This window comes from Jongsikchunia kroppenstedtii DSM 45133 (assembly GCF_000380485.1).
Taxonomy (GTDB): Bacteria; Actinomycetota; Actinomycetes; order Mycobacteriales; family Mycobacteriaceae; genus Jongsikchunia; species Jongsikchunia kroppenstedtii.
This window is the reverse complement of the sequence record NZ_AQYG01000047.1, coordinates 54,352-168,150: the sequence shown is the minus strand read 5'-3', so window position 1 is coordinate 168,150 and position 113,799 is coordinate 54,352. Positions and strand designations below refer to the sequence as shown.

The window sequence follows — 113,799 nt, the reverse complement described above, 5'->3', positions numbered from 1 at the left end:
GTCGTGGAAGAGGCGGGTGAGCGTGCGCTTACCGGCGCCGACGTGGGCACCGAGTTCCGTCAACGTGGCGTTGTTGGCGGGATCGTCATGGAGGAGCGCACTGAGGTTGCGGAGCCGATCGTCGTGTGGTTCGGGCAAGTGGAGTGGTTCTTCGGAGATCGGCACCAGTTCGTCGATGATCACGGTCTGCAGCCGGGTTCGGGCCGCCTGTGACCGGGGTGCGGCGTCGTCGGTCAGGGCGAGAATGACCTCGCGTACCAGGGGAGAGACGGCGAAGACCCCTGGGTGATCGGGGAGTTGAGCGGCGAGCCTGACCGGCAGGAAGAAGACGCGCATGTCGGTGTCGCCGTAAGCGCGGTGATGGTGCTCGAAGCCGCCCGGCGTCCAGGCCAGTCGCGTCGCCGGAGCTATCCAGGTGCCCGCCCCGGTCGTGATCGACAACACCCCGGTCGCCGGGTACACGATGTGGCCCAGGCGATGCTGGTGGACGGGGACATGCTCTCCGTGGAGGAGTGGCAGACGCCCGGAGCGTAGGTCGGGCCCGTCGTGGAGAATGTGGCCCGTTTCCGGCATAACTTGGCACTCTACCGGATGTAGGCCGGAGCGAAACCGGCCATTCTCAATTGCATGAGCGTTATGACAGCAATCGAACCGGCGACCTCACGCCGCCATCACCACTTCGGCTTCTGGGCAGCGGCGTGGGTATTCCTGACCGTTCTGGCCTTTTCCACGGTTCCGAGCCCGTTGTATGTCCTCTACGCCGAGCGGGACCATTTCTCGTCGCTGATGATCACGATGATCTACGCCGCATACGCCGTCGGCGTGATAGTCAGCCTGTTCTTCGCCAGCCACCTGTCGGATGTCCACGGCAGGCGTGTTCACCTGCTGGGGGCGGTGACGCTCGCGCTCGTGAGTGCCGCGATGTTTATCGCCTGGCCCGCCCTGCCCGGCTTGTTCGTCGCTCGGGTGCTCTGCGGAATGTCGGTCGGTTTGACGGTCTCCACGGCCACCGCGTACCTCACCGAACTGCACCACGCACACCGGCCAGAGGAGGTCACCGCGCGCCGACCGCAATTGACTGCCACGATTGCCAATCTCGGCGGACTGGGGGTCGGCGCGCTGGTCGCGGGGCTGTTGGCGGAGTATGAGCCGCACCCGCTGGTTCTGCCTTACGTGGTACTCCTGATCGCTCTGGTGGTCGGCGCCGTCGCATTGCTCGCTGCACCGGAAACTCGTCAGCGACGGCGGCCACTGCCGACATATCGACCCCAGCGGGTTTCGTTGCCGCATGCTGCTCGGGCTGAATATTTCGCAGGGTTGCTGGTGGTGTTCGTCGCCTATGCCGGCATGGCCGTCTTGATCGCGCTCACCGGCACGTTTCTGGCCGAGGTCATCCACGACACGTCGCTGGCGATGGCAGGGCTGTCGATCTTCATCGTGATCGGGGTGGGAGTCGCGTTCTTGGTCGCGACCAGTGCGTGGCCCGCCCGGCGACTCCTGGCGGCCGGCGTGGTGCTCGACATCATCGGTGTTGCCCTCGTCGTAGTCGCCGCCTGGCTGCCGACCCCGAGCCTCGGCCTGTTCCTCGCCGGCGGCGGCGTGGTCGGTGCAGGCGCGTCAGCCTTGTTCAAGGGCACACTCAGCATGGTGGTGGCGATTTCACCTGCCGACAAACTCGGCGAGAGCCTCGCCGGGTTCTTCCTCGCGGGCTATGTCGGTCTTTCGCTCCCCGCAATCGCGGTAGGCATCGCGCTTGAGTACATCAGCCCGCGCACCGCTCTTCTGGCCTTTGGTGTCGCAGCAATGATCGGGATCCTGGCCTCATCGCGGCTACTGCTCGGCGCGGCGCGGTCCAGCGACTTGTCCGACTCATGAAGGCGCATGGTAGATCGCAACCGTCGGCCATAGCGTGACAAGCGGGCCCGGGCGAGATCGGGATGTTCCGTCTCCCGCCGTCAGGCAGGCAGGACACGCTCCAGGTAGGCGTCGAGCAGTGTTTCGAGGTGCTCGGGGTCGGGCAGCTCGCCGCGGGTGACCGCGTCGAACGTCAGCCCGTCGGCGACGGCCAGCAGCAGTTCGGCCTCTCGCCGCGGATCGGCGCCGTGGAATGGCACCGCGACCTGTTCGATGATCATGTCCAGAGTGCTGCGCTGCACGACCGCGAGCCGGGGGGACGTGATGGCACGGGATGCGAAGGCGACGTAGACCTTTGCCTCGCGGAGCCGAGTCTCGTCGAGGGGCAGCAGTTCGCGCATCACCAGCCCGAGATTCCGGCGGACGTCGGGGCCGAAGGGAACCTTCGCGACGCGTTCTGCGGTCGTGTCGACGACGTGTCGGAAGGCGGCCTCGAGCATGTCGTCCTTGGTGTGGAAATGATGCTGCACGGCCCCGATGGATACCCCGGCGGCCGCGGCGACCTCCCGGACCGTCGCGCCGTCCAGTCCGTTGGTCGCGATCAGCGAGCAGACCGTGTCGATGAGTCGAGCCGCCGGTGCCGAGGGGGTTGACGTCGCGTCCATGCGGCCTACCATACATACGTATGGGACAATACGAACGTATGGTTCGGCCGGTGATGGCATTGCTTGTGGCATCGGTCATCGTGGTCGCGATTCAGCTGGCCGAGGTCGCGTTCGGGTGGAGCGGCCGGACGACCGTCTGGTCCTACGTGGCCGTGCTCGCCATGAATATCGTTGTGACGTTGGCCTTTCCCGCTGGAAAGGCGCGGGTGGTCCGCTTCGTGCAGCGCTGGCTGATCAATCCACCGGTGCGTCTGTTGCTGCACCTGGGTCTCATGCCGCTGGGTTACGCGCTGCTGGAGACGACGGGCCGGCGGTCGGGAAAACCTCGGCGGACCCCGGTGGGCAACGGCCGTCAGGGGTCGGTGTTCTGGATCGTCGCCGAGCATGGCCCGCGCGCCGGATACGTCCGCAACATCACGCGTGACCCGCGCGTTCGCGTCCGGATGCGGGTCGGCCTGCGGTTTCGGTGGGTCGACGGCATCGCATCCGTGCACCCGGAGCTCGACCCGGTCGCGCTGCAGCTGCGGCTGTCGAGATGGCATCCGTTGCGTGCATTCAACGCCGTCCAGGTCCAGGTGCTCGGCAGTTCATTGCTTGTCGTGCATGTCGAGCTGGCCGGCGCGGGCGAAGCGAATGCGAAAGAGCCGGTCGGGGTCTCGGCCGAATCGTGAAGTCGGAAGACCCAGAATTGCAGTCAGGTATTGGCGATCAGTCGACATTTATCGTCGGCTGCTGCGAGATTTCTGACAGAAAAACGGGGCATCAACGAGGACAGCCGCGACATCGGGTCGATGTCGCGGCTGAATTCTGTGTCCGGAGGGGGACTTGAACCCCCACGCCCGTTAATAGGGCACTAGCACCTCAAGCTAGCGCGTCTGCCATTCCGCCACCCGGACTTGAGAGACCCCGAAACCAGGGCCAGCGACGGCTAACATTAGCCGACGTCGTGGCCGCGCCCAAATCGCCTGATCCCGCTCGGTTGATCGGTGCAATCGATTCGGTGCTAGTAATGGGGGGTGACGTCTGCGGCACCGCGTGCAACCGATGAAATCGTCGATCTGGTGAGCCGGTTCATCCGGTTCGACACCTCCAACACCGGCGAGCCAGAGACCACCCGCGGAGAGGCCGACTGCGCCCGCTGGGTGCAGCAACAGCTCGAGGAAGTCGGATATAAGACCGAGTACATCGAGTCAGGTCAACCGGGGCGGGCGAATGTGTTCGCGACATTGCCCGGCGCCGACGCCGGCCGCGGAAAACTGCTGCTGCACGCCCACCTCGACGTGGTCCCGGCGCAGGCGTCCGATTGGAGCGTCGACCCGTTCTCCGGTGCCGTCAAAGACGGATACGTGTGGGGGCGCGGGGCCATCGACATGAAGGACATGTGCGGCATGGCGCTCGCCCTGGCCCGTCAGTTCCGCCGCGAGGGAACCACGCCGCCGCGCGACATCGTGTTCGCCTTCCTCGCCGACGAGGAGGCCGGCGGCAAGTGGGGATCGCAGTGGCTGGTCGAGCATCGGCCCGATCTTTTCGAGGGGGTCACCGAGGCCGTCGGGGAGGTCGGCGGATTCTCGCTGACGGTCGACCGGCCCGATGGGTCGTCACGCCGCTTGTACCTGGTGGAGACCGCCGAGAAGGGCCTCGCCTGGATGAAGCTCACGGCGACCGCGAACGCCGGTCACGGTTCCTTCCTGCACGACGACAACGCCGTGACGATCCTCGCGGAGGCGGTCGCGAAACTCGGCCGGCATCGGTTCCCGCTCGTGATGACCGAATCGGTCGGGCAGTTCCTCGCCGCGGTCTCCGAGGAGACCGGACTGGAGCTGCGACCGGACAGCCCCGACCTGGAGACCGCCCTGCACAAGCTGGGCAGCATCGCCCGGATCATCGGTGCGACGCTGCGCGACACGGCCAACCCGACGATGCTCGACGCTGGCTACAAGGCGAATGTGATCCCGCAGACCGCCACCGCGGTCGTCGACTGCCGGGTCCTGCCGGGTCGACAGGCGGCGTTCGAGGCCGAGGTGGACGCCCTCATAGGGCCGCAGGTGACGCGCGAATGGGTCACCAAACTCGACTCGTACGAAACGACGTTCGACGGCGACCTGGTGGACGCGATGAACGCCGCAGTGCTCGCGCATGACCCGAACGGCCGCACCGTGCCGTACATGCTATCCGGTGGCACCGACGCAAAGGCGTTCGCCAAGCTGGGAATTCGCTGCTTCGGATTCGCGCCGCTGCAGCTGCCGCCGGACCTCGATTTCGCCGGCCTGTTCCACGGCGTCGACGAGCGGGTCCCGGTGGACGCCTTGATCTTCGGCACCAACGTGCTGGAGCACTTCCTGTTGAACAGCTGAGTCGTGCTGAACGGCTGAGCCGAGGCGCCGCCCCTCAGAGGTGCGCGCGGATGAATTCGATTGCGTCGTCGATGACTTCGTCCCGGTTGATCTCGTTGAAGATCTCATGTCGTGCCTCGGGATACATCTTCTCGGCGCTGACCTCCGGCTTCACCTGCGCCCAACCGATCGCCGCGTCGGCATAGTTGGCGAGCGGGTCCAGCTCGCCGTGCAGCCAGATCGTCGGCGGCGTGAGCCGCCCCGAAGCCGCGATGGTGTCTTCCATCTCCTTCATCGCCAGCACGGTCGGACGTTTGAAGGCGCCGTGCCAGACCAGGGGATCGGCGGTGTACTGCGCGCCGACCTCGGGCACGCGCGACAACGCGTCGGGCGGTAGTGGAGTATCGGGGATCTCGTCCAGTTCGAGCAGCGCGGCCAACATGCCCTGCGGCCCGATGACCGGCCCGGACAGCACAACGGCGGCGAGCTCGTCGCCGAATCGCTGGGTGTAGCGGGTGGCGATCAGCCCGCCCATCGAATGGCCGATGAGCGCCACCGGCAGGTTTGGGTATTCCTCGCGGGCCCGCAGCGCCAACAGGTGGACGTCGTCGACCACCTTGTCGAAGTCGGTGATGAGGACGCGTTCGCCGGCCGAGCGTCCGTGTCCCACATGGTCGAGCGCGTAGACGACCGCCCCGGCGTCGACCAGCCTCTCGGCGAGGTAGTCGTAGCGCCGCGCGTGTTCGCCGTAGCCGTGGGTGATCAGCACGACGAAGCTGCCAGACGATGGGGTGGGAGCGTCGGTGCCGGTCCAGCGCACGGCGGCGAGGTCGCCGGCGTGGCCGGCGAGCCGGAATTCGGTGGGGTCGGTCCCCGAAGGCTGCGTTGCGGTCACCCTGAGCTCCCTTGTTCGGCACGCGCGTGTGGTTCAAGAGGCATGATGGACCACATGGCCAATACCTATGACCCGTATTCGCAACTTCCGCAGCTTCCGTCGTTCACCGTGACCTCGACGAGCTTCACCGACGGCGGCACCCTGCCCGACAATCAGGTCAGCGGCATCTTCGGTGCCGGCGGCGAGGATCTGTCTCCGCAGCTGAGCTGGTCCGGATTTCCCGCGGAGACACAGAGTTTCGTGGTCACCGTGTATGACCCGGATGCCCCGACGGTCTCCGGCTTCTGGCATTGGGCCGTCGCGAACATCCCCGCGTCGGTCACGGAGCTCGCCGAAGGCGCGGGCGACGACACCGGCAGCGGCCTGCCTGACGGCGCGGTCACGCTGAACAACGACGCCAGCCTGGCGCGCTTCCTCGGCGCGGCGCCGCCACCCGGACACGGCCCGCACCGCTACATCACCGTCGTGAACGCGCTCAACGTGCCCAGCCTGGACCTCCCGGCCGGTGCGACGCCGTCGTTCCTGATGTTCAACCTGCTCGACACCGCGATCGCGCGCGCCACCATCACAGGGGTCTACGGGCGCTGATTTCGACCGGATCGGCCATTCCTCGCTCCATACCAAAAAGTACGGTAGGTTTCGGGAATGGCTGATCCGATTGTTGACGTCGCTGCTCCGTTCATCACCGACGAGTTCGTGCAGCGACTTGCCGAACGCGCTGCCGACGCTGAGAAGCTGCGCCGGCTGCCCGCCGACACGCTGACCGATCTACGAGCGAGCGGCTTCACGGAGCTGCTGGTGCCCAAGGTATTCGGTGGCATGCAGGCGCCCTTCCCGGAGATCCTCGATCCGGTGCGGAAGATGGCGCACGGCTGCGTGGCCAGTGCCTGGACGCTCGGCTTCTACGCGCTGCACAACTGGATGCTCGCGCTGTTCGACGAGCGTGCCCAGGCGGAGGGCTTCGCCGACCGGCCGTTTCTCGCACCCGCCCCGTTGGCGCCGACCGGCCGCGGTGTCCCGGTGGACGGCGGGATCCGGCTGACCGGGCGCTGGTCATGGGCGACCGGCGTGCTGGACGGCAACTGGGTGCTGGTGGGCGCGCTCTGCGGATCCGACGATGCGTTCTATCCGGCGCTGGCACTGTTGCCGGCGGATGAGGTCGAGATCGTCGACACCTGGCACACCGACGGCATGTGCGCCACCGGTTCCAACGATGTGATTGCCACCGACGTTTTCGTGCCGGAGCATCGGCTGGTGCGGGTCGCCGATATCTACACCGGCACCGCCCCGGGTGCAGGCCTGCACGATGCGTCGACCTACCGCTGGCCGCTGGTGCCCGCGTTGGCGCTACTGGCGGCCATGCCCGCGCTCGGCGGCGCCGAACGGGTGGTGGAGCTGTATACCCAGCGGGTGAGCGAGCGCGTGCTGCTCTACGAAGGCGGAAAGGCTCAGCGCGACAAGCCGATCGCGCAGGCGCGCCTGGCCGAGGCCCGGGTGCGGCTGCGTGCGCTGAGCGCGCTGCGCGACGATGTCGTGGCCCAGATCGAGTGTGCAATCGCCGTAGGCGAGGAGGTGTCGCGCGCCGTCCGCGGGGAGGCGAGAATGGCGGCCGCGCATATCGTTCGAGAATCGCGTGCGGTGATCAACCTGCTTCTCGAGGCGTCCGGCGCCAGCGTGCATTTCCTGTCGCATCCGTTGCAGCGGATCAAGCGGGACGTGGACGTGCTCGCGGGGCATGTCGTCTTCGACTACGACACCATCGGCGAACTATCCGGCGCGCTGGCCCTGGGGATGTCGGTGCCGTCGCGGGCGATGATCTGATGGCCGTGCGCCGTTCGCCGGACGACTGGCTCGACGACGGGTTCGCGATCCTCGGCGAGGAGGGGCTGTCTGCACTCAAGTTGGATCGGCTCTGCAAGCGCGCGGGTGCAACCAAGGGGAGCTTCTATTGGCATTTCGCCGACATGGCGGCCTACCGGTCGGCGTTGATCGCGGCGTGGGCCGAGCGACATGGGTCCGACGGGGCGCTGTACGAGAGCATTCAGGAGCTGCCGCCCGCAGATCGGCTCGATCGAATGGTGGCCGGGCTGCTGGACCCGCAGCACTGGCAGACCGAACGCGCGATGCGCGAGTGGGCACGCAGCGACCCCGACGTCGCGGCCGGCGTGGCCGAGGCCGATCGTCGGGTGCGGGCGGCGGTGCTGTCGGTGTTCACCGGCCTCGGCTTTGATCGCGATGAGGCGATGCTGCGTGCGTCGACGACGTTCGCGGCCGGGATCGGGCAGTTGACGCTGGGCGGTCCGGACGGCTCGCCGATGACCGAGGCGCAGCGAAAATTGTTCGTGGAGTTCATGATCCGTCCCTGACGGGCATGGTGGTGCGCAGAAATCAACCCTTGACACGACCGCAGAAGTAAAACTAACTTCAACTTTAGTTACGGCAGAGAGGCCGCTCATGGAATCCTTCGTCCACCTCCGTAAGGGCGTCACGCCGCGACGGCTGCATGCCGATCTCGACGGGCTCAAGGATGACGAACTGGGGCGCGGCGGATTCACCGGCCGCACCGCGAATCTCTATCGGACCGGCGACCCGACCGCCTACCGGTCGGAGGGGCCGCTGCGGCCGACCGACGCGCTCACGAGCGCACTCGCCCCCGAGGACCAGTCCGCGGCGACCGGCTCACCCATGCTGCTGTACTCCAACGTCGACTGCCGGATCATGTTGTCCCGCAGGGCCGAACAGATGCCCTTCTTCGTTCGGTACGTGGACGGCGACCTACTGATCTTCGTGCACGCCGGCAGCGGCCTGGTGGAAACGGAATTCGGCCCGCTGCGGTACCGGCCCGGCGACTGGTTGTACCTGCCGAAGGCGACCACCTGGCGCCAGGTCCCGGACGAGGCCGGCACCTGGTTGATGATTCAGGCGACGGAGGAGTTCCGGGTACCGCCGGCCGGACAGATCGGCCGACACTTCCCGTTCGACCCGGCGCAGGCCGAGATTCCGGAACCGCAGGCGATGGAATCGGACGGGCGAGACGAATACGAGGTCCGGCTGATCCACGAGGGCGGCCCGACATCGCTGTTCTACCAGCACCATCCGCTCGACGTGGCGGGTTGGCGCGGCGACAATTTCGCCTTCACCTTCAATATCGCCGACTACAACGTCATCACCTCGGACAGCGTGCATTTGCCGCCGACCGTCCACCTGTTCATGCAGGCGGCCGGCGTCTACGTGATGAACTTTCTGCCCAAGCGGGCCGAGTCGGTGCCGGGTACCGAGCGGGTGCCCTGGTATCACCGCAACGTCGACTATGACGAGATCGCCTTCTTCCACGAGGGGTCGCTCTTCGGTGCGCCGATGCCGCCCGGGCTGATCTCGCATGCGCCGCAAGGGGTTCACCACGGCGCCCCGGAGAAGGCGCGGGAACGCGCCCGGCGCAAGTTCGACGACTACGACCGCATCGAGTGGACGGTGATCGCAGTAGATACTCGCCGTCGACTCACGCCATCACCCGAGATCCTGGCCGCCGATCTCGGCCAGCACTGAAAGGGCACATATGACGACCTCGACACAGGTTCCCGTGCGGCACGACTATGACCGCATCCCGTACCTGATTGCCTTCCAGAACAATTCGAGCGTCCGTGACGTGTACGGCGGTATCGCCGAGACGGTCTTCCTCGAGAGCCATCTGCTGCGGCCGAAGGACAAGCCGTCCGACACTGTGCTGGTGTTTATGCATCCGATCGGCGGCGGCGCGTACCTGCCGATGATGAACGGCCTGGCGCGGGCCGGACATCACGTCATCTACTGCAACAGCCGATTCCGCGGTACCGACTCGGCCCTGCTGATGGAAAAGGTCGTCGAGGATCTGGGCGCCTGCATCAAAGACGCGAAGGACCGTCTCGGATACGAGAAGGTGGTGCTGGCGGGCTGGAGCGGCGGCGGCTCGCTGTCAGTGTTCTATCAGCAGCAGGCGCAGCGTCCCACGATCACCGCTAGCCCGTCCGGCGACGGTCCGGATCTGACTGCGCTGGAACTTGTTCCGGCCGACGGCTTGATGCTGCTGGCCGCGCACATCAGCCGCCACGGCACGCTCACCGAATGGCTGGACGCATCGATCCTGGACGAGAACGACCCGACCCGGCGCGACCCCGAGCTGGATCTGTACAACCCGGACAACCCGAATCAGCCGCCCTACAACACGGAGTTCCTGGACCGCTATCGCGCCGCGCAGGTGGCGCGCAACCGGCGGATCAGCCAGTGGGTCAAAGAAAAACTGGCGGAGCTGAAAGCGGCCGGCCGGCCCGACGACGAATACGGATTCGTGGTGCACGGCACCATGGCCGACCCGCGATGGCTGGATCCGGCCGTCGATCCCAACGATCGCGCGCCCGGCACCTGCTATCTGGGCGATCCGCAGGTGGTGAACAACGGCGCCGTCGGGCTGGCACGGTTCTGCACGCTGCGCAGCTGGCTGTCGCAGTGGAGTTACGACGATGCGCACGCCGACGGGGTGCGCTGCGGCGCCGACATCGCGGTGCCGACGCTGGTGATCGGCAATCTCGCGGACGACGCCTGCACGCCGAGCCATACGCATCGGCTGTTTGAGGCGATCGGCCATCCGGACAAGGAGATGCATCAGATTCCCGGTGCGAACCACTACTACTCGGGGCCGGACCAGCGGGACACGCTGCGGGCGGCGACCGAGGTCTGCACCGATTGGCTGCATCGGCACGGGTTCTCGCTGTGAACGAACCCGCGGTCACGGGCCCGCTCGACGGCATCCGGGTCATCGAGGTCGGCACCCTGATCTCCGGGCCGTATGCCAGCCGCCTGCTCGGGGACATGGGCGCCGAGGTGATCAAGCTCGAGCCGCCGAATCAGCCCGACCCCCTGCGTACCTGGGGGCAGGCAGAACTGGACGGCCACCACTTCTTCTGGACGGTGCACGCGCGCAACAAGCTGGCCGCGACTCTTGACTTGCGATCGGAGCGGGGTCGAGAGCTGTTCCTGGACTTGGTGGAGCGCTCCGACATCATCGTCGAGAACTTCCGGCCCGGCACGCTGGAGAAGTGGGGGCTGGGCTACGAGACGCTGCGGGAACGCAATCGCGGCATCATCCTCGTGCGGGTCTCCGGCTACGGGCAGACCGGTCCGGATGCCGGCAAGGCCGGCTATGCGTCGGTGGCCGAGGCGGCCAGCGGGCTGCGGCATATGAACGGCTTTCCCGGCGGCCCGCCGCCGCGGCTGGCGCTGTCGCTCGGCGACAGTCTCGCGGGCATGTTCGCCGCGCAGGGCGCGTTGGCCGCCCTCTACCGGCGGACCGTGACGGGCGAGGGCCAAATCGTCGACGCCGCACTGACGGAGGCCTGCCTCGCCGTGCAGGAATCGACCATTCCCGACTACGACGTCGGCGGCGTGGTGCGGGGGCCGTCGGGCACCCGGCTGGAAGGCATTGCGCCATCGAATATCTACCAGAGCAGCGACGGCAGCTGGGTGGTGATCGCGGCCAACCAGGACACCGTGTTCCGCCGGCTGTGCAGGGCGATGGGTCAGCCGGAACTGGCCGACGACGAGCGGTTCGTGAATCACGTTGCGCGCGGACGCAACCAGGACCTGCTGGACGAGATCATCGGTGCGTGGGCGGCGACGAGAACGCCCACAGAGATCATCGACACGCTCTCGGCGGCGGGGGTCATCGCCGGTCCGATCAACACGGTCGCGGAGGTGGTGACCGATCCGCAGCTGCAGGCCCGGGGGATGATCGCCGATCACTGGGACGAGCGCATCCGGCGGAACATCAAGGGCCCGGGCGTGATTCCCGTCCTGTCGGAGACCCCGGGAACCATTCGCCGGTCCGGCTCGGCGCAGCCGGGTCAGGACAACGGCGAGGTGTACGGCGGTCTACTCGGGCTGTCGGACGACGAACTGTCGACACTGGGTGAGGCGGGTGTGCTGTGAACGCATTGCCGGAACACGTCACGATCCGTGAGGTGGCGCTGCGGGACGGGCTGCAGATCGAGGATCCGATTCCGTTGGCGGCCAAGATCGAGTTGCTGGAGGCGGTGCTGGCCACCGGGGTGCGCGAGGTGGAGGCCACGGCCTTCGTGTCGCCCAGCAAGGTGCCCACGCTCGCCGACGCCGCCGAGCTGACGGCCGAACTGCCGCGGCTGCGTGCGCAATTCGACGCCGAATTCTCGGCGCTGGTCGCCGGCCCGGGTGGTGCCGCGCGGGCGATCAAGGCGGGCATGGGGTCGCTGGAGTATGTCGTGTCTGCGGCCGACGGACACAGCCAGGCGAATGTCGGCCGGTCGACGGCCGACTCGACCGCGCTCATCGCCGAGATCGCCGCCATCGCCCACGAGGGTGGCGCCAGCATCGAAGTGATAGTCGCGACCGCCTGGGATTGCCCGTTCGACGGCCCGACCGATCCGGCCCGCGTCGTCGACATCGTCTCGGCCGCAACCGAGATCGGCGTCGACCGCATCGCCATCGCCGACACCATCGGCACGGCGACGCCGCGGCGGGTGACCGACCTGGTCGGCCGAGTGCGGCCGGTGATCGGCGACCTGCCACTCGGCGCGCACTTTCACAACACCCGGGGTGCCGGCCTGGCCAGTGCGTATGCCGCAGTGCAGGCCGGCGTCACCCGTCTCGACGCCTCGGCCGGCGGGCTCGGCGGCTGCCCGTTCGCGCCCGGTGCCACCGGCAATATCGCCACCGAAGACCTGGTGTATCTGCTGCGGGACAGCGGGATCGGCGTGGACGTCGACCTGACCGCGGCCATCGCCGCGGCCGAGGTGGCCCGGCAGGTGGTCGGCCACGACCTGCCGAGTGCGCTACTGCGGGCCGGGGATCGGCTGCGCCGATGACCGTGGAAACGCTCTCGCCGAAGGGACAGCAGACTCGCCGGGCGCTGGCCGACGCCGCGCGAGTCCTGTTCGCCGAACGCGGCTTTCACGGCACCAACCTCGCCGACATCACCGCCGCGGCCGGCAAGTCGACGGCGATCTTCTACCGCTACTTCGTCGACAAAGAAGACATCCTCGCCGCGATCGCCGAGGAGATTCTGTTCACCATCATTCTGCCGTCGCGGGATTCGCTGCCGCTGCCGCACGGGGGAGACGACGACGAGTACTTCCGGGCGATGACGGCGGGATACTGGCTGGTGTTCAAGCCGAATATCGGGGTGATGATCGCCGTCGGCCAGCTCGCCGACGGCAACGAGCGGTTCGCCGAGCTGCAGAACGGGTTCCGCCGGTTCAGTATCGACCTGATCTCGGCATCGGTGCGCCGCGCGCAGGAACAGGGGCACTGCACGGACCTCGACCCCGAACAGGTCGGCGCCGCCCTGGGGCTGATGTTCGAGAGCTTCACCGCCGTCGCCTGGCGCCCCTCGGGACTCGGCGTGGAGATCGACGACGACGCCGCGATCACCACGCTGTCGGCCATCTGGCAGCGCACCCTCTACGGCGGCTAGTGCCCTGCAAGATATTCAGGAAGGACGACACCAGTGGATTTCTCTCTACCCGAGCATCTTCCGGAGCTGCTCGCCGAGATGGACGCCTTCATCGACGCGGAGATCGCGCCGCTGCAGGCGGAGCACGAGCAGTATTTCGACCATCGGCGCGAACATGCGCGCACCGACTGGGAGAACGGCGGCGTGCCGCGTGCCGAGTGGGAGGAACTCCTCGGCGAGATGCGTCGGCGCGCCGATCGCGCGGGTTGGCTGCGCTATGGTCTGCCCGCCGCCTATGGCGGCCGTGACGGCACGAATATCGACATGGCCGTCATCCGGGAGCACCTGGCGCACAAGGGGTTGGGCCTGCACAACGACCTGCAGGACGAATCGTCGATCGTCGGCAACTTTCCTCAGGTGATCATGCTCGACCGGTTCGGCACCGCCGAGCAGAAGGCGGAGTTCATCGAACCGATGCTGCGCGGCGAGAAGGGGCTGGCGTTCGGCCTCACCGAACCCGACCACGGCTCCGACGCGACCTGGCTGGAGACCGCTGCAGCGCGCGACGGTGACGACTGGATCATCAACGGGGCCAAGCGATTCAACACCGGCGTGCATCGGGCCTCGCATGATCTGATCTTCGCCCGCACCTCCGGCGAGCCCGGCCAGGCACGGGGGATCAGCGCGTTCCTGGTACCCATCGACAGCCCGGGATTCGAGATTCCCTACTACTGGTGGACCTTCAACATGCCGACCGACCACGGCGAGGTCGAGCTGCACGACGTGCGGGTGCCGTCGTCGGCGATTCTCGGCGACCTCGACGACGGCCTGGCCGTCGGGCAGACCTTCTTGCACGAGAATCGGATTCGGCAGGCGGCCAGCAGCCTGGGTGCGGCGCAGTACTGCATCGACCGTGCCGCGGCCTATGCGGGCGAGCGGCACGTGTTCGGGAAGCCGCTGGCGATCAATCAGGCGGTGCAATGGCCGTTGGCGGAATTGCAGACCGAGGCCGCGATGGTGCGCCTGCTGGTGTATTTCGCGGCCTGGCACCTGGACCGCGATCACCACATGCAGGTCTCGGACAAGGTGTCGATGGCGAACTACCGGGCCAACCGGTTGGTCTGCGACGCCGCCGACCGGGCCATGCAGATCCACGGCGGCATCGGATACAGCCGGCACGAACCGTTCGAGCACATCTACCGACACCATCGCCGCTATCGGATCACCGAGGGGGCGGAGGAGATTCAGATCCGCCGGGTGGCCCAGCGGATGCTGCGATTCGGCAAGCAGCCGTCGTGACGCCCGACGAGCTGTCGGCGGCGCTGCCGGCCGTGCTGGAGCCCGAACTCGGCCCGGTCGAGACACTCGATCTGCAGGCCGTCACCGGCGGAGCCAGTCGAACGACCTGGGCGTTCGCCGCACAGACCGCGGCCGGTGTGCGACGCCTGATCCTGCGTATGGGACCGGCAGACGAGCAGCACTCGGGAATGGCACTGGAGGCCGCCGCGATCTCCCGGGCCGCGGCCGCGGGCACCCCGGTGCCGGCCATCGTGGTGGCCGACGAGTCGGCGTCGGCGCTGGGCGATCCCTACCTGATTTGCGACTATGTGCCGGGGGAGAGCCTGGCGCCGCGGATCCTGCGCGCCGTCGATGCGACGGGCGGGCGAGAGCTGTTGCGGCAGTGCGCTGCCGCGGTCGCCGCGATTCACCGGTCGGATCCCGCCGGACTGGACCTGGCGGTCATGGATCCGCTCGCGGATTGGTATCCACAGCTCGAAGCGATGGGCGTGCGCAACGCCACGTTCGAATGGGTACACCGCTGGCTCGCCGCACGCCGCCCAGATGCCACACCAGAGGTGTTGGTGCACGGCGACTTCCGAATGGGCAACGTGATCATCGATACCGGCGTACCGCGGTTGACCGCCGTCCTGGACTGGGAACTCGTCCATCGCGGCGACCGCTACGAAGACCTGGCCTGGTTCTGCATCCGGGCATGGCGATTCGGGCGTCCGCGGTCGCAGGGGGCCGGCGGCCTCGGGAGCGTCGAGGACTTCGTCGCCGACTACGAAGAAGCCGCGGGGGTGACCATCGACCGCGATGTACTGCGGTGGTGGATCGTGCAATCAACGCTGCGGTGGGGAATCATCTGCTGCTATCAGGCCCATCGGCATCTGAGCGGTCGGGAGCGGTCGGTCGAGCTCGCGGCCATCGGGCGGCGCGCGGCCGAGACCGAGCACGATCTGCTGACGTTGATCGAGGAGGCGTCATGAGCGAACTGGCCGGGCAGCCCACCGCCGCCGAACTCGTTGCGGCCGTGGCGGAATTTCTGGAAACAGAGGTCGCGGAGGCGACGACGGGCGCGGTCAAATTCCACAACCGGGTCGCGGTGGGCGTGCTGCGCATGGTCGAACGCGAACTGCTGGCCGATGCGCCGGATCGGACGCAGACGCGGCTCGCCGGCCTGGGATTCGCCGACGAGGCGGCGTTCGCCGAAGCGATCCGGCGCGGCGAGCTCGATGATCGCGATGCCGAAGTCGTTGCAGCGCTGCGGGATATCGTCGACTATCGGCTGGCGATCGTCCATCCGGGGTATCAGAACGAATAGTCAGCGCGTGGCCGCACTGCCGACCGCGTCGGCGATGCTGGCGAACCCGGCGGCACGGGCGCGGGCCGCGAGGCCGCGATGAATCTGGGTGGTCCAGAACGGTCCGCCGTAGATGAAGCCGGTGTAACCCTGCAGCAGCGAGGCGCCGGCGCAGACGCGTTCCCACGCCTGGTCGGCGGTCTCGATGCCGCCGACCGATACCAGCGTCAGCCGGTCGCCGACACGGGCATACAGGCGGCGCAGCACCTCCAGCGAACGTGCGGCGACGGGCGGCCCCGACAGTCCACCGGTCTCGGCGACGACCGACGGATCCGACTGCAGGCCGTCGCGGCGGATGGTCGTGTTGGTGCAGACGATGCCGGCCAGCCCCAGCTCGACCGCGAGATCGGCGACCGCGTCCACGTCGGCGTCAGCCAGATCCGGCGCGATCTTCACCAGTACCGGCTTGTCGTCGACGGCCTCCAGCACGGCGGACAGGATCGGTCGCAGCGAATCGACCGCCTGCAGGTCGCGCAGTCCGGGGGTATTCGGCGAACTGACATTGACGACGACGAAATCGGCAAGGGGACCCAGAAGTCGGGCGCTCGCCCGGTAGTCCTCGGCGGCGTCCTGTGGTTCCACGACCTTGGTCTTGCCGATGTTGGCGCCGATCGGCACGGCGGTCCCGGTCGCCTTGCGCACCCGAAGCCGACCGGCCGCCTCGCCGGCGCCATGGTTGTTGAAACCCATCCGATTGATCAGGGCCCGGTCGGCCGACAGGCGGAACAGCCGCGGCTGCGGGTTGCCCGGCTGTGCGGATGCCGTGACCGTGCCGATCTCGGCGTAACCGAACCCCAGTGCGCCCCAGGCGTCGATGGCCTCGCCGTTCTTATCGAAGCCGGCCGCGAGTCCCAGCGGCGCCGGGAACTCGACGCCGAAGGCCGTGGTGCGCAGCACCGGGTCGTTGACCGCAAACAGGCGGCCGGCGATCGACCGGAGGATCCGGAACCGGCCGAGGAAGCGGAAGGCGGCGAATACCAGGTGGTGGATCCGCTCCGGCGAGACCAGGAACATCACGGTGCGGAGTAGAGGATAGAGACCTCGGTTGAACGCCGCGATGGCGGCGTCGGCGGCGGTGCGCCGGGGCGCCGTGCCGACGGCGGTAGCGGGGGCTTGTTCGGTCATCAGGCGATCAGTCCGGGGTCGTAGTTGTCGGGGTCGGAGATGTCGTGCTTACGTTTGGGCCTGCGCAACAGGACCTTTCGGGTGCCGTCGGCGTAGAGCCGTACGCGGGTCAGTTCCCAGCCGCCGAATTCGGCCTGGATCGACAGCCGCAGCGAGGCGGTCACCCGGGTGACGTCAGGGGGCAGGCGCAGCGGAACGTATTCGTAGCGGTCCGACTCGGAGTGGTGTTCCCACTCGAGCGGAAAGCCGGGCTTGCGAACGCGTCTGGCCATGCCGTCACCCCAGCGCTATTGCTTGCAGGCCGTCGCCGGCGGCCGAGCCGATGAATAGTGTTCCGCCCGCGGCGTCGACCGCGATCGAATCCGGTTGCCGCACGGTCGGCGATTGCTTGGTCTGGATCGGCATCCCGCTTGCCAGTTCATAACCGGTGACGGTATTCGCGCCGGACTCGGCCACCCAGGCCACGTTGCGGTTGTCGTCATAGGCGACGCCGTAGGGACCATTCGGGACGGGGAACGCGAAGCGCTCGACCGGCGGATCGCCGTAGAAGCTGATCAGCTGTCCGTCCCGCGGATTGGTGATGAGGAATCGGCCGTAGCGGTCGGCGATCACGTTCGCGGCGCCGTTGCCGGCCCGCTGGCGGCCCTCGAACTCCTTCTTGGACAGGTCGACCTCGGCGATCGCCGACTGCGCGCGGTCCAGGGCGACGAGCCGACCATCGTGGGCGGCAAGCGAATCCACCCGCACCAGGCCGCTGATCGTGTCGACGTCGCCGGAACGATGCACGAGCAGCACCTTGCCGTCGGCCGTCCCCACGGCCGTCGTGTCGCCGTCGACCGCGGTGATCGACAGCGGGTCCGGCGCGGAGATCTCGCGCCGGGCGATCGCGCCGGTTCCGGGATCGATGGTGAGGACCGCGTCGGGTACCGCCGCCAACAGGCCGGTGGGCCCGGCCGCGACGGCTGCGGCCGATGCGGGGAGGGAGATGGTGTGTGTTGTCGGCGGTGTGCCTACCAGAGGCCGACGCTCGGCAGGATTGTGGAAAGTCGTAATCACGAGGCTGCGGCCGTCGGTCGACAACGTTGCCGCCTGTCCAGGAACCGGCAACGCGACGACCTGCTTGATCGGTCCCGACGGAACGACGATGCCGGCCGGCGGCTGGCTCACCGCGGTCGCAGAGGCCGGGGTGGCGGGCTCCGTGGTGGCGACCGAGCTGCTCTTGCTGCTCGAACATCCGACGGCCAGCATCACGACCACGGCACCCGTCGCAACCGCTCCTGCTGTCCGCCGCACCGATTTCATGCCCCCCATCTTGCCGGGCGGCACCGCCGTCACCCGAATCCGGCCCCTGCGCGAAGCCGGAATCCGAGACGGTCGGCGCGTCCGAGTTCGGGCGATTCGGACGCGAGGCCGTACGATCTCGCCTCGTGGTGGAAGTGGCGTCCCTGGCGACAACGACGACGGATTCGATGAGCTGGTTGCAGACGATCGTGCTCGGGCTCGTGCAGGGACTCACCGAGTTCCTGCCGATCAGCTCGTCCGGCCACTTGCGGATCGTGTCGGAGATCTGGTTCTCCGGCGACGCCGGCGCCTCGTTCACCGCCGTCACCCAGCTGGGTACCGAGGCCGCGGTGCTCGTCTACTTCTGGAGTGACATCGTGCGGATCGTGCGCGGCTGGTTCCTCGGTGTCCGGCACCCGGAGCGCCGCGGCGATCTCGACTATCGGATCGGCTGGTACGTGATCATCGCGACCATCCCGATCCTGATCATCGGCTACCTGCTCAAAGATGAGATCCGCACCGGGGCCCGGAACCTGTGGCTGGTAGCGACCATGCTCATCGTCTTCTCGTTCGTGATCGTGGCCGCCGAACGATTCGGCACCAAACAGCGCACGATCGAGCAGCTCGACGCCAAGACCGGCATCACGATGGGGTTGGCGCAGTGCCTGGCGCTCATTCCGGGTGTGTCCCGGTCGGGCGCCACCTCCAGCGCGGGCCTCTTCCTGGGCATGGAACGCGCTGCGGCCGTGCGATTCTCGTTCCTGCTGGCGATTCCGGCGGTGCTGGCGTCGGGCCTGTACAGCCTGCCGGACGCGTTCAAACCGGCCGACGACGGCATGAACGCCAGCGGCCCGCAGCTGATCGTGGCGACCGTGATCGCCTTCATCGTCGGCTACGCCGCGATCGCCTGGCTGCTCGGATTCGTCTCCAAACACTCGCTCAACTGGTTCGTCGGCTACCGGATCATCGTCGGTGCGATCGTCCTCGGACTGCTCGCCGGCGGCGTCATCAGCGCCACCTGAGTTCGCTTCGCGCGTAGGCCGCGCCGGTGATTGACGGTTAACCTCGTTCGGTGACCGTATTGCTGGTGCGGCATGGGCGCTCGACGTCCAACACCGCCGGAACGCTGGCCGGGCGTACCCCCGGAGTCGGACTCGACGAGAAGGGAGTCGGGCAGGCGCAGGAACTGGTCGAACGGCTGGCCGGGATCGCCGACCTGACCGCGGTGGTCCGATCGCCGCTGCAGCGTTGCGCGGAGACGGTCGCGCCGCTGCTGGCCGCCCGCGGCCTGCCGGACATCGTCGACGATCGGCTGATCGAGGTCGACTACGGCGACTGGTCCGGCCGCGAGATCAAGGATCTCGTCAAGGAACCGCTGTGGAAGGTCGTGCAGCGGCAACCGTCGGCCGCGGTGTTTCCCGGCGGCGAGGGGTTGGCCCAGGTGCAGGCGCGTGCGGTGGCGGCGATCCGCGAGCTCGACGCGGTGCACGGCGCCGACGGCAAGGCGTGGGTCGCCTGCACGCACGGCGACGTGATCAAGGCGGTCCTGGCCGACGCGCTCGGCACGCATCTGGACGGGTTTCAGCGGATCGTGGCCGACCCGGCGTCGATCAGTGTGGTCCGGTATTCGGCGGATCGTCCGTACGTGCACGGCGTGAACTGCGCCGCATTGCCGGGAATCCCGGCCAAGCCACCTGAGACGGTCGGCGGGAGTCGCGAATAATGGGTGTCAGATGTCGGGGTCCGCACGATCGAGGGAGATTGCATGGCGCGCGCGATACACGTCTTCCGTAGCCCGGACCGGTTCGTCGCCGGCACGGTCGGGCAGCCCGGCGACCGCACGTTCTATCTGCAGGCCGTGCATCAGACACGGGTGGTCAGTGTTTTGTTGGAGAAGCAGCAGGTGCAGATCCTCGCCGACCGTGTCGGCGCGCTGCTCGACGAGGTGCATCGCCGATTCGGAACCCCGGTGCCGCCGGCGTCTGATGAGGTGGTCGATCTGAATCCGCTGGTCATGCCGGTCGACACCGAGTTCCGCGTCGGCACGATGGGCCTGGGTTGGGATGCGGAGTCCCGCGCGGTCGTGGTGGAGCTGCTGGCGATCACCGAGGGCGAGTTCGACGAGTCGGTGGTACTCGACGACACCGACGAGGGCCCCGACGCGGTGCGGGTATTCCTGAGTCCGGAGGCCGCCCGCGAATTCGCCAACCGGGCCGCGAAGGTGATCTCGGCCGGCCGGGAGCCGTGCCCGCTCTGCGGGGAGCCGCTGGACGCGGCCGGCCATATGTGTGTGCGGACCAACGGCTATCGGCGGGGCGGCATCACCGGCGAGCTGTCGACGCCGATCGATCCCGATGACCCCGACGACGAGAATGACTGAGCTGCTGCGTCCGGCGGCGATGGAGCTATTGACCGGCGGCACGTTGGAACCGCTCGGTCAGATCCGCGAGGCGAGCAACGCGACGCTGCTCTGCGACGTCGAGCTCGACGGCCAGGCCGCGCGCTGCGTCTACAAGCCGGTCCGCGGTGAGCAGCCCCTGTGGGACTTCCCGGATGGCACGCTGGCGGGTCGCGAGGTGGGGTCGTACCTGATCAGCGAGGCGATGGGGCTGCAGTTGATCCCGCCGACCGTCATGCGGGACGGCCCCTACGGGCCCGGCATGGCGCAGCTGTGGGTGGAGCCGGACACGACCGAGGCCGACGATCATCGGCTCGAGCCGGTCGATCTCTGTGCACCCGATGCGGTGCCGGACGGCTGGATGCCGGTGCTGTCGGCGCGTGGTCCGGACGGCGGGCCGCTGGTCCTGGTCCACTCTGACGACCCGGCGCTGCGCCGGCTGGCGCTGCTGGACCTGGTGATCAACAACGCCGACCGCAAGGGCGGCCACATCCTCACCGGGCCGGGTGGTGAGCTGTTCGGCGTCGATCACGGCATCTGCCTGCACAGCGAGGACAAGCTGCGGACCGTCCTGTGGGGCTGGGCGGACCAAGAGCTGGTGGACGACGAGCTGCTTGCCGTCGAGAAGGTCAGCGGGGCGCTGGCGGGCGAGCTGGCGGACGAGCTCTCGGACCTGATCACCGCCCACGAGATCGATGCGCTGGCTGAACGGCTGCGAAAGCTGTTGGACCATCCGGTGTTTCCTACGCCGCATCGCCCTCGACCGATCCCGTGGCCGCCGTTCTAGGGCGAGCGCGGATCGGTCCAGGCGCAGTGCGGATCGGGGCTGCCCCGAATCGGACGCCTCAGAGGAGACTCCTAAGGTGAGGGCATGAAGTCGTGGAACACGCCGGAGCCCGTCGCATTGCCCGGAACCGGACCGCAGCTGCGGCTGTTCGACACCGCCGACCGACAGGTGGTTCCCGTGAGTCCGGGGAGCACCGCGACGATGTACGTCTGCGGCATCACCCCCTATGACGCCGCGCACCTCGGCCATGCGGCCACCTACGTGACGTTCGACCTGATCAACCGGGTGTGGCGGGATCTCGGCCACGACGTGCACTACGTGCAGAACATCACCGACGTCGACGATCCGCTGTTCGAGCGGGCCGAACGCGACGGCGTCGACTGGGTGGATTTGGGCAACCGCGAGATCGAGTTGTTCCGCGACGACATGTCGGCGCTGGGCGTCCTACCGCCGCGCGACTACATCGGCGCGGTCGAGTCGGTGGACGAGGTCATCGAGGTCGTCGAGAAGCTGCTGACATCGGGCGCGGCGTATCAGCTCGAGTACGACGAGTACCGGGACGTCTATTACCGGATCGACGCGACCAAGCAGTTCGGCTATGAATCGGGATACGACGCGGAGACGATGGCGACGTTCTTCGCCGAGCGTGGCGGCGATCCGCAGCGGCCGGGCAAGCGCAACCCCCTCGACGCGCTGCTGTGGCGCGCGGCCCGGCCGGGCGAGCCCTCCTGGGACGCGCCGTTCGGATCGGGGCGTCCGGGCTGGCATATCGAGTGCGCCGCGATCGCGCTGAACCGCATCGGCGCGGGTTTCGACGTTCAGGGCGGCGGCAGCGACCTGATCTTCCCGCATCACGAGTTCTCGGCGGCTCACGGCGAGGCGCTGACCGGCGTGCGCCGATTCGCCAACCACTACGTGCACACCGGGATGATCGGGCTGAACGGCGAGAAGATGTCCAAGAGCCTGGGCAACCTGGTGTTCGTGCACAAGCTGCGCGACCAGGGCGTCGACCCCGCGGCCGTCCGGCTGGGCCTGATCGCCGACCACTACCGCACCGATCGGACCTGGTCCGATCAGGTTCTCGACGACGCTCGAAATCGGCTGTCGCGCTGGGCGACTGCGACCGCGGTGCCCGCCGGGCCGGACGCGGCGCCGACGATCGAGCGGGTGCGTCAGCACCTCGCCGACGACCTGGATACGCCGAAGGCGTTGGTCGCGATCGACGCCTGGGCGGCTGACGCGACGCGGGGGATCGGTCATGACGCCGAGGCGCCAGGACAGATCGCCGCCACGGTCGACGCGTTGCTGGGCGTCCGGATCCCGACTTCCCAGTAGGATCTGCCCGTGGCCAGCACCCAGGAGATCGACGTCGACACCGCCGAGGGCGTGTGGACGGTCGTCACCCGCACCTCGACCTATCTGCTCGACTTCGATGAGATGACGCTGTTGCGTGCGCCGGGCGTGGGCAGCAGCGAGGACGAGAACTGGGCGGTGAGCGAGCTGCGGCGCGACTCCGAGGACATTCCGCTGCTCGGCGTGAAGTCGTGCCGGGTCGGGGAGTCGGCGCAGTTCTGGGTGCGTGCGGCCGACGATCCGGACGTGCGTACCTGGCGGATCACCACGCCGGTCGTGTCGATCGAGCGGATCAGCTGACCCGGGCCATTCAGCCCGGTCCTTCCGACCCGCCGCGTCGCCGCAGATAGCGCTCGAAATCGGCGGCCAGCGCGTCGCCGTCGATCTTGCGCATCGTGTCCTCGACGTTGTCCTCGGCGTCCCCGCGCTCTTCGAGTCCGCGCACGTAGTCGGCCATTTCTTCGTCCTCGGACGTCATCTCGGTGACCGTTCGCTCCCACTCCTCGGCAGCCGCGCTCAGCTCGCCGACCGGCACCTCGACGTCGAGCACCTCCTCGACCTGTGCCAACAGCGCCGCGGTCGCCTTCGGATTGGGCGCAGCGGTCACGTAGTGGGGAACGGCGGCCCAGAACGAGACCGCCGGAATGCCGGCCTGGACGCAGGCGTCCTGCAGGACGCCGGTGATCCCGGTCGGACCCTCGTACCGGCTCTCGTTCACCTTGTACTTGGCCGCCGATTCGGCGCTGTACGCCGATCCGGTGACCGGCACCGGGCGGGTATGTGCGGTGTCGGCCAGCAAAGCGCCCAGCGTCACCACCGTCTGCACCTCGAATCGCATTGCCAGTTGCAGGATTTCGTCGCAGAACGAGCGCCAGCGCAGGTTCGGCTCGATGCCGCGCAGCAGGATCACATCGCGATCCGAGCCCGGCGGGCGGCAGTAGGAGAAGGCGCTCGTGGGCCAGTCGATGCGCCGCGTGATGCCGTCGATCTGCTTCACCGACGGCCGATTCACCTGGTAGTCGTAGTAGTCGTCGGAATCGATCGCCGCCAGCGGCTGCGCGTCCCAGATCAACGCCAGATGCTCGACCGCGGTGGAAGCGGCATCGGCGGCGTCGTTCCACCCCTCGAAAGCCGCGATCAGCACCGGTTCCCGCAGCACCGGCTGGGGTGTCTGAGAGTCGGTGCTTCCAGCGTCTTCGCGATCGGTTCCATCCACGATTTCAGGGTAGTGCTCTCGGTCGACCACCGGCCGCTTTCTCCGCCGCGCGGCCGACAACTACCCTGGTGACCATGGCATCTCCCCGTTACGACTCGCGGTTCTTCGATGCGCTGACCGAGCGCGTCCTGATCGGCGACGGCGCGATGGGCACGATGTTGCAGGCAGCCGATCTGACGTTGGACGATTTCAACAATCTGGAGGGCTGCAACGAGATTCTCAACGTCACGCGGCCGGACGTGCTGCGCAACATCCACCGCGCCTATTTCGAGGCCGGTGCCGACGCGGTGGAGACCAACACCTTCGGCTGCAACCTGTCGAACCTCGGCGACTACGACATCGCCGACCGGATTCGCCAACTGTCGCTGCGCGGCACCGAGTTGGCGCGTGAGGTCGCGGACGAGATGGGCCCTGGCGCCGATGGCATTCCGCGGTTCGTTCTCGGCTCGATCGGGCCAGGCACCAAGCTGCCCACGCTGGGTCACACCACTTTCGATGTGATCCGGGACGCATATCAGGAATGCGCCGAAGGCATGCTCGACGGCGGCGCAGATGCGATTCTCATTGAGACCAGCCAGGATTTGTTGCAGGTCAAGGCGGCGGTGCTCGGCAGCCGGGCGGCGATGGAGAAGCTCGGCCGGGCGATCCCGATCATCACGCATGTCTCGGTCGAGACCACCGGCACCATGCTGCTGGGGTCGGAGATCGGCGCAGCGTTGACCGCGCTGGAGCCGCTCGGCGTCGACATGATCGGGCTCAACTGCTCAACCGGTCCGGATGAGATGAGCGAGCACCTGCGCTACCTGTCCAAGCACGCTCGGATCCCGGTGTCGGTGATGCCGAACGCCGGTCTGCCGGTCCTCGGGCCGAACGGGGCGGTGTACCCACTCGAGCCGGAGGGCATGGCGTCAGCGCTTGCCGGCTTCGTCCAGGAGTTCGGCCTGTCATTCGTCGGCGGCTGCTGCGGCTCGACGCCCGAACACATCCGGCAGACCGCGGCTGCGGTTCGCGAGGTCACCAAGAAATCGCGTTCGCCGGAACATGTTTCGGAGATCGGCTCGCTGTACTCGGCGGTCCCCTTCGACCAGGAGGCCAGCTTCCTGGTGATCGGGGAGCGGACGAACTCGAACGGCTCCAAGGCATTTCGTGAGGCGATGATCGCCGAGGACTACCAGAAGTGCCTCGACATCGCCAAGGAGCAGACCCGCGATGGCGCGCACATGCTCGATCTCAACGTCGACTACGTCGGCCGCGACGGCGCTTACGACATGGCCGCGCTGGCGAGCCGGTTCGCGACCGCATCGACGCTGCCGATCATGCTCGACTCCACCGAACCCGCTGTGCTGCAGGCAGGCCTGGAACACCTGGGCGGCCGCTGCGCGGTCAACTCGGTGAACTACGAGGACGGTGACGGTCCGGATTCGCGGTTCCAGAGGATCATGCGGCTGGTCAAGCGGCACGGCGCGGCGGTCGTCGCGTTGACCATCGATGAGGAGGGCCAGGCCCGTACCGCCGAGTGGAAGGTGCGCATCGCCGAGCGGCTGATCACCGACATCACCGAGAACTGGGGGCTCGCGGAAGAGGACATCATCATCGATGCCCTCACCTTCCCGATCTCCACCGGTCAGGAGGAGGTGCGCCGCGACGGCATCGAGACGATCGAGGCGATTCGTCAGCTCAAGGCGGCCCATCCGGACATCCATTTCACCCTTGGTGTGTCGAACATCTCGTTCGGCCTGAACCCTGCCGCGCGGCAGGTGCTCAACTCGGTGTTCCTACACGAGTGCGTGCAGGCCGGCATGGACACCGCGATCGTGCACGCGTCGAAGATCCTGCCGATCGCCCGGATCCCGGACGAGCAGCGCGAGGTCGCGCTCGATCTGGTGTACGACCGCCGTCGCGAGGGCTATGACCCGCTCCAGCGGCTGATGGAGCTCTTCGAAGGGGTGTCGGCCGCCTCGGCACGCGAGTCGCGCGCCCAGGAGCTGGCCAAGCTGCCGCTGTTCGAGCGGCTCGAACGCCGCATCGTCGACGGCGAGCGGGGCGGTCTGGAGGAAGACCTCAACGCGGCGATGACCGAGAAGCCGCCGCTGGCGATCATCAACGAGACCCTGCTGTCCGGCATGAAGACGGTCGGCGAGCTGTTCGGCTCCGGTCAGATGCAGCTGCCGTTCGTGCTGCAGTCGGCCGAGGTGATGAAAGCCGCTGTGGCGCACCTGGAACCGCATATGGATGCCACCGACGAAGCCGGCAAGGGCCGCATCGTGCTGGCCACGGTCAAGGGCGATGTCCACGACATCGGCAAGAACCTGGTCGACATCATCCTGTCCAACAACGGCTACGAGGTCGTCAATATCGGTATCAAGCAACCGATTTCGACGATCCTCGAGGTCGCCGAAGACAAGAAGGTCGATGTCATCGGCATGTCCGGGCTGCTGGTCAAGTCGACGGTGGTGATGAAGGAGAACCTCGAGGAGATGAACTCCCGGGGGCTGGATCGCTATCCGGTGCTGCTCGGCGGGGCGGCGCTGACCCGTGCCTATGTCGAGAACGACCTGTCGGAGACGTACCAGGGCGACGTGCATTACGCGCGCGACGCGTTCGAGGGCCTGCGCCTGATGGACGACATCATGAGTCTCAAGCGCGGCGAGGGGCCCGACCCGGATAGCCCGGAGGCCATCGCGGCCCGCGAGAAGGCCGCCGAACGCAAAGCACGGCACGAACGTTCGCGTCGCATCGCCGAAAAGCGCAAGGCCGAGCAGGAGCCCGTCGTGGTGCCCGAGCGGTCCGATGTGGCGGTCGACGTGCCCCTGCCGACGCCGCCGTTCTGGGGTTCGCGCATCGTCAAGGGCGTGGCTGTCTCGGAGTACCAGGGTCTGCTCGACGAGCGGGCGCTGTTCCTCGGCCAATGGGGACTGCGCGGCACTCGCGGCGGTGACGGCCCCGACTACGACGAGCTGGTCGAGTCCGAGGGCCGCCCGCGGCTGCGGTACTGGATCGATCGGCTCAAGACCGAGGGCATCCTGGATCATGCCGCCGTGGTCTACGGATACTTCCCGGCGGTCAGTGAGGGCGACGTCGTCCATGTGCTCACCGAGCCGAAACCCGATGCACCGGTGCGGTTCTCGTTCGAGTTCCCGCGCCAGCAGCGGTCGCGGTTCCTGTGCATCGCGGACTTCATCCGGTCGCGTGCGGACGCGATCGAGTCCGGGCAGGTCGACGTGCTGCCGTTCCAGTTGGTCACGATGGGGCAGCCGATCGCCGACTTCGCCAACAAGCTGTTCGCCGACGACTCATACCGGGACTACTTGGAGGTGCACGGCATCGGCGTGCAGCTCACCGAGGCGTTCGCCGAGTACTGGCACCAGCGAGTGCGATCCGAATTGCGGTTCGGCGGCAGTGATACCGGGGATTGGGCGATGTCGGACGAGGACCCGGAGTCGGCACAAGACTTCTTCGATCTGAAGTACCGCGGTGCGCGCTATTCATTCGGTTACGGCGCCTGCCCGGACCTCGAAGACCGCGCCAAGATGATCGAGCTGCTCGAGCCCGAACGCATCGGCGTGACATTGAGCGAGGAGTTGCAGCTGCATCCCGAGCAGTCGACCGACGCGTTCGTGCTGCATCACCCCGAGGCCAAGTACTTCAACGTCTGACGGAGGTCGACGGTCGGCCCGGCCGCGTCGTCAGTAGCTGATGCTGAGGCACCACGCGAAACTAAGTAATTGGTGCTGTCGGCGTCGGTTCGACAGGATGTAGGCCGTGCAACCGAAGCGAACTGTCCGCGCCGCCGGGGCCGGAGCGACGAGTCTGCCCGGGGCGATCTTCTGGGACATGGACGGCACGCTGGTCGACACCGAACCACTGTGGGATATCGCGCTGGAGCGCTGGACCGCGCGCATCGGCACGACGATGACGCCTGAACTGCGCGAGTCGACGATGGGCAACTCCCTGCCGAATGCGCTGCGCAAGGTATATGCAGCCGCGGGCATCCCGGTCGACCAGCAGGATCGCGACGGTGACGCGCGGTGGCTGCACGATGCGATGGCCGAACAGTTCGCCGCCGGCATCCCGTGGTGTCCGGGCGCCGAGGAGACGCTCGATCGTATTGGTGCACTGGGTATCCCGATGCTCCTGGTCACCAACACCGAACGTGAACTGGCCGACGTCGCGCTGCGGGTGATCGGACTCGATCGATTCACCACGACCGTCTGCGGCGACGAGGTGCCGGAGGGCAAGCCCGAACCCGATATCTACCTGCGCGCGGCCGAGCTGGTCGGCCTGGAGCCGTCGAGGGCCCTGGCCATCGAGGACTCGCCGACCGGGGTCGCGGCGGCGACGGCGGCGGGCTGCCCGACGCTGGTGGTGTCCGGCCGTGACGGCGGGGTCCGGCCCGGAAATCTGCGGACCTTCCGCGATGGTGTCGCGAGCTTGACGGCGGCGGAGATCGGCTCTGCCTGGGCAGCCGAGATGGTCCCCGCCCAGGCATGGGAGACTGGTCAGTCGTGAAAACGTTCGAGGAGCTCTTCGCCGAGCTGACCGACAAGGCCGAGACCCGTCCCGAAGGCAGCGGCACGGTCGCCGCGCTGGATTCGGGCATCCATACGCTCGGCAAGAAGATCATCGAAGAGGCGGGCGAGGTGTGGCTCGCCGCCGAGCACGAGTCGGACGAGTCGCTCGGCGAGGAAGTGTCGCAGCTGCTCTATTGGCTGCAGGTGCTGCTGATCAAGCGGGGCCTGACGCTGTCCGACGTCTACCGCTACCTGTGAGGACTGAATAGATGTTGCGTGTCGCCGTTCCCAACAAGGGTTCGCTGTCCGAGTCCGCGCAGGAGGTGCTGCGGGAGGCGGGATACCGCCGTCGTGCCGACGCCAAGGATCTGACGGTCCTCGACACCGCCAACGGTGTCGAGTTCTTCTTCCTGCGCCCCAAGGACATCGCGATCTACGTCGGGTCGGGTGAACTCGACCTCGGCATCACCGGCCGCGACCTGGCGATGGATTCCGGCGCACCGGTCGCCGAACAGCTCGCACTGGGCTTCGGAGCGTCCACCTTCCGCTACGCCGGCCCCGCCGACCAGGCCTGGGCCGTCGAGGATCTCGCCGATAAGCGGATCGCGACGTCGTACCCGAATCTCGTGCTCAATGATCTGGCCGCGCGCGGCATCGAGGCGGAGATCATCCGTCTCGACGGCGCCGTCGAAATCTCCATCCAGCTCGGCCTAGCCGACGCCATCGCCGACGTCGTCGGTTCGGGCCGGACACTGCGCCAGCACGGACTCGCCGCGTTCGGCGACGTGCTCTGCAAGTCCGAGGGGGTGCTGGTGTCGCGCGCCGATTCCCGTGGCGAGTCGGTCGATCTGAGCGCCGAGGCGCGGGGCCTGATCGCGCGCATGCAGGGTGTCGTGCGCGGTCAGCAGTACGTGATGCTCGACTACGACTGCCCGCGCGAATTGATCGACGCGGCAAGCGCTTTGACGCCCGGGCTGGAGTCGCCGACGATCATGTCGCTGGCCGACGAGAAATGGGTGGCGATCCGCGCCATGGTGCTGCGCAGCGAGCACCAGCGGCTGATGGATGAGCTCTCCAGACTCGGTGCCAAGGCGATCTTCGCGATGGATATCCGCAGCTGCCGCTTCTGACCCTGATCTGTTGACGGCGGATTGTCCGGGATTTCCCGGATCCGCAGCGGCTCTTCCCGTGGCACGCTGTCGATCATGAGCAATCCTTATGACCGACTGAGCCGGGCGGGTGGCCGCCGTGTGTCGCCCGCCGATTGGCCGCGCGACCCGGCGGCGGCCGGTCACCTGCAGTGGATGGTGGCAGCGGGTCTCGGCACCGTGCTGATCACGCGGGCTTATCTGGCCGCCACCGGATACCCACAGGTCGGCAGTGGATCGCTGCATATCGCGCACGCACTTTGGGGTGGTCTGCTGCTGCTTGCCGGCCTGCTCGGCGCTCTGGCGTTCGTCGGCAATCGGTCGCACCGCGTCGCCGCGGTGGTGGGTGGCGTCGGCCTCGGCCTGTTCGTGGATGAGGTCGGCAAATTCGTCACGCAGACGAACAACTACTTCTTCCGGCCGGCGGCAGCCATCATCTACGCGCTCTTCGTCGTGCTGGCGCTGTTGGTCGCGACCGTCCGCTCCGCGCGCCAGCGAACTCCGGCCGCCCGGCGCTCGGCTGCCGCGAGTATCGCCGCTGCCGGGCTGTCCGACGGCCTGACCCCTCGGCAGCGTGACAACGTCGACACCCTGCTGACCGGGGATGACGATCCCGTTGCCGATGCCATTCGTCAGCTTGCGGCTGTCGCACCGATTCGACAGCCGTCCAACGGTTTTGGGCAGCGGTGCCTACCGGTGGTCCACTGGTTGGGCCGCCTGCTGCGACGAGACCGTGTGGTCATCGGCGTGCTGATGCTCTTCGTTCTTTCCCGGATGGTCGTTGCGGTCGTTTTCTGGGCGGACGCGGCGCCGGTCCTTGCCGGACATGGCGCCGGACCGGGGCACGATGACGGGGCGCTGGTCGCCGGAGCGATCACCCGGACCGCCGAGGCGATACTGGCGGTCGTCGGAGCGCTGTGCTGGAGCCGCCGACGGGATCTCGCGATCTGGGCGTTCGGCGCGGCGCTCGCGGTTGACCTGCTGGTCAGTCAGCTCTTCAACTTCACCGACAGCCAGTTCGTCGCCATTACCGAGTTGCCGTTCCTGATCGTCGTGCTCGCCGTGGTCTCGGCCCAGGCGGTCGATCGGCGGCCTGTACGAGTGCCGATCAGGACAGGACCGGCCCGCCCTGGTTGGCGGCGGTGGGCTCGGGTGGCGGATCGGCGATGTAGTCGCCACGGATCAGCGAGTCGGTTGCCTGCCGCCACCGCCCGAGTTGCTCAGGTGCGTGTAGCTCGCGTCATTGTTCTTGCGGAACAACTGATCTCCGACGCGCGCCAGCCCGGGAGCCGATTCACCGGCGAACCGCCGGTACCACGCCGGCATCGACCATCGCGACTGCCCGGTGAGCAGGTCGACCGCGCGATAGTCGAACTGCAGCAGCATCTCGGCGGGGGACACCAGGCGCCGTTCCGAGTTCTCCACGACGATCATGTTGTCGTGGAAGGCGACGATCATGCCGCCGCCATCCGATCGCGGTGGTAGCGGTTGCCGGGTGGTCAGGTCGAATGACTGGGTATGGGCGGGCTTCTCGCCGCCGGCGGTCTGCACCGTGAGGAACCGACCCACGCAGCTGGAAACCAGGGTCTCGTTCGTCGTGAACGCCAGTGGCGCCGTCCACGACAGCTGGCTCGTGTCCGGGTCGAGAATGCCGATCGAGCCCGGGCGATACACGATTGCCGTCGGGCAGCCGGCCGCGGCATTGGTAGCCCCGTACCGGGTGGTCAACGACCATCCGGGCAGGTGCGACACCGGCCTGCCGGATGCGTCGTACGTATCCACTCCGGCTGATGCCCGTGCGGGATCGGCTTGGGGCTGCACGGCGTATCCGTCCGAATAGGCGGCAGCGATCGGCTCGCCGTGGCCGACGGTGGTCGTCAGCACCCGCCGATCGGCGTTGCGGATGACCGCCAGATTGAACCCTTGCTGGTATCGATGTTCATACGCATCGGTCATCGGACGTCGCTCGATACGGAACGCCGGCGGCGCGGCCGGCGGCGGGGCGATGGTCGCGCCGGTTCGGGCGCTCAGCCAGACGTACTGCGGCGGCCGGGACCCGCCGTCGCCGATCCGGCAGACGACGTCGCCGCGCACCTCGCAGTTGTCGAAACGGCTCGTGCGGCGCCATTTCTCACGACCCGATTCCGTATCCAGTGCGGCGATCCGGTCGGCGGTGCCGAATACCGTGATGTCGGCCGAGGCGCCGAAGGCGTACAGGTACGGCGTGCCGAGGCCGAGCGCGGTCGCCGATGTCGACCAACCGGGGACCGGTTGCCGCGTGAGATCGACGCCGACCTCGTAGTCGGCGAGGGGCCGATACTTCGTGTACTCATGGCCCGGCGCCGGCTCGAGGCGGAGCACCACCACGGCGCTACCGACGAGCACTACTACCGCCGTCAGCCATGCCGTGGCCCACAGTCGGGGCCGGGTGTGCGCGGTGATCGATGGCATGGCGGCTCAGTTGCGTTGCAGCAGCAGCGTTTGCGCAGTCGTGGCGACTGGTCCGCCGACATCGCAGATCTCGGCCTCGGTCGCGCCGACACCGGCGGGCCCGACGCGGACTTCGGCGCTGATACCGACCCAATCGCCGACCGGTGGTCGATAGAAATGCACCGTGGTATCGGTGTTCATGAAGGTCCAGTCGCGGGCCTGCAGCCGCGCGCCCAGTCCGTTGGCGACGTCGATGACCGTGAGGAAGGTCTGCAAGGGGGTCGACCGCTCTCCGGCGACCAGCGGCACCGTCGGGCGCAGCCAGGCGCGTGTCGGGTCGCCCGGAAGATAACTGTGGGGCTGCGGCACGACGGCATGCTCGAGGGTGGAGACGAACCCGATATGCGCCCACTGCGCCAATTCCGGTCCGGCCGACTGCAATCCGTGTTCCTGCTGCAGGCCGGCGGGGTCGGGCAGCGCGACCACGCCGGCGTAGCGCTCGACGTCGCTGGTGTCCGAACCGTTCAGCAACCATGCCGTGGCGCGGGCCGCCGTGCGGAATTCGCCGGACGGCCCGAGACATTCCAGTTCGGCGACCAGCTGCGCGATCTGCCGGCCAGGACGCAGCACGGAGGCGCGAACCCGGTTCTCACCCAATGCGATCGGGCCGAGGATGTCGATGGTGATGCGTGAGAAGACCATACTCGCCATGCCGTTCGCGGCCGCGAAACGCTCGAGCGTGCGGCTGAGCAGGCCGCTCGGCGGGCCGCCGTGCTGCAATTCGGGGGACCAGACACTCACGGTCGCCTCGGTGGCGGTGAGGTATTCGTACTCATCGTCGACACGCAGCGGCAGGTAGTAGCCGGTCATCGGACCTCTTCCGGTTCTTCGGGCGTCGCTTTCTGTTCGGGCCAGCCCGGGTACTCCGGGATGGTGCCGCCCCACTCGGGGCAGTGCGCCTTGTGGTCGCACCAGGCGCAGAGCCGGCTCTTCTTGGGCCGAAAGTCGCCGGTCCGGCCAGCGGTCCGGATCGCCGTCCACATGGCCGTCAGGGTGCGGCCGAAACGTTCCAGTTCGGCCTCATCGGGTTCGTACACCAGGTTCTGGCCGTCCGCGAGATACATCAGCTGCAGCCGGGCCGGCACCGTGCCGCGCAGGCGCAGGATGGCCAGCGCGTAGAACTTCATTTGGAACAGGGCCCGCGCCTCGAACAACTCGCTGGGCATCCGCCCGGTCTTGTAGTCGACGACGCGGATCGCCCCGGACGGCGCCACGTCGAGCCGGTCGACGAAGCCGCGCAACAGGACGCCGTCGGCGAGTTCGACCTCGACATGCAATTCGCAGGATTCCGGCGTGAACCGGGTCGGGTCTTCCATCGTGTAGTACGTGGCGATCAGCCGGCGGGCCTCGGTTAGAAACCCCTCGACGTCCGCGTCGGGCACGAGCTCGTGCAGCTCGGGCTGACGCTCGCAGATGGCGCCCCACGCACCGTCGACCAGGTCGGCGGCCGACTCCGGGACGCGCAGCTCGGGCGGCAACTCGAACAGCGTTTCCAGCGCCGAGTGCACGACCGTGCCGCGGACCTGCGCGGTGGTCGGCGGTTCGGGCAGTCGGTCGATCGCGCGGAATCGGTAGAGCAGCGGACACTGCTTGTAGTCGGCCGCCCGGGACGGGGAGAGAGCGGGCGCGCGGGGGCCGCTGCTGCCGGCGGTGTCCGGCTGGTCGTCGATCAGGGTGGTCACACCCCGAAGCGTAGGCGGCGGTCACGACAAGATTCGTTGCACGCGCCGCCCGTGCCGCACAATGTTTCGCATGTCCAACCCCTTCACAGTGGGCGATCGGGTGCAGCTCACCGATTCCAAGGCCCGCAAGTTCACCGTGGTCCTGCAGCCCGGCGGACAGTTCCACACGCACCGCGGCGCGATCGCGCATGACGATCTGATCGGGAGCGACGAGGGCACCGTGGTGACCGCGACCAGCGGCACCGCCTACCTGGCGCTGCGGCCGTTGCTGGTGGACTACGTGTTGTCGATGCCGCGCGGCGCGGCGGTGATCTATCCGAAGGATGCGGCGCAGATCGTCGTCGAGGGCGACGTGTTCCCCGGCGCGACGGTGTTGGAGGCCGGGGCCGGGTCGGGCGCGCTGACCTGTGCGCTGCTGCGGGCCGTCGGCCCGGAAGGCAAGGTCGTCTCCTACGAGGTCCGCGACGATCACGCCGAACATGCGGTCCGCAACGTGGACACCTTCTTCGGTGAGCGCCCGCCCAACTGGGATCTGACGATCGGCGACCTCGCGGATTCGGAGCTCGCGGACGACTCGGTCGACCGCGTCGTCCTGGACATGCTCGCGCCGTGGGAGACGCTGGAGACGGTGGCCCGGGTGATCAAGCCGGGGGGAGTGCTGATCACCTACGTCGCGACCGTCACGCAGCTGTCCAAGATCGTCGAGACCATCCGTGAGCAGGGCTGCTGGACCGAGCCGCGCAGCTGGGAGTCGATGGTCCGTGACTGGCATGTCGTCGGCCTGGCGGTGCGTCCGTCGCACAAGATGCAGGGCCACACGGCGTTCCTGGTGAGCGCGCGGCGTCTCGCGGACGGCACGGTCGCACCCCGGCCGCAGCGCCGGCCGTCGAAGGGCTGAGCGGCGGTCGAACCGGGAGGTCGGCGCGCCGAACGGACTATTGACTCGACTCGCCCGGTAGCGTGGTAGCTACACCCATTGATCAGCCCACTGATCACGGGGGCGATTGCAGAGGAGTCGTCATGACGTCTTCCACGACACCGGGATCGACCGGTCCGGAATCGGGCGGCGCTCGCCCGCGCACAGAGTCGGCATCCGCTGCCGATCTCGCCGAGCGGGTCGAAACGCTCACCGCGCGTAACACGAAGCTGCTCGACACGCTCAAGGACGCGCGCGAACAGCTGGTTGCGCTGCGCGAAGAGGTGGACCGGCTCGGTCAGCCGCCGAGCGGTTATGGCGTGCTGCTCGCGGTGCACGACGACGACACCGCGGACGTCTTCACCTCCGGCCGGAAGATGCGGCTCACCTGCTCGCCGAATATCGAGACCGAGTTGCTGCACCGCGGCCAGACGGTCCGCCTCAACGAGGCGCTGACGATCGTAGAGGCCGGCGACTTCGACTCGGTCGGCGAGATCTCGACGCTGCGCGAGGTCCTCGACGGGGGCCATCGGGCGCTCGTCGTCGGTCATGCCGACGAGGAGCGGGTGGTCTGGCTGTCGGATCCGCTGGTCGACGGCGAGGACGTGGGCGGCGACGACAAGCGCACGCTGCGCCCCGGCGACTCGCTGCTGGTCGACACGAAGGCCGGCTTCGCCTTCGAGCGCATCCCCAAGGCCGAGGTCGAGGACCTGGTCCTGGAAGAGGTGCCGGATGTCGGCTACGAGGACATTGGCGGCCTGGGCCGGCAGATCGAGCAGATCCGCGACGCGGTCGAGCTGCCGTTCCTGCACAAGGACCTGTTCCGCGACTACGACCTGCGTCCGCCGAAGGGCGTGCTGCTCTACGGCCCGCCCGGATGCGGCAAGACGCTGATCGCCAAGGCGGTCGCGAACTCGCTGGCCAAGAAGATCGCGGAGGTGCGGGGCAACGACGCGCGCGAGGCGAAGTCGTACTTCCTCAACATCAAGGGCCCCGAGCTGCTGAACAAGTTCGTCGGCGAGACCGAGCGGCATATCCGGCTGATCTTCCAGCGGGCGCGCGAGAAGGCGTCCGAGGGCACGCCGGTGATCGTCTTCTTCGACGAGATGGACTCGATCTTCCGTACGCGTGGCTCCGGCGTCTCCTCCGACGTCGAGACCACCGTGGTGCCGCAGCTGCTGAGCGAGATCGACGGCGTCGAGGGCCTGGAGAACGTGATCGTGATCGGCGCGTCCAACCGCGAGGACATGATCGATCCAGCGATCCTGCGGCCGGGCCGCTTGGACGTCAAGATCAAGATCGAGCGGCCGGACGCGGAGTCGGCGCAGGACATCTTCTCCAAGTACCTGACCGACGCGCTGCCGATCCATGCGGACGATCTGGCGGAGTTCGGCGACGACCACAGCGCCTGCATCAAGGCGATGATCCAGAAGGTCGTCGAGCGGATGTACTCCGAGACCGAGGACAACCGGTTCCTGGAGGTGACCTACGCCAACGGCGACAAGGAGGTCATGTACTTCAAGGACTTCAACTCGGGCGCGATGATCCAGAACGTCGTCGACCGGGCGAAGAAGTACGCGATCAAGTCGCAGTTGGAGACCGGTGCACCGGGTCTGCGGATCCAGCATCTGTTCGACTCGATCCTCGACGAGTTCGCCGAGAACGAGGATCTGCCGAACACCACCAACCCGGACGACTGGGCACGGATCTCCGGCAAGAAGGGCGAGCGGATCGTCTACATCCGCACGCTGGTCACCGGCAAGAGCGCGGGTGCCAGCCGGGCGATCGACACCGAGACGAACACCGGCCAGTACCTGTAGCCCGACCAGTCGACAGCGCCGCCGGTTGAGGCCGGTGTCCGGGAGTTTCGCCGCTATTGTTGCCGGTGATGAACTCCTCAGTGATGCCGACGCTCACGGTGGCGGTGAACGGTGTGCCGCAGAACGTTCCGTTCGGTCCGCGGGTCACGATCGGCCGGACGCCCGACAACGATGTCGTGATCGCGCAGCCGCAGGTGTCGCGGCACCATCTGGTGCTGGAACTGCGTGGCGGCGTGTGGCATGCCGTCGACGCCGGCAGCACCAACGGCTTCTTCGTGGGCGGTCAGCGGGTGCGCGGCTATCCCATCCGCGGCCCGCTGGCGCTGCGTCTCGGTGACCCGGTCAACGGGCCGGTGGTCGAGGTCGGCGTGGTCGCGCCGGCAGTCCCGCCTCAGGCCCCACCGTCTCGGCCGACACCGCCGCGTGTGAATCCCGCCGTTCTCTCGGCGCCGCCATCACGGCCGCAGCCCGCTCAGCGCCCGCCGACCGGCCGCCTCATCCAGCCGATCGGTGTCCGACAGTTCACCCTCCCCGCGGGCGGCGCCGATCTGCCGCATCTGCAGGCGATGCGCCAGAATCTGTCCGCGGTCTATCAGGTCGCCGCGCCCGAGGCCGGTCCCGCGACCCCCGCCCCGCCGCCGGTACGGGACTCGATCTCCGTGTCGGCGGCGTCGGCAATGCGGATCGGCCGCACGCCGGACAACGACATAGTCATCCCCGACGTGCTCGCGTCCCGGCACCACGCCCAGGTGACCCGGACCGGGAGCGCAGCGGGCGGGACCGACTCGGCGCAGTCCGGTGTGGTTCTGGTGATCGAGGACCTGCGCAGCAGCAATGGCACGTTCGTCAACGGTCGACGCATCACGCGCCAGCAGCTGTCCGACGGTGACGTGGTGACGATCGGCAACTCCGACCTCGTCGTCGCCGGTGGCACCCTGGTGCGCGGCCAAGAGAAGGAGATCGTCGCCGGCGGCGTCAACGTCTACGGCGTCAGCCTCACCGTCGACAACAAGAAACTGCTGAACGACGTCGACTTCGCGGCCGGTCCCGGCAGCCTGACCGCGATCATTGGACCCTCGGGTGCGGGCAAATCGACGATGTCCCGGGTGATCTCGGGAACCTCGGCGCCCACCGAAGGGGCGGTGACCTTCGAGGGCCGCGATGTGCACGCCGACTACCAGGCGCTGCGCACCAGGATCGGCATGGTGCCGCAGGACGATGTCCTGCACGGTCGCCTCACCCTGCAGCAGGCGTTGCGGTACGCGGCGCAGCTGCGGCTGCCGCCGGACATGAGCCGTGTCGATCGTGACGCGGTCATCGACGGTGTTCTCGCGGAACTGCAACTGACAGAACACAAGTCGACTCGCGTCGACAAACTCTCCGGCGGCCAGCGCAAGCGCGCGTCGGTGGCCATGGAGCTGCTGACCGGCCCGTCGTTGCTGCTGCTGGACGAACCGACGTCCGGTCTCGACCCGGCCCTCGACCGGCAGGTGATGCAGACACTGCGCAGGCTCGCGGACGCCGGACGTGTGGTGATCGTCGTGACGCACTCGGTGTCGTACCTGTCGATGTGCGATCAGGTGCTGATGCTGGCCCCGGGCGGCAAGACTGCCTTCTGCGGGCCGCCCGATCAGGTGAAAGCGGCTCTGGGAACCGATGATTGGGCCGAGATCTTCGCCTATGCCGCGGCCCAGCCGGACCAGGCGTGGGAGCGGCACCGCAGCCGCAGTCGGCGTCAGCCGCCGCCGCAGCCCAGCGCGATCCCGCCGGAGCGGGCGCGGCCCAAGCAGGCCAGCTTCGTCCGGCAGACCGCGACGGTCGCCCGGCGGCAGAGCCGGTTGATCTTCGCGGACAAGGGCTACCTCGGATTCCTGCTCGCGCTGCCCGTCGTGATCGGCCTGCTGTCGTTGGCCATCCCCGGCAAGGTCGGGCTGCGGGTGGAACGTCAACTGACCGACCCGATGAGCACGCAGACCCTGCAGATCCTCGTCGTCCTGGTGGTCGGCGTGGTGTTCATGGGATCGGCCCTGACGGTGCGTGATCTGGTCGGCGAGCGGGCCATCTTCCATCGGGAGCGGGCGGTCGGGTTGCGGCCCGGCGCGTATCTGCTGGCGAAGCTGCTGGTGTTCGGTGTCGCGCTGGTCGTGCAGATCGTCATCCTGATGGCGGTGACTTACGCCGGGCAGGGAACTCCGCCGAGCAAGGGCGTGCTGCTGCCGAGCATCATCGAACTGCCGCTGGATCTGGTGTTCGTCGGCATGGTCGGGGTGCTGTTGGGACTGCTGATCTCGGCGATGGTGCGTACCAGTGAGCAGACGATGCCGCCGCTGGTCGTGATCGTGATGGTGCAGCTGGTGATGTGCGGCGGCATGTTCGGTCTGCACGGTCGGGCCGGGGTCGAGCAGTTCGCCTGGTTCATCCCGTCGCGGTGGGGATACGCGGCCGCCGCCTCGACAATCGACGTCAAGAGCTACATGACATCCGTCGCGCTGGTCACCAAGGAACCGTTGTGGAAGCACGAGGCCTCGGCGATCGGCCTGGCGTGGGGCGTGCTGGCCCTGATGGCGATCATGTTGTGGTTCCTGGTGTATCGCCGGCTGCGGCTCAAGGCCCCGCGCCGGTAGCGGGGCAGGCCGGAGGCCACGTGGTTCTCGTCGGTCCGTACGCTCGGTGACATGCAGCGGATCATCGGAACCGAGGTCGAGTACGGCATTTCCGCACCGGGAGACCCCGGGGCCAACCCGATCATGACCTCGACACAGGCGGTACTCGCGTATGCCGCCGCCGCCAGCGTCCCGCGCGCCAAGCGCACCCGCTGGGACTACGAGGTCGAGTCACCGATGCGCGACGCGCGGGGTTTCGATCTGGGCCGCACCACCGGGCCGGCGCCGATCATCGACGCCGACGAAATCGGCGCTGCCAACATGATTCTCACCAACGGGGCGCGGCTCTACGTCGACCATGCGCACCCGGAGTACTCGGCACCGGAGGTCGCCGACCCGTTCGACGCCGTCGTCTGGGACAAGGCCGGCGAGCGGGTGATGGAGGCGGCGGCGCGGTATGTCGGCAGCGTGCCGGGGGCGCCGAAACTGCAGCTGTACAAGAACAACATCGATGGCAAGGGCGCCTCGTATGGCACGCATGAGAACTATCTGGTCGACCGGCAGACGCCGTTCAACGACCTGATCGTCGGGCTGACGCCGTTCTTCGTGACGCGGCAGGTCTTCTGCGGCTCGGGCCGGGTCGGCATCGGGCAGTCGGGCGACGAGGCGGGTTTCCAGCTGAGCCAGCGCGCCGACTACATCGAGGTAGAGGTGGGTCTGGAGACCACCCTCAAGCGCGGCATCATCAACACTCGCGACGAGCCGCACGCCGACCCGGACCGCTATCGCCGGCTGCATGTCATCATCGGCGACGCGAATCTGGCCGAGACCGCAACATATCTGAAGGTCGGCACGACGGCGCTGGTGCTCGACCTGGTCGAGGCCGGTATCGACCTGTCCGATCTGGAGCTGGCCCGGCCGGTCACCGCCGTGCACACCATCAGCCACGATCCGACGCTGACGGCCGTGGTCGCGCTGGCCGACGGGCGCGAGCTGACGGGCCTTGCGCTGCAGCGGATCTATCACGAGCGCTGCGCGAAATTCGTTGCCGCGCATCACCCGGAGGACACCCGCGCCCAGCATGTGCTGGACACCTGGATCGACATCCTCGACAAGCTCGAGCGCGATCCGTCCGAGTGCGCGGATCTGCTGGACTGGCCGGCGAAGCTGCGGCTGCTGGAAGGATTCCGCAATCGCGAGGGGCTCAGCTGGTCGGCGCCGCGGCTGCAGCTCGTCGACCTGCAGTATTCCGACGTGCGGCTGGACAAGGGCCTCTACAACCGCCTCGTCGCCCGCGGATCGATGCTGCGCATGACGACCGAGCAGCAGGTGTTGGATGCCGTGACGACCCCGCCGAGCGACACCCGTGCCTACTTCCGCGGCGAATGCCTGCGCCGCTTCGGTGCCGACATCGCGGCGGCCAGCTGGGACTCGGTGATCTTCGACCTGGGAGGCGAATCGCTGGTGCGGATCCCGACCCTGGAGCCGCTGCGGGGGAGTCGGGCCCACGTCGGGGAGCTGTTGGATTCCGTGGATTCGGCCGCCGAACTGGTCGATCAGCTGACCACCTGACGATTCGGCCCGACATGTCCGGGCTTTGCGAAACTTCGCCTCAGCTGTGCAGATCGTCAGTCGCGCTGGCTGCGGGCGTGCCACACCGCCCGCAATGCACCTGCGGCGACGGTGGTGACCGGTAGTGTTTTAGTTCTAGGGACTTCGGCCCCGAGAACGAGGGAGGCAGCATGGCGCAGGAACAGACCAAGCGGACCGGTGGTGGCGACGACGGTGACGACGTCGGCCCGGATGCCGGAGCGGGGCAGGAGCGGCGCGAGAAGCTGGCCGACGACACCGACGATCTACTGGACGAGATCGACGACGTCCTCGAGGAGAACGCCGAGGACTTCGTGCGCGCCTACGTGCAGAAGGGCGGCCAGTGACGGGGCTGCACGAGGTCGGCCGTGACATCTCGTCGTTCACCGAGTTCATTCGTGATCAGGCGCCGCATCTGTTGCCGCACAATCGCGTTCGTACGGTGACCGATGCCGATAAGGTGCCGCACGGCACCACGATCGTCGCGATCGCGTATCCCGGCGGAGTGATCCTGGCGGGCGACCGGCGAGCGACGGCGGGCAATCTGATCGCCAGCCGCGACATGCAGAAGGTGTTCATCGCCGATGAATTCTCGGCGGTGGGCATCGCCGGCACCGCGGGCCTGGCCGTCGAGATGGTCCGGCTGTTCGCGGTCGAACTCGAGCACTACGAGAAGATCGAGGGCGTCCCGCTGACGTTCGCGGGCAAGGCGAACCGGTTGGCGGGCATGGTGCGCTCCAACATGGAGCTGGCCATGCAGGGCCTGGCGGCGATTCCGCTGCTCGTCGGCTATGACGAGGACGACGAGCGGGGCCGGATCTTCGGTTTCGACGTCGCGGGTGACCGGCACGAGGAACTCAGCGGCTACCAGGCGATCGGCTCCGGATCGGTGTTCGCGAAATCGTCGATCAAGAAGCTCTACCGTGCGGATATGGATGCCGAAGCGGCGCTGGTTGTGGCCGTCGAGGCGCTGTACGACGCGGCCGACGACGATTCGGCGACCGGCGGGCCCGATATGACCCGCGGGCTGTATCCGACGGCGGTGCGCGTCGACGCCGCCGGTGCGGTCGAGTTGTCGAAGGATGAGCTCGCGACCGCGGTGCGGTCGGTGATCGAGCGCCGGGCCGCCGAGTTCGCCGGCGAAGGCGAGGGGGACGCATGACATTCCCGTATTACGCCAGCGCCGAACAGATCATGCGCGATCGTTCGGAGCTCGCCCGTAAGGGCATTGCGCGCGGACGTAGTGTCATCGCCCTGACGTTCGCCGACGGCGTGCTGTTCGTCGCGGAGAACCCGTCCAACACGTTGCGCAAGGTCAGCGAGATCTACGACCGGATCGGTTTTGCGGCCGTCGGCAAGTACAACGAGTTCGAGAGCCTGCGAAAAGCCGGCATCCAACTCGCGGACATGCGCGGCTACAACTACGACCGTGCCGACGTGACGGGCCTGTCGCTGGCCAACGCGTATGCCAACTCGCTCGGCTCGGTGTTCACCGAGCAGGCCAAGCCGTTCGAGGTCGAACTGTGCGTCGCCGAGGTTGCGCGGCCGGGGCGGGATACGCCGTCCCAGCTGTATCGCATCACCTACGACGGGTCGATCGCGGACGAGTCGAAGTTCCTGGTGATGGGCGGCGTGACCGAACACATCACCGAGGCGATGACCGAGTCGTATGTGCCCGACGCCGAGCTCGGGGCCGCCCTGAGCGGCGCCGTGCGGGCGCTCGCGGCCGGCGGGCCGGCGAGCAATGGCAAGGACAAGCCCGAGCCGCGGGAGATCGGCGTCGGCGACCTGGAAGTGGCGATCCTCGATCGATCGCGGCCGCGGCGGGCGTTCCGCCGGCTGTCGGCCGCGACCGTTGCAGAGTTGCTGCCCGAGGCGTCGCCCGATTCTGAGTAGGGTTGCTAACGTGCAGCGGCGAATCATGGGGATCGAGACCGAGTTCGGGGTCACCTGTACGTTCCACGGGCATCGGCGACTGAGTCCCGATGAGGTGGCGCGGTACCTGTTCCGGCGGGTGGTGTCCTGGGGCCGATCCTCGAACGTGTTCCTGCACAACGGCGCCCGGCTGTATCTCGATGTCGGCTCGCATCCCGAATATGCGACCGCCGAATGCGACAGCCTGGTCCAGCTCATCGAGCACGACCGCGCCGGCGAACTGGTCCTCGAGGATCTGCTGGACGACGCCGAGCATCGGCTGGCCGATGAGGGTATCGGCGGGGACATCTACCTGTTCAAGAACAACACCGATTCGGCCGGCAACTCGTACGGGTGTCACGAGAATTACCTGGTCGTGCGGGCCGGTGAGTTCTCGCGCATCGCGGATGTGCTGCTGCCGTTCCTGGTGACCCGGCAGCTGATCTGCGGCGCCGGCAAGGTGCTGCAGACGCCCAAGTCGGCGACGTTCTGCCTGTCGCAGCGCGCCGAACACATCTGGGAGGGCGTGTCGTCGGCGACCACGCGCTCGAGGCCGATCATCAACACCCGCGACGAGCCGCATGCCGACGCCGAGAAATATCGGCGCTTGCACGTGATCGTCGGCGATTCGAACATGTCCGAGACGACCACGCTGCTCAAGGTGGGCTCGGCCGCGCTGGTGCTGGAGATGATCGAGGCCGGCGTGGCGTTCCGGGACTTCTCGCTGGACAACCCGATCCGCGCGATCCGCGAGGTCAGCCACGACACCACCGGCACCCGACCCGTGCGGCTCGCCGGAGGGCGCACCGCGAGCGCATTGGACATCCAGCGCGAGTACCACAATCGGGCGCAGGAGTACTTGGCGAGCCGGGAGCCGATGGAGGGCAGCCAGTCGCCGCAGGAGCTGGCCCAGGTCGTGGACCTGTGGGGCCGGGCACTGGACGCGGTTGAGCTGCAGGATTTCTCGAAGGTCGATACCGAGATCGACTGGGTGATCAAGCGCAAGCTGTTCCAGCGTTATCAGGATCGCTACGACATGGATCTGTCCGATCCGAAGATCGCGCAGCTGGACCTGGCCTACCACGACATCAAGCGCGGCCGCGGCGTCTTCGACCTGCTGCAGCGCAAGGGGCTCGCGGCCCGGGTGACCACCGACGAGGCGATCGCCGCGGCGGTGAACAATCCGCCGCAGACCACCCGCGCCAAGCTGCGCGGCGATTTCATTGCGGCGGCGCAGAAGGCCGGCCGCGACTTCACCGTCGACTGGGTGCATCTCAAGCTGAATGACCAGGCCCAGCGGACGGTCCTCTGCAAGGACCCGTTCCGCAACGTGGATGAGCGCGTCGATCGTCTGATCGCTTCGATGTAGCTCTATGGTGGTCAGCGTGACGACCGCACAACAGTTCGAGCCGCAGCCGAAGTCGAAGGTCGAACGGCTGATGAACCTGGTGATCTGCCTGCTCTCGACGCGGCAGTACCTGTCGGCCGAGCAGATCCGGGGGAGTGTCGCCGGTTACGAATCGTCCAAGTCGGACGAGGCGTTCAACCGGATGTTCGAGCGCGACAAGAACGAGCTGCGCGACCTCGGCATCCCGCTCGAGACCGGCCGCACGTCCGGCTGGAGCTCGGTCGACGGTTATCGGATCAATCGCGACGCCTACGAGCTGCCGGATATCGACCTGGATCGCGACGAGGCGGCCGCTGTGGCGCTGGCCGCGGCGCTCTGGGATTCGCCGGAGATGACGGCCAATTCCCAAGGCGCCCTGATGAAATTGCGGGCCGCGGGTGTCCAGCTGGAGGCGGAGGCGGTCGACCCGATCCGCCCGGCACCGCCGCGCGGGCTCGGCTCCGAGTCGGTGCTGGGTTCGGTCCTCGCCGCCATCAACGACGGCCGGCCGATCCATTTCGATCATCGGCCCGGGCGCGCTCAGCCCTACGTCGAGCGGACGCTCGAACCGTGGGGCGTGGTGACCCATGGTGGCCGGTGGTATCTCGTCGGGCACGACCGGGATCGCAACGCGCCGCGGACGTTCCGGCTGTCGCGAATCGGTGGCGCCGTTCGGCCGTTCGGTGATGCGGGGTCGGTGCAGGTGCCGGCGGAGGTCAATCTCCGCGAGCTGGTCGCCGCCGCGGTCACGCGTGGCGATACCGGGCGGCCGCTCGCCGTGGCGACGCTGTGGATCGCCGAGGGACGGGGCGGCGGGTTGCGCCGGATGGCGAATTCGGAACGTGCCGAGACGCGCGGCGCGCGCGCCGGAACCGTTGTCGACGTCGACATCTGGTCGATGGAGGCGATGACCCGCCAGGTGCTGGCCGGGGGACCGGACGTCGTCGTGCTGGAGCCGGAAGAGCTGCGCGACAACGTTGTCGAAGCGCTGACCGCGATGGCCGGGGGTGCTCGATGAACGCCGGCGGAGCACGACTGAACCGGATGCTGGCGATGGTGCCCTACTTCCTGGCCCATCCGGGGGCCAGCGCGGAGCAGGCCGCGCAGGACCTGGGGACCAGCTCGAAGCAGATCATGAAGGATCTCGAGCAGCTCTGGCTGTGTGGGCTGCCCGGTTACACCCCCGGCGACCTCATCGACCTCGCCTTCACCGAAGACAGCGTCGCGGTGACGTTCTCCGCCGGCATCGACCGTCCGCTGCGGCTCACGGCCGCCGAGGCCGCGCCGATGCTGGTGGCCCTGCGAGCGCTGCTGGACATGCCCGGCGTCGTCGACCGGTCGGCGGCCCGGTCGGCGATCGCGAAGATCGAGGCCGCGGTCGGCGGGCTGATTCCGACCGCGGTGCAGTCCGCGACGAGTGATGGCGAGGCAGACGGCGACGCGGAGTCGGACGGTCCGGCCGAGCTGGTCCGGGGCGCGCTGCTCGACGGGCGGGCGCTGTCGATGCGGTACTACTCGGCGACCCGGGACACGGTCAGCGACCGCGTGGTCGACCCCATCCGCATCTCCGCGATCGGCGATCACAGCTACCTGGAGGCCTGGTCGCGGGAGGCGGGGAGCGTGCGGTTGTTCCGCTTCGACCGCATGGACCGGGTCCAGGTGCTCGATGAACCCGCTCAGGTGCCGTCGGATGCCGTCGAGGCGGAAGCGTCGGTCACCGCGCTGTTCGATGCCGATCCGGCGGTACCGTCGGTGCAGGTCGACATCGATCCGAGGGAGTTCTGGGTGCTCGACTACTACCTGATCGAGCCGCTGGACCAGATCGAGGATCACCCAGCTGACCAGCCGATACGTGCACAGATGAGTTACGGGTCGATCGACTGGATGGTGCGGTTCCTCGCCGGGTTCGGTGGCCGGATCCGGGTCGTCGATCGGCCCGACATCGCCGAGCAGGTGCAGGCGCGGGCGGCCGCGGCCCTCGAGCTCTACAGCAATACGGCCGCGCAGCAATAACTCAGCACCGATCACATCGGTTAGCATTGAGATGTATTCAAGGGAAGGGTTTTGGCAATGGGTGCGATCCAGCCGTGGCACATCATCGTCGTGGTGATCGTCGCGTTGATTCTGTTCGGTTCGAAGAAGCTTCCCGATGCCGCCCGAGGACTGGGCCGGTCGCTGCGCATCTTCAAGAGCGAGGTGCGCGAGATGCAGAACGAGAGCAAGGCGGCTGATACCGCCGACGCCCCCAAGCAGCTCGAGAAGTCCGAGCCGGCGGCAGACGCCGTCGAGACGCCGACCGAGACCGAGAAGCGCTCGGCCTGACCGTGAGCCCGGGAGCCGTCGCTGCATGGGCGCCCGGCATCTGAAACGTGCGCATCCCCTTTGATCCGCGCCGTAGTAAGCGGCGCATAAATCCCGACGGCACGATGTCGTTGGTCGAGCATCTCTACGAGCTGCGTACCCGCCTGCTGATTTCGATGGCGGCGATCATCCTGACCACGATTGTCGGGTTCGTCTGGTACTCACACGGCCTGTGGCATATCGAGTCGCTGGGCGAGCTGCTGCGCCGGCCTTATTGCGATCTGCCGTCCGATGCGCGCGCGTCACTGACCCCCAACGGCGAGTGCCGGCTGCTCGGCACCGGGCCGTTCGACCAGTTCATGCTCCGCCTCAAGGTCGGGCTGACCGCCGGCGTCGTGCTGGCCTGCCCGATCTGGCTGTACCAGCTGTGGCAGTTCATCGTGCCGGGCCTGCACAAGAACGAGAAGCGCTACGCGCGCGGATTCGTCTTTGTGGCATCGGTGCTCTTCATCGCCGGCGCCGTGCTGGCCTATCTGGTGGTGGCCAAGGCCTTCCACTTCCTGTTGACGGTCGGCTCGAACGTCCAGGTCACGGCCCTGGACGGTATGAAGTACTTCAGCTTCATGATCCATCTGCTGATCATCTTCGGCGTGAGCTTCGAACTGCCGCTCCTGGTGGTCGCGCTGAACCTGATCGGCGTCCTGACCTATGCGCGGCTCAAGAAATGGCGGCGCGGGCTGATCTTCGGTCTGTTCGTCTTCGCCGCGGTGGTGACGCCCGGGTCGGATCCGTTCACGATGCTCGCGCTCTCCTGCTCGCTGGCGGTGCTGTTCGAGGTCGCCGTGCAGTTCGCCCGAATCCATGACAAACGCAAGGCCAAGCGCGAGGCGCACCAGTGGGGCGATGTGTCCGACGATGAGGCCTCGCCGCTGGATCTGCGTGTGCAGTCGGTCGGTGCGACGGCGGCCGCCGCACCGGGCCCGGTGGTCCATCCGGCGCCGCTTCCAGAGTTCGATGACACGCTGTGACGGTCGTGCCGGGGTCTGAGCTGGACCGGTTCGTCGAGCATCTCGACTTCGGCCTCGACGACTTCCAGGTCCGTGCCTGCGAGGCGCTGGAGCACGGCCACGGCGTCCTGGTCTGCGCGCCGACCGGGGCGGGCAAGACGATCGTCGGCGAGTTCGCGGTGCACCTGGCGCTTGCGGCCGGCACCAAATGCTTCTACACGACGCCGATCAAGGCGCTGAGCAATCAGAAGTACTCCGACCTCGCTGCCCGGCATGGCGCCGAACAGGTGGGTCTGCTCACCGGCGACAGTTCGGTCAATTCTGATGCGCCGATCGTCGTGATGACCACCGAAGTGCTGCGCAACATGCTGTACGCCAATTCGCCGGCGCTGCGGGGCCTCTCGCATGTGGTGATGGACGAGGTGCACTACCTGGCCGACCGGTTCCGCGGAGCCGTCTGGGAAGAGGTGATCCTGCATCTGGCGCCCGCGGTGCGGGTGGTCAGCCTGTCCGCGACGGTCAGCAACGCCGAGGAGTTCGGCGCGTGGATCCAGACCGTGCGTGGCGACACCGCCGTCGTCCTCGATGAGCATCGCCCGATTCCGTTGCAGCAGCACATGATGGTCGGCGGGCGGATGTTCGACCTGTTCGATCCGCGGCAGCGCCAGCCGGGCGCGGGGAAACGCCGCGAGGTCAATCCGGAGCTGTCGCGGTACATCCGCGAGCGGGAGCAGCGCGAGCGTCTCGACGACCTGCCGGCTCGGCGCCGATCCGGCCGGGACCGCAATCGTCATTCTCATCGCGGCCGCCGCCGGCCGCTGTCGCGGCCCGATCTGATCGGCCGGCTCGACCGCGACGGGCTGCTGCCGGCGATCTCGTTCATCTTCTCGCGGGCGGGCTGCGACGCCGCGCTCAAGCAGTGTCTCGATTCGGGCCTGCGGCTGCTGGAACCGGACGAGACCGCCGAGGTGTTCGCCGTCGCCGACAGGTATGTCGACCAGCTGTCACCCGCGGATCGGGACATCCTCGGCGTCGACGAGTGGCGGGCCGGCCTGGGCCGGGGGTTCGCCGCTCATCACGCGGGGTTGCTGCCGGCGTTCCGTCACGCCGTGGAGGAGTTGTTCGTCCGCGGCCTGGTGAAGGTCGTATTCGCCACGGAGACACTGGCTCTCGGGATCAACATGCCGGCCCGGTCGGTGGTGCTCGAACGGCTGGTCAAGTTCAATGGCGAAGCGCATGTCGACCTGACCGCCGGCGAGTACACCCAGCTGACAGGGCGCGCCGGGCGCCGCGGCATCGACATCGAGGGCCACGCCGTCGTCGTGTGGGCCGACGGGCTCGACCCCGGGGCGGTCGCGGGTCTGGCCGGTGCGCGCACGTTCCCGTTGCGGAGCTCGTTCTCGCCGGAATACAACATGGCGGTGAACCTGATCGAGCGTCTCGGTCTCGAGGGCTCTCGTGAACTGCTGACCCGCTCGTTCGCCCAGTTCCAGGCCGACAGGTCGGTGGCGACGCAGGCGAATCGCATCGCGTCGGCGACCCGGTCCCTGCAGGATCTCGATGATCGGCTGCGCGAGGAGGCGCAGCGAAACGGCATCGACCCGGGTCCGGCCGCACCGGGCACCGGCGACTATTCGGGGTTCACCGGCTACATGCGGCTGCGGGAAGAGATCCGGCAGCGCGAGCGTGAGGCCAAGTCGCGCAATCGATCACGCCGTCAGGAGACCCTGGTCGAGGACCTGTCGGCGCTCAAGCGAGGTCAGGTCATCGCTCTGCACGGGCGTCGACGCGGCCTCGCGGTGGTGCTGGAGCCGGCCGGTGACCGGCGCGATCCGAAGCCGCTCGTTCTCAGCGACGACGCCTGGTGCGGCCGGGTGGGCGTCCGCGATTTCCTCAATGCGCCCGAAGTTCTGGGGCACATGCGGCTCGCGAAGAACGTCGACCGGCGGACCGGCAAGGGGCGTCGGGACATCGCGTCGGCGCTGCGTTCGACGGGGATCGAGCTGCCGCGCGGGAAACAGTCGAAGACGGTCGACAAGGTCACCGACGAGGAGTTGGTCCGGTTGCGGGCGGTGCTCCGCGATCATCCGGCGCACGATGTGTCGCATCATGATTCGTTGATCCGCCTTGCCGAGCAACGCAATCGGGCGGCCCGCGAACTCGAGAGGTTGCAGGCCGCGGTGTCGGCGCGCACATCGACGCTCGCCAACCGTTTCGACCGGCTGGTCCGCATCCTGACCGATCGCGGATACCTGGCGCCGGGCGAGGGCGGTGCGCTCACGGTGACCGAGGACGGTCGCACGCTGCGGCGGATCTACAGCGAGAGCGACCTGCTGATCTGCGAGTGCCTGCGAGCCGGAGTCTGGCAGGGGATCGGCCCGGAAGACCTTGCCGGGGTTGCGTCGGCGATGGTGTACGAGTCGCGCCGGGACACCTTCAGCGGACCGGCATTGATCACCACCAATCCGAGACTGCGTGAGGTACTGACCCAGACTTTCGAACTCTGGCGCGAGCTGTCGGCCGCCGAGGGCGCCGCGTCGGTGACCCCGACGCGGGAACCCGACGCGGGGTTCGCATTGGCGATCCACGCGTGGGCTTCCGGGCGGTCACTGTCGGAGGTTCTTGCGGCCGCCGGTGAACGCGGTAAGCCGTTGCCCGCCGGGGATTTCGTGCGCTGGAGCCGGCAGGTGATCGACCTGCTCGGTCAGCTGCGCGGCGCGGTCGGCCGAGACGACCCGTTGCGGGGTGTCGCCGATCGCGCGATTGCGGCCATTCGCCGGGGTGTTGTCGCCGTCGAAATGCAGTGACGCCGGTATCGTCGGCGTCGAGGACAGCGGATCAGGCAACCGATCTGATCGGCCTGCCGACCATCAGCTGTAGTGAGTAGTGGAGGACCGATGAGCGGCCCAGAGAACCCCGGCAATCCCGACCCGAATGCATCGCAGGGTGGGCAGTCGTCGGGCTGGAATCAGCAGCCGAGTCCAGGTCAGTGGGTACCCGGATCGCAGCCGCCGACGGCCGCGGGTCCCGATGCGACACAGGTGAGTTCGCCCGGCCATTTCCCGCCCCCGGCCGCGCCGGGACAGTTCGGTCAGTCCCATGACCCCAATCCCGGCCAGTCCGGTAGTGGTCAGTTCGGCGCGCCGCCGCAGGGGAGTTTTCCGCAGTCGGCGCCCGGTCAGTATCCCCAGCCGGGCGGATACCCGCAGCCGCCGACCGGTGGGTTCCCGCAGCCGGGCCAGTACCCGCAGCCAGCCCAACACCCGCAGCCGGGCCAGTACGCGCAGCCGGGGCAATATTCCCAGCCGACGCCGTACGGTCAGCCCGCGTCGGGCCAGTTCCCGCAGCCGGGTTACACCCAGCCCGCACAGTCGGGACAGCTCAGCCAGCCCGGCTATCCGGCTCCGTCGGGGTATGCGCAGCCCGGCGCGTACAGCCAGCCGGGTCAGCCGTACCAGCCATTCGTCACCGACCCGGGCCATGCGGGCCAGGCGCCGCAGCAGTCCGGTCAGCCGACGGGGACCGACGGTGCCTTCTCATCGATGGTCAAGCCGGCCGCGGATCGTAAGCCACGCATGATGCTGATCGCCGCCGCGGCGATCGCCGTCATCGCCGTGGCGCTGGCGGTCACCGCTTTTCTCGCGCCGGGTTTCGCGCTGCAGAAGAAGCTGAGTCAGGGCGGTCTGCAGGACGGGGTCACCAAGATCCTGACGTCGGCACCGCCCGAGGGCTATCAGGTGGATTCCAAGACGCTCAGCGACGTGAACTGCCCGTCCGGGCAGAAGGCCAAGAAGAACGCGACGTTCACCTGCACCGCCAAGATCAACGGCAACAGCTTCACGGTGCCGATCACGGTGACCAATAGCGACGGCAATTTCCAGGTCGGCCGCCCGGTCGCCGAGAACTAGCGCGACACCGCGAGCGCTCCGTCAGTCGGTCCAGCCGAGCGCCTCGCCCAGACGGCCGATCGAATTGCCGATTCCGAGCTCGGCGGCGATCTCATCGAGCCGTGGGCGGTCGGCGGGAGCGGCCGGTAGCAGATCGTCCCGATCGAATTCGACCGGTGCGTCCGGGCGCACGAAAACGACTGTGCGCGCGGCCTTCAGATAGTCCACCGACTCCAAGAGCGAAGCCCGGTTGCGCGGCGTGATGCCCTTCGCGCCGTCGCGGGCCGCGGCCTCGACGCCGTCAAGGTCGCCGAACGCGGTGATGAGTTTGGCGGCGGTCTTGTCGCCGACCCCGGCCACGCCGGGCAGCCCGTCGGACGGGTCGCCGCGCAGCATCGCCATCTCGGCGTACGAGGTGCCCGCGCGCTCGGCGGGCACGCCGTACTTTTCGGAAACCTCGGCCGGGCCGAACATCTCCGCCTTGGCCAGGCCGCGTCCCACGTAGAGGACGCGCACGGGGACCGGGTCGTCGGCCACGACCTGCAGCAGGTCCCGGTCACCACTGACCACGACGACCGGATGGGTGGCTTCGCCGTCGGCCAGGGTGCCGATCACATCGTCGGCCTCGCAATCGTCGGCGCCGGCCGTCGCGATTCCGGCGGCCGCCAGGACGCCCATGATCATGTCGACCTGCGGGGTCAGCGTGTCCGGCACCTCTTCGACGTCGGCACTCGTCGCGTCGGTGGCCACCTCGGCGACCCGATGCGCCTTGTACGACGGAATCAGCGCCGTGCGAAAGTGCGGTCGCCAGTTCACATCCAGGCAGACGACCAGCCGGGACGGCCGTTCGCGGACGATCAGCGAGGCGAGCATGTCGACGAAGCCGCGGACCGCGTTGACGGGCCGGCCGTCGGGGGCGGTGATCTTGTCCGGGACCGCGAAGTAGGCGCGGAACCACAGTCCGGCACCGTCGATCAGCATGAGCGGCGGGCTGGACGGGAATGCGGGCGACGTCATACGGCACAGGCTAGCGGGCCCCCGCAACGAAATGGTCGGCCGCGATATGTTGGGACGATGACCGCGCCTGATGATCGCCCGTCGCCCAGCTCGCCGCAACGCTTTCCGGCATCGGTATACGCCGACCGGGTGGCGCGTGCGGCCGCGCTGGCCGCGGCGGCCGGGCTGTCCGGCATCGTGGTGACGCCGGGCCCGGATCTGCGGTATCTCGTTGGGGCGCACATTGATACGTTCGAGCGGATCAGCGCGCTGGTGATTCCGGCGGAGGGCGATCCGGCGGTGGTCGCGCCGCGCATGGAGTTGGCCGCGCTGCGTGATTCGGCGCTGACGGAGATCGGGGTGCCCATCCGTGATTGGGTCGACGGCGACGATACGTACGGGATGATCGTCGAGGCGCTCGGCGACGGGGCGGCCCGCGTCGGCGTGAGCGATGCGATGCCGGCGCTGCACAGTGTGCCGCTGGGCGATCGGCTCGGCATCCGGCTGGAGCTCGCGACCGGGGTGCTGCGCGAGCTGCGAATGATCAAGGATGCCAGCGAGATCGAGGCGTTGCGACGGGCCGGTGCCGCGATCGACGCGGTGCATCGACAGGTGCCGGGCTGGTTGAAAGCCGGACGGACCGAGGGCGAGATCGCGGCCGATATCGAGTCGGCCATGCTGGCGGCCGGACACACCCGGGCTGAGTTCATCATCGTGGGATCAGGTCCGAACGGCGCCGATCCGCACCACGAGGTCTCCGATCGAGTCATCGAGGACGGCGACATCGTCGTCGTCGATATCGGCGGTCCGGTGGCGCCGGGCTACAACTCCGACTGCACCCGAACCTACGTCGTGGGCGACGTCGACGGGCAGGCCGCCCACAAGATCGAGGTCCTGCGGCAGGCACAGCAGGCGGCCGTCGACGCGGTGCGTCCCGGAGCCACCGCGGAATCGATCGACGCGGCGGCGCGCGACGTGCTGGCCGCTGCGGGCCTGGCCGACGCATTCGTGCATCGCACCGGGCACGGGATCGGACTGTCCGTGCACGAGGAGCCGTACATCGTGGCCGGCAATGACCTGGTGCTGCGCGAGGGGATGGCGTTCAGCATCGAGCCCGGGATCTACTTCCCGGGCGGGTGGGGCGCCCGCATCGAGGACATCGTGATCGTCACCGCCGATGGCTGCGAGTCGGTCAACAACACCCAGCACGGGCTGACGCAGGCGGGCTAGCTAACCGGCGCGGAACTCGGCCGTGCCGAGGGTGCGCTGCACGGTGACGACGATGACGACCCGCCGCGGGTTCTCCCTGGGCGGGCGATAGCGCTGCGTGTAGCGGGCCTCGGCCTCGCGCACATCGGAGGGTTCACGCAGGACCGTCGCCGGTCCCTCCAGCGTCAGCCAGCGGGCGCCGTCGAGCTGGGTCACCGCGGCATAACCGGACCGTTCGACGTTGCGAACCTTCTGATTGCCGTCGGAGGTGATGATGCGGACCAGGCCGTGCTGCGCATCGAAGGTGAATCCGACCGGAACCGAATGCGGGGTGCCGTCGGCTCGCGCGGTGGCCAGAGTCGCCAGATGACGCTCGGTGACGAAGTCGAGCCCGGCATCGGACAGGATGGCTGGGGTCAGCATAGGTGCAGCCTACGAGCACCGGCCGGGCTCACGAACCGCCGATGGGATACTGAGCCGGTGAGTAGGCGTGCAAGTGGGCTCGACGGCGACGGCTCCATCGTGCTGTTCGGCGGCCGCAGCGAGATCGGTGTCGAGGTGGCCGCGCGAATCGCGAACGGCCGCACGGTCGTCCTCGCGGCCCGCCGGCCCGACGACCTGGCCGCCCAGCAACAGCGAATGCGTGACGCCGGGGCAACGGCCGTGCATTGCGTGCACTTCGACGCGAACGACACCGACTCGCATCCGGCGCTCATCGATCAGATCGTGGCGGATCACGGGCCGATCGGCGTCGCGGTCATCGCGTTCGGCATCCTCGGCGACGGCCCGCGCGCGGAAACCGATCACGCGCATGCGTTGGAGATCGTGCATACCGACTATGTGGCGCAGATCAGCGTGCTGACCCCGCTGGCGGTGGCGATGCGCGCGCAGCGATCCGGGTCGATCGTGGTGTTCTCGTCCATCGCCGGGGCCAGGGTACGACGCGCGAACTATGTCTACGGCTCCACCAAGGCCGGCCTGGACGGCTTCGCATCGGGCCTGTCGGATGCGTTGCATGGCAGCGGCGTCGACCTGCTGCTGGCCCGGCCCGGGTTCGTCATCGGCCAAATGACCAAGGAGCTCATGGCGACCGGCGTGAAACCGGCGCCGCTGTCGATCACCGCACCCCAGGCCGCGGACGGCGTCGTCAAAGCGCTGCGCCGCGGACGCCGGGTCGTGTGGATACCGGGCGTTCTTGGATTGGTGTCATTCGTGTTCCGGCTTGTGCCGCAGTCGATCTGGCGACGGTTACCGCGATGAGAGTCGTAGTTGTCGGCATCGGCGCCGATGGATGGGACGGGCTCGGCGGTCCGGCGCGGCGGGAGCTGCTGGGCGCCACCGAGATCTACGGCTCGCGGCGTCAGCTGGACCTGCTGGACGCCGAGGTCGATGCGGGTCTCATCGCCTGGCACAGCCCGATGTCCCAGCATCTCGGCGAGGTGCTGGCCGGCTCGGCGGATCGCGAGATCCATGTGCTCGCGAGCGGCGATCCGACGTATTACGGCGTCGGCAGCACGATCATCGAATCGATCGGCGCCGAGCATGTGACGATCATCCCGGCGGTATCGAGCGTGACGCTGGCTTGTGCCCGGCTGGGCTGGGATCAGGTGAGCACCCCTGTTGAATCGTTGCTGGAGAAATCGGTGCTACCGACCCTGGCGCAGCGGAAGGCAGGCGACCGGATGCTGTTCCTCAGTCGCGATGCCGCGACCGCGGGTTCGATTGCGGAGGCATTGCGGCAGAGCGGATTCGCCGATTCGAGAATGTGGGTGTTGAACGATCTCGGCGGCCCCGATGAACTGATCCAGTCGTCGACCGCGCAGGACTGGCGTGGGAACGCGGCGAGCTCGCTGAACATCGTGGGCGTGGTGTTCAGCGGGGGCTTCGATTGGTCGCGCGGCGAATGGGTTCCCTATGTCGCGGGCACGCCACGGCCGGATCGATTCACCAATGACGGGCAGATCACCAAGCAGCCGATGCGGGCGATCACGGTGTCGGCGCTGGGCCGGGTCGCGGAGCCGACGCTCCTGTGGGATGTCGGGGCCGGATCGGGGAGCATCGGAATCGATTGGCTCCGGACGAACCCGCGCGGACGGGCGGTCGCGTTCGAGTCCCATCCGGAACGTCGTGAGTTCGTTGCCGCCAATGCCGAACACCACGGGGTCGCCGACCGGATCGACATCAAAGGCCCAGTGCCGGAGAGCTTTGCGCGGGTTCCGGCGCCGGATCGGATCTTCATCGGCGGCGGCCTGACGGCCGAGCTGCTGGACGATTGCCTGGAACGTTTGGCCGCAGGCGGTCGGCTGGTCGCGAATGCCGTGACCCTGGAATCGGAGACGATCCTCATGGCGGCGTATGCGGAGCACGGTGGCGAATTGCAGCGAATCCAGTGGGAGACAGCCGGTTCGCTGGGTAGAAGGTCCGGGTGGGAGCCGCGGCGCACGATCATGCAGTGGACGGTGGAGCCGTGACGGTATTCGTGATCGGCGCCGGACCCGGTGCCGCCGATCTGCTGACCCTGCGCGGCGCCGAAATCCTGGGCCGGTGCCAGGTCTGCCTGTACGCGGGTTCGCTGGTACCGCCGGAGATGCTGACACATTGTCCGGACGGTGCGGAGCTGGTCGATACCCGGCACATGCTGCTCGACGACATCATCGAAACGATTGCCCGGGTGCACCGCGAGGGCAAGGATGTCGCCCGGCTGCATTCGGGCGACCCGTCGCTGTATTCGGCCGTCGCCGAACAGCATCGGCGCCTGACTGCGCTGGAGATCCCCGTGGAGATCGTGCCCGGCGTACCGGCATTCGCCGCCGCCGCGGCGGCGCTGGATACCGAACTGACCGTGCCGACCGTTGGACAGTCACTGCTGATCACCCGGGTCTCGACGCTGTCGACGGATATGCCGCCCGGCGAATCGCTGGGCGAGCTGGCGCGCACCGGCGTGACGCTGGCGCTGCATCTCGCCGCGCACCAGGCGTCGCAGATCGTCGAGACGCTGGTGCCGCACTACGGATCCGACTGCCCGACGGCGACGGTGGCGTTCGCCAGCCGGGACAACCAGCAGATCGTGCGGTGCTCACTCGGCGAGCTGGCCAACACGCTGGAGACGGCCGGAATCGCGCGCACTGCCGTGATTTTCGTGGGCAGGGTGCTGGCGGCCGAGCGATTCGACGACAGTTATCTGTACTCCAAGGCCCGCATGACGAAGCTCCGGCAACCATGACCGGACCGGTGCTGATCCTGGGCGGCACCGGGGAGGCCCGGGCGCTGGCGAGGCAGTTGGTCGACGCCGGGGTGGCGGTGGTGTCGTCGTTGGCCGGTCGGGTGCGCGATCCGGCGCTGCCGGTCGGGGAGGTGCGCATCGGCGGTTTCGGCGGAGTACCGGGACTGACCGATTGGCTCACCGAGCATCGCCCGACCGCGGTGGTGGATGCGACGCACCCGTTCGCGCAACAGATCTCCCGGAACGCTGCTGCCGCTACAACGCAGGCCGGTGTGCCGCTGCTCGCGCTGCGCCGGCCGCAGTGGCAACCGGAGACCGGCGACAGTTGGATCGATGTCCCCGATATTCGCGCGGCCGCAACCGAAGTCGGCCGTCGATCGCGGCGGGCATTCTTGACGACGGGTCGCCAGGATGTCGGAGCCTTTGCCGCACAGGCCGATACCTGGTTCCTCATCCGCGTCGTCGATGCGCCGACGGCGGATCTGCCGCCGCACCACGAACTGCTGCGCAGCCGCGGACCCTACGACGTCGCCGGCGAACGCGAACTCATCGACCGGTACGGGGTCGATCATCTGGTAACTAAGAACAGCGGCGGATCGATGACGTCGGCGAAGCTGACCGCCGCTCGCGACGCCGGTGTACCGGTGATCATGGTGCGGCGGCCGGCATTGCCCGACGGAGTGGCGGCGGTGGATTCGGTGGACGCGGCCGTCGGTTGGGTCGCTCAGCTGCGGTAGTAGCGCGGCGTGAACGACAGGTCGCCGCCGGGACGTTCCAGAACTCGAGTGGTGCTCGAACCGATGATCAGCAGCGTGCGCATGTCGACGGTGTCCGGGTCGAACTCTCCGAGGGTGGTGGTGCGCACCGTTTCGGTGGGACCCCCTACGTCGCGGCCCTGGATCACCACGGTCTCCGGCGACTTCAGCTGCAGCAGGAGCGCTTTGAGCTGCGCTACCTGAGTGGTGCGTTGGCTCGATCCGGGGTTGTAGATCGCCAGCACCAGGTCGGCATCGGCGGCCGCGCGTATCCGCTTCTCGATGATGTCCCAGCCCTTGAGCCGGTCCGACAGCGAGACCACGGCGTAGTCGTGGCCCAACGGCGCGCCGGTCGCGGCGGCGACCGCGTTGGCCGCGGTGACTCCGGGAACCACGCGCACGGGCACGTCGTGCCACTGCGGATCGGCGGCCTGCTCGACGACGGCCGTCGCCATCGCGAAGACCCCGGGATCGCCGGAGGACACGACCGCGACCCGGGCGCCGCGTTTGGCCAGATCCAATGCGAGGCAGGCGCGTTCGGACTCGACCTGGTTGTCGCTGGCGTGCACCTGCTGACCCGGCCGGACGTCGACCCGGTTGAGGTAGGTCTTGTAGCCGACCAGGTCGGTGGCGCGCGCCAGCTCGGCGCTCACCTCCGGGGTGGTCCAGCGATCCGCGCCGGGGCCGAGACCGACCACGACGACCTCACCACGGTCGGCCGAATCCGGTTGGGCTGCGGGATTGTTGAGCGGCCCGGGCACGACGACCATCGAGAAGTAGGGGACCGTCGTCGGGTCGACCTCCCTGACCGGCAGCACCCGTTGGGCACCGGTCGATGCCCGCTCGACATACCAGGCGTCGTCGAGACGTCCGGAGTCTTCCAGCGCCGCAAGCACATCGGTGAAGGTGCGGCCGAGTTTCATGATCGCGGCGGCGTCGGCCGACCGCAGCCGGTGCGCGAGTTCGGTGCGGGGCAGGGTGCCGGGCAGCACGGTGAGGACCTCGTCGGCCTCCACCAGCGGCACACCGACGGCCGCGGCCGAGGCGCTCACCGAGGTGACGCCGGGAATGATCTCGGCGTCGAACTCATCGTGCAGCCGCTTGTGCATGTGCATATACGAGCTGTAGAAGAGCGGATCGCCCTCGGCGAGCAGCGCCACGTCGCGCCCGGCGCGCAGATGTTCGGCCAGCAGTTCGGCCGACTCGGCGTAGAAGTCGTTGAGCGCACCGCGATATCCGCCGGGGTGACTCGTCGTCTCGGTGGTGATCGGATACATCAGCCGCTCTTCGATCTGGCCCTCGCGCAGATACGGTTCGGCGACGGAGCGGGCGATCGACCGTCCGTGCCGGGCGCAGTGATACGCGACCACGTCGGCGCGGCCGATGGCGGCCGCGGCCTTGACGGTGACCAGCTCGCTGTCGCCGGGGCCGAGGCCGACGCCCCAGAGCTTGCCGGATGCGGTGTTCGTTTCGCTCATTCCTGCGCACTCGCGATCGCATTGACGGCTGCTGCGGTGATGGCGGATCCGCCGCGGCGGCCGAGGACGGTCAGGAACTCGACGTCCGTGCGTTCGGCAAGTGCCGCACAGGATTCGGCGGCGCCGATGAATCCGACCGGCGCGCCCACGATGACCGCGGGACGGGGTGCGCCCTGGTCGATCAGGTCGAGAAGATGGAAGAGGGCGGTGGGTGCGTTGCCGATGGCGACGACGGCGCCGTCGAGCAGCGGCAGCCACAGCTCCACGGCGGCGGCGGTCCTGGTGTTGCCGATCTGCGCCGCCAACTCGGGTGTTCGCGCGTCCCGGAGGAAGCAGTGCACCTCGTTGTCGGCGGGGAGGCGGGTCCGGGTGACGCCGGCGGCGACCATGTTCGCGTCGCACAGGATGCGGGCGCCGGCCTCGAGCGCGGCCCGGCCGGCCGTCACGGCGGCATCGCTGGCGCGAATATCGGCGACAAGGTCGACCTGGCCGCTGGCGTGGATCATCCGCACCGCGGCCGACCGCACCGATTCCGGCAGACCGGCGAGGTCGGCCTCGGCACGGATCGTCGCGAACGAGCGCCGGTAGATCTCGGCGCCGTCGCGGATGTAGTCGTACACAACCGTCGACAATAGCCAGTCGTCAGTCGCCGAAGACCTCTGCGGTGGTGCGCAGCTGCACGCCGATCAGTGCTAGGTCGTGCAGGCGGGAGTCGTTGGTCTGGGAGGTGGCATCCGTGACGAGCACCGTCCGGTAGTCCCGCTCGGAGGCGTCGAACAGGGTGGCGCGCGGGCAGTTGGGCAGGTTGCATCCCGCGACGACCACCGTGGTGATGTTTCGTTGTTGCAGCAGGTCGTGCAGGCGGGTGCGATGGAACGCCGACCAGCGCGGCTTGAACAGCACGAACTCGTCGGCGCCGATCGGCTGAGCGGCACCCGTGAGCAGGGTGCCCGTGTCGAGATCGATGGCGATCCCGGCGGGCAGCAGCCGGGCCGGGATCTGAGAACCGGGCGAGCCGGGGGCGACGACGTGATCACCGGCTTCGACGGCAGCGCGCCGGGGCGGGTCGACGTCGCTGCCGCCCGGCGGGTACAGCCGCACGATGTGCACGACCGGCCGGCCGTGTGTGCGGAACCTTTCCGCCAGGTGGGCCATCGCGTCGATCTTGTCGGCAGTACCGGGAACGGGCGTCGCGCCGTCGACGAAGTCGTTCTGGACATCTATCAACACCAGCGCCGACCGTTCCCAGTCGGGTGCGAGGTAGTCGGGGAGCGTGGGATCGACGGTCATCGGTGACTACCCGAACTGGCCGTCGATGAAGCCGGCGAGCAGCACGGCGAAGCCGCCGACCTCGCCGATGATCAATGCCGCCATCGACGCGTGCAGTGCCGCGTCGGCATGCTCGAACTGGTTGGTGGTGTCGCGCCGCAGGCCGTGCGCGATGTAGCTGGCGATCGCCGCGACGAAGAAGAACACCAGAACCATTGCCGCCGTGAGGTTCACCCAATCGGCCCAGCCGCTCAGCTGCACGAAGACCGCGATCAGCAGCGTGGCGAACGAGTACAGCAGCGCTGCCCGGTGGGCGATATCGACATACGGATGCGCAAGGTGGTCGTCGTTGACAGACATCTCGCGGTACTTCCAGATTCCGAGAATCAACGCCAGCAGGAAGATCAACCCCGCGGCAAGCAGCGTGATCTTGGTGGCGGTCGTCAGATCCATGGGATCGACCGTACGTCAGGCGACCGGCGGCGATGCTCAGGATCGGTGATCGTGCAGCTGATCGATCGCCTGCACGACAGCCGGATCGCTGCACGATGGGCGGCCATCGATGCGGCGGGCACTATTTCGACACCGTGACGAGTTCGTCCGGGGTGGCGATGATCAGCGTGTGCGTACCGGCGGGAGACCCGCAAGCCCGATCGCAGCCGACCCAATGTTCGCGCGCGGCAACGGGTTCGGCGTCGCCGGCCAGGCTGTGCACGCGCTGCGCCGCCAGAGTGCGGACATCCGCGGTGGCCTTCGCGCACCCGGGCGCGCCCACGCAGCAGCTGATATGCGTCCACGGCGAGTTGGCGTCGAAGATCAGGCCCATCGGCGCGAGCACCCGCAACACGGTGTCGGCGACGCCCTCGGACAGGTCGGTGATGAGAATTTCCCGATCCGGCGTGATGACGATGTCGGTGCCGACGGCGCCGAGGAATTCGGCGAGCTGTGCGGTGATCCGGCCGTGCGCGACGACGCCGCCCAGCATCACGGTGCCGTCGGACTGTTCGAGCCACCCGATCCGCGGGACCCGGTGATAAACAACGGATTCCCCGGATCCCGATGTTCCCGGCAGTTGCCCAATCACGTGCTCGAGCGTGGCGTGGTCGAGATCGCGCATCCGCCATCGACCGTCGGCGGCGGCCAGGAATGCCTCGGCGGCATCGAGAATCGCGGAGACGACATCGTCGGTGTGCGCGAAGCGCCCGGTCGCGATCCCGCCCAGGATGAGCTCGGCGCGGTCGGCCGAATGCCACACCGCCGCCGAATCCGGTTGCAGGGCAAGTACATCGCCGCGACCGTCGTCGAGGCCGAACAGGAAGCGGCCGGACAGGCGCTCCAGGCCCGGCCGCATCTGGAGCTCGCGGTCCAGGCGGGAAACGTGCTCGCGCACATCGGCATTGCCGCCGATCCGGCCCGACTGAGGCGATGCTGCGATGTTGCGGACCTGTTCATGCGTCGGGGGCACCAGTCCCGCTGCGGACAGCCGGCCCGAGACGGCGTGCACGTCCGCGATTCCGCGAATCTGGATGTTTGCGCGAGAGGTGAGTTCGAGATGACCGTCACCGAACTCCGTGGCGACGTGCGAGAGCTCGGTGAGCTGGGCGGCGGTGACCACGCCGCCGGGGACTCGGACCCGCGCCAGCGCGCCGTCGCGGGCCGAGTGCGGCGTCCGCACGCCGGGGCACCGGTCGGCGGCCGGTCGGCCGGCCTGGTCATCAGTCACTTCTCCAGACTAGGTCCCCAGGTCGGGCACGGGCGCGCCGTGCGGCAGGCCGTCGGCGATGTAGGACTCGTAGATCGGCTGCCAGGGCTCCGCGTCGTCGGCGTGCGGCCCGGCGGTCGGGATCGCGTGCGCGTGCACGACGTTGTCCAGCTCGCGCAGGCAGACATCCCAGCCGGCGGCGTTGCGCGCGGCGCTGTTCTCGGCGTCGAGCACGTCGATCAGGGTCAGAATCGCGGCCTCCGGACCATCGGCTTCGACGGCGAGCCGGACCTCGTTCTCGCCCCAGGTGAAGGCGAACGTGGCAGGCGGGTCGTAGGCGAGCACGGTCCCGGTCAGGTCCATCGAATATTGATCCTCGACGAATCGGATCGTGCCGCCCACGCGTGGTTCGTAGCTCACCGTCGCGGGGTACCAGGTCGACAGCTGCTCGGGATCGGTGATCGCCTCCCAAACACGTTGCTGGCTATGGGAATAGCGGCGGATGAAGCGAACGGCCGGGCGACCGTCGACCGTGATGTATGTGCCCTTGTCGCGAATCGATTCAGTCATGAGTGGTGCTCCTTCGGGGTGGTCGTGTCGGTCGTCGTCGCGTCGAGATGGCGCCCCAAGGCGTCGAGGCGGTCATTCCAGAGCTGGCGATAGGGGGCCAGCCATTCGTCGAGCCCGATGAGCCCGTCCGGATCGATGGCGTAGATCCGCCGCTGCGCCTCCGTGCGCACCTGCACCAGATGTGCTTCCCGCAGCACGCGTAGATGCTTGGACGCCTGCGGCTGCGCGATCTCCAGGCGCTGCGCCAGCTCGCCGACGGCGCACGGTTGGAGCCGCAAGTGGTCGAGGATCCGTCGGCGCGTGCGATCGCCCATCGCGGTCCACATCTGATCGGTCACCTGCTTATATTCCAGCACCGGAATATGCCTGTCAAGGAATACTTGCCGGCGACCGCCGTCGCGTCGCTGCCCGATAGGGTGGCCACGACACGAACACGCAGGGAATCCGGTGAAAATCCGGGACGGTCGCGCCACTGTAAGACGCCCTGAGAAGACGACATGGGCTGTTGAGTCAGACCTCGCGTGTTCACCACCGACGCCGGGCGCGCCTCCCGGTAGGGAAGGAAATTCGCGTTGAGCGACGTCACTACCGGACCGATCGTCCTCCTCTCCACCTCCGACACCGACCTGCTGACCGCCCAGGCCAGCGGCGCGAACTACCGGCTGGAGAACCCGGCCCGGCTCCTACTGTCGGAGGACCTCCCGGCACTCCTCGACGGCGCCGGCGTCGTGGTGGTGCGGATCCTGGGCGGCCGTCGTGCCTGGGAAGAGGGGATCGACGCCGTGATCGCGGCCGGTCTGCCGACCGTGTTCCTCTCAGGCGAGCAGGTACCCGACCCGGAGCTGATGTCGTTGTCGTCGGTGCCGGGCGGCATCGCGGCGCAGGCGCACAACTATCTCGCCCAGGGCGGTACGGAGAATCTCAAGAACCTGCACGCCTTCCTGTCCGACACCGTGCTGCTGACCGGCGAATCGTTCGACGAGCCGACCATGACACCGCAGTGGGGGATCGCCGACGGTCTGGCGGCGCCGATCGCGGCCGATCGTCCGGTGATCGGCGTGCTGTTCTATCGCGCACAGCAGCTCGCCGGCAATACTGACTACGTCCGGGCGCTCTGCGTGGCAATCGAATCCGCGGGCGCCTCGGCCCTGCCGATCTTCTGCGCCTCGCTGCGAACGGCGCCGGACGAGCTGCTGGCGACGCTGGCGACGGCCGACGCGCTCGTGGTGACCGTGTTGGCCGCGGGCGGGACCACCCCGGCGACCGCGGGTGCCGGCGGCGACGACGAGGCATGGGATGTCGAACGCCTTGCCGCCCTGGATATCCCGATCCTGCAGGGCCTGTGCCTGACGTCGAGTCGCGAGCAGTGGGACGCCAACGACGACGGTCTGAGCCCGCTCGATGTGGCGACGCAGGTGGCGGTGCCGGAGTTCGATGGCCGGATCATCACGGTGCCGTTCTCGTTCAAGGAGATCGACGCCGACGGTCTGCCGCGCTATGTCGCCGACGCCGAGCGGTGTGCGCGGGTGGCGGGAATCGCGGTGCGGCACGGGCGGCTTCGGCATCTCGCGCCGAAGGACCGTCGAGTGGCGATCATGCTGTCGGCCTATCCGACCAAGCATGCGCGGATCGGCAACGCCGTCGGTCTCGACACCCCGGCCAGTCTGCTGCGGCTGCTGAACGAGCTGCAGGCCGCGGGCTACGACCTGGGGTCGACACCGATTCCCGGTATGGCCGAGAACGATTCGGATGCCCTCATCCACGCGCTCATCGATGCCGGCGGTCAGGACCAGGACTGGCTCACCGAGGAAGTGCTGGCCGCCAATCCCATCCGGCTCGCGGCTGCCGACTATCGGACCTGGTTCGACACGCTGCCGGAGAGTCTGCGCAGCGACATGACCGAGCATTGGGGCGCGGCGCCGGGCGAATTGTTCGTCGACAAGTCGGCCAATCCCGAGGGCGACATCGTCATCGCGGCAATGCGATTCGGCAACGTGTTGCTGATGGTGCAGCCGCCGCGCGGGTTCGGCGAGAACCCGGTTGCGATCTACCACGATCCGGACCTGCCGCCGTCGCACCACTATCTCGGCAGCTACCACTGGGTCGCGGCGCCCGCGGGTGCCGACGGCACCGGCGGGTTCGGCGCCGACGCGATCGTCCACCTCGGCAAGCACGGCAATCTGGAGTGGCTGCCAGGCAAGACGCTCGGCATGTCGGCGGCCTGCGGCACCGATGCCGCCCTCGGCGATCTTCCGATGATCTATCCGTTCCTGGTCAACGATCCGGGCGAGGGCACGCAGGCCAAACGCCGCGCGCATGCGACGCTGGTCGACCATCTCGTCCCGCCGATGGCGCGTGCCGAAACCTACGGCGACATAGCGCGTCTGGAACAACTGCTCGATGAGCACGCCAACGTGTCGGCGCTGGATCCGGCGAAACTGCCGGCCATCCGGCAGCAGATCTGGACGCTGCTCACGGCCGCGAAGATGGATCACGATCTGGGGCTTGCCGAGCGCCCGGACGAAGAGGTCTTCGACGACATGCTGCTGCACGTCGACGGCTGGCTCTGCGAGATCAAGGACGTGCAGATCCGTGACGGCCTGCACATCCTCGGCCAGTCCCCGGACGCCGAGGTCGAGTTGGATCTGGTGCTGGCGATGCTCCGGGCCCGCCAGGTCTGGGCTGGCAACGTGCATCTGCCGGGCCTGCGGGAAGCTCTGGGGCTCAGCGAATCCGGTGACGAGGCCAAGGAGCGCGTCGATGCGGTCGAGGCGCAGGCGCGTGAACTGCTGACGGCCCTGCAGGCAACCGGCTGGGATGCCGCGAAGGCCGGCGGGTTGACCGACAACCCCCAGGCGCGGCAGGTTCTGGAATTCGCCGCGACCGAGGTGATTCCGCGGCTGCGCGGCACCGATCAGGAGATCGCCCGGGTGCTGCACGCGCTCGACGGCGGCTTCATTCCGGCCGGTCCCAGTGGGTCGCCGCTGCGCGGGCTGATCAACGTGCTGCCGACCGGCCGCAACTTCTATTCGGTCGACCCGAAGGCGATCCCGTCGCGCCTGGCGTGGGAAACCGGTCGGGCGATGGCCGACTCGTTGGTGGAGCGATACCGGACCGATCATGACGGCGCCTACCCGCCGTCGGTCGGCCTGTCGGTGTGGGGCACCAGCGCGATGCGCACGTCCGGCGACGACATCGCCGAAGTTCTTGCTCTGCTTGGTGTTTCGCCGGTATGGGACGAGGCGTCGCGCCGCGTCACCGGGCTGGAGGTGATCGGGCTCGAGGAGTTGGGCCGTCCGCGCATCGACGTGACCATCCGCATCTCCGGCTTCTTCCGTGACGCGTTCCCGCATGTGCTGTCGATGCTCGATGATGCCGTCCGGATGGTCGCGGCGCTCGACGAGCCGGACGACATGAACTTCGTTGCGGCGCATACCCGTGCCGACGTCGCCGACCACGGCGACGCGCAGCGCGCCGCGACGCGGGTGTTCGGCTCCAAGCCGGGGACCTATGGCGCCGGGCTGCTGCAGCTCATCGACAGCAAGGAGTGGCGCAGCGATGCGGATCTCGCCGAGGTGTACACCACCTGGGGCGGGTACGCGTACGGCCGAGGCATCAACGGCGAGCCGGCCGTCGACCAGATGCGGTCGGCGTACCGCCGCATCGCGGTGGCGGCCAAGAACACCGACACCCGCGAGCATGACATCGCCGACTCGGACGACTATTTCCAGTACCACGGCGGCATGGTCGCAACCGTGCGCGCGCTGACGGGGTCGGATCCGGAGGCCTACATCGGCGACTCTACCACTCCGGACGCAGTCCGCACGCGCACGCTCTCCGAGGAGACCGCGCGGGTGTTCCGGGCGCGCGTGGTCAACCCGCGCTGGCTGGCGGCGATGCGCCGGCACGGTTACAAGGGCGCCTTCGAGATGGCCGCCACCGTCGACTACCTGTTCGGCTATGACGCGACCACCAACGTCGTTGCGGACTGGATGTACGAGCAGCTGGCGCAGAGCTACGTCCTGGATGCCGAGAATCGCGAGTTCATGCGCGAATCGAACCCGTGGGCCCTGCACGGCATCGCCGAGCGCCTACTGGAGGCCGCCGAGCGCGACATGTGGGCCGAGCCGGACGCGAACACCCTCAACGCCCTCAAACAGGCGTTCCTGGAGACCGAAGGCGATCTGGAATCCTGACGAACCGGAGTCCCGGAAACCGGGGCGAAGGCTGAGTAACCGCTGAGATTTTGGGACCTATCCACCGACAACCGCAGGACACGGGCGTGTAACGGTTGCTACGGCGGCGATAGCGGCATATGAACGAAGAGTGGCAGTACGGCAATCGAGGGAATCTGTGAGTCCGATCATCTTCGTCGGAGTCGGGATCCCGCGCGAGGTTTCGTTCGTTGATGGATCAGTACAACGAACAGGCGGTAGCAAATGAAGCGACTGGTATTCCTCGGGTACGTGGCGATCGAGATCGCCGCGTTCGTGGGGCTCACGTATGCGGTGGGCATCCTGTGGGCGCTGGTCGCGACCCTGGCGACGATGGCGATCAGCTTCTGGCTGCTGCGCCGCCGAGGTGTCAAGGTGTTCCGCGAGCTCGCGCAGGCAGCCCGCGGGGAGGTCGATGCAGCCCGCCCGGCGGCGGACGCGGTGTTGCTGGCGTTGTCGACGGGGCTGCTGATCGTGCCCGGCCTGGTGACGACGGCGCTGGGCATCCTGCTGCTGATCAAGCCGGTGCGCGCACTCGCGCGAATGGCACTGGTCGCGCTCGGCACCCGCAAGGCGATGACCGTGCTCGACCGAGCCGGCGCCTTCACCGCCGGTTGCACGAACTGCGAGGCGACCGTCGTCGAGGGCGAGGTCGTCACCACGTCGACCAGCGGGGGCTGGGGCACAGCCGCCCCGCGGCGCGCGCTCGACTGATACCCGACATCTCCGGCTGCCCGGCCGATCCGTGCACACCCTGCGGCTTCGCCGAAGCGGGGCAAGGCAGACTGGTTCCCCGTGGATACCGAACTACTCACCGGCGGATACGTCTATTCGCCCACTAACCCGGACGCGACGGCGATCGCCATCACCGACGGCGTGGTGTCCTGGATCGGTACCGACGACGTCGCCCGGGCCCTGCACCCCAGCGCCCGCGAGACCGACCTGGCCGGCCGCTTCGTCGCGCCGGCGTTCGTTGATCCCCATGTCCACCTGACGACGACCGGGCTGGCCTCGTCCGGCCTGGATCTGTGCGGCGCCGGTAGCCGGGACGAAGTGTTGCGAGCACTCGCGGACCACGCGCAGGCCTTGGCTCCGGACGCGTTGATCTGGGCGCGCGGCTGGGACGATGCGCAGTGGTCCGAGCGCGGCCCGCTGACCACCGCCGATGTCGACGCCGCGGTGGGTTCGCGGCCGGCATACGTGGTTCGGATCGATGAACATTCCGCTGCGGCATCGACCGCCCTGCGCAGCCGCTGCCCGGAGCTTTCCGCAGCAACAGGATTCGACCCGGACCGCCCACTGACCGCGGACGCGCATCACGCCGTGCGCGCGGCCGCGCGCGGTCTGCTGGACCCTGTGGCCCGGCAGGCCGCCCAGGCTGCGGCCTGTCGGCAAGCCCTCGCCAACGGGATCGTCGCCGTGCACGAGAACGGCGGCCCCGATATCGGCGGCCTCGATGATTTCCGGGCGCTGGCCGATCTCGACACCCCGCTGATGATCCGCCGCTACTGGGGCGAGGCGGTCACCGATGCCGATGCCGCGACCGCATTGCTGGCCTCGGCCGGCGCCGACGCGCTCGGCGGCGATCTGTTCATCGACGGCTCGCTCGGTTCGCACACCGCCTGGCTGCGCGAACCCTATGCGGACAGGCCCGGCCGCGGCGTCGCCTACCTGGACGCCGACCGGGTCCGTGCGCATCTGCTGGCCTGCACCGCGGCCGGCATTCAGGCCGGGTTCCATGCGATCGGCGACGCGGCGGTCACGGCGGTCACGGATGCGCTGGTCGCGGTGGCCGACGAGCTGGGCCGCGACGCCGTCGTCCGGCGCGCGCACCGGATCGAGCATGCGGAGATGGTGACCGCGGAGCAGGCCGAGGCGCTCGCCGGACTCGGGGTCGTCGCGAGCATGCAGCCGCTGTTCGACGCCCTGTGGGGCGGGCCCGACGGGATGTACGGGACGCGGCTCGGCGGCGAACGAGCCTTGGGGCTAAACAACTTTGCGCAGCTGGCCCGAGCCGGCGTGGGCCTGGCCTTCGGGTCGGACTCGCCGGTGACGCCGCTGCGGCCATGGGAGTCCGTGCAGGCGGCCGCCCATCATCACACCGAGGCCAGCCGGGTCTCGCCGCGAGCGGCCTTCGCGGCCGCCACTCGCGGCGGCTGGCGAGCCGCGGGGTCGCGCGACGGCGAGATCGGCACCCTGGTGCCAGGGGCGCCCGCGACGTTCGCGGTGTGGGAGGTCGACCGGCTGGTCGTCGCCGCCGGCAACTCGCGCGTCCAGCGCTGGTCGACCGATCCGCGGTCGCGGGTCCCGGCGTTGCCCGATCTGGAGCCCGGTGCCGCCCTGCCCGCCTGCGTCCGCACGGTGCTCGACGGAACGACGGTGTACGAGGCCGGCGCATGAGTGGGCGCCAGCGAGCGAAGCGAGTAGGCGCATGAGCCTGGCTGAGCGTTACGACCGCGTCGTGGCCGCGACCGTCCGCACCGTCACCGATCGGCGTTATCTGCTGCGCACGGGAATGTCGGTCGCAGGCGGCATCGCCATGTGGGCCTCGTTCCCGCCGCGCAACCTCTGGTTCTTCGGGATCGTGTCGTTGGCGCTGCTGTGCGGTGCGCTGAGCGAACCCGGCCTGCGGCTGCGATCGGGCGCCTGGTGCGGCTTCGCCTTCGGGCTGGCGTTCTATCTGCCACTGCTGCCCTGGATCGGCGTCTACGTCGGGCCGCTGCCGTGGATCGCGCTGTCGGTCGTACTGGCCGGGTACACGGCGCTGTTCGGACTCATCGCGGTCGTCCTGATGAGGTTTCCGGCGCGGGCGCTCTGGTTCGCGCTGGCCTGGGTGAGTATCGAGTGGGCGCGCTCGTCGTTCCCGTTCGGCGGATTCCCTTGGGGCCGGACCGGATTCGGCCAGATCGGCAGCCCTCTGCTGTCGCTGGCGGCGCTCGGGGGAGTGCCGCTGGTGTCGTTCGCGGTGGCCGTGATCGGCGCGGGAATCGCGCTGCTGATCGCCGACGGATACCGCGACCGCAGCAGCCTACGGTCGGTGCGGGTGCTGGCCGCGGCCGGAGCGGCAATTATCATCGCGCCGATCGCCGCGGCTGCCACGTGGCCATCGGTGAACGCGCACAACACCTCTCGCGACAGCATCACCATCGCCGCGATTCAGGGGAATGTGCCGCGTCTGGGGCTGGACTTCAACGCCCAGCGCGAGGCCGTCCTGAACAATCACATCAACGAGACGCGGGCACTGATCGACGCCGTCCATGCGGGCAGCGTGCCGCGGCCCGATTTCATTCTGTGGCCAGAGGATTCGTCCGACATCGACCCGACGATCAACCTGGACGCGTCGCAGATGCTCGACTCGTTGGCACGCAGCGCGGGCGTGCCGATCGTCATCGGCACCGTGCTGGAGAACCAGGATCCGGATACCGGCAACACGCACGAGACGAACTCGATGCTGGTGTGGGATCCGAATGCCGGCCAGCCGGCGGATGCGACCGTCGGACCGGGTCCGGGGCGATACGACAAGCGGATTATCCAGCCGTTCGGCGAGTACCTGCCGTGGCGCAGCTTCTTCCGGCTGTTCTCCTCCTATGCCGACATGGCGGGCAACTTCCACCCGGGCTCCGGGCCGGGCGTGCTGAAGATCAACAGCGGCGGCACCTGGACGACGGTCGGCGTATCGACCTGTTGGGAGGTCGCGTTCGACCGGTCGGCCGAGAAGTCGGTGCGCAATGGAGCGCAGATTCTGGCGGTGCCATCGAACAATGCCACCTTCGGCCGCACCCAGATGACTTATCAGCAGCTGGCCATGTCGCAGGTGCGGGCCGTCGAACACGGTCGAACCGTCGTGGTGGCCGCTACCAGCGGCGTGTCGGCGATCGTGCGGCCGAACGGCACCGTAGTGTCCCGGACCGGCATCTTCGAGCCGGGATTCCTGGTCGCCCGCATGCCGCTGCACAGCGACAAGACGATCGCCACCCGATTGGGGGCGATTCCGCTGTATCTTGCGGTGATCGCGACGATTGTCGGGCTTTTGGTCGTGATGGTGCCACGTACTAGGTTCAATGAGTTGATCACCGGCCGCCGGCGTGACCGCGGTGCCCGGGTAGATGCGAGAGGAGCTCGGGACACCGATGACAACGGAAGCCACTAGCGTTGTCGGCCCATCGGGGGAGGGCGCGCTCGTCATCATTCCGACGTACAACGAGCTGGAGAATCTGCCGCTCATCATCGGTCGGCTGCATGCCGCGATGCCCGCCGCGCACGTCCTCGTGGTCGACGACAACAGCCCGGACGGAACCGGCCCGTTGGCCGACCAGCTGGCCGTCGACGACTCTGACAAGCGCATCTTCGTGCTGCACCGGACCGAGAAGAACGGTCTGGGCGGCGCCTACCTCGCCGGCTTCGAGTGGGGCCTGGCTCGCGAGTACACCGTGTTCATCGAGATGGATGCCGACGGTTCGCATGCTCCCGAGCAGCTGCACCGACTACTCGACCGCATCAACTCCGGCGCCGACATGGTCGCCGGGTCTCGGTACATCCCCGGCGGCTCGGTGGTGAACTGGCCGTGGCATCGGCAGTTCATCTCCCGCGGCGGCAATATCTACTCGCGGCTGGCGCTCGGCGTGAAGTTCCACGACATCACCGGTGGCTACCGCGCCTACCGGCGTGCCGTGCTCGAGAAGATCGATCTGGGGTCGGTCGAATCGCACGGCTACTGCTTCCAGATCGACCTGGCCTGGCGCACCATGCTCGCCGGATTCACCGTCGCCGAAGTGCCGATCACCTTCACCGAGCGCGAATACGGCGAATCCAAGATGAGCGGCGGCATCTTCCAGGAGGCCTTCGTCAAGGTCGGCCGGTGGGGCATGGCGCATCGAGTCGCCCGGCTGCAGGGCCGCGCCGCCAAGATCCGCTGATTCCACGCAAACGCAAAATCCGCGCCGCTTTCGTGGATCCGCGCCGGTTGTAGCCGGCGCGGATCTGCAGAAGTGGCGCGGATTCTGTGTAGTTCGTCTGTTGGTCAGTGACCCCGACGACGCTGCTTCAGCAACTCCAAGCGCTCGTTCAGAAGCTCTTCGAGCTCCTCCTCGGAGCGCCGCTCCAGCAGCATGTCCCAGTGCGTGCGCGGCGGCTTGACCTTCTTCTCTTCGGGCTCCGCGCCCTCGAGCAGGGTGCCTTCCATGCCGTTCTTGCACGGCCAGGTCGACGGGATTTCGGCTTCGTCGGCGAACGGGACGTCGAAGATCTCGCCGTTGTCGGTCCGGTACTGCACGATGCGGCGCGGCGCCAGGTCGTGGTCGCGATCGGTCTCGTAGCTGACCGCTCCGAGACGGCTGCCGCGAAGAACTCGATCTGCCATTGATGATTCCCTTCGACACTCGACTCACGCGGCGGATACGCCGCGAGCTGGATGCCCGAGCGGTGCGTGATACACCAGGGCTCCGGACAACCTCAACAGTCTACCCGCGATTATTTGTTCCCGGAATTTCACGCACCTCGGGCATGGCCGCCGGTCGGTCGAGCGTCCGGGCGGTACGGTCGCCTCATGACAACCGCCGACTCCGCCGTCGATGACCGACCGGTGTCCAGCAGGCGCCGACGCGAGCGCGTCGCCTGCGCGTGGTGTGGGCGCGAGGTCGCTGATTCGGGTACCGGTCGTCGGCGTAAGTACTGTCGGCAGTCCTGCCGCCAGCGGGCCTACGAGCAGCGGTCGCTGGCCGGCGCGAGCCAGCTCCCGGCCGATTCGGTGGTGCTCAGCGGCGTCGAGGCAGGCGAACTGATCGATCGGCTGTTCGCGTTGCGGTGCGCTGCCGAGGATGTCGCGACTGCGGTCGCGGAGGGTGCCGGCCGGGCCGAGCTGGTGTCGATGACGCAGGAGTTGGTTCAGTTCGCGACCGACGCCGAGCGGCTGCGCTGACCGCCTAACCGCGAGCTCACCGCCGGGCCGCGAGAGCGGCCACCAGCCGGGTCGCGTGCTCGGACCGCGGGTCGAGCGCGTCCGGCCGGACCGACCAGAGCAATCCCACCCATGGGTCGTGCGCGGTGCCCTCATCGGACAGTGGCAGCGGCATGCAGTGATCGGCGATCGTCATGAGCAGCGGATCGGATTCCGCGTGCGCGAGGTCGCCGGCGATCAGCACCGACCAACCGACAGACGGCGCCCGTTCGACGATCCGCAACAGGTGGGCCTGGGCCGACTGATCCCAGCCGAAGGGCAGATCGTTGACGATCAGCAGCCGTGCCGCCGGCATCAGATCGTCATCGTGGACGCTGGTCTGCGCCTGCATGTCGGTCAGATCCATCGCGCTCTCCAGATCCGCGAGCCGCGGAGCGATGTCCGCGGAATCGCCGACGACCGGTCCCGCGAAGAAGGGCGTGAGCAGCCGATGCAGATCCGGTAGACCGCCGACGGGATCGATGAGGTCGACCTCGATGCGGTCGCCGGCCGCGATCAGCCGAACCGCAAGCGATGTCAGCACCGGCTCGGCGGACTGACCCGCCCCGGCCAGCGCCCACACACCGCGCGCGAGCGGGGTCGGGACGCAGAACGGGATACGCAACGGTCCGCGGTCAGGGGCAGACAGTTCGCCGATTCGCACCCCGCTCGCCAGTCGATCGGCCGGGGAGAACCAGGACACCGACTCCCAGCTGGCCATCGCTGGCGGCAGCTGCGGGTCGATGGCGTGCAGCTCGGCCATCAACAGTTGCGAGTCGGCGTCGAAACGCTGCTGGGCGGCGGCCTCGAGGTTATCGGCGCGCTGCTGCGCTTCGGCCCGGGCGCGAGCCGCGCCGTCGCCGGTGCGCGTGGCCGGATCATCCAGTGACGCAGACAGTTCCGCGTCGAGCCGGGCGTGCGCGTGCTCGACGGCGGCGACGTATCCGGCGGCCGAGCGGGCAGCATCTTCGAAGATGGCGAGTGCCCGGTTCATCGCCGACCGGAAGTCTCCAGCCAGAGGGGCGTCGCCGGCCTTCGGTCGACTGGTGTCCCGTTCGGCGGCCGGCCGGCCGGGTTCGGGCCCGGTGACGTCGGCTCCATGGTCGACGAGCAGCTGCGCCAGACCGGAATACTCGTCGGCGACCGCATCGATCCGCCAATGATCCTGGCGCCACGCGAGTTTCGCGCATACGACGGCACCGGTGTCGGCTATGCCTGGAATATCCACCGCGAGATCGGAATTCGGCGCGGCAAGGCGGCACCGGGCGCCGTCCACAGGACCGCTGTCGGTGCTGGCGGCGCAGTGGATGGTGGCGCCCCGTTCCACGGAGTCGGCGTCGATGACCGCGGAGTCGCCCTGCACGGTGATGCCCGGAATGGCCGGCTGGTTGTAGAACGCGACATCGGCGCCGGACCGCACGCGGCCGTCGACCCCGACGATCAGACAGATCGGATCCATTCCGGCGGGGACGGTGAAAGTGATTCGGCGAGCGGCCATCTCGGCGGAGGTTCCGGGTGCCAGGGCGGTCACGGCAGGAACCTCAGCAGCTGCGGGGCGGCCTCGCCCGGATGCCGTGCGGAGATGCCGTCACCGAGCGCCTCGAGCGTCCAGTCCGACGCGCCCGGGGTCGTCTGGTCTCGCCACACCCGGGCCATCACCACACCCGTGTAGGGCATGCCGCCGGCCAGCGTGTAGCGCGCCAGTTCAGTACCCGTGGACTGATCGACCAGGCGGCAGAAGGTGTTGTCGATCTGCTCAAAGGTCTGGCCCTGATAGGACGTCACGATGAACAGGATCGTGGTGACGTGCACCGGGATTCGCGACAGCTCGACGATCAGCACCTCGTCGTCGCCGTCACCCGCGCCGGTCAGGTTGTCGCCCTGGTGCCGCACCGATCCGTCTTTCGAGATCAGCTGACCGTAGTAGGCGATATCGGCGATCTGGCCGTCGGCGAACAGCACCGCGGATGCGTCGAGATCGATATCCGGGGCGCGGTCACCGAAATGTCCTTCGCGCCGCACCGGATCCCAGCCCAGCCCCATCATGATCGACGTCAGCCCCGCGTCGCCCGTGTTCAGCGACAGCCGCTGTCCCTTGACCAGACGCAGCGGCGGTTCGGGCGATCGGTGTGCCTGCGGCGTCGGGGGAGAGGTCACGGGTCGAACATACCGGGGCGTGCGCCTGATTCGGCGCCGTCCGCGAACAGTCGGTACATTTCCGACGTGGCCCAACTGCGCGTGTTCGCGATCTCGATTCTGATCACGATCGCGTCGCTGATCGCCGCATTCGTCTACGACTCCTGGCAGGGCGTCGCCCTCTGTCTGATCCTGGGCGTTCTCGAGGTCTCGCTGTCCTTCGACAACGCCGTGATCAATGCGACCGTCCTGGCCCGGATGAGCGAGTTCTGGCAGCGCATCTTCTTGACTGTCGGCGTGATCATCGCCGTCTTCGGCATGCGCCTGCTGTTCCCGCTGATGATCATCTGGATCACCGCGCACCGCAACCCGATTGAGGCCTTCCGGCTGGCGATGAACCCGCCGGCGCATGGCGCCGAGCACTTCGCCGACGGATCCCCGAGCTATGAGCTGCTGCTGAAGGAGGCGCACCCGCAGATCGCCGCGTTCGGCGGCATGTTTCTGCTGATGCTGTTCCTGAATTTCGTGCTCTCCGACCGTGACGTGAATTGGCTGGCCTGGATCGAACGGCCGCTGGCCCGCGTCGGTCGACTCGAACAGCTCCCCGTCATCCTCGCCGCCGGCACCCTGGTGCTGGTGGCCGAGTATCTGGTGGCGGACGCGCATCGCGCGACGATCATGATCGCCGGTGTGCTGGGCATCATCACGTATATCGGCGTCGACGGCCTGGGGCGGCTCTTCCACACCGGCGAGGACGGGGCGGGCCCCTCGACCGCCGTCGCCGCGACCGGCAAGGCCGCCTTCTTCCTGTTCCTCTACCTCGAGGTCCTCGACGCGTCGTTCTCGTTCGACGGTGTGATCGGTGCGTTCGCGATCACCGCGGACCCGATCATCATCGCCCTCGGTCTCGGCTTCATCGGCTCGATGTTCGTCCGGTCGATCACCGTCTATCTGGTGCGGCAGGGGACTCTGTCGGACTACCGCTACCTGGAGCATGGCGCGTACTGGGCGATCGGTGCGCTGGCGACGATCATGGTGATCTCGATCAATCCCGACTACGAGGTCGACGAGGTGGTCACCGGGCTGATCGGCGTGGTGTTCATCGGCGCGGCCTTCATCAGCAGCATCGTCGCCAATCGGCGCGATCGTCGCCGGGAGGCTACGAACGCACCAGCCGCGCGATAGCGTCGGTCGCTTCCTTCAGCTTGATCTCGGCCTCGGGCCCGCCGGCGGCGACCGCGTCGACGACACAGTGTTCGATGTGGTCCTCGAGCAGGCCCATCGCGACCATCTGCAGTGCCTTCGTCATCGCCGAGATCTGCGTGAGGATGTCGATGCAGTACTTCTCTTCGTCCACCATCCGCTGGATGCCGCGCGCCTGGCCCTCGATGCGGCGCAGCCGCTTGAGGTAATCGTCCTTGCGGGTGACGTAGCCGTGATGGGCGTGCTCGTCGTCCGCGCCGGTGGCCGAGTCGACGTGGTCGACGGCGGCCGGGTCAGCGGTGGCCGGATCAGTGGTGGCCGGGGCGACGGGCTCGCTCATCGGTATCTCCTGGGGTCGTGGTCTGTTGAGAAGCCCGCGCGCGGCGCTCGCAACAGAGCTGATTCTAGAGGCTGATCGGTTGGAATCGCCGCAGCCGCAGGCTGTTACTGACCACGAAGACCGACGACAATGCCATCGCTCCGCCAGCCAGCATCGGGTTCAGTAGTCCGGCCGCCGCCAGCGGCAACGCCGCGACGTTGTAGGCGAACGCCCAGAACAGGTTGCCCTGAATGGTGCGCAACGTCTTGCGGGACAACCGGATCGCGTCGGCGACCGATCGCAGATCGCCGCGCACCAGCGTGAGGTCGCCGGCCTCGATCGCGACGTCGGTGCCCGTGCCCATCGACAGGCCCAGATCGGCCTGGGCCAGGGCGCCGGCATCGTTGACGCCGTCACCGACCATCGCGACGACCCGTCCTTGCTTCTGCAGGTCGGCGATGGTCGCCGCCTTGTCGGCGGGCAGAACGCCGGCGATCACCTCGTCGATCCCGACCTGGGCGGCGATATGTCGGGCGGCCGGGGCGTTGTCGCCGGTCAACATGATCGGTGTCAGGCCGAGCGCCCGGAGTTCGGAAATCGCCTGTGCCGATGTCGGTTTCACTGCATCGGCGACCACCAATACGCCGCGCACCGCGCCGTCCCAGCCGGCCACGACCGCTGTTTGGCCGGCGGCCTCCGCGGCGTCGAGCGCCTCCTGTAGTTCGGCGGGCACCGTCATTGCCCAATCGGCGAGCAGGGCCGGTCGGCCGACCGCCACCGCGTGCCCGTCGATGACGCCCTGGACGCCGAGCCCGGCGACCCCGCTGAAGTCGTCGACGGTAGCCAGCGGCCCGGTGCGTTCGGCGGCGGCCACCGCGATCGCCGCGGCGATGGGGTGCTCGGAACCGTGTTCGACCGCACCCGCGATCCGCAAGACCTCATCGGCTGATTCGCCCGATGCCGCGATGACATCACGCAGACTCATGTCGCCCGTGGTGATGGTGCCGGTCTTGTCGATGACGACGGTGTCGACGCGGCGGGTCGACTCGAGCACCTGCGGGCCCTTGATGAGGATGCCCAGTTGGGCGCCCCGCCCGGTGCCGACGAGCAACGCCGTCGGCGTTGCCAGACCCAGTGCGCAGGGGCAGGCGATGATCAGCACGGCAACCGCGGCGGTAAAGGCCGCCGACGCGGAATCGCCTGCGCCGAGCCAGAATCCGAGAGTGGCACCGGCCAACGCGATCACGATCGGCACGAACACCCCGGAGATCCGGTCGGCCAGACGCTGCGCCTTGGCCTTTCCGGTCTGCGCGTCCTCGACCAGCTTGGCCATCTGCGCCAGCTGGGTATCCGAGCCGATCCGGGTGGCTCGCACCACCAGTCGGCCACCGGCGTTGACGCATGCGCCCACGACATCGTCGCCCGGACCGACCTCGGCGGGAACGCTCTCTCCGGTCAGCATCGACGCGTCGATGGCCGAATTGCCCTCGACGACAACGCCGTCCGTGGCGATCTTCTCGCCGGGCCGGACCACGAACTGATCACCGACCCCGAGCTGCTCGATCGGCACGAGCTGCTCGGCGCCGTCGCGCAGGACGGTGACCTCCTTGGCCCCCAGCTCGAGCAGCGCCCGCAATGCCGCACCCGCCCGGCGCTTGGAGCGGGCCTCGAAGTAGCGGCCGGCGAGGATGAACGTGGTCACCCCGGCCGCGGCCTCGAGATAGATGTTGCCGGAGCCGTCGGTGCGGCTGATCGAGAAGTCGAAGCCGTGCGTCATGCCCGGCGTGCCGGCGGTGCCCCAGAACAGGGCGTACAGCGACCAGCCGAAGGCGGCCAGCGTCCCGAGGGAGACCAGGGTGTCCATCGTGGCGGTGCCGTGGCGCAGGTTCTGCCAGGTCGCGCGGTGGATCGGCCAGGCGCCCCAGAGGACGACCGGGGCGGCCAGCGTCAGCGACAGCCACTGCCAGTAGTCGAACTGCAGCGCCGGCACCATGGCGAGCACGACCACCGGCAGCGACAGCACGGCCGACCAGATCAGCCGATCGCGCAGCGCGCGTTCCGCCGATTCCTGCGCGGTGACAGACGAGTCGGTGGCAGGTTCGGCATCGTCGACGGCCGTGACCGGCAGCGTCGCCGAGTAGCCGGCGGCGCTGACGGTGTCGAGCAGCTCTTGCGGGGCGACCGACGCCGCGTAGCTGACATGAGCCTTCTCGGTCGCGTAGTTGACCGTGGCGGTGACGCCGTCGAGCTTGTTCAGCTTGCGCTCGATCCGGTTCGCACACGAGGCGCAGGTCATCCCGGCGATGGCCAGGTCGACCTGTGCGGCGTCCGTGTCTCGAGTCGGGGTGCTCATCGCGAGTCTCCTTGGACTGTCTTAATTCAGTGTCCGCCGTGATGGGCGGGCGCAGGGGAGGTGGACTGATGTCCGGGCATCGCGGGGGCGTTCTCGACATTCACGGTGAACTCGGCGGTACGCACTCGATCGCCGTGCTTGAAGTCGAGGAACAGCCGATAGGTGCCGGCGCTCGGCGCCGTCATATGGAATGCCACGTCGGGCCCCGGCGCCGTGTGGCCGTCGCCCGGTGCACCGCCCGGATGGACGTGCACGTAAGCCAGGTCGGTCGAACGCAGCGCCACCAGATGTCCGTAGGCACCCAGGTACGGCTGCAGATCGGTGACCGGCGTGCCGTCTTGGGTGACCTTGAACGACACCATCGAGCCAGGACCGGCGGCGACGGTCCCGGTCATCTGCACGGTGTATCCGTCGACCACCGCAGTGGCGGACTCCGCGGGCAGCGGCACCGGCTGATAGTCCCCGCCGACGGCGAGGTCCGTACCGAGGGTGATACCGGCCGCGCCGGTCGGTGCGAAGTCGGCGAACACCTTGTAATCGCCGGCCCGACTGAGATCCGCCGTGGTGGTCCAGGTGCCCGCGGCATCGCGGACCGGATGCAGGTGCTGGTAGCCGCTCAGATCGCGGCGGACGACGATCAGATGTAGCTCTTTGTCGTGTTCGGTCTGATAATCGGTGACCGGGGCGCCAGCGGTATCGACGATCCGGAAGCGAATCGGTGCTTCAGCGCTCGAGGCGGTGATGCGGTCGTCGAGCTGCAGGGTGTAGCCGTCCTGGGTGGCGGCCAATCCTCCGGGTTGCATGTCACTGCCTTCCGTCATGTCCGCGTCGGTCGACGCGGACGAGTGGCTGTCGTGCGACGAGTTGTTGTGGATCGGACCCACGGCCCGGCCGATGCCGAACGCGGCGACACCGGCCAGGGCCACGACTCCGACGAAACCCGCGATCCTGACGAGACCGGCAGATCTGTCGTCGGATCCGAACGGGTTCTTCATGAGACCTGGTAGCCCGCATCCGAGACGGCGCGGGCGATGTCATCCGAGTCGAGCGGGGCCTCGCTGGTGATGTCGACCCGGCCGCTGGCCAGATCGACGTCGACGCTGGAGACGCCGGCGAGCTCGCCGACCTCTTCGCGGACGGAAGCGACGCAGTGTCCGCAGGTCATTCCGGTGACGGTGACGGTAGTGGTGGTGCTCATGTCGACTCCTCTGCTCTCCGCATGCGACCCGGGCGTCGCCTGCATGACATACGATACCCCCCTAGGGTATTAAATCAAGGTAATCGGGGCCGCAATTCGGGTGGCACGTGACACACGCAACAACGGCGATTGATAGGGTCTTGCGAAACAACTATCGTTAGCCCGTTCTATGCAGCACCCTGAGCGGCCGACGAGCCGCACCGACAAGCCCCACGCACCATCAAGACCTAGGGAGCCGACTCCTGTGAATGTCGCCACCACCTGCGCCGCGGAACGGCGGATCTGACGGCCATGGCACTGAATCGTCAGAACCTGTGGGGCCTGAAGGGCAAGCCGAAGGGCCAGAAGGGCCCGACCGAAGGCGCGACCAAGGCGCAGCGCATCTGGTTCGCGTTGATCGCGAGCGTGGTCGTGATCGGTGTCATTCTCGGCACCTTGGCGATCAACTCGTCGGGTGTGGGTAAGCGTGATTACAAGTTGGATTTTGCGCAGGCCGGGCAGGTGCGGTCGGGTGACAACGTCAAGGTTGCCGGTGTGGATGTCGGCAAGGTGTCGGCGTTGAAGTTGAATTCGGACTCGGTGACGATCACGGTGCGGGTCAATAATGATGTGCACATCACGGCCAATGGGTCGGCGTCGATCAAGTTGATGACGCTGTTGGGTCAGCGGTATGTGGCGATTGATCTGGGTAATTCGCCGAGTAAGTTGCCGGGCAGCCATATGCCGGTGACCCAGACGCAGGTACCGTATGACCTGCAGAAGACACTCGATGCCAGTGGCACTTTGTTGACCGGGACCGATGCCGGGCAGCTGTCGCAGGGGTTGCAGGCATTGAATCAGCAGATGGCGGGGGTGCCTGATTCGATCAAGCAGACGTTGACCGGGTTGGGGGATCTGTCGAACATCATCAATAACCGGCGTGATCAGATCACCAAGCTGGTCAACGACACTGATTCGATCACCACGCTGGTGTCGAACAATCAGTATCAGTTGGCGGTGATCGTGGGTCAGGGTCAGTTGTTGACGCAGAAGATCGCCACTCGTGAGCAGTTGGTGACCAAGTTGCTTGATGGTATTGCCGGTGTGGTGAATCAGGCCAAGTTGCTGGGTGATCAGACCAATGGTCAGGTGGCGCCGTTGATCGCGAACCTGAACAACATCGCGGGCGGTCTGCAGGAAAATCGTCAAAGCCTGCGCGACATGCTCGGCGTGCTGCCTATCATTTCCCGGAACATTGCCAATGCCACCGGCAACGGCGCATACGTGGACAGCACGATGCCGTGGGGTCTGTTCCCCGACAACTGGCTCTGCTTCGCCAAGGTCGTCGACGGCTGCCAGTAGCTGTGTCTTAGGCCGCGGGCTCGGTTATCTCGAAGAGCGCCTGCGCATTTCGGTAGATCACGGCAGCCAGCCAGTCATCGTCCGGTGCGACCCGCTGCACGGCTTCCAGGGCATGCAGGTAGCGGTAGGGAATGTTCGGGAAGTCGCTGCCGAACAGGATCTTGTGGCCGAGGCGGCTCAGGGCCGGCGCGGCTTCTTCGGGAATCGGCGCCCCCTCGTTGGCGAAATCCGTGAACGCCATCGTCGTGTCGAGTCGAACGTTCTCGTATTCCTCTGCCAGCGCGAAGAATTCGGCATACTCCGGCATACCCATGTGCGCGACGATCAGCGGCAGCCGCGGAAACCGTTGCAGCAGTGTGTGAATCGGCTCGGGTCCGGTGTAGCGCCCGGGTGCCGGGCCCGAACCGCAGTGGATGACGACCGGGACCTGGGCGTCCTCGATCGTTCCCCACACCACGTCGAGCAGCGGATCATTCGGCTGGTAGTCGCCGACCTGGATGTGCGACTTGAAGACTCGGGCGCCGGCAGCGATCGATGCGGGCACGTAGTCGCGGGCCGACTCCTCGGGATAGAAGGTGGCCGTGTGCAGACATTCCGGTGTGGCCGCTGCGAACTCGGTCGCCCAAGCATTCAGCCAGGCCGCCATGCCGGGTTTGTGTGGATAGACCATCGAGGTGAACGCTGCGACACCGAAGTCGCGCAGCGTCTGCACCCGCTGTGCCTCGTCGGCCCGATAGGTGATCGGCCATTCGCGACCGACCAGCGGGCCCGCCGAGTCGAAGTAGGCCCACACCTTGTCCATCACCTGCCGGGGCATGAAGTGGGTGTGCACGTCGATGATCGCCGGCACACCAGCCTCGGCCGCGAATTGCCGGACCTGTTGCGGCTCATCGGCGCTCGAAACCGTCCGGGTGGTGTCGTCACACATCGTTCGCCTCCCTACACATTTCGTGATCGTATCGCCGGTCGCGATCGTCAGGTCGAGTGCACCGGTGAGAGCAGGCCCAGAGAGTCGGCGAGTCGTTGGATGCGGACGTACAGGACCACGTGCTGATCGTCACGCTCCGCCCCGAGGATGTCCGATATGCGTTGCGGCACCGGTCCGTCCGGCGGTGTCGTCGCCTTGCCGAGCCGGGCCAGACCCGCCAGGCGCCGGCATTCGGCGGACAGCTCGGTGCAGGCCGCCGACACCCCGGGAGGCAGCGGCGGCTCGGTGCGGTACACGGCCTGGGCGACGGCCCGGCCACCGGCGGCGCAGAGCCGCAGGATCGTCACTCGCTGCGTGCGTCCGGCGGCCTCGGAGTCCAACATGATCGGCCGGATATGCGAGCCCGCCACCGCGGACAACTGCCGCGCCGCCTCGTCGACCGCGATCGCCGCCGCGAGGGTGTCGCCGTCGGTGCGCGGGTGCGAAGTCGGGTCGGCACAGCGGTCGAGCAGCTCGGCCAGCCGAATGAGCAGCGCATGCCGGGCGGCTCGCTGGGTGTCGATGGTGGAGACCCGCAGGATCACCGCGGATGCGACGATGCCCGTGAGGCCGCCGATGACAGTTTCCCCGAGTCGGGTCAACAGCAGGTTGTGCTCGAGCGCCGGTTCGATCAGGCCGAACATCTGACCCAGCGCCACGGTCATGAACAGTCGCGAGACCAGGCTGGAGACCTGCGCGTAGTACTGCGCGAAGAAGATGCAGGCCACCATGATGCTCACCGAGACGGCGAGATTGCCGGCGGTCAGCTGTTCCAGCGACATCGCGATCCAGATGCCGACGAAGGTTCCGGCCATGCTGCCGATCGCCTTGCGTGCGGTCTCCGAGGCGGTGGCCGCCCCGGTGAACATCAGAAACGCGGTCACGACCGCCCAGTAGTACCGATCAGGCGAGACCAGTCGACCGAGTTCGACCGCCACCCCGGCCGTCACGGCGAGTTGCACCGCATGTCGGGTGGTGAGCCGCAGCGGGATCCACCGGCGATTGCCGTGGGCCGTCTTGATCGCCACGGCCGCCGGACCCGCCGACCCCGGAAGCGACCAGCCGGCGAGCGTCACCTTCGGTACGAAGTCCGCGCCGGGCCCCTGCGCGGACGCCTCCTGCATCCGGATTCGGCCCGAGGTCCAGTCGTCGACCGCGTCGATCAGGAGCCGGTCGCCGGAGACCAGGCGGCGGACCGGCTGCAGCTGACGGTGTCGGTCGAGAAGGTTGCGGGCATCGGTACGCGCCGCGTCGGCATCGGCCCAGCCGAGCGTCTCCAGCGTCGATCGCACCGCCGGCAGCGCGGCACGGGCGTCGGCGTCGCCGGCCGCGGCGCGACGCACCAGATCGAGTGTGGCCGACGATACTTCGTCGATCCCGAGTTCGAGGTCGACGATCCAGCGTCGCAGCACGCCGGGGGAAGCGCCCCGCGGCAGGCTGCGTTCGTCGGCGAGCAGCCCGTCGAGCAGCAGGGCGGCGTCGGTCGCCTTGGCGAGCTCCTGCCGCAGCTGTGCCACCGTTCGGCGGCTGCCGTTCGTGTCGATCACCGCGAGCGCGGCGGCCACCGTGGACCGCATCCGGGCCCGGAGCGCGCTCACGGTGCGTACAAACAGCTTTCGCTGATCGACGTGCAGCGCGGTGGTCAGCAGAATCGCGATCCAGGCGGCGCTGACGACGAGGGCGACGAATACCGACGGGGCGGTATGGGCGGGTAGCTTGATGAACACGTTGAGGAAGAAGCCGAAGAAGAACGTCGTGCCCCAGGTCTGCCAGCGGGCGCCGAAACGTCGTACCCAGACGGCGATGAACACGACGACCATGAACATGGGGACCGTCGCGGCGGGGTGATGGGTCACCACGTACGACAGCGACACCCCGAATCCTGCCGAAAATGGCACTCCGGCACAGGTTTTGACGGTGGACGAGCGGTGCAGCTCCTTGATGCCGTTGGTCGCGGTGAGGGCGACGATCGCGCCGAGAAGGATATGCAGGACCGCGGCCTTGCCGTCGACGCCCACGATCTTCGACGCGATCCACTGCACGAGGATCGTGGTGCCGACCGCCGTGGCCGCGCGCAGTCCCTGACGCAGACGAATCAGTCCGGGGTCGGCCGCCCAGAGGTTGTCCTTCGCGTCGCGCCACGCGCTGGTGGCGTAGACGCGGGCGGTGGACATGGTCGTCACTTTATCGGCCAGGAAAGCATTGTGGCCCCCTGCCATTCGGCAGGGGGCCACAATGTCGGTAGGTATCGGCTATGCCGAAACCAACTCGGTCTTCTTTCGCCGCGGCAGCACCGGCTTGCCGGCAACCAGCCGATCCAGCAGCGCCCCGAAGATCATCGCTATCACGGTCCACACCAGCAGCTGATTGAGAATCGAGTACCAGCGGAACTTCCACAGCACATCGGGATCGAATCCGGGGTACACGATCTGGCCCGGTTGGATGGTCTGCGTGGAGCCGTCCTCCAGCGCCACGTTCAGCGGATGATCCAGCACATTGGTGATCGGCTGGGGCGTCTCGGTCGTCGAGTGCGCGAAGCCGAAGTCCTTCACGTGCTCGGAGTTCTCGGAGAGGCCGCCGAGTGTGGGCATCACACCGACGATGATCCCGAAGATGACGAAGAATCCGACAGCCGACATCAGAATGGCGGGATAACGACCGAAGCGCCGCGTGAGTTTGTATGCCGCGTACACCGTCAGTCCGAGCAGGACCAACGAGATCCCGACCATCGTCAGGTAGAGGTGGCTGCGCTGGACGATGGTGAACTCATGGCCGATCGCCGGTGGATTGGCGGGGTACTTCACGAAGGGCAGCATGAACACCCCGAGGAAGCCGAATCCGGCGATCATCCACGCCAGGGTCTGCGCCTTGATCGCGAAGCGCCCGTGCAGCACGACGTATGCCACGGCGCACAGTGCACCCATCGCCATCGAAAATCCGATGATCCCGGTCGCGATACCGATGGTGGACTGAATATGGCGGCTGAATATCTCGGGCCCGTCGGGCTCGACCGGAAAACCGGCCGCCTTGTTGAGCATGTGCAGCCAGTCGTCGCGGCCGGACTCGTAGTCGATCGCCTTGTCGATCTGCGGTTCGGCAAAAATACGGGCAAATACGAAGCCCAACACGCCCGCAATGAAGCCGGCGAGGACCCCGCGCCCGATGACGCGTAGTTCCATTAGTCAGTTATCCGATCAGACTCGGCCGACTAGTGGCACGGGAAGCCGAGGAAGTGCCGCGAGTCGTGGACCCACTCGTGCACGACCATCGTCTTGCCGAACATCGACACCATGCCCTCGTCGATGCCGATGAAGTAGTAGGCGAGCGCGGCGATGAGCACGGTCAGCGTGAGGATCAGCGCGACCCGACTGCCCGACAGTGCCTCGCTGGAGATGCCCGGTGTGGACGCCGCAACGTTTGTGGACATGGTTCCTCCTTGGGGATTCGCGCCCCGTCGATATTCGAGTGTGCGCCGAGTACGGGTCTGACTCGTCCGTTTCGCTGCAGAACGCAGGTACCGGCTCACAGTGGCGCGACCGCTCCGGATTCTCACCGGATTCCGTACAATGGCTGCGCTCAGAATAGCGGATGCGGGCAGCCCCCTCGGCGAGGAGCGACGTTTGTCGGAATCGCCTGGGAAGCACGCGGACTTACCGGCACAGCCTCCCGCTAGCTGGTCGCTCGACGCGATCGGCGCCTTCGCGACGTCGCCGATCGCGTATTGCTCACGCCGTTGACGTTTCTGGGTCTGCGAAAGGCTGTGTCGAAAGATTTGGCATCCAGCGGCGTCGCGGCGGCGTGAATCGGCCGGATATTTTATCGGCGGCCGGTCAATGACACGACGGGAGCCACGCCGCGTTTGCGTGTCACTCGTTTCGGCCGCTCGACCGGACGCATCGCGCATACATGCGGACCGAGCGCGTCGACTATCGCCAGAATTGTTTCCGATGAGGGAACATCACCGCCCAGGGTGCGCAGCGTGTGAGTCTGCCCGACGACCTGGGTGTTCCCGCATGCGGTGAATGACACTGTGCCCCTGAGCATCGTGCCGGGACACAGGCGCGGCGCGACGAGGCCGAGGGTCCCGGCGGAAATATCGACAACGCAACTCCATTCGTCGCCTGTCTGCGAAATGCGTGCGACGCATTGTCCCTGGAATTCCTCGCCGGTGAGCGAGAATGTGGCCCCATGTGGTGGCATCGAAGTATTCACCCTCTGTCAATGATTTCTTGGTTTTGCAATCGATTCTACGCGCAGTACTCTCAATAAAGAAATGATAGAACGGTGTGTCGTCAACATTTCTATAGACGATTTCTCGACTGCGGATGAAGCCAGCCGTCGACCCCACGAAATGGCGGTCCGATATGCGCCGCGACACGCGATATTCCGGCGGTCCGGCCGAGTCGGAGGGGCCGGGTAGGGTGCTCGCGTGAGTCAGAGCCCAGCCGCGTCGCCGCTGCCCTTGAAACCCGTCAACACCCGCATCGCCGATGAGCTGGGAGTTCCCGAGCGGCAGGTCGCGGCCGCCGTCGCGTTGCTCGACGACGGCGCGACGGTTCCGTTCATCGCGCGCTATCGCAAGGAGGTCACCGGTGGCCTCGACGACGCCCAGCTGCGCACCTTGGACGAGCGGCTGACCTATCTGCGCGAGCTGGACGACCGGCGCGCGGCGGTGCTGGCGTCGATCGACGAGCAGGGCAAGCTCACCGAGGCACTCCGGGCGGCGCTGCTCGCGGCGGACACCAAAGCCCGCGTCGAGGACATCTATCTGCCCTACAAGCCCAAGCGTCGAACGAAGGCACAGATCGCGCGCGAGGCCGGGCTGGAACCGCTCGCCGACCGGCTGCTCGCCGATCCGACACTGATTCCCGAGGATGCCGCAGCCGAGTTCCTGAATGACGATGTCGCCGATGCCGCGGCGGCGCTGGACGGGGCGCGACACATCCTCATCGAGCGGGCCGCCGAGGACGCCGAGCTCGTCGGTGCGGTGCGCGAGAAGTTCTGGGCTGCCGGGACCGTCCGCAGCGCACCGCGGTCGGAGGCCACCGCGAATTCGTCGGCGGCACAGAAGTTCCGCGACTATTTCGACTTCGCCGAGCCACTGGAGACGATGCCGTCCCACCGCGTGCTGGCGGTCCTGCGGGGCGAGAAGGAGGAAGCGCTCGCTCTGACCATCGACGGCGGCGAAGATGACGGCTACGAGACGATGGTTGCCGCCACGCTGGGCATCGACCGGTCGACCGGCGGGGCAGCGACGCCCTGGTTGAGCACCACGGTCCGGTGGGCGTGGCGCACCAAACTGATGCTGTCGGCGTCGATCGAGGCGCGAATCCGGTTGCGCCAGCGGGCCGAAAGCGAGGCGGTCGCCGTCTTCGCCACCAACCTGAAGGATCTGTTGCTGGCGGCGCCGGCGGGCACCCGGCCGACGCTCGGACTCGACCCCGGTTTCCGCACGGGCGTCAAGGTCGCGGTTGTCGACGGCACCGGCAAGGTTGTAGACACCTGCGCGATCTATCCGCATCAGCCGCAAAAGCAGTGGGATCAGGCCAAAGCGACGCTTGCCGCCCTGGTGGCACGTCACGGAGTCGAGCTGATCGCGATCGGCAACGGCACCGCGTCGCGGGAGACCGATGCGCTGGCAACGGAATTGATCGGCGAGATCCAGAAGACCGGCGCCCGCGCTCCGGCGAAGGCGGTCGTCAGCGAGGCCGGCGCGTCGGTGTACTCGGCATCCGAATACGCCTCATCGGAGCTGCCGCAGCTCGACGTCTCGCTGCGTGGCGCGGTATCGATCGCCCGTCGGTTGCAGGATCCGCTCGCCGAACTGGTGAAGATCGACCCGAAGTCGATCGGCGTCGGCCAGTATCAGCACGACATCACGCCGGGCATTCTGGCGCGCAGCCTCGAAGCAGTCGTCGAGGACGCCGTGAATGCCGTCGGCGTCGACCTGAACACCGCGTCGGTGCCGTTGCTGTCGCAGGTCTCCGGCATCACCCCGACGTTGGCCACGGCGATCGTCGCGCATCGCGACGAGGTGGGTCCGTTCCGCAGCCGCAAGGGGCTGCTCGACGTTGCGCGCCTGGGCCCCAAGGCATTCGAGCAGTGCGCCGGGTTCTTGCGGATCCGCGACGGCGAGGATCCGCTCGACGCGTCCGCCGTGCACCCGGAGTCGTATCCGGTGGTCCGTCGGATCCTCGACCGGTCCGGTGTCGGCCTCGCCGAGATCATCGGCGATGAACGGACATTGCGACGATTGAAGCCTGCCGATTTCGCCGACGAGCGATTCGGCGTTCCGACGGTCACCGACATCATCTCCGAGCTGGAGAAGCCGGGCCGCGACCCGCGTCCGGCATTCGAGACCGCGACCTTCGCCGCCGGCGTGGAGAAGGTGTCCGACCTCCGCCCGGGCATGGTCCTCGAAGGCGTGGTCACCAACGTCGCGGCCTTCGGGGCGTTCGTGGATGTGGGCGTTCACCAGGACGGTCTGGTGCACGTGTCGGCGATGTCCGACCGGTTCGTCTCCGACCCGCACGAGGTGGTGCGTTCGGGACAGGTGGTGCGGGTCAAGGTGCTCGAGGTCGACGTCGACCGGCAGCGCATCGGTCTGACGCTGCGACTGAACGACGAGGTGGGCGCTGACAAGCGCGGGCCGTCGCCGAAACGTGGTGGGGGACAGGGGCGGCCCAATGGTGGTGGCCAGCGCGGCGGTCGCCCCCAGAATGGTGGGCGCGATTCCGGCCGCGGCAACCGCAGCCAGCCGAGCGGCTCGATGGCGGACGCGTTGCGGAACGCGGGTTTCGGACGCTGACCCCGCCCGCCGGTCCTGCGGCGGGTTACCGTACCCCGCCGTAGGACGGTATGACCGTCTCGCAGGGAACCGGCACCGGATGCGCCGGATCGAGCGCGTTGCGGACGAAGGCGCCGGTTCGCCGGGTGACGATGATCGCCTGGTGATTCGACCAGTCCTGCGGGCAGCCTTGCTGGACAACGATGTTCGTCACCTGCTGGCCCGGGCGACCCGGCACCAGGCCGCTCGTATACGGCGACACGGTGTCGTCGTACTGCGTCACCACATTCGTGTAGCGGATGCCGGGCAGATACGGGTTGCCGCCGGCGTTGATCGCGCGAACCAGTTCGGAACCGGCCAACGGTTCGGTGCACACCGCGCAGCCCGGCGGATTGACGCGCATCGATTCCGGAACCGTCACGCCGCGATAGAGGCCGGCCAGGGAGATCACCGCGCTGACATGGTCGGCCCCGCCGAGATAGCGAGTGTAGTACGCGTCGACCAGGCTGCCGAATGAGTGCGATACGAGGCTGACCTTGCGGGCTCCGGTCGACTGCAGCACTCGTTGAACGAATGTCGAAAGCTCGGGGCCACCAACGGTTTTCACCGACCGATAGCCGCCGAAGCTGGTGAACGGTGCGGGCAGGGGATCGCCGCCCCAAGCCAGCGCGTAGACGCAGTATCCGGCGTTGTGCAGCAGCGGACCCAACGTGCCCCACTCGACCTGGGGGCTGGCGAATCCGCCATGCACCAGGACGACCGGATCGGGATGCGCCGTCGATGGCCGGCACGACCAATCGTTGGTGCCGGGCGGCGATCCGGCCGGATCGGCGAGTTGGTTCCCCAGATTCGCGGGGAAGTTGTAGGGAACCGGCAACGGAGTCGTCGGCGCGGCATGGGCGACTCCAGCGGCGCCGAGCAGCAGTGCGGCCGCAGCCGCGATGACCAAACGCATGGTTCGCATGAGCGGAGATGTTACATCGAACGAAGGACCATCAACGGGACTCTGAGCGAGAATGCGGGCATGGCGCTCTACGACCAGGTCGGGTCCACGTATTCGGCCACCCGCCGACCGGATCCACGGATCGCTGCGCAGATCCACGGCGCGCTCGATGGGATGGGCAGCGTCGTGAACATCGGTGCCGGTGCGGGCAGTTACGAGCCGCCGCAGACCATGCTGGCGATCGAGCCGAGTGCGGTGATGATCGGGCAGCGGCCGCCAGAGTCGGCACCGGCGGTCCGGGCCACGGCGGAAGCCATTCCGCTGCCGGATGATTCGGTCGACGCCGCCCTTGCCTCGTTGACCGTTCATCATTGGCACGACCTGCGTGCGGGGCTCGCCGAGGCGGTGCGCGTGACGCGGCGACGGATCGTGATCTTCACCTGGGACCACACGATCACGCGGAACTTCTGGCTGCTTGATGACTATCTGCCGGCCGCGCGGGAGACCGATGCCCGGTTGACGGTGCCCGTCGACACCCTCACCGGATGCCTTCCCGGCCGCATCCGCGTCGAGCCGGTACCGGTGCCCGCCGACTGCGTCGACGGCTTCGCGGCAGCGTATTGGCAACGGCCAGAAGCCTATTTGGATGCGACGGTGCGTGCCGGCATGTCGCTGATGGCGCTCACGCCGCCGGCCGATCTCGTCGACGGCCTCGAGAGACTCCGCGCCGACATCGCGTCCGGCAGCTGGCGCATGCGGTATCGGTCGTTGCTGAATCGGCGCAGCCTCGACGCCGGGTATCGATTGATCATCGTCGATCTGCCGTAGGCAGGCGCGGATCCACCGATAGCTCTCGGTTCTATACGCTTCCCCGGCCTGGCATATCCGACGTCCGACCGACGCCGGGGCACCATGGGGCCTGCGTGTCCGGTATTCCCGGTTCGGCCGTGTCCACCAAACGGGGGAACTTTCACCATCGACGATTGATCTACCAGCATGTTTGCAATGCCTAACAAGGATTCTGGGGCAAATGACCCAAAACCCTGAGTTTTTCGTCACAAATCGGCCACAGGCAGGTTAAGGTAATCGAACTTTGTGTTCGCGGCCGTGTCGAAACTGCTGGTGAGCGCTCCTGACAGTCTGGAGAACTTTCGTGATGATGCGTTCGAGTGTGACGCGGCTGGCCGCAGTGGCTGGCGGCACCGTGCAATTCAAGGACGGCGGCACCAATATCGGTGGCCCGGTCACGATCGTGAATGGCACGGCGGCAGTGTCGTACATCTTCACCACCAGCGGTGCGCGCGACATCACGGCCGTCTACTCAGGCGGTGACAGCTACAACGACTCCACCTCGACGTCGCAGACGGTGACCGTGTCCGGCACCGGGGGAACGGGCGGAACCGGTGGCGCTGGCTCGCTGAAGAACATCTTCGGCTCGTAACAAACGTGGTCGGTTCGCCCGGGTCAGCTTGGAGCGCCCGGGCGAACCGACCGTCCAACCAACATCTCATTACCAGCGTGTGGTGACACGCGTGAATTGATAGGGAAACGAAACATGGTGCGTTCGAGAGTGACTCGGGTGGTGGCAGCTGTCGGGGCGGTTGCCCTGGGTGCCGCGGGAGTGGTGGCGCTCGGCGGGGGATCCGCGTCTGCCGCGAAAGGGACCTATACCTGGTCGGACGGCAACGATGGTCTGACCCGCACGATCAGCGAGGTGAATCCGACGATCGGCGACACCATAACGGTGTGGACCACGATTCAGCGCAATGGCGGCGTCGTCGAGTATGTGCAGGCCGCAAAGGATGCGCACCCGGCGTGCTGGAAGTACGTGCCGGGGTCGGCGCAGGTCAATGGCAACGCGAAGGGGCTCGACAGCTCGGCGCCGGGTGACGCCAACAACATGGGGTGGCAGCGGGTGACCGGCAGTTGGCCGATCTACCCGAATATCAACCCGCGCTCGATGTGGTTCACCATGCAGTACACGATCGGTGCCGATTGCCCGACGGGTGTGCCGATGAAGGGGTCGTTCTTCTACTCCGGCACGCTCGGTGACGGCAACGAGAACAACGTCGGACCGGCCGTCACGGTGCAGGCCCCCGCGGCCCAGGACACGACGACGGCCCTGCAGGCTCCGGGGACCGCGACCACCGGCCAGGCCGTCAACCTGACGGCGACCGTCAGCCCGGCTGCTGCCGGTGGCACGATGCAGTTCAAGGACAATGGCACCAATATCGGTTCGCCGGTAGCAGTGGCGAATGGTTCGGCGACCTTGTCGCAGACGTTCAATTCTGCTGGTGCACATTCGATTACTGCGGTGTACTCGGGTGGCGCCGGATACAACGGTTCGACGTCGGCGGCGTCGACGGTGACCGTGTCGGATCCGGCCCCGGTCGATCAGGACACCACGACTAGCTTGCAGGTCCCCGGTACCGCGACGACGGGTCAGGCGGTCAACCTGACCGCCACAGTGAGCCCGGCCGCGGCCGAGGGAACTGTGCAGTTCAAGGACAACGGTGCGAACATCGGCTCCCCGGTGACCGTCGTGAACGGCACGGCCACGCTGTCGCACACGTTCAACAGCGCTGCGGCACACAGCATCACCGCGGTGTACTCCGGCGCCACCGGATACAACGGCTCGACCTCGGCGGCCTCGACCGTCACGGTGACGGATCCGGCCCCGGTCAATAAGGACACCACGACCACCCTGCAGGCACCCGCGACCGCGACCACCGGGCAGGCCGTCAACCTGACCGCCACAGTTGCCCCGGCCCCGAATGGCGGCACGGTGCAGTTCAAGGACAACGGCACCAACATCGGTTCGCCGGTCGCAGTGTCGGGCGGCACGGCCACGCTGTCGCAGACCTTTAATACCGCTGCGGCGCATTCCATTACAGCGGTCTTCTCGGGCTCGGAGGGATTCGACGGATCGACCTCGGCTGCGTCGGCGATCACAGTGACGGATCCGACGCCGACCGAGCAGGACACCACGACGACTGTCGAGGTACCCGCCACGGCGACCTCTGGTCAGTCGGTGGATCTGATTGCAACCGTCTCGCCGGCGACCGCCGGTGGCACGGTGCAGTTCAAGGACGGCGGCACCAATATCGGCGGCCCGGTGACGATCGTGAACGGCAAGGCGACGCTGTCGTACATCTTCACCACCAGCGGGGCACGGAACATCACGGCCGTGTACTCAGGCGGCGACGGATACGGCGGTTCGACGTCGGGTCAGCAGACCGTGACCGTGTCCGCCGTCGGCGGTGACGGCGACGGCGGAACCGGAGGAACAGGTGGCGGGGGCTCGCTGAAGAACATCTTCGGTTCCTAAGGACCTGGCCGGTCCGCTCGATCCGGCGGGCCGGCCTTCCACAACATCACATATCTGCGCACCAGTTGTGTGCGTCAAGCAATGGAGGAACGAAATATGTTGCGTTCGACGGTGACTCGCGTGGCTGCGGCTACCGGTGCGGTCGCGATGGCGGCGGCCGGGGTGGTCGCGCTCGGCCAGGGCACGGCGTCCGCGGCGCAGGGGACGGTGACCTGGAATGACGGCAACGACAAGTTGACGCGCACGATCAGTGAAATCAATCCGGCTGTCGGGGACACGATTACGGTGTGGACGACGATCGAGCGCACCGGTGGGGTGTTGGAGATCGTGCAGGCGGCCAAAGATGCGCATCCGGCGTGTTGGCAGTACGTGCCCGGGTCGGCGCAGGTGAACGGCAGCGCGAAGGGGCTAGACAGTTCGTCGGCCGGCGATGCGAACAACATGGGTTGGCAGCGGGTGACCGGCAGCTGGACGATTTATCCGAATATCAATCCGCATTCGGTGTGGTTCACCATGCAGTACAAGATCGGCGCGGATTGTCCGACGGGCGTGCCGATGAACGGTGCGTTCTACTACTCGACCAGTTTGGGTGAGGGCAACGAGGGCACCCGCGGGCCGGCCGTAACGGTGCAGGCGCCCGCGACACAGAACACGACGACCACCTTGCAGGCACCGGGGACGGCGACGACCGGTCAGGCGGTGAATCTGACTGCCTCTGTGTCGCCATCGGCTGCGGGTGGCACGGTGCAGTTCAAGGACAATGGCTCCAACATCGGAGCGCCGGTCGCGGTGGCCAATGGTTCGGCCACGCTGTCGCAGACCTTCAATACCGCTGGTGCACACAGCATCACCGCGGTGTACTCCGGTGGCGACGGTTATAACGGCTCGTCCTCGGCGGCGTCGACGGTGACGGTGTCGGATCCGGCTCCGGTCGACCAAGACACCACAACGACGCTGCAGGCTCCGGGGACCGCGACCACCGGCCAGGCGGTCAACCTGACCGCCTCGGTGTCGCCATCGGCCGCGGGTGGCACGGTCCAGTTCAAGGACAACGGCATCAACATCGGTTCCCCGGTCGCGGTGGCCAATGGTTCGGCCACGCTGTCGCAGACCTTCAATACCGCTGGTGCACACAGCATCACCGCCGTGTACTCCGGTGGCACCGGCTACAACGGGTCCACGTCGGCGGCCTCGACCGTCACGGTCTCCGCGCCCGGCGGTGGTGACGGCGGCACGGGTGGAAACACCGGCGGCTCCGGATCGCTGAGCAACATCAAGAACATCTTCGGCTCGTAGTCAGAATCTGCAACAACCAACCGGCGCGCTCGCTGCGCATCCAATAACGGAGGAACGAAATATGGTGCATTCGAATGTGACTCGGGTGGCTGCGGCCACCGGCGCGGTCGCGTTGGCTGCGGCCGGCGTGCTCGCGATGGGTCAGGGCACCGCCTCGGCCGCGAAGGGCACGTACACCTGGTCGGATGGCAACGACGGCCTGACCCGCACGATCAGCGATGTCACCCCGACGACCGGCGAGACGATCACGGTGTGGACGACGATCCAGCGCAACGGCGGCGTCGTCGAATACGTGCAGGCCGCCAAGGATGCGCACCCGGCCTGCTGGCAGTACGTCCAGGGCTCGGCGAAGGTGAAGGACTCGGCGCATGCCGTCGAGAGTTCCAACACCGGTGACGCCAACAACCAGGGGTGGCAGCGGGTGACCGGCAGCTGGCCGATCTACCCGAACATCAACCCGCGCACGGTCTGGTTCGAGTTCAAGTACGTGATCGGTGCCGATTGCCCGGTTGGCGTGCCGATGAAGGGGTCGTTCTTCTACTCCGGCACGCTCGGCGACGGCAACGAGAACAACGTGGGCCCGGCCGTCACGGTGCGCGGCAACTCGGCGACCACCACCACCGTCGATCCGGTGCCGGTCGCGAATGTGAACATTCCGGTCGACATCAGCGCGACCATCACGCCGGCACCCAGCGCCGGCACGGTGCAGTTCAAGGACAACGGCGCCGACATCGGCACGCCGGTCAATGTGAATGCCAACACCGGCAAGGCCACCACGTCGTGGACCCCGGTCACCGGTGGCAACCACGCGATCACGGCCGTGTACTCCGGTGCGGCATCGTACGACGGTTCGACGTCGGCCGCGCAGAACGTGAACGTGATCAACGGTTCGGGCACCACCGGATCGCTGTCCGGGATCTTCGGTTCGTAGAAACATCACAATAATGGAGGAACGAAATATGGTGCGTTCGAAGGTGACTCGTGTCGCCGCCGCCACCGGTGCGGTCGCCATGGCGGCAGCGGGCGTGGTCGCACTCGGCCAGGGCACCGCATCTGCGGCGCAGGGCACGTACAACTGGTCGGATGGCAATGATGGTCTGACCCGTACGATCAGTGAAGTGAATCCCGCTGTGGGAGAAACGATTACGGTGTGGACGACGATCCAGCGCAATGGCGGCGTCGTCGAGTACGTGCAGGCCGCCAAGGATGCGCACCCGGCGTGCTGGAAGTACGTGCCGGGGTCGGCGCAGGTCAATGGCAACGCGAAGGGTCTCGACAGTTCAACGGCCGGCGATGCGAACACCATGGGGTGGCAGCGGGTGACCGGCAGCTGGCCGATCTACCCGAACATCAACCCGCGCACCGTCTGGTTCACGTTTAAGTACACGATCGGTGCCGATTGCCCGGTCGGGGTGCCGATGAAGGGGTCGTTCTTCTACTCCGGCACGCTCGGTGACGGCAACGAGAACAATGTGGGCCCGGCAGTCACCGTGCGTGGCGATGCGTCCACGACAACGACGCTGCAGGCGCCGTCGAGCGCGACCACCGGCCAGGCTGTCAACCTGCAGGCGACGGTGTCGCCGCAGCCGAGTGGTGGCACGGTGCAGTTCAAGGACAACGGCACCGATATCGGTTCGGCAGCCCAGGTTTCGGGCGGCGTGGCGAACCTGCTGTACACCTTCACCACGGCCGGCACCCACAACATCACCGCGGTGTACTCGGGCGCCACCGGCTATGAGACCTCCACGTCGACGACGAGCGCCGTGACGGTGACCGCTACCGGCGGCGGTGACGGCGGCACGGGAGGCGACGGCGGTGACGGAGGCACCGGTGGTAACACCGGCGGCTCGGGATCGCTGAGCAACATCTTCGGTTCCTGATCTGAAGAAGTGATCTGATCTGAAGTGACAGGGCGGCCCCACCACATCGGTGGGGCCGCCCTTCGCTGTCCCGGCCACGGTCGATTCTTGGATCATGCCGGTTCGTTGAATCAGCCTGTGACCTGCCTGTTCGGCCGTAGACTCGACGAATGAAGCGCATCGTATGCACGTTCATCGGGGTGGGACTCATTGCTACGGCCGGGGTGATGAATGCACCGGCGACGGCGACACCGTCCTCCGGCATCTCCGCGGTCACGGTGGCGGAGGGCGACATTCCTGCCGGCCTGCTGCCCTTCGTGCCGGCGGGCGTCCATCTGGCCGTGCGCGAGATCACGATCGCGCCGGGCGGTACCACCGGCTGGCACTACCACGACGGCGAGCTCGTCGGGCTGGTCCGGTCGGGCACCCTTACCCATCCTGGATCAGACTGTGTGCCAACGGTTTATCGCGCCGGTGACATCATCAAGGAGCCGGCCGGAGAGGCCAACACGCATGTCGGCCGCAACCTGGGGAACACGCCTGTCGTTCTGGACGTGCTCTACCTGATCCCGTTGGGCAAGCCGCTGTTCGAGGATGCCGACGCGCCCGCTTGCGACAAGTAGTTCGTCAGGCCAGAACCAGATCCAGCGGGACCGCATGGGCGATTGTGTGACCGACCGGCGAGCTGCCGGACACCTTCGCGTGCAGCGCCTCCAGTTCGTCGCGGGATGCGTCGGAATCGATCGTGACGATGGCGACGACGGAATCGAAGCCGGCATGCCCGTCGGCGAGGCCGAGGAAGACCTGCAGATCGAGTTCGCCCTTCAGCTCGACCCGCAGGTCGCGGAGTTCGATGCCGGCGACGGTCGCGTTGGCGGCATAGCCGACTGCGAGGCAGTTGCCCAGTGCGGCGAGCAGCTGCTCGACCGGGTTCGGGGCCGAATCGTCGCCGCCCAGCGCGGCCGGTTCGTCCGACGGGATGGGGGAGAAGCTGCGCACCTTTGCTTCCGAGGCGAATCCGCGGTTCCACTGCACCCGCGCCGCCCAGGTCGTCGAGGCGGCCGCCGGGTCGGTCTGCACGGATTGCACGAGCGCGCCCACGGCATCGATATCGACATCGTTCAGGCGGGCGGTGGTGGTGTCGGTCATGACATTGCTCCAGGGTTTGCCGGGTATCTCCTGGCCGACGGTAGGTCCGGCGGCCCCGGAGGGCACCGGTTTGCGTCGGCGTCGGTGAAACTCTGAGGCCGTGATGCGTGCGTGGTAGTAGCGACGATGAGATGCTCATTGCATGAAGGTGCATCATCTCAACTGCGGGACCATGGCGATGGGCACGGTCGACCATTGCCTGCTCGTCGAGCTGCCAGCGGGTGACCTGCTCTTGGTGGACAGCGGATTCGGTCTCGACTGCGTTCGCCGGCCGCAGCTGCTCGGATTGACGAGGCATGCGATCCGGCCCGCGCTCGACGAGTCCGAGACCGCGATCCGGCAGATCGAGACGCTGGGCCTCGATCCGAAGGACGTGCGCAATATCGTGGTGACGCATCTCGACTACGACCACACCAGTGGGCTCGCCGACTTTCCTTGGGCCACAGTGCATGTGCATGCCCCTGAGTACCGCGCCGGCATGCATCCGACAGTCATCGAGCGCATCCGCTATCGTCCCGATCAGCTCTGGGCGCACGGCGTGCAGTGGCGCGTTAATCAGCTGTCCGGCGGCGATGGCTGGTTCGGGTTCGAGGCGGTCCGTGATCTCCCCGGCCTGCCGGAGGAGGTGCTCGTCGTGCCGCTGCTCGGGCACAGCCGCGGCCACGCTGGCGTGGCGATCGACACCGGCGCGGGCTGGCTGCTGCACGCCGGCGATGCTTACACGACCGGGGGAGCCGTTTCCGACGGCGCCGCAGGCGCTTTCGCGCGCGCCATGCATCCGGTGCTGACGCACCCGACGCTGCCGTCGACCCAGTTCCGGAACATGCGGCGCCTGGCCGAGCTGAAGGCGGAGCATTCGGACGAGGTGACAGTGTTCTGCAGCCACGACAAATCGGAATTCGATCGACTCGTAGCAGTGGGATAGCCCGCAGCCGTATCGGCGTCGAATCAGGTGTCGGCGCTGGCCGTCGAATACGTGTGGTGATGCGTGCCGGTGCGCAGGCGGGCCAATGCGACCGCATGGTGGTCGAGGCGGATGTCCTCGAAGGTCCACGGCGTCCATGGGCGCACCGCGGTGGCGTTGCCGTCGGAATCCAACGCGGCCATGATGTTCAGGCTGTGCGCGGCCAGTGTGGCCCGCTTGTGGGGGCTCGCGGCATACACATGGATCGACATATGCATAGTCTGCCGGCCGGTGTGGATGAGCCGGGCGTTGATCTCCACGACGTCGCCGATGTGCACCGGCCGATAGAACCGGGTGCCGCCGATGTATACGGTGACCGCCTCGCCGCCACACCATCGCGTCGCGCACAGGTAGCCCGCATCGTCGATCCAGCCCATCACCCGGCCGCCGTGCGTCTTGCCGCCCCAGTTGACGTCGGTCGGCGCGGCCAGGAACCGGGTCGTCGCCTGTTCGGCAAGGGTTCCCGACTCGGTGTAGGACACCGAATCCATCGCGGCTTCAATGCTTTTGCGTACAGCGATGCGCGATCGCGCATCGGCGGCGAGCGCGTCCTGGTCGGCTGTGCGGGGGACCCACTGCCGCACCGGGACCGGCGCGCCGTCGTGCATGGCGACGAAGACCATCAGGCAGGTGCTGACGTCGGTGAAGTTTCGATCGTGTGGATGGGCGGACCGTACGGTGCATTGGATGTGCATGCTGGTTGTGCCGGTATACACAACCGTCGCAACGACTTCCACCAGATCGCCGGAGAGGATGTCACGGGTGAACCGGATATCGCCGACATATGCAGTGACGGCGTACTGGCCGCTCCAGCCGGCGGCACAGGCGTACGCGGCCTTGTCGATCCATTCGAGAATCTTTCCGCCGCGGACGTTTCCACCCAGCGTGGCGACATCTGTCGGTGCCGCAAGGAATCTGAGCGTCATGATGTGGTCGTCGACGGGTGCTGACGACGTTTCGGGGTTGGAGGTCTTCACCGTCGGAAGTCAAGTACGCGTGCATTGCGCCGCCGTGTCGTGCGATGTCCTCGCGGTCAACTAAAACTGACCGGCGCACCCACCTCACGGTGAGTGCGCCGGTCGTGTGCGATCGATAAGACTCCGTCAGCCGGTGACCTTGCCGTCCTTGAACGTGAGGGTGCCGTGCTGGTAGGTCTGCTGCAGGCCGCCGCCCGGGGCCGCGGTCTCGTCGGACGTCGGGTAGCCGAGCCGGCCGTGCTCGTGGCCCTGGGTGCCCCAGTAGTCGCCGATCTCGCCCCACTCGATGTAGGCCTGGTTGTTCTCCGGGTTCTGGTAGATCGAACCGTTCTCGAAGGTGATGAATTTTCCACCCGTCGGCAGCGGCACCAGCGGGCCGAGCGGCTTGCCGAGCACGCCCTTGTCGTATCCGAGGGCGGCGTACTTCGCGAGGACGGCCTGATCGGTGATCTCGACCTGCTGCCCGCCAGGAGCCGCGATACTCGTCGATTCGACCGGTGGCTGCGCCGCCGCGCTCGGCTTCGCGCCGTTCTCGCCGCCCATGCCGGGCGCGCCGTTCATGCCCGAGTTCATAGCCGATTGGGCGGCATTGCTGGCCGAATTCGCAGCCGACGAAGCGTTGTTGTCGGAGCTCTTTGAGTCGCTGCAGGCGCCGGCTGCGCCGATGACGGCAATTGCGGCTGCGACGATGGCGATCTTCTTGGTTGCATTCATACGTGATTCCTCTTCTGTGGTCTTAATCAGGTGTTGATCTCGATCGAATTGGAGCGGTATCACTCGCAGGTGAGAACTTTGATGTCGTCGGCATTCGCGACGACGAGCATGTCGTCGGTGTGGATCGCCCAGTGCCGCGACGGATCGGAATGCGCATTTTCGTCTGCTTCCGCGGTTTCCGGGTCCGGCCCGAAGTCCTCGATAACCTCCCCTCTGGCATGTCGGTTTGTGCCTGCAAAGGCGACTAACCGATGCCCGGTACCGATATCGGCGACGCGATCTTGTGGAGTCGTCACTCGTGTGGAGTCGTCCGTCACACCTCGTCCATCGGAATACTAGATCGCGCGCAGTGCGCCTAGACCGTAATACGAGGAAATTCAAGATTGCGGATGAGCGGGAAACAATGAACCCCGGGTTCAGAATATTAAACTGGATGTGGAGCCAGCCCAACGAGTATTTCTACGAGACTGAACAATGGCATACGTCTCAACCGCCCTCAAAGCGAGATCGCGGAGGATTCACCGGTTATGTCGAATGGGATCGCGACGGCGTTACACCGCGGATGAATCGGCTAGAGGCCCTTCGACCGGAGATACCTCGCGACGGTGACCGTGGCATCCGGGTTGCGCGGGCTCTCCACCAGTGCGGCGTACGGGAGCGCCAGGAAATTGCCGTCCCGGACGGCGGTCGTGCCCGACATCAGCGGCTGGTGGCGGAGTTGTTCGATCTTGGCCGCGACGGAGTTCGCGGGGCCGGCGCCGTAGTCGACGATGACGATGGCCTGTGGGTCGCGTTGCGCGGCGGCCTCCCACGAGATGGAGGTCCAGGAATCGTTGAGGTCGTCGAAGATGTTGTGACCCCCGGCCTCCCTGATGATCTGAGACGGCGCGGCGGTGCGGCCGGTCGTGAACGGGTCGGGGTCGGCGCTGTCGAAGAGGAATACCCGCGCCGGCGGCTGTCCGGTCGGTGCCGTCGTTCGAGCGGTGGCGACTTGGCGTCGATAGCCGGCGACCAGCTCGTCCGCGCGATCGCGCACCCGGAAGATGTCGCCGAGATTCGTCAGGTCCGCATACAGGGCCTCGAATGGTTCCATGAGTCCCCGCGCGGTGGTGCCGGGCTGGCGGCAGGCCTCGGTGAGTTGATAGGGGACTGCACCGATGCCGCGTACCCAGTCCGGGGTGAGTCCGGTCGACTCCTTGAAACCGTAGTTCCAGCCGGCGAAGACGAAATCCGGTGCGGCTGCCTGCACGACCTCGCGGGTGAATGCGTCACCCAGTGTGGGGGCCGCCTGGAACTGGGCTCGCCAGGGTGAGCTTGCGATGTCACGTTCCTTGCCCGGATAGCTCGTGTATCCGGCCAGATGGTCCTGCAGTCCCAGGGCGAACATGATCTCGGTGATTCCGGTGTCGTTGGTGACCACTCGGGTCGGTATCCCGGTGACCGTGAGCGGGGCGCCGCAGTTGGTCACAGTCACCGATCCGCCGGTCGACGGCGCGGAGGATTCGACATTGGCACCGCAGGCCGACAGCAGAAGGATGGCCGCCGCCGTCGCGAGTGCGGAACGTCGTGGGGATTTCATCTAGTTCTCCTCTTCGTCGAAGATGATCTGCGGAACACCGAGACGCGGATGCGTGACGATGTGGCCGCCGACCGAAAAGTGTTGGCGCAGAACGTCGGTGGCGATGACGTCATGAGGCGTTCCGGAGCAGGCGAGTTGTCCGGCGGAGAGCACGAGGATCTGATCGCAGAACTGTGCGGCGAGATTGAGATCGTGGAGCGCGGCGATCACCGTGATGCCGAGCCGCTTCGCCGCCGCCAGAATGCTGTATTGATGCCGCACGTCGAGATGGTTGGTCGGTTCGTCGAGGACCAGGACGCGAGGCTCCTGTGCGAGCGCCCGCGCGACCAGGACGCGTTGGCGCTCGCCGCCGGACAAGGACAGGAAGCTGCGTTCGGACAGATGCTCGGCGTCCGCGGTCTTGAGTGCGGCCGTACAGATATCTCGATCACGGCGGCGATCGCCACCGAGTACCCCGCCATGCGCGAGTCGGCCGGTGGCCACGACTTCGCTTGCGGTGAAATCGAATTGCAGAGTGCTGTCCTGGGTGAGCGCGGCGACCTGCCGCGCATTCTCACGCATGCTGATCGTGGCGATGTCGACGCCGTCGACCGCGACATGGCCGGATGCCGGTGTCAGGGCGCGGTAGAGGCACCGCAGGAGGGTCGACTTGCCGCTGCCGTTCGGGCCGACCACGCCGACGAACTGTCCGCTGTGGACGGACAGCGTGACGTCACGCAGAATGCGGGTCCCGTCGATCTCGACGTCGACATCGACGTAGTCGACGCGCATCAGCCGGCGTCCATGAGCGCGCCGCGGCGGCGCATCAGCAACACGAAGGTGGGCACGCCGACCGCCGCGGTAATCGCGCCCAGAGGCAGCTCCTGCGGCGGGATCATGGTGCGGGACAACAGATCGGCGGTCACCAGAAAGACCGCCCCGAGCAGCGGCGTGATCACGATCAGCCGCCGGTGGTCGGCGCCGACGAGGATTCGGGCGACGTGCGGCACTACCAGGCCGACGAAACCGACTGCTCCGCAGATGGATACGAAGCAGCCGGTCATCGCGGCAGCGACGACGAACAGCACGAGCCGAAATCGCGACGCGTTGACGCCGAGTGCGGCACAGACCTCGTCACCCATCGATAGCGCGTTGAGGTGCCGCGCATACAGACCGATGACGACGAGGCCGGTCAGAGCCACCGCCGCAGCGAGCGGTACCACCTGCCAGGTGGCCGTGGTCAGACTGCCCAGCAGCCAGAACATGACCGAACGCGCGGCATCGCCATGGGGCGCCATGAATACCAGCACCGTTGTGGCAGCGGAGAATCCATAACTCAGTGCGGTGCCGGTCAGCACCAGCCGTAGCGGAACCAGCCCGGCGGCCGATCGGGCGATGAGATACACCAGGACGGTCGCTCCCAGCGCTCCGGCGAAAGCGGCGGTCGACAGTGCGTAGATGCCCAGGGCGCCGAAGACGCCGAACAACACCACGGCCGTCGCGCCGACGGAGGCGCCCGACGAGATGCCCAGGACGTACGGATCGGCCAATGCGTTGCGGACCATGGCCTGCACGATCAGGCCGACACCGCTGAGTCCGGCGCCGACGAGGGCCGCCAGGAGAACCCGAGGGAGACGAGCGTCGACCACGATTCGATAGTTCGGCACATCTGCGGATGCGATTGTGCCGCCGGTCAACTCGTTCCACAGGAATCGGCAGGTGTCCCGCCACGGGATGTGCACGGTGCCCAGCATCAGCGCGAGCACCGAGACCACCACGAGCGTCGCGGTGAGCGTCACCGCCAAAGCGGTCACTGAGAGTCGGTGCATGCGAGCCACTTTCAGCTGAACGCAGGGGAGCGCCCGCAACCACGACGGACAGACGACACAAGATATGGGCAAACGCTGCCGCACAGCTCGTCAACCGTGTCCCTCGGAGTTGACAGGCGGCCATGCCGGCGGCATGGCCGCGGTGGCAGGTCTTCGGACTTGCGGACGCGACATCACTACCGATGCCATCTACTGGCGGTCGCTTCCCAGGCCGCAGCCCAGTGCAATTGACCGCGGTCGTTTCCGCATACCGCTGCGGGGCAGCTCCGGATTCTCACCGGATTCCCTCTTACGAACCGGCCGGCCACTGGCCGGGCGGTAACCAACGCGCGGTCACGCTAACACGCGAAAGCTCCGAAATCGGACGGCGGGCGCCGCAGTCGAGCGCGATCGCGCGACGAATGGTGTGAGTCCCCGCACATCCCGACCCCCTATAAAAGCACTGTTCATACGCCATCTTTGCGAAACTGAATCGGACATTGAGCTATGCCGATAAGGAAATTCTTAATAAACGCACGGGTTACTCTTAGGTAGGTATATCAACCTGTTACCAACCGCGAGCCAGACGACGTTCTGCGCGGGTCGACGAAGCCAGGCGACAAAGTCTGATTCCGCCCGATCGCCCACGCGATCTCGCGACCGGTAACCGGTGTGAGCCGGTTGCGCCGACTGTAGGGGATACGTCCCGCTCGGCACACAAGTCCATCCCAGCAGCAATGCTTCGCGTCGCTGGCGCATGCCCTGTGCCGGTGCGCGGCTCACTGCTGCCGGTCGGAAGCCCGGCCGAAATGTTAAGTCAGGAACAAGTAGTCATGTCCGTTGTATCGAAGCACGCCATCATGGGTCGTTTTACGCCGCGTACGCGCGCGTTCGGCACGTTGGGGCTGTCCGCGGTGGCCATCGCCGGCCTGGTGACGGCCGGTGCGGGCACGATGAATGATCAGGCGCACGCGACCGTGACCCCGGCTCGCAGCGTTCAGGCTCCGTCGAATATCGGCGTCTCGGCCGCATCGCCGGCCGCGCCGGCGGCGGCACCGGTCGTCACCCCGACGATCGCACCTGCGGCCGTCACGGCCCCCGCGCCGGCCCCTGCCGCCCCGAAATACACCAATGACCTCGACGGCTGGATCCGTGAGGCGCTGGACATCATGAAGAAGAACGGCATCCCAGGCAGCTACGACGGGATCTACCGCAACGTCATGCGTGAATCGACCGGCAATCCGCAGGCGATCAACCTGTACGACTCGAACGCCGCGGCCGGCAATCCGTCGAAGGGGCTGCTGCAGGTGATCCAGACGACCTTCGCGGTCTATCACGTTCCGGGGACCAGCTTCGACATCTATGACCCCGTCGCGAACATCGCCGCGGCCTGCAACTATGCGGCCCACAACTACGGCTCGATGGACAACGTCAACTCGGCGTACTGATCACGCCGTTCGCCATCAGGTCGCCGGAATGGCGATGCCGAGCATGTCCGCCTTGTGCAGGATCGTCTGGGCGCGGTGCAGTCGAGGCAGGTCGCTGCCGTTCTTCGGCTTCCCGCCGTTCTTGTTGAAGGTCTCGACGAAGGCGTGCGCCCATGCGATGTCGGTGGGCGCCGGACTCAGTCCGGTGTTGATCTCCGCGATCTGACCCGAGTCCAGGGCGAGCTTTCCTGTCATGCCCATCCGGCGGGTGAGCGCGACGCCGTCTGCCAGCTGTGCCTGATCGCGGGTCGGGCCGTCGATCGGACCCGGAATATGGGCGGCGCGGGAGGCGACGACAAGCTGAGATCTGCTGTACGCCAACGCCATCGGGTCGTTCTCGACGCCGATGTCGAGCGTGTAGTCGTTGACCCCGAACGCGATGCGGAAGCAGGGTCGGGCGGCCGCGATGTCGTGAACTCGGGCGAGGCCGCGCGCGGTCTCGATCAAGGCGATCACCGGAACACCGCCGCCGAGCCGATTCGCGGTGTCCCACATGTGATTTCCGCCCTCGGCTTTGGCGAGGACGACCCCTTTGAGGCCGCTGGCGTCGGCGAGCGCGTTGCAGTCGGCGGACCAGTACTCGCTCGACGCGTCGTTGATGCGCACCCAGCCCCGTCCGCCGGAGTTCAGGTACTCGGTGACCTTGGCTCGGGCCGCATTCTTATCGTTCGGCGCGACGGCGTCCTCGAGGTCGAGGATGACCTCGTCGGCGTCGGTGCCATTGACGAATGACTCGAATGGTGTCTGGCCCGCCGCATTGACCAGCAACCACGATCTGGATGCTTCCGAACTGACGTCCACAATGCCCACTGTCTCACAGGCGATCCGCGGCGGCAGCTACATGCGCGGTGCAGCGCTTCCATCCGGGATCGCAGTTCGCCTGACGTCGGATCAGCGGGCTATCGGTCGCCCCCGAAGGGTGGCCGGGTCATGCCGGTGGGCCTGTTCGGTGATCTGTGCGGCGGATCGCTGCACCGAGAGGATCAGTCGGCGGTCGCTGGCGACGCTGGCCAGCGGTCCGCAGACCGAGACCGCGGCCGGTACCGGGAGCGGGTAGTCGATCGGCGCGGCGACACAGCCGAGGCCGGGTATCGAGCCGGCGCGATCGAAGGCGACGTGTGTGCCGCGGGACGTCTCGAGTTCCGAACGCAGGATCTTGTGGAAACGCGTGTCGGTCTCACGATGCTGCGCCGCGGTGATCGCATCCTCCATGTCCTCGGCCGACAGCCGTCCCAGCATGGCTTTGCCGACCGCGCTCCGATACGCCGGATACCGTCCGCCGACCCGAGTCGGCACCTTCGCGCCGATGCTGCCGGCGACCTTCTCCCAATAGACGGTGTCGTCGCCATCGAGGAAACCGAGGTGCACGACCAGGCCGGTCCGATGATGCAGCTCCCGTAATGCGGGGAGTGCCGCGCGATGGAACCAGTGTCCGCGAATCGCCTGGGAGCCCAGGTCGAACAGCCGGATCCCGAGCTCGTATCCGCGTTCGTTGCGAGCCAACCAGCGGAGCCGAACGAGCCGGTCGAGCAGTCGATGTGCCGTCGAATTGGGTAGGCCGGTCAGGCGCACGATCTCAGAGAACGTGGCGGTGCCACGATTCTCGATCGCCGTGAACACCAGCTCCGCCCGTTCCAGTGTGCCGGCTGGAAGTTCGGCCCCTTGCTTGTCGACCATGACGCTCCTCCGGGGCGCGCCGTCTCACTGGGTACCAGGTGCGCAGGGCGTGCCCGCCGTGAGCATCGCGCTCACCGCGGCCCGGCGCGACGCATGATTCCACTGAGTGGGCGGCGATCGAGGATCGTCAGCGCTGTTTGCGGCGATCGATCCATTCGATATAGGCAGTGCCCTCGATCGGCCGGCGCTTGTAGCGGCCCGTGTACTCGTAGCTGCCGGCGAAACCGCCGGCCATGCCGTACGCGTAGTCGTCGTTGGCCTTTCCGCGGATGGTGATGAGTTCGTGCCCGTGGTCGTCCAGCACCGACCAGCTGAGTTCGGCCGGCAGCGCCATCTCGACACCGTCCGGCGTGGTGTGCGGCAGGTACCGCGACACCGAGTGCGTGAATCCTTTGGTGTAGAAGCGGCTTTCACCGTCTAGGTCGCGGACGTACACCGTCCGCTGGATCGCGACGCCGCCCGGGCCGAGCAACTCGACCAGCAGCACCTGGACGCGGGGACTGATGTTGAGGATCTGATAGGTGAACACGTAGATGGGCAGCGGCACGTCGCTACGTCCGCGGGCGTACTCCCAGGTGGTCAAGCCGGACGATTCAACGACCGTGCCATCGTCGGTCATGAAGGTGCCGGTGTATTCGCACAGGATGCTCCAGTGGTCGTAGAGGCCCGGCAGGTGGGCGAAATGCGACACCTCTCGTGTCGGGCGAACCGTGAGTTCGGCGCGCAGGCCCTTCGGGTTGGCGTGCACGGTGATCCGCTCATCGGTGCGAGTGATCGTGAGCTGGTCGCCCCACCGCAGGCGGGACACGTCGTCGGCGAAATCGCAGTCCTGCTCGGCGCTGTAGCAGTGGAAGTTGTCGCGCGAGGTCCCCGAACCGACCAGCAGCCAGGCGGCGTCGTCGGGATCGGTCGTCAGCAACGACGGCGCGGCGAAAGCCGGGACCCGGGATGCGGTTCCGAGGATCGCGATGATGTCGAAGAAGCGGATCGGATCGGGCAGGTCCGGGATCATCATGCCGAAGTGGATGATCTTCCACTTCCCCTGAGGGAGATGAAGCGGGGTGGCGGGATCAAAGGGATGCCCGTTGAGTCTTCCGGTGCGGTTGAACAGTGGGGCAAGAATGTTGAGCGACACGGAGTCCAGGGCCTGCATGCGATTTTCTCCTCGGTTCTGACGATGACTGCGATTCGGTGGCCGCCGCAGCCAAAGTGACTGCGAGGAAAGTTACCGATAGGTCAATTCGACGTCAAGCCCTGCTCGAGCATCGGTTTGAGGGGGAATCACCGGGAGATACCGGCGAGTGCGGATATCAGGCGGCGCGCGCGGTCAGTCATCTGTTGTGCGGTCTCGTCGGGGTGCTGCAACCACCACTCGACCAACGCGGACACCGAGTTCTCCCAGATCATCGACGCCGCGGACAGGTCGTCCGCATCCCGTAGTCCGAGGATCTGCAGCGCGCGGGTCGCGCCCGCCGCCGCTTGCAGGCGCAGGGCCTGGCGCTGTTCGTGTGCGGCATCGGCGGCCACGCCGGCCCGCACCGTGCGATCGAAGAGGAGATGCCAGTCGGTCGGGCGATCGGCCAGCGTCGCGAAGATCGTGGCCAGCACCGCGATGGCACCGATGTCGGAGTCGTCGGCGCTCGTCGTGGTCATCGTGTCGGCGATCGCCGCCGTGAGTCGCGATCCGACACCGTCGACGCAGGCCACGAAGAGCTTGTCTTTTGAGCCGAAATACGACAGCACAAGCGCTTTGGACACACCCGCATCGCCGGCGATCCGGGTGACCTGTGTTCCGGAGTAGCCGGACTTGCCGAACTCCGCCGTCGCCGCGTCGATGATCAGCGATTCGCGGTCGGAGCGCGGCATTCCTTTGGTGCCGGCACGTTCGGAGCTCATGCGGTGACAATAGCGAAGGAGGCCTCGGGTGCCGCCATAAAAGGGCTGAAGCGCTGTGACGGATCTATATCTGAGATCAGCGGATGGCGAGCGGGTTGATCGGGGAACCGATGCCGCGGGTGAACTTCAGCGGAGACCCGGTATAGAAGAACTCGTAGACGCCATCCGTGGCGCACGCGGCCGAAAGCTGTTCGAGGTCAAGCATTTCGGCGAGTGTCATGCCCATGTCGCGGATCAGCACCATATGCAGCTCCAGCGCGGCCTTGGGATTCTCCCCAGGCAGCACCTCGACCGCGAAGTTGTCGGAGCCGATCACCGCGACATCCCGTTCCCGCAGCCACGCGGCGCACGCCAGGCCGAGGCCCGGCTCGCCGGACATGAAGGCCGTCGCGTCCCGCTCGGCGACGAACTTTGCGCGCCAACCGGTTCGGATCAGCAGGATGTCGCCGGGGCCGATCTCGACGCCCTGCGCGGTGGCCACATCATCGAGTTCGGCCGGGCTGATCACCGAGCCGGCCTCGAGCCAGTCCACCCCACTGTGCCGCGCGACGTCGAGGAGCACGCCGCGGCCGGCGATGCCGCGCGCCTGCGTGTGAATACCGCATCTGTCGGCGCCCTTGACCGTGAGGCCGGTCGCCGGGAACCCGTTGTAGAGCTGATCGTCGTAATACACATGCGCGAGCGAGTCGTACTGCGAACCGGCCTGCAGCGGCATGAAGATGTAGTCGTCGGCGTACTTGAATCCGCCCGGAAACATCTGCTCCTGTCCGTTCTCGGACATCAAGCGGATCGGGTTGATCCGAAATCCGCCGGGTTGGGGGCCGTTGCTGTCGAGCGGGATTCCGAGATCGAAGATGTCGCCGGTCCGTACCAGCGCGGCTGCCGCGGCCACGCGTTCCGGAGTGATCAGATTGGTGGTGCCGAGTTCGTCGTCATCGCCCCACCGGCCCCAGTTGCTGACCTGGGCCGCGAGCTCACGCATATTCGGTATCGGGTCAACCATGTCGGCACTCCTCGACGTGCAGGGCGGATGGGCGTCGCGGTCGAGTGTGCCCGACAGCGCGGCTGAGTCGCGGGTGAATTCCGCTCAGTGGGTGCGTTGCGCGGCGGCACGTCGCACTCAGCCGGGTCGTCGTTGCTGTGCATGCTGGACCTGAAACACCAAGAGAGCGAGCTGAACCCGGTTATCCAGCCCGGTCTTGGTCAGGATGCGGGATATGTGCGTCTTGACGGTGCTCTCGCTCATGAACAGCGCCTGGGCGATGGTCGCGTTGGATGCGCCCTCGGCCACCGCTTCGGCGACCGTCCGTTCCCGATCCGTCAGTGCATCGAGTGCGTGACGGCTCTTGTCGGCCGCAGCGTCGGTTGTGTCGTCATGGCGGGCGACGAGTTGCCGGGTGATCCGCGCCGAGAAGACCGATTCGCCGCCGGCCGCGATATGGACGGCGTGGCAGAGTTCTTGCGGCGCTATGTCTTTGAGGAGATAGCCGTTGGCGCCGGCCTGCAGCGCATCGATGACGTGTAGATCGAGATGAAAGGTGGTCAGCATCAGGATCGGAACGGTCAGTTCGGAGCGGATGCGTCGGGTGGCCTCGACCCCGTCGACGTGCGGCATCTGCAGATCCATCAAGACAACGTCGGGTCGGAGCTCGCGGGCGCGGAGGAGGGCCTCGGCACCGTCCGCGGCTTCGGCGACCACCGCGATCGAGTCATCCGCGGACAGGACCATCGACAATCCGGTGCGGACCATCGGATCGTCGTCGACGAGCAGCACAGTGGTCGGGCTCATTCGCAGGGCAGCCTTCCATGGATGCGGAATTCGCCCCGCGGCGTTTCGCCGTGCTCGAAGCTGCCGCCGATCGCTTCGGCCCGCTCGGTCAGGGTGACGAGCCCGATCCGGTTGCCGGGCGCCTTGATTGCCGCGTCGCCCGTGGGGTTGGTGATGGTGACCAGGACCGCGTCGTCGAGCCGCTCGACGTCGACGGTGACCAGCGCGCCGGGCGCATGCTTACGAGCGTTGGTCAGCCCCTCCTGCACGATCCGGTAAACATCCTCGGCGACAGCGCATTCGGTGCCGTCAACGCTGTGGTCGATATGCGCGACGACGAGTTGGCCGGCCGCGCGGGCCTCGTCGACCAGCTCAGTGACGGAATCAGTGCCGGAGTCGGCCGCGATCGGCTCCGATGGGTCGCGCAGTATCCCGATCACCGTGCGCAGTTCGTCCAGAGCGCGGCCGGCGGTCTGGCGAATCGTTCGGCCGGTCTCGCTGACAGTCCGCGGGTCGGTGGCGCCGGCCACCTCGAGTCCACCGCCGTAGAGCGCGATCAACGAGGCGTAATGCGCGACGGAATCGTGCATGTCCTGGGCGATGCGCTCGCGTTCGGCCATCCGAATCCGCTCGGCCCGCAGCTCCTGTTCGCGCTCGATGCGCACCGCCCGGTCGCGATACACCTCCACGAGATCCTGCTGGGTCTGCTGCAGTGCGCCCCATGCGACCACCGCGACGGCGATCGCGACGTTCACCACAACGGTGAGGCTCACGCTGGCATTCGCTGGATACAGCGACCAGAACACCAGCGCCGCGACGATGTCGATGATCGCGACGGCGAACGCGACCTCCAGCCGGCGGCGTCGCGCCACGGCGAACAACGCCACGTAGTTGGCCACACCCGCGGTAGCGAATACGGCCGCGACACCGGCAAGAACGATCGCGACCAGCACCGGGGCGCGACGGCGAATCAGCAGCAGCAGGCAAGCCACTGCGCCGACGCCGATGTCGACGTACCGCCAGAGTCCGTCGGGCCGCTGCTCGAGAACGAGGAACAACAGGGCCAGCCCGCCGGCGAAGGATGCCAGGACGACGAGCGCTGCCCGTGCGCCCGGCTCGATGCGATGGCAAAGGCCGCGGATTCCTTGCTCCGTACCGCGCTGCACAGTGCCACCCTAGATGGTCGAGGGCCCGATGGATGTCGTCGAAAGTTGTAGTCGGCGGTCGACTTTGGTCCACCGAGTCGACCCGGTCGGCAGATGCTCGGCCGCCCGGGTCGCGGCACGCTCATGACATGAGGATCACAACGGAGCAATCAGTTCAGCCGAATGCATTGGGTGGCAACCAGTTCGATATCAGAGCTGCGGGCTGGGCCGCGGTGCTTGCGGGCCTGCTATCGGTGCCGGTCGTCGGCCTGTACTTCGTGTACTCCGATGCACCACCGGCGTCCAACGTGCTGACCCGTGGGCTGGTCACGTTGATTTTTGTTGCGGCGCTGCTGGTGTTCGGGATCGCGGTGGCAGGGCCGCTCAAGAGCACCGGGAGTCACGTCGCCGCACTATCAGGTCGGATCGCGACCGCGTCGCTGCTGATCTACGCGGTCGTCATCCTGTTCGCAACGTCGCTGGAAGTGGGCACGGTGTTGGAGTACCCGGACGGCACGCTTGACCCGACCACGGACGGGCCGTTGGCGGCAGCGATGGCGTTGGCACACGGCCCGATCGCGCACATTTTCATCGCCATGTTCCTCGGCGGGTTCGCGCACGCGGCTTCCGTGCCGGGAGGGGAGCGCATCGCCGGGCCGCGCGTCATTCGCGGCAGCGTCGTCGTGGCGATTCTCAACCTCGCCGCGGTGCCCTCCATGTACTTCGGGATGGACGCCACGCATTTCTATGCCGTGAACGGCTGGGGCGCGGACGCGTTGGTCGGGCTGATCACGATGCTCTGGATCGCGATTGTCGGCGTCGGCATTCTCCGAACCGCACCGCGGCGCCCGGTCGTCTAGGGGTTGCGCGGCCGGTTGGTCCAGCCGCCGCTCTGCCGCGGTACCCAGCCGCCCGACCCGTGGGTGCCGCCGTCGACGTGGATGGTCGACCCGGTGACGAAGCGAGAGAGGTCGGAGGCGAGAAACAGTGCGGCACCGGCAACGTCCTCGGGGGTGCCGGGCCCGCCGAGCGGCGACCAGTTGCGCCACAGCGGCCGGTTGGACTCGGGGACGATCTCCGCGTAGGGAACCTGCGGCGTCTCGATCAGGTCCGGCGCAATCGCGTTGACTCGGATGCCATCTGGGCCGACCTCGGCCGACAGCGAGCGGGTGAACTGGGTGAGGGCGGCCTTGTACGCCGAGTAGACCGTGTGCCCGGGAATGGCCCGATGCGATTCGACCGTCGTGAGACTGATGATCGATCCGCCGCCGCGCTCGGCCATGCCCGGCAGGACGGCGTGGGTCAACCGGAGCACATGACCGATGTTCACCTCGTGCAGCGCCGACCACTGGTCGGCGGTGTCGTCGGCGAATCGTTGCGGCGCACGGTGAAAATGGCCCACGTTGTGCACCAGGACATCCGGCCGATGCGCGACGAGTGCGGCGTCCACCGTCTCGCTCAGCACGTCACCGGTCAGGAACGTGACGGCGCCGCCGGCATCCCGATCGAACTGGAGGTCACCGCCCGGATTGATGTCGACGGCGAGAACGTCGGCGCCGTGCGACGCGAATGCCTTGACGATGGCCGCCCCGATGCCGGCCGCACCACCGGTCACGATGGCCCGCCGGCCTCGCAGCAGTGGCCCGGGCGCGAAAGTCGTTGTCGTGGCGGCCATTATTCGGCAGCGCTCCGGACGACCTGTGCCATTTCCGCGATCGCCCGCGCGCAGTCGTCGCGGTCATAGCCGAGCAGCGCGGTCTCCGCCGCGTCAGGCTCGTAGAACATGGTGTTGCCGCGCCCCTGAACGATCATCGAATCGGGGAGCAGCGGATGCTCCTCATCGCGCTCGTCGATGGTCCGGCCCCCGCCGGCAGCGTCGACCAGCATCTGGAAATAGTCGCGGAACGTCAGGTTCTGGTCGCCGATCAGATAGGCGTGCCCGGATTCGCCGCGTTCGACCGCACCCGCGATCGACTGCGCCAGCGACCGCGCCGACATGTAGTTGGACCCGCCCGGCGGAGCAAAATCCGGGATGTCCGGTACCTCGCCGGCCGCCCAGGCAAACAACCGCCGATAGCGGCGGGCGGAAACACCGGAGATCGCGCCGAGGATCGACGGGGGATTGAGCGTGCACACCGCGAAGTCCTCGTCGGCGAGCGCGCGTGCACCCTCGTCGGCGGCCTGGCGGGCGGCGATGTAGGGCACCGTGGCCGCCAGCTCGGGGTGCAGGTGGTGGTAATAGCTGCCGACTTGAACGAACCGGCCGACACCCGCCTGCTTGGCCAGCGCCGCGAACTGGGGAACGCCAC

At 67.4% G+C, this 113,799-nt stretch carries 110 protein-coding genes, 1 tRNA gene and 2 riboswitches (2 of these 113 cut by a window edge); of the genes, 62 read left to right on the top strand and 49 right to left on the bottom strand.

Translation table 11 applies throughout. The features are described 5' to 3' along the window. Window positions 1-573, bottom strand: the 5' portion of a protein-coding gene (locus tag G341_RS0111800; RefSeq protein WP_026303575.1) for an AraC family transcriptional regulator. It extends 204 nt beyond the left edge of the window; only the first 573 of its 777 coding nucleotides appear in the window; its start codon is at window positions 571-573; its stop codon lies off the left edge, out of view. Between the two features lie 54 nt (window positions 574-627). On the opposite strand from G341_RS0111800, the gene G341_RS0111795 reads away from it, so the two are divergent. After that, window positions 628-1,875: an MFS transporter gene (locus G341_RS0111795; RefSeq protein WP_026303574.1), complete on the top strand. Its 1,248-nt coding sequence runs from the start codon at window positions 628-630 to the stop codon at window positions 1,873-1,875. A gap of 80 nt (window positions 1,876-1,955) precedes the next feature. Here the strand turns inward: G341_RS0111795 and G341_RS21870 are convergent, their stop codons facing one another. Further along, on the bottom strand, window positions 1,956-2,519 hold the full coding sequence (locus G341_RS21870; protein WP_018179350.1) for a TetR/AcrR family transcriptional regulator: 564 nt from the start codon (window positions 2,517-2,519) through the stop codon (window positions 1,956-1,958). Window positions 2,520-2,572: 53 nt separating this feature from the next. On the opposite strand from G341_RS21870, the gene G341_RS21865 reads away from it, so the two are divergent. Next, the gene (locus tag G341_RS21865; protein WP_245556985.1) at window positions 2,573-3,190 is read left to right on the top strand and encodes a nitroreductase/quinone reductase family protein; all 618 of its coding nucleotides are present in this window, start codon (window positions 2,573-2,575) and stop codon (window positions 3,188-3,190) included. A gap of 139 nt (window positions 3,191-3,329) precedes the next feature. Here G341_RS21865 and G341_RS0111780 read toward each other — a convergent pair. Continuing rightward, window positions 3,330-3,415: transfer RNA gene (locus tag G341_RS0111780), tRNA-Leu, on the bottom strand. Window positions 3,416-3,535: 120 nt separating this feature from the next. Here G341_RS0111780 and G341_RS0111775 point away from each other — a divergent pair. After that, window positions 3,536-4,873: a M20/M25/M40 family metallo-hydrolase gene (locus tag G341_RS0111775; RefSeq protein ID WP_018179348.1), complete on the top strand. Its 1,338-nt coding sequence runs from the start codon at window positions 3,536-3,538 to the stop codon at window positions 4,871-4,873. Window positions 4,874-4,907: 34 nt separating this feature from the next. On the opposite strand, the gene G341_RS0111770 is transcribed toward G341_RS0111775, so the two are convergent. After that, a complete protein-coding gene (locus G341_RS0111770; RefSeq protein ID WP_018179347.1) occupies window positions 4,908-5,747 on the bottom strand; it encodes an alpha/beta hydrolase in 840 nt (279 codons plus the stop codon). Window positions 5,748-5,801: 54 nt separating this feature from the next. Here G341_RS0111770 and G341_RS0111765 point away from each other — a divergent pair, with 54 nt between their 5' ends. The 11 genes from G341_RS0111765 (at window position 5,802) to G341_RS24030 (ending at window position 15,811) form a co-directional block, all read left to right on the top strand. Beyond that, window positions 5,802-6,335: a YbhB/YbcL family Raf kinase inhibitor-like protein gene (locus G341_RS0111765; protein WP_026303573.1), complete on the top strand. Its 534-nt coding sequence runs from the start codon at window positions 5,802-5,804 to the stop codon at window positions 6,333-6,335. A 57-nt stretch (window positions 6,336-6,392) separates the two neighbouring features. After that, complete coding sequence (locus G341_RS0111760) at window positions 6,393-7,568, top strand: acyl-CoA dehydrogenase family protein (RefSeq protein ID WP_018179345.1); 1,176 nt, start codon at window positions 6,393-6,395, stop codon at window positions 7,566-7,568. Further along, window positions 7,568-8,113 (top strand): TetR/AcrR family transcriptional regulator, encoded by a 546-nt coding sequence (locus G341_RS0111755; RefSeq protein ID WP_018179344.1) that lies wholly within the window; start codon window positions 7,568-7,570, stop codon window positions 8,111-8,113. Before G341_RS0111760 ends, G341_RS0111755 begins: the two co-directional genes overlap by 1 nt. An 88-nt stretch (window positions 8,114-8,201) precedes the next feature. Beyond that, window positions 8,202-9,293: a homogentisate 1,2-dioxygenase gene (locus G341_RS0111750; protein WP_018179343.1), complete on the top strand. Its 1,092-nt coding sequence runs from the start codon at window positions 8,202-8,204 to the stop codon at window positions 9,291-9,293. Window positions 9,294-9,303: 10 nt separating this feature from the next. Beyond that, window positions 9,304-10,497 (top strand): alpha/beta hydrolase family protein, encoded by a 1,194-nt coding sequence (locus G341_RS0111745; RefSeq protein ID WP_018179342.1) that lies wholly within the window; start codon window positions 9,304-9,306, stop codon window positions 10,495-10,497. After that, entirely contained in the window at window positions 10,494-11,708 is a 1,215-nt protein-coding gene (locus G341_RS0111740; RefSeq protein ID WP_018179341.1) for a CaiB/BaiF CoA transferase family protein, read from the top strand. The genes G341_RS0111745 and G341_RS0111740 overlap by 4 nt, the downstream gene beginning before the upstream one ends. Beyond that, on the top strand, window positions 11,705-12,619 hold the full coding sequence (locus tag G341_RS0111735; RefSeq protein ID WP_018179340.1) for a hydroxymethylglutaryl-CoA lyase: 915 nt from the start codon (window positions 11,705-11,707) through the stop codon (window positions 12,617-12,619). Before G341_RS0111740 ends, G341_RS0111735 begins: the two co-directional genes overlap by 4 nt. Continuing rightward, window positions 12,616-13,227: a TetR/AcrR family transcriptional regulator gene (locus G341_RS0111730; protein ID WP_018179339.1), complete on the top strand. Its 612-nt coding sequence runs from the start codon at window positions 12,616-12,618 to the stop codon at window positions 13,225-13,227. The genes G341_RS0111735 and G341_RS0111730 overlap by 4 nt, the downstream gene beginning before the upstream one ends. A 33-nt stretch (window positions 13,228-13,260) precedes the next feature. Continuing rightward, complete coding sequence (locus G341_RS0111725; RefSeq protein WP_018179338.1) at window positions 13,261-14,505, top strand: acyl-CoA dehydrogenase family protein; 1,245 nt, start codon at window positions 13,261-13,263, stop codon at window positions 14,503-14,505. Further along, on the top strand, window positions 14,502-15,476 hold the full coding sequence (locus tag G341_RS0111720; RefSeq protein WP_018179337.1) for a phosphotransferase family protein: 975 nt from the start codon (window positions 14,502-14,504) through the stop codon (window positions 15,474-15,476). The genes G341_RS0111725 and G341_RS0111720 overlap by 4 nt, the downstream gene beginning before the upstream one ends. Next, a complete protein-coding gene (locus tag G341_RS24030) occupies window positions 15,473-15,811 on the top strand; it encodes a DUF6285 domain-containing protein (RefSeq protein ID WP_018179336.1) in 339 nt (112 codons plus the stop codon). Before G341_RS0111720 ends, G341_RS24030 begins: the two co-directional genes overlap by 4 nt. Here G341_RS24030 and G341_RS0111710 read toward each other — a convergent pair whose 3' ends face one another. Genes G341_RS0111710 through G341_RS0111700 form a run of 3 tightly spaced genes read right to left on the bottom strand, consistent with a single transcriptional unit; the run spans window position 15,812 to window position 18,277 of the window. Further along, window positions 15,812-16,975, bottom strand: a complete 1,164-nt coding sequence (locus G341_RS0111710) for a quinone-dependent dihydroorotate dehydrogenase (RefSeq protein WP_018179335.1) — start codon at window positions 16,973-16,975, stop codon at window positions 15,812-15,814. It lies immediately after the preceding gene. After that, the gene (locus G341_RS0111705) at window positions 16,975-17,247 is read right to left on the bottom strand and encodes a DUF5703 family protein (protein WP_018179334.1); all 273 of its coding nucleotides are present in this window, start codon (window positions 17,245-17,247) and stop codon (window positions 16,975-16,977) included. Before G341_RS0111705 ends, G341_RS0111710 begins: the two co-directional genes overlap by 1 nt. 4 nt (window positions 17,248-17,251) lie before the next feature. Next, window positions 17,252-18,277 (bottom strand): YncE family protein, encoded by a 1,026-nt coding sequence (locus tag G341_RS0111700; protein WP_043451397.1) that lies wholly within the window; start codon window positions 18,275-18,277, stop codon window positions 17,252-17,254. Between the two features lie 167 nt (window positions 18,278-18,444). On the opposite strand from G341_RS0111700, the gene G341_RS0111695 reads away from it, so the two are divergent. The 6 genes from G341_RS0111695 to G341_RS0111670 all read left to right on the top strand — a co-directional run bounded on the left by G341_RS0111695 (window position 18,445) and on the right by G341_RS0111670 (window position 23,094). Beyond that, window positions 18,445-19,278 carry an undecaprenyl-diphosphate phosphatase gene (locus tag G341_RS0111695; RefSeq protein ID WP_026303569.1) on the top strand — a complete coding sequence of 278 codons (834 nt, stop codon included), beginning with the start codon at window positions 18,445-18,447 and terminating at the stop codon, window positions 19,276-19,278. Window positions 19,279-19,328: 50 nt separating this feature from the next. Beyond that, a complete protein-coding gene (locus tag G341_RS0111690) occupies window positions 19,329-19,979 on the top strand; it encodes an MSMEG_4193 family putative phosphomutase (protein ID WP_018179331.1) in 651 nt (216 codons plus the stop codon). Window positions 19,980-20,021: 42 nt separating this feature from the next. Continuing rightward, a complete protein-coding gene (locus G341_RS21860; protein WP_018179330.1) occupies window positions 20,022-20,636 on the top strand; it encodes a DUF3090 domain-containing protein in 615 nt (204 codons plus the stop codon). Next, window positions 20,629-21,441 carry an SCO1664 family protein gene (locus G341_RS0111680; RefSeq protein WP_018179329.1) on the top strand — a complete coding sequence of 271 codons (813 nt, stop codon included), beginning with the start codon at window positions 20,629-20,631 and terminating at the stop codon, window positions 21,439-21,441. Before G341_RS21860 ends, G341_RS0111680 begins: the two co-directional genes overlap by 8 nt. 84 nt (window positions 21,442-21,525) lie before the next feature. Beyond that, window positions 21,526-22,776: a cysteine--1-D-myo-inosityl 2-amino-2-deoxy-alpha-D-glucopyranoside ligase gene (mshC, locus tag G341_RS0111675; protein ID WP_018179328.1), complete on the top strand. Its 1,251-nt coding sequence runs from the start codon at window positions 21,526-21,528 to the stop codon at window positions 22,774-22,776. A 9-nt stretch (window positions 22,777-22,785) separates the two neighbouring features. Then, window positions 22,786-23,094 carry a hypothetical protein gene (locus tag G341_RS0111670; protein WP_018179327.1) on the top strand — a complete coding sequence of 103 codons (309 nt, stop codon included), beginning with the start codon at window positions 22,786-22,788 and terminating at the stop codon, window positions 23,092-23,094. 10 nt (window positions 23,095-23,104) lie between these two features. On the opposite strand, the gene G341_RS0111665 is transcribed toward G341_RS0111670, so the two are convergent. Beyond that, window positions 23,105-24,010 carry a PAC2 family protein gene (locus tag G341_RS0111665; RefSeq protein WP_051092771.1) on the bottom strand — a complete coding sequence of 302 codons (906 nt, stop codon included), beginning with the start codon at window positions 24,008-24,010 and terminating at the stop codon, window positions 23,105-23,107. Between the two features lie 74 nt (window positions 24,011-24,084). Between G341_RS0111665 and metH the strand changes: the two genes are divergently transcribed. The 4 genes from metH (at window position 24,085) to hisG (ending at window position 29,651) form a co-directional block, all read left to right on the top strand. After that, complete coding sequence (gene metH / locus G341_RS0111660) at window positions 24,085-27,666, top strand: methionine synthase (protein WP_018179325.1); 3,582 nt, start codon at window positions 24,085-24,087, stop codon at window positions 27,664-27,666. A 106-nt stretch (window positions 27,667-27,772) separates the two neighbouring features. Beyond that, a complete protein-coding gene (locus tag G341_RS21855) occupies window positions 27,773-28,519 on the top strand; it encodes an HAD family hydrolase (RefSeq protein WP_018179324.1) in 747 nt (248 codons plus the stop codon). Beyond that, window positions 28,516-28,779 (top strand): phosphoribosyl-ATP diphosphatase, encoded by a 264-nt coding sequence (locus G341_RS0111650; RefSeq protein WP_018179323.1) that lies wholly within the window; start codon window positions 28,516-28,518, stop codon window positions 28,777-28,779. The genes G341_RS21855 and G341_RS0111650 overlap by 4 nt, the downstream gene beginning before the upstream one ends. Before the next feature lie 11 nt (window positions 28,780-28,790). After that, a complete protein-coding gene (gene hisG / locus G341_RS0111645; RefSeq protein WP_018179322.1) occupies window positions 28,791-29,651 on the top strand; it encodes an ATP phosphoribosyltransferase in 861 nt (286 codons plus the stop codon). A 708-nt stretch (window positions 29,652-30,359) separates the two neighbouring features. Here the strand turns inward: hisG and G341_RS0111640 are convergent. The 4 genes from G341_RS0111640 to G341_RS0111625 are packed head-to-tail and all read right to left on the bottom strand — an operon-like array spanning window position 30,360 to window position 33,841. Further along, on the bottom strand, window positions 30,360-30,848 hold the full coding sequence (locus tag G341_RS0111640) for a hypothetical protein (RefSeq protein WP_018179321.1): 489 nt from the start codon (window positions 30,846-30,848) through the stop codon (window positions 30,360-30,362). Between the two features lie 3 nt (window positions 30,849-30,851). After that, complete coding sequence (locus G341_RS0111635; RefSeq protein WP_018179320.1) at window positions 30,852-32,120, bottom strand: hypothetical protein; 1,269 nt, start codon at window positions 32,118-32,120, stop codon at window positions 30,852-30,854. A gap of 6 nt (window positions 32,121-32,126) precedes the next feature. Beyond that, window positions 32,127-32,969: a thioesterase family protein gene (locus G341_RS0111630; protein WP_018179319.1), complete on the bottom strand. Its 843-nt coding sequence runs from the start codon at window positions 32,967-32,969 to the stop codon at window positions 32,127-32,129. Continuing rightward, window positions 32,966-33,841 carry a RecB family exonuclease gene (locus G341_RS0111625; protein WP_018179318.1) on the bottom strand — a complete coding sequence of 292 codons (876 nt, stop codon included), beginning with the start codon at window positions 33,839-33,841 and terminating at the stop codon, window positions 32,966-32,968. Before G341_RS0111625 ends, G341_RS0111630 begins: the two co-directional genes overlap by 4 nt. A gap of 61 nt (window positions 33,842-33,902) precedes the next feature. Here G341_RS0111625 and G341_RS0111620 point away from each other — a divergent pair, with 61 nt between their 5' ends. The 14 genes from G341_RS0111620 (at window position 33,903) to G341_RS21845 (ending at window position 51,287) form a co-directional block, all read left to right on the top strand. Further along, window positions 33,903-34,739: a tRNA (adenine-N1)-methyltransferase gene (locus G341_RS0111620; RefSeq protein WP_018179317.1), complete on the top strand. Its 837-nt coding sequence runs from the start codon at window positions 33,903-33,905 to the stop codon at window positions 34,737-34,739. A 122-nt stretch (window positions 34,740-34,861) separates the two neighbouring features. Continuing rightward, the gene (gene arc, locus G341_RS0111615; protein ID WP_018179316.1) at window positions 34,862-36,577 is read left to right on the top strand and encodes a proteasome ATPase; all 1,716 of its coding nucleotides are present in this window, start codon (window positions 34,862-34,864) and stop codon (window positions 36,575-36,577) included. Window positions 36,578-36,645: 68 nt separating this feature from the next. Further along, on the top strand, window positions 36,646-39,201 hold the full coding sequence (locus G341_RS0111610; protein ID WP_155826933.1) for an FHA domain-containing protein: 2,556 nt from the start codon (window positions 36,646-36,648) through the stop codon (window positions 39,199-39,201). Between the two features lie 51 nt (window positions 39,202-39,252). Beyond that, complete coding sequence (dop, locus tag G341_RS0111605; protein WP_018179314.1) at window positions 39,253-40,752, top strand: depupylase/deamidase Dop; 1,500 nt, start codon at window positions 39,253-39,255, stop codon at window positions 40,750-40,752. A gap of 170 nt (window positions 40,753-40,922) precedes the next feature. Then, window positions 40,923-41,117: a ubiquitin-like protein Pup gene (locus G341_RS0111600; RefSeq protein WP_018179313.1), complete on the top strand. Its 195-nt coding sequence runs from the start codon at window positions 40,923-40,925 to the stop codon at window positions 41,115-41,117. Beyond that, on the top strand, window positions 41,114-41,932 hold the full coding sequence (prcB, locus tag G341_RS0111595) for a proteasome subunit beta (protein WP_018179312.1): 819 nt from the start codon (window positions 41,114-41,116) through the stop codon (window positions 41,930-41,932). The genes G341_RS0111600 and prcB overlap by 4 nt, the downstream gene beginning before the upstream one ends. After that, window positions 41,929-42,666 carry a proteasome subunit alpha gene (gene prcA / locus G341_RS21850; protein ID WP_018179311.1) on the top strand — a complete coding sequence of 246 codons (738 nt, stop codon included), beginning with the start codon at window positions 41,929-41,931 and terminating at the stop codon, window positions 42,664-42,666. The genes prcB and prcA overlap by 4 nt, the downstream gene beginning before the upstream one ends. Window positions 42,667-42,676: 10 nt before the next feature. Next, entirely contained in the window at window positions 42,677-44,053 is a 1,377-nt protein-coding gene (gene pafA, locus G341_RS0111585) for a Pup--protein ligase (protein ID WP_026303568.1), read from the top strand. A 4-nt stretch (window positions 44,054-44,057) separates the two neighbouring features. Then, the gene (locus G341_RS0111580) at window positions 44,058-45,089 is read left to right on the top strand and encodes a helix-turn-helix transcriptional regulator (protein ID WP_018179309.1); all 1,032 of its coding nucleotides are present in this window, start codon (window positions 44,058-44,060) and stop codon (window positions 45,087-45,089) included. After that, entirely contained in the window at window positions 45,086-46,084 is a 999-nt protein-coding gene (locus G341_RS0111575) for a helix-turn-helix transcriptional regulator (protein WP_018179308.1), read from the top strand. Before G341_RS0111580 ends, G341_RS0111575 begins: the two co-directional genes overlap by 4 nt. Window positions 46,085-46,141: 57 nt before the next feature. Next, window positions 46,142-46,393: a Sec-independent protein translocase subunit TatA gene (tatA, locus tag G341_RS0111570; RefSeq protein WP_018179307.1), complete on the top strand. Its 252-nt coding sequence runs from the start codon at window positions 46,142-46,144 to the stop codon at window positions 46,391-46,393. A gap of 47 nt (window positions 46,394-46,440) precedes the next feature. Beyond that, the gene (gene tatC, locus G341_RS0111565; protein ID WP_026303566.1) at window positions 46,441-47,400 is read left to right on the top strand and encodes a twin-arginine translocase subunit TatC; all 960 of its coding nucleotides are present in this window, start codon (window positions 46,441-46,443) and stop codon (window positions 47,398-47,400) included. Continuing rightward, window positions 47,397-50,186, top strand: coding sequence for a DEAD/DEAH box helicase (locus tag G341_RS0111560; RefSeq protein ID WP_018179305.1), 2,790 nt, complete (start codon window positions 47,397-47,399; stop codon window positions 50,184-50,186). The genes tatC and G341_RS0111560 overlap by 4 nt, the downstream gene beginning before the upstream one ends. A gap of 90 nt (window positions 50,187-50,276) precedes the next feature. Further along, the gene (locus G341_RS21845; protein WP_018179304.1) at window positions 50,277-51,287 is read left to right on the top strand and encodes a DUF4333 domain-containing protein; all 1,011 of its coding nucleotides are present in this window, start codon (window positions 50,277-50,279) and stop codon (window positions 51,285-51,287) included. 21 nt (window positions 51,288-51,308) lie between these two features. Here G341_RS21845 and G341_RS0111550 read toward each other — a convergent pair whose 3' ends face one another. Continuing rightward, on the bottom strand, window positions 51,309-52,247 hold the full coding sequence (locus G341_RS0111550) for a 5'-3' exonuclease (RefSeq protein WP_026303565.1): 939 nt from the start codon (window positions 52,245-52,247) through the stop codon (window positions 51,309-51,311). A 93-nt stretch (window positions 52,248-52,340) separates the two neighbouring features. Between G341_RS0111550 and G341_RS0111545 the strand changes: the two genes are divergently transcribed. Then, window positions 52,341-53,492 carry a M24 family metallopeptidase gene (locus G341_RS0111545; RefSeq protein WP_018179302.1) on the top strand — a complete coding sequence of 384 codons (1,152 nt, stop codon included), beginning with the start codon at window positions 52,341-52,343 and terminating at the stop codon, window positions 53,490-53,492. Here G341_RS0111545 and G341_RS0111540 read toward each other — a convergent pair whose 3' ends face one another. Beyond that, window positions 53,493-53,894: a PPOX class F420-dependent oxidoreductase gene (locus G341_RS0111540; protein WP_018179301.1), complete on the bottom strand. Its 402-nt coding sequence runs from the start codon at window positions 53,892-53,894 to the stop codon at window positions 53,493-53,495. It abuts the gene before it with no gap. 57 nt (window positions 53,895-53,951) lie between these two features. On the opposite strand from G341_RS0111540, the gene dprE2 reads away from it, so the two are divergent. Genes dprE2 through G341_RS0111520 form a run of 4 tightly spaced genes read left to right on the top strand, consistent with a single transcriptional unit; the run spans window position 53,952 to window position 57,431 of the window. Beyond that, a complete protein-coding gene (gene dprE2, locus G341_RS0111535) occupies window positions 53,952-54,731 on the top strand; it encodes a decaprenylphospho-beta-D-erythro-pentofuranosid-2-ulose 2-reductase (RefSeq protein WP_051092769.1) in 780 nt (259 codons plus the stop codon). After that, the gene (gene cbiE, locus G341_RS0111530) at window positions 54,728-55,942 is read left to right on the top strand and encodes a precorrin-6y C5,15-methyltransferase (decarboxylating) subunit CbiE (protein ID WP_018179299.1); all 1,215 of its coding nucleotides are present in this window, start codon (window positions 54,728-54,730) and stop codon (window positions 55,940-55,942) included. The genes dprE2 and cbiE overlap by 4 nt, the downstream gene beginning before the upstream one ends. Then, on the top strand, window positions 55,939-56,694 hold the full coding sequence (gene cobM, locus G341_RS0111525; protein ID WP_026303563.1) for a precorrin-4 C(11)-methyltransferase: 756 nt from the start codon (window positions 55,939-55,941) through the stop codon (window positions 56,692-56,694). Before cbiE ends, cobM begins: the two co-directional genes overlap by 4 nt. Further along, window positions 56,691-57,431 carry a cobalt-precorrin-6A reductase gene (locus tag G341_RS0111520; protein WP_018179297.1) on the top strand — a complete coding sequence of 247 codons (741 nt, stop codon included), beginning with the start codon at window positions 56,691-56,693 and terminating at the stop codon, window positions 57,429-57,431. The genes cobM and G341_RS0111520 overlap by 4 nt, the downstream gene beginning before the upstream one ends. Here the strand turns inward: G341_RS0111520 and G341_RS0111515 are convergent. The 7 genes from G341_RS0111515 to G341_RS0111480 form a co-directional block, all read right to left on the bottom strand. Then, the gene (locus tag G341_RS0111515) at window positions 57,419-58,927 is read right to left on the bottom strand and encodes a precorrin-2 C(20)-methyltransferase (RefSeq protein WP_018179296.1); all 1,509 of its coding nucleotides are present in this window, start codon (window positions 58,925-58,927) and stop codon (window positions 57,419-57,421) included. The two genes, G341_RS0111520 and G341_RS0111515, sit on opposite strands and share 13 nt — an antisense overlap. Continuing rightward, window positions 58,924-59,547 carry a precorrin-8X methylmutase gene (locus G341_RS0111510; protein WP_018179295.1) on the bottom strand — a complete coding sequence of 208 codons (624 nt, stop codon included), beginning with the start codon at window positions 59,545-59,547 and terminating at the stop codon, window positions 58,924-58,926. The genes G341_RS0111515 and G341_RS0111510 overlap by 4 nt, the downstream gene beginning before the upstream one ends. A gap of 22 nt (window positions 59,548-59,569) precedes the next feature. After that, complete coding sequence (locus tag G341_RS0111505; RefSeq protein ID WP_018179294.1) at window positions 59,570-60,217, bottom strand: cysteine hydrolase family protein; 648 nt, start codon at window positions 60,215-60,217, stop codon at window positions 59,570-59,572. Between the two features lie 6 nt (window positions 60,218-60,223). Continuing rightward, the gene (locus G341_RS0111500) at window positions 60,224-60,649 is read right to left on the bottom strand and encodes a hypothetical protein (RefSeq protein ID WP_018179293.1); all 426 of its coding nucleotides are present in this window, start codon (window positions 60,647-60,649) and stop codon (window positions 60,224-60,226) included. A 121-nt stretch (window positions 60,650-60,770) separates the two neighbouring features. Further along, window positions 60,771-61,919, bottom strand: a complete 1,149-nt coding sequence (cobG, locus tag G341_RS0111490; RefSeq protein ID WP_018179291.1) for a precorrin-3B synthase — start codon at window positions 61,917-61,919, stop codon at window positions 60,771-60,773. A 9-nt stretch (window positions 61,920-61,928) separates the two neighbouring features. Further along, window positions 61,929-62,468: an SRPBCC family protein gene (locus G341_RS0111485; RefSeq protein ID WP_018179290.1), complete on the bottom strand. Its 540-nt coding sequence runs from the start codon at window positions 62,466-62,468 to the stop codon at window positions 61,929-61,931. Then, window positions 62,465-62,806, bottom strand: a complete 342-nt coding sequence (locus G341_RS0111480) for an ArsR/SmtB family transcription factor (RefSeq protein WP_342664835.1) — start codon at window positions 62,804-62,806, stop codon at window positions 62,465-62,467. Before G341_RS0111480 ends, G341_RS0111485 begins: the two co-directional genes overlap by 4 nt. A gap of 234 nt (window positions 62,807-63,040) precedes the next feature. Between G341_RS0111480 and cobN the strand changes: the two genes are divergently transcribed. The 5 genes from cobN to G341_RS0111455 all read left to right on the top strand — a co-directional run bounded on the left by cobN (window position 63,041) and on the right by G341_RS0111455 (window position 71,598). Next, window positions 63,041-66,664 (top strand): cobaltochelatase subunit CobN, encoded by a 3,624-nt coding sequence (gene cobN / locus G341_RS0111475; RefSeq protein ID WP_018179288.1) that lies wholly within the window; start codon window positions 63,041-63,043, stop codon window positions 66,662-66,664. Window positions 66,665-66,907: 243 nt separating this feature from the next. Then, a complete protein-coding gene (locus G341_RS0111470; protein WP_018179287.1) occupies window positions 66,908-67,396 on the top strand; it encodes an FxsA family protein in 489 nt (162 codons plus the stop codon). A gap of 81 nt (window positions 67,397-67,477) precedes the next feature. Next, the gene (locus G341_RS0111465) at window positions 67,478-69,082 is read left to right on the top strand and encodes an amidohydrolase (RefSeq protein WP_018179286.1); all 1,605 of its coding nucleotides are present in this window, start codon (window positions 67,478-67,480) and stop codon (window positions 69,080-69,082) included. Window positions 69,083-69,113: 31 nt separating this feature from the next. Beyond that, window positions 69,114-70,832, top strand: coding sequence for an apolipoprotein N-acyltransferase (gene lnt, locus G341_RS0111460; protein ID WP_018179285.1), 1,719 nt, complete (start codon window positions 69,114-69,116; stop codon window positions 70,830-70,832). Next, window positions 70,813-71,598, top strand: a complete 786-nt coding sequence (locus G341_RS0111455; RefSeq protein WP_026303560.1) for a polyprenol monophosphomannose synthase — start codon at window positions 70,813-70,815, stop codon at window positions 71,596-71,598. Before lnt ends, G341_RS0111455 begins: the two co-directional genes overlap by 20 nt. Window positions 71,599-71,702: 104 nt before the next feature. Here the strand turns inward: G341_RS0111455 and G341_RS0111450 are convergent, their stop codons facing one another. Then, entirely contained in the window at window positions 71,703-72,041 is a 339-nt protein-coding gene (locus G341_RS0111450) for an RNA polymerase-binding protein RbpA (protein WP_018179283.1), read from the bottom strand. A 186-nt stretch (window positions 72,042-72,227) separates the two neighbouring features. Between G341_RS0111450 and G341_RS0111445 the strand changes: the two genes are divergently transcribed. Further along, entirely contained in the window at window positions 72,228-72,599 is a 372-nt protein-coding gene (locus G341_RS0111445) for a hypothetical protein (protein ID WP_018179282.1), read from the top strand. A 16-nt stretch (window positions 72,600-72,615) separates the two neighbouring features. On the opposite strand, the gene G341_RS21840 is transcribed toward G341_RS0111445, so the two are convergent. Together G341_RS21840 and G341_RS0111435 are read right to left on the bottom strand one after the other, a co-directional pair. Beyond that, the gene (locus G341_RS21840; RefSeq protein WP_018179281.1) at window positions 72,616-74,148 is read right to left on the bottom strand and encodes a TerD family protein; all 1,533 of its coding nucleotides are present in this window, start codon (window positions 74,146-74,148) and stop codon (window positions 72,616-72,618) included. Beyond that, window positions 74,145-74,774, bottom strand: a complete 630-nt coding sequence (locus tag G341_RS0111435; protein ID WP_018179280.1) for a TerD family protein — start codon at window positions 74,772-74,774, stop codon at window positions 74,145-74,147. The genes G341_RS21840 and G341_RS0111435 overlap by 4 nt, the downstream gene beginning before the upstream one ends. A gap of 66 nt (window positions 74,775-74,840) precedes the next feature. Between G341_RS0111435 and G341_RS0111430 the strand changes: the two genes are divergently transcribed. Further along, window positions 74,841-75,938: a DUF475 domain-containing protein gene (locus tag G341_RS0111430; protein WP_018179279.1), complete on the top strand. Its 1,098-nt coding sequence runs from the start codon at window positions 74,841-74,843 to the stop codon at window positions 75,936-75,938. Here G341_RS0111430 and G341_RS21835 read toward each other — a convergent pair. From G341_RS21835 to G341_RS0111410, 4 genes are all read right to left on the bottom strand, one after another. Beyond that, the gene (locus G341_RS21835; RefSeq protein WP_018179278.1) at window positions 75,913-76,296 is read right to left on the bottom strand and encodes a metal-sensitive transcriptional regulator; all 384 of its coding nucleotides are present in this window, start codon (window positions 76,294-76,296) and stop codon (window positions 75,913-75,915) included. The two genes, G341_RS0111430 and G341_RS21835, sit on opposite strands and share 26 nt — an antisense overlap. A gap of 64 nt (window positions 76,297-76,360) precedes the next feature. Continuing rightward, window positions 76,361-78,628, bottom strand: coding sequence for a heavy metal translocating P-type ATPase (locus tag G341_RS0111420; RefSeq protein ID WP_018179277.1), 2,268 nt, complete (start codon window positions 78,626-78,628; stop codon window positions 76,361-76,363). Window positions 78,629-78,654: 26 nt separating this feature from the next. Next, window positions 78,655-79,623, bottom strand: coding sequence for a hypothetical protein (locus G341_RS0111415; protein WP_018179276.1), 969 nt, complete (start codon window positions 79,621-79,623; stop codon window positions 78,655-78,657). Then, entirely contained in the window at window positions 79,620-79,826 is a 207-nt protein-coding gene (locus tag G341_RS0111410; protein WP_018179275.1) for a heavy-metal-associated domain-containing protein, read from the bottom strand. Before G341_RS0111410 ends, G341_RS0111415 begins: the two co-directional genes overlap by 4 nt. A gap of 291 nt (window positions 79,827-80,117) precedes the next feature. On the opposite strand from G341_RS0111410, the gene G341_RS0111405 reads away from it, so the two are divergent. Further along, complete coding sequence (locus G341_RS0111405) at window positions 80,118-81,167, top strand: MCE family protein (protein WP_018179274.1); 1,050 nt, start codon at window positions 80,118-80,120, stop codon at window positions 81,165-81,167. A gap of 7 nt (window positions 81,168-81,174) precedes the next feature. On the opposite strand, the gene G341_RS0111400 is transcribed toward G341_RS0111405, so the two are convergent. The 4 genes from G341_RS0111400 to G341_RS0111385 form a co-directional block, all read right to left on the bottom strand. Beyond that, window positions 81,175-82,095, bottom strand: a complete 921-nt coding sequence (locus G341_RS0111400; protein ID WP_018179273.1) for an amidohydrolase family protein — start codon at window positions 82,093-82,095, stop codon at window positions 81,175-81,177. Between the two features lie 47 nt (window positions 82,096-82,142). Then, the gene (locus G341_RS0111395; protein WP_018179272.1) at window positions 82,143-84,308 is read right to left on the bottom strand and encodes an FUSC family protein; all 2,166 of its coding nucleotides are present in this window, start codon (window positions 84,306-84,308) and stop codon (window positions 82,143-82,145) included. A 78-nt stretch (window positions 84,309-84,386) separates the two neighbouring features. Continuing rightward, on the bottom strand, window positions 84,387-85,313 hold the full coding sequence (locus G341_RS21830) for a CbtA family protein (RefSeq protein ID WP_018179271.1): 927 nt from the start codon (window positions 85,311-85,313) through the stop codon (window positions 84,387-84,389). A gap of 29 nt (window positions 85,314-85,342) precedes the next feature. After that, complete coding sequence (locus tag G341_RS0111385) at window positions 85,343-85,561, bottom strand: CbtB domain-containing protein (protein WP_018179270.1); 219 nt, start codon at window positions 85,559-85,561, stop codon at window positions 85,343-85,345. 31 nt (window positions 85,562-85,592) lie between these two features. Beyond that, window positions 85,593-85,756, bottom strand: a riboswitch (cobalamin riboswitch). Between the two features lie 807 nt (window positions 85,757-86,563). Here G341_RS0111385 and G341_RS0111380 point away from each other — a divergent pair. Then, complete coding sequence (locus tag G341_RS0111380; protein ID WP_018179269.1) at window positions 86,564-88,942, top strand: Tex family protein; 2,379 nt, start codon at window positions 86,564-86,566, stop codon at window positions 88,940-88,942. A gap of 25 nt (window positions 88,943-88,967) precedes the next feature. Here G341_RS0111380 and G341_RS0111375 read toward each other — a convergent pair whose 3' ends face one another. After that, window positions 88,968-89,885 (bottom strand): esterase/lipase family protein, encoded by a 918-nt coding sequence (locus G341_RS0111375; RefSeq protein ID WP_018179268.1) that lies wholly within the window; start codon window positions 89,883-89,885, stop codon window positions 88,968-88,970. Window positions 89,886-89,945: 60 nt separating this feature from the next. Between G341_RS0111375 and G341_RS0111370 the strand changes: the two genes are divergently transcribed. The 7 genes from G341_RS0111370 (at window position 89,946) to G341_RS0111340 (ending at window position 96,970) form a co-directional block, all read left to right on the top strand. After that, the gene (locus tag G341_RS0111370) at window positions 89,946-90,692 is read left to right on the top strand and encodes a class I SAM-dependent methyltransferase (protein ID WP_018179267.1); all 747 of its coding nucleotides are present in this window, start codon (window positions 89,946-89,948) and stop codon (window positions 90,690-90,692) included. A gap of 331 nt (window positions 90,693-91,023) precedes the next feature. Then, complete coding sequence (locus tag G341_RS0111365; RefSeq protein WP_162140712.1) at window positions 91,024-91,305, top strand: Ig-like domain-containing protein; 282 nt, start codon at window positions 91,024-91,026, stop codon at window positions 91,303-91,305. Window positions 91,306-91,419: 114 nt separating this feature from the next. Then, the gene (locus tag G341_RS0111360) at window positions 91,420-93,192 is read left to right on the top strand and encodes an Ig-like domain-containing protein (protein WP_081622510.1); all 1,773 of its coding nucleotides are present in this window, start codon (window positions 91,420-91,422) and stop codon (window positions 93,190-93,192) included. Between the two features lie 120 nt (window positions 93,193-93,312). Further along, window positions 93,313-94,488, top strand: a complete 1,176-nt coding sequence (locus G341_RS21825) for an Ig-like domain-containing protein (protein WP_245556976.1) — start codon at window positions 93,313-93,315, stop codon at window positions 94,486-94,488. Window positions 94,489-94,549: 61 nt separating this feature from the next. Further along, the gene (locus G341_RS0111350; RefSeq protein WP_018179263.1) at window positions 94,550-95,419 is read left to right on the top strand and encodes an Ig-like domain-containing protein; all 870 of its coding nucleotides are present in this window, start codon (window positions 94,550-94,552) and stop codon (window positions 95,417-95,419) included. A 28-nt stretch (window positions 95,420-95,447) separates the two neighbouring features. Continuing rightward, window positions 95,448-96,368: an Ig-like domain-containing protein gene (locus tag G341_RS21820; protein WP_018179262.1), complete on the top strand. Its 921-nt coding sequence runs from the start codon at window positions 95,448-95,450 to the stop codon at window positions 96,366-96,368. A gap of 206 nt (window positions 96,369-96,574) precedes the next feature. After that, window positions 96,575-96,970 carry a cupin domain-containing protein gene (locus G341_RS0111340; RefSeq protein WP_245556983.1) on the top strand — a complete coding sequence of 132 codons (396 nt, stop codon included), beginning with the start codon at window positions 96,575-96,577 and terminating at the stop codon, window positions 96,968-96,970. 4 nt (window positions 96,971-96,974) lie between these two features. On the opposite strand, the gene G341_RS0111335 is transcribed toward G341_RS0111340, so the two are convergent. Then, window positions 96,975-97,496 (bottom strand): OsmC family protein, encoded by a 522-nt coding sequence (locus G341_RS0111335; RefSeq protein ID WP_018179260.1) that lies wholly within the window; start codon window positions 97,494-97,496, stop codon window positions 96,975-96,977. Window positions 97,497-97,638: 142 nt separating this feature from the next. On the opposite strand from G341_RS0111335, the gene G341_RS0111330 reads away from it, so the two are divergent. Beyond that, window positions 97,639-98,421: an MBL fold metallo-hydrolase gene (locus G341_RS0111330; RefSeq protein ID WP_018179259.1), complete on the top strand. Its 783-nt coding sequence runs from the start codon at window positions 97,639-97,641 to the stop codon at window positions 98,419-98,421. Between the two features lie 23 nt (window positions 98,422-98,444). Here the strand turns inward: G341_RS0111330 and G341_RS21815 are convergent, their stop codons facing one another. The 6 genes from G341_RS21815 to G341_RS0111295 form a co-directional block, all read right to left on the bottom strand. Then, window positions 98,445-99,386 carry an acyl-CoA thioesterase gene (locus G341_RS21815; protein ID WP_018179258.1) on the bottom strand — a complete coding sequence of 314 codons (942 nt, stop codon included), beginning with the start codon at window positions 99,384-99,386 and terminating at the stop codon, window positions 98,445-98,447. Window positions 99,387-99,563: 177 nt separating this feature from the next. Then, window positions 99,564-100,151 (bottom strand): LGFP repeat-containing protein, encoded by a 588-nt coding sequence (locus tag G341_RS0111315; RefSeq protein ID WP_018179256.1) that lies wholly within the window; start codon window positions 100,149-100,151, stop codon window positions 99,564-99,566. Window positions 100,152-100,210: 59 nt separating this feature from the next. Beyond that, the gene (locus G341_RS0111310) at window positions 100,211-100,468 is read right to left on the bottom strand and encodes a hypothetical protein (protein ID WP_155826932.1); all 258 of its coding nucleotides are present in this window, start codon (window positions 100,466-100,468) and stop codon (window positions 100,211-100,213) included. 254 nt (window positions 100,469-100,722) lie between these two features. Next, window positions 100,723-101,730, bottom strand: coding sequence for an ABC transporter substrate-binding protein (locus tag G341_RS0111305; RefSeq protein WP_018179254.1), 1,008 nt, complete (start codon window positions 101,728-101,730; stop codon window positions 100,723-100,725). Next, the gene (locus G341_RS0111300) at window positions 101,731-102,501 is read right to left on the bottom strand and encodes an ABC transporter ATP-binding protein (protein WP_018179253.1); all 771 of its coding nucleotides are present in this window, start codon (window positions 102,499-102,501) and stop codon (window positions 101,731-101,733) included. Further along, entirely contained in the window at window positions 102,501-103,538 is a 1,038-nt protein-coding gene (locus G341_RS0111295) for a FecCD family ABC transporter permease (protein WP_051092766.1), read from the bottom strand. The genes G341_RS0111300 and G341_RS0111295 overlap by 1 nt, the downstream gene beginning before the upstream one ends. Window positions 103,539-103,665: 127 nt before the next feature. Then, a riboswitch (cobalamin riboswitch) is annotated at window positions 103,666-103,880 on the bottom strand. A gap of 470 nt (window positions 103,881-104,350) precedes the next feature. On the opposite strand from G341_RS0111295, the gene G341_RS0111290 reads away from it, so the two are divergent. After that, window positions 104,351-104,965 (top strand): transglycosylase SLT domain-containing protein, encoded by a 615-nt coding sequence (locus G341_RS0111290; RefSeq protein ID WP_026303555.1) that lies wholly within the window; start codon window positions 104,351-104,353, stop codon window positions 104,963-104,965. Between the two features lie 15 nt (window positions 104,966-104,980). Here the strand turns inward: G341_RS0111290 and G341_RS0111285 are convergent, their stop codons facing one another. The 7 genes from G341_RS0111285 to G341_RS0111255 all read right to left on the bottom strand — a co-directional run bounded on the left by G341_RS0111285 (window position 104,981) and on the right by G341_RS0111255 (window position 111,511). Then, the gene (locus tag G341_RS0111285) at window positions 104,981-105,808 is read right to left on the bottom strand and encodes an HpcH/HpaI aldolase/citrate lyase family protein (RefSeq protein WP_026303554.1); all 828 of its coding nucleotides are present in this window, start codon (window positions 105,806-105,808) and stop codon (window positions 104,981-104,983) included. Between the two features lie 87 nt (window positions 105,809-105,895). Beyond that, complete coding sequence (locus tag G341_RS21810; protein WP_018179249.1) at window positions 105,896-106,681, bottom strand: IclR family transcriptional regulator; 786 nt, start codon at window positions 106,679-106,681, stop codon at window positions 105,896-105,898. Window positions 106,682-106,808: 127 nt separating this feature from the next. After that, window positions 106,809-107,834 carry a DUF6670 family protein gene (locus G341_RS0111275; protein ID WP_018179248.1) on the bottom strand — a complete coding sequence of 342 codons (1,026 nt, stop codon included), beginning with the start codon at window positions 107,832-107,834 and terminating at the stop codon, window positions 106,809-106,811. Between the two features lie 128 nt (window positions 107,835-107,962). Then, a complete protein-coding gene (locus tag G341_RS0111270; protein WP_026303553.1) occupies window positions 107,963-108,547 on the bottom strand; it encodes a TetR/AcrR family transcriptional regulator in 585 nt (194 codons plus the stop codon). Window positions 108,548-108,653: 106 nt separating this feature from the next. Further along, a complete protein-coding gene (locus tag G341_RS0111265) occupies window positions 108,654-109,580 on the bottom strand; it encodes a cyclase family protein (protein WP_026303552.1) in 927 nt (308 codons plus the stop codon). Window positions 109,581-109,697: 117 nt separating this feature from the next. Then, complete coding sequence (locus tag G341_RS0111260; protein ID WP_018179245.1) at window positions 109,698-110,366, bottom strand: response regulator; 669 nt, start codon at window positions 110,364-110,366, stop codon at window positions 109,698-109,700. Beyond that, complete coding sequence (locus G341_RS0111255) at window positions 110,363-111,511, bottom strand: sensor histidine kinase (protein ID WP_018179244.1); 1,149 nt, start codon at window positions 111,509-111,511, stop codon at window positions 110,363-110,365. The genes G341_RS0111260 and G341_RS0111255 overlap by 4 nt, the downstream gene beginning before the upstream one ends. Window positions 111,512-111,639: 128 nt before the next feature. Between G341_RS0111255 and G341_RS0111250 the strand changes: the two genes are divergently transcribed. After that, on the top strand, window positions 111,640-112,350 hold the full coding sequence (locus G341_RS0111250; RefSeq protein ID WP_222836597.1) for a hypothetical protein: 711 nt from the start codon (window positions 111,640-111,642) through the stop codon (window positions 112,348-112,350). On the opposite strand, the gene G341_RS0111245 is transcribed toward G341_RS0111250, so the two are convergent. Both G341_RS0111245 and G341_RS0111240 read right to left on the bottom strand, forming a co-directional pair. Beyond that, window positions 112,347-113,165, bottom strand: coding sequence for an SDR family NAD(P)-dependent oxidoreductase (locus G341_RS0111245; RefSeq protein WP_018179242.1), 819 nt, complete (start codon window positions 113,163-113,165; stop codon window positions 112,347-112,349). The two genes, G341_RS0111250 and G341_RS0111245, sit on opposite strands and share 4 nt — an antisense overlap. Then, window positions 113,165-113,799, bottom strand: the 3' portion of a protein-coding gene (locus tag G341_RS0111240; RefSeq protein ID WP_018179241.1) for an NAD-dependent epimerase/dehydratase family protein. 280 nt of this gene lie beyond the right edge of the window; only the last 635 of its 915 coding nucleotides appear in the window; its start codon lies off the right edge, out of view; its stop codon occupies window positions 113,165-113,167. The genes G341_RS0111245 and G341_RS0111240 overlap by 1 nt, the downstream gene beginning before the upstream one ends.

Excerpts from the sequence above, each read along its gene's own strand:
- G341_RS0111795 (WP_026303574.1), top strand. The coding sequence starts at position 628 with ATGAGCGTTATGACAGCAATCGAACCGGCGACCTCACGCCGCCATCAC.
- G341_RS21870 (WP_018179350.1), bottom strand. The coding sequence starts at position 2,519 with ATGGACGCGACGTCAACCCCCTCGGCACCGGCGGCTCGACTCATCGAC.
- G341_RS21865 (WP_245556985.1), top strand. The coding sequence starts at position 2,573 with ATGGCATTGCTTGTGGCATCGGTCATCGTGGTCGCGATTCAGCTGGCC.
- G341_RS0111765 (WP_026303573.1), top strand. The coding sequence starts at position 5,802 with ATGGCCAATACCTATGACCCGTATTCGCAACTTCCGCAGCTTCCGTCG.
- G341_RS0111760 (WP_018179345.1), top strand. The coding sequence starts at position 6,393 with ATGGCTGATCCGATTGTTGACGTCGCTGCTCCGTTCATCACCGACGAG.
- G341_RS0111755 (WP_018179344.1), top strand. The coding sequence starts at position 7,568 with ATGGCCGTGCGCCGTTCGCCGGACGACTGGCTCGACGACGGGTTCGCG.
- G341_RS0111750 (WP_018179343.1), top strand. The coding sequence starts at position 8,202 with ATGGAATCCTTCGTCCACCTCCGTAAGGGCGTCACGCCGCGACGGCTG.
- G341_RS0111745 (WP_018179342.1), top strand. The coding sequence starts at position 9,304 with ATGACGACCTCGACACAGGTTCCCGTGCGGCACGACTATGACCGCATC.
- G341_RS0111730 (WP_018179339.1), top strand. The coding sequence starts at position 12,616 with ATGACCGTGGAAACGCTCTCGCCGAAGGGACAGCAGACTCGCCGGGCG.
- G341_RS24030 (WP_018179336.1), top strand. The coding sequence starts at position 15,473 with ATGAGCGAACTGGCCGGGCAGCCCACCGCCGCCGAACTCGTTGCGGCC.
- G341_RS0111710 (WP_018179335.1), bottom strand. The coding sequence starts at position 16,975 with ATGACCGAACAAGCCCCCGCTACCGCCGTCGGCACGGCGCCCCGGCGC.
- G341_RS0111705 (WP_018179334.1), bottom strand. The coding sequence starts at position 17,247 with ATGGCCAGACGCGTTCGCAAGCCCGGCTTTCCGCTCGAGTGGGAACAC.
- G341_RS0111700 (WP_043451397.1), bottom strand. The coding sequence starts at position 18,277 with ATGAAATCGGTGCGGCGGACAGCAGGAGCGGTTGCGACGGGTGCCGTG.
- G341_RS0111695 (WP_026303569.1), top strand. The coding sequence starts at position 18,445 with ATGAGCTGGTTGCAGACGATCGTGCTCGGGCTCGTGCAGGGACTCACC.
- G341_RS21860 (WP_018179330.1), top strand. The coding sequence starts at position 20,022 with ATGGCGCGCGCGATACACGTCTTCCGTAGCCCGGACCGGTTCGTCGCC.
- G341_RS0111680 (WP_018179329.1), top strand. The coding sequence starts at position 20,629 with ATGACTGAGCTGCTGCGTCCGGCGGCGATGGAGCTATTGACCGGCGGC.
- mshC (WP_018179328.1), top strand. The coding sequence starts at position 21,526 with ATGAAGTCGTGGAACACGCCGGAGCCCGTCGCATTGCCCGGAACCGGA.
- metH (WP_018179325.1), top strand. The coding sequence starts at position 24,085 with ATGGCATCTCCCCGTTACGACTCGCGGTTCTTCGATGCGCTGACCGAG.
- hisG (WP_018179322.1), top strand. The coding sequence starts at position 28,791 with ATGTTGCGTGTCGCCGTTCCCAACAAGGGTTCGCTGTCCGAGTCCGCG.
- G341_RS0111635 (WP_018179320.1), bottom strand. The coding sequence starts at position 32,120 with ATGCCATCGATCACCGCGCACACCCGGCCCCGACTGTGGGCCACGGCA.
- G341_RS0111630 (WP_018179319.1), bottom strand. The coding sequence starts at position 32,969 with ATGACCGGCTACTACCTGCCGCTGCGTGTCGACGATGAGTACGAATAC.
- G341_RS0111620 (WP_018179317.1), top strand. The coding sequence starts at position 33,903 with ATGTTTCGCATGTCCAACCCCTTCACAGTGGGCGATCGGGTGCAGCTC.
- arc (WP_018179316.1), top strand. The coding sequence starts at position 34,862 with ATGACGTCTTCCACGACACCGGGATCGACCGGTCCGGAATCGGGCGGC.
- G341_RS0111610 (WP_155826933.1), top strand. The coding sequence starts at position 36,646 with ATGAACTCCTCAGTGATGCCGACGCTCACGGTGGCGGTGAACGGTGTG.
- dop (WP_018179314.1), top strand. The coding sequence starts at position 39,253 with ATGCAGCGGATCATCGGAACCGAGGTCGAGTACGGCATTTCCGCACCG.
- G341_RS0111600 (WP_018179313.1), top strand. The coding sequence starts at position 40,923 with ATGGCGCAGGAACAGACCAAGCGGACCGGTGGTGGCGACGACGGTGAC.
- prcA (WP_018179311.1), top strand. The coding sequence starts at position 41,929 with ATGACATTCCCGTATTACGCCAGCGCCGAACAGATCATGCGCGATCGT.
- G341_RS0111580 (WP_018179309.1), top strand. The coding sequence starts at position 44,058 with ATGGTGGTCAGCGTGACGACCGCACAACAGTTCGAGCCGCAGCCGAAG.
- G341_RS0111575 (WP_018179308.1), top strand. The coding sequence starts at position 45,086 with ATGAACGCCGGCGGAGCACGACTGAACCGGATGCTGGCGATGGTGCCC.
- tatA (WP_018179307.1), top strand. The coding sequence starts at position 46,142 with ATGGGTGCGATCCAGCCGTGGCACATCATCGTCGTGGTGATCGTCGCG.
- G341_RS21845 (WP_018179304.1), top strand. The coding sequence starts at position 50,277 with ATGAGCGGCCCAGAGAACCCCGGCAATCCCGACCCGAATGCATCGCAG.
- G341_RS0111550 (WP_026303565.1), bottom strand. The coding sequence starts at position 52,247 with ATGCTGATCGACGGTGCCGGACTGTGGTTCCGCGCCTACTTCGCGGTC.
- G341_RS0111545 (WP_018179302.1), top strand. The coding sequence starts at position 52,341 with ATGACCGCGCCTGATGATCGCCCGTCGCCCAGCTCGCCGCAACGCTTT.
- G341_RS0111540 (WP_018179301.1), bottom strand. The coding sequence starts at position 53,894 with ATGCTGACCCCAGCCATCCTGTCCGATGCCGGGCTCGACTTCGTCACC.
- cbiE (WP_018179299.1), top strand. The coding sequence starts at position 54,728 with ATGAGAGTCGTAGTTGTCGGCATCGGCGCCGATGGATGGGACGGGCTC.
- G341_RS0111520 (WP_018179297.1), top strand. The coding sequence starts at position 56,691 with ATGACCGGACCGGTGCTGATCCTGGGCGGCACCGGGGAGGCCCGGGCG.
- G341_RS0111515 (WP_018179296.1), bottom strand. The coding sequence starts at position 58,927 with ATGAGCGAAACGAACACCGCATCCGGCAAGCTCTGGGGCGTCGGCCTC.
- G341_RS0111505 (WP_018179294.1), bottom strand. The coding sequence starts at position 60,217 with ATGACCGTCGATCCCACGCTCCCCGACTACCTCGCACCCGACTGGGAA.
- G341_RS0111500 (WP_018179293.1), bottom strand. The coding sequence starts at position 60,649 with ATGGATCTGACGACCGCCACCAAGATCACGCTGCTTGCCGCGGGGTTG.
- G341_RS0111485 (WP_018179290.1), bottom strand. The coding sequence starts at position 62,468 with ATGACTGAATCGATTCGCGACAAGGGCACATACATCACGGTCGACGGT.
- G341_RS0111470 (WP_018179287.1), top strand. The coding sequence starts at position 66,908 with ATGAAGCGACTGGTATTCCTCGGGTACGTGGCGATCGAGATCGCCGCG.
- lnt (WP_018179285.1), top strand. The coding sequence starts at position 69,114 with ATGAGCCTGGCTGAGCGTTACGACCGCGTCGTGGCCGCGACCGTCCGC.
- G341_RS0111455 (WP_026303560.1), top strand. The coding sequence starts at position 70,813 with ATGACAACGGAAGCCACTAGCGTTGTCGGCCCATCGGGGGAGGGCGCG.
- G341_RS0111450 (WP_018179283.1), bottom strand. The coding sequence starts at position 72,041 with ATGGCAGATCGAGTTCTTCGCGGCAGCCGTCTCGGAGCGGTCAGCTAC.
- G341_RS0111445 (WP_018179282.1), top strand. The coding sequence starts at position 72,228 with ATGACAACCGCCGACTCCGCCGTCGATGACCGACCGGTGTCCAGCAGG.
- G341_RS21835 (WP_018179278.1), bottom strand. The coding sequence starts at position 76,296 with ATGAGCGAGCCCGTCGCCCCGGCCACCACTGATCCGGCCACCGCTGAC.
- G341_RS0111420 (WP_018179277.1), bottom strand. The coding sequence starts at position 78,628 with ATGAGCACCCCGACTCGAGACACGGACGCCGCACAGGTCGACCTGGCC.
- G341_RS0111415 (WP_018179276.1), bottom strand. The coding sequence starts at position 79,623 with ATGAAGAACCCGTTCGGATCCGACGACAGATCTGCCGGTCTCGTCAGG.
- G341_RS0111410 (WP_018179275.1), bottom strand. The coding sequence starts at position 79,826 with ATGAGCACCACCACTACCGTCACCGTCACCGGAATGACCTGCGGACAC.
- G341_RS0111405 (WP_018179274.1), top strand. The coding sequence starts at position 80,118 with ATGGCACTGAATCGTCAGAACCTGTGGGGCCTGAAGGGCAAGCCGAAG.
- G341_RS0111400 (WP_018179273.1), bottom strand. The coding sequence starts at position 82,095 with ATGTGTGACGACACCACCCGGACGGTTTCGAGCGCCGATGAGCCGCAA.
- G341_RS0111395 (WP_018179272.1), bottom strand. The coding sequence starts at position 84,308 with ATGTCCACCGCCCGCGTCTACGCCACCAGCGCGTGGCGCGACGCGAAG.
- G341_RS21830 (WP_018179271.1), bottom strand. The coding sequence starts at position 85,313 with ATGGAACTACGCGTCATCGGGCGCGGGGTCCTCGCCGGCTTCATTGCG.
- G341_RS0111385 (WP_018179270.1), bottom strand. The coding sequence starts at position 85,561 with ATGTCCACAAACGTTGCGGCGTCCACACCGGGCATCTCCAGCGAGGCA.
- G341_RS0111375 (WP_018179268.1), bottom strand. The coding sequence starts at position 89,885 with ATGCGAACCATGCGTTTGGTCATCGCGGCTGCGGCCGCACTGCTGCTC.
- G341_RS0111370 (WP_018179267.1), top strand. The coding sequence starts at position 89,946 with ATGGCGCTCTACGACCAGGTCGGGTCCACGTATTCGGCCACCCGCCGA.
- G341_RS0111365 (WP_162140712.1), top strand. The coding sequence starts at position 91,024 with ATGCGTTCGAGTGTGACGCGGCTGGCCGCAGTGGCTGGCGGCACCGTG.
- G341_RS0111360 (WP_081622510.1), top strand. The coding sequence starts at position 91,420 with ATGGTGCGTTCGAGAGTGACTCGGGTGGTGGCAGCTGTCGGGGCGGTT.
- G341_RS0111350 (WP_018179263.1), top strand. The coding sequence starts at position 94,550 with ATGGTGCATTCGAATGTGACTCGGGTGGCTGCGGCCACCGGCGCGGTC.
- G341_RS21820 (WP_018179262.1), top strand. The coding sequence starts at position 95,448 with ATGGTGCGTTCGAAGGTGACTCGTGTCGCCGCCGCCACCGGTGCGGTC.
- G341_RS0111340 (WP_245556983.1), top strand. The coding sequence starts at position 96,575 with ATGAATGCACCGGCGACGGCGACACCGTCCTCCGGCATCTCCGCGGTC.
- G341_RS0111335 (WP_018179260.1), bottom strand. The coding sequence starts at position 97,496 with ATGACCGACACCACCACCGCCCGCCTGAACGATGTCGATATCGATGCC.
- G341_RS0111330 (WP_018179259.1), top strand. The coding sequence starts at position 97,639 with ATGAAGGTGCATCATCTCAACTGCGGGACCATGGCGATGGGCACGGTC.
- G341_RS21815 (WP_018179258.1), bottom strand. The coding sequence starts at position 99,386 with ATGACGCTCAGATTCCTTGCGGCACCGACAGATGTCGCCACGCTGGGT.
- G341_RS0111315 (WP_018179256.1), bottom strand. The coding sequence starts at position 100,151 with ATGAATGCAACCAAGAAGATCGCCATCGTCGCAGCCGCAATTGCCGTC.
- G341_RS0111305 (WP_018179254.1), bottom strand. The coding sequence starts at position 101,730 with ATGAAATCCCCACGACGTTCCGCACTCGCGACGGCGGCGGCCATCCTT.
- G341_RS0111300 (WP_018179253.1), bottom strand. The coding sequence starts at position 102,501 with ATGCGCGTCGACTACGTCGATGTCGACGTCGAGATCGACGGGACCCGC.
- G341_RS0111295 (WP_051092766.1), bottom strand. The coding sequence starts at position 103,538 with ATGCACCGACTCTCAGTGACCGCTTTGGCGGTGACGCTCACCGCGACG.
- G341_RS0111290 (WP_026303555.1), top strand. The coding sequence starts at position 104,351 with ATGTCCGTTGTATCGAAGCACGCCATCATGGGTCGTTTTACGCCGCGT.
- G341_RS21810 (WP_018179249.1), bottom strand. The coding sequence starts at position 106,681 with ATGGTCGACAAGCAAGGGGCCGAACTTCCAGCCGGCACACTGGAACGG.
- G341_RS0111275 (WP_018179248.1), bottom strand. The coding sequence starts at position 107,834 with ATGCAGGCCCTGGACTCCGTGTCGCTCAACATTCTTGCCCCACTGTTC.
- G341_RS0111270 (WP_026303553.1), bottom strand. The coding sequence starts at position 108,547 with ATGCCGCGCTCCGACCGCGAATCGCTGATCATCGACGCGGCGACGGCG.
- G341_RS0111265 (WP_026303552.1), bottom strand. The coding sequence starts at position 109,580 with ATGGTTGACCCGATACCGAATATGCGTGAGCTCGCGGCCCAGGTCAGC.
- G341_RS0111260 (WP_018179245.1), bottom strand. The coding sequence starts at position 110,366 with ATGAGCCCGACCACTGTGCTGCTCGTCGACGACGATCCGATGGTCCGC.
- G341_RS0111250 (WP_222836597.1), top strand. The coding sequence starts at position 111,640 with ATGAGGATCACAACGGAGCAATCAGTTCAGCCGAATGCATTGGGTGGC.
- G341_RS0111245 (WP_018179242.1), bottom strand. The coding sequence starts at position 113,165 with ATGGCCGCCACGACAACGACTTTCGCGCCCGGGCCACTGCTGCGAGGC.